Annotated in this window: 92 protein-coding genes, 1 tRNA gene, 5 pseudogenes and 1 riboswitch (1 of these 99 running past the window's edge); of the genes and pseudogenes, 36 read left to right on the forward strand and 62 right to left on the reverse strand. The window is 61.7% G+C overall.

Going from position 1 to position 115,343, the window contains the following annotated elements:
• The 3 genes in view from ACFE8X_RS04100 to ACFE8X_RS04110 are tightly spaced (at most 42 nt apart) and all read left to right on the forward strand, a layout consistent with a single transcriptional unit that may run on beyond the window.
• Positions 1-153, forward strand: partial view of a glycosyltransferase family 2 protein gene (locus tag ACFE8X_RS04100; RefSeq protein ID WP_375450179.1) — the final stretch only. The gene continues 879 nt to the left of window position 1, outside the view; 153 of the gene's 1,032 nt are visible here — the last part of the coding sequence; its start codon lies beyond the left edge, outside the window; the stop codon is at positions 151-153.
• Positions 154-155: 2 nt separating this feature from the next.
• A complete protein-coding gene (locus ACFE8X_RS04105; RefSeq protein ID WP_375450180.1) occupies positions 156-1,061 on the forward strand; it encodes a glycosyltransferase in 906 nt (301 codons plus the stop codon).
• Positions 1,062-1,103: 42 nt separating this feature from the next.
• The gene (locus ACFE8X_RS04110) at positions 1,104-3,395 is read left to right on the forward strand and encodes an AAA family ATPase (protein ID WP_375450181.1); all 2,292 of its coding nucleotides are present in this window, start codon (positions 1,104-1,106) and stop codon (positions 3,393-3,395) included.
• A 65-nt stretch (positions 3,396-3,460) separates the two neighbouring features.
• Here the strand turns inward: ACFE8X_RS04110 and galU are convergent, their stop codons facing one another.
• Positions 3,461-4,366: a UTP--glucose-1-phosphate uridylyltransferase GalU gene (galU, locus tag ACFE8X_RS04115; RefSeq protein ID WP_375450182.1), complete on the reverse strand. Its 906-nt coding sequence runs from the start codon at positions 4,364-4,366 to the stop codon at positions 3,461-3,463.
• 583 nt (positions 4,367-4,949) lie between these two features.
• On the opposite strand from galU, the gene ACFE8X_RS04120 reads away from it, so the two are divergent.
• The 7 genes from ACFE8X_RS04120 (at position 4,950) to ACFE8X_RS04150 (ending at position 11,807) form a co-directional block, all read left to right on the forward strand.
• Positions 4,950-5,138, forward strand: a complete 189-nt coding sequence (locus ACFE8X_RS04120; protein WP_375450183.1) for a hypothetical protein — start codon at positions 4,950-4,952, stop codon at positions 5,136-5,138.
• Between the two features lie 316 nt (positions 5,139-5,454).
• Positions 5,455-6,252 (forward strand): sugar transferase, encoded by a 798-nt coding sequence (locus ACFE8X_RS04125; RefSeq protein WP_375450184.1) that lies wholly within the window; start codon positions 5,455-5,457, stop codon positions 6,250-6,252.
• Between the two features lie 31 nt (positions 6,253-6,283).
• Complete coding sequence (locus ACFE8X_RS04130; protein ID WP_375450185.1) at positions 6,284-6,649, forward strand: hypothetical protein; 366 nt, start codon at positions 6,284-6,286, stop codon at positions 6,647-6,649.
• Between the two features lie 93 nt (positions 6,650-6,742).
• Entirely contained in the window at positions 6,743-7,978 is a 1,236-nt protein-coding gene (locus tag ACFE8X_RS04135) for a glycosyltransferase family 2 protein (RefSeq protein WP_375450186.1), read from the forward strand.
• Positions 7,975-9,246: an O-antigen ligase family protein gene (locus tag ACFE8X_RS04140; protein ID WP_375450187.1), complete on the forward strand. Its 1,272-nt coding sequence runs from the start codon at positions 7,975-7,977 to the stop codon at positions 9,244-9,246. Before ACFE8X_RS04135 ends, ACFE8X_RS04140 begins: the two co-directional genes overlap by 4 nt.
• A gap of 1 nt (position 9,247) precedes the next feature.
• Positions 9,248-10,249, forward strand: coding sequence for a glycosyltransferase family 2 protein (locus tag ACFE8X_RS04145; RefSeq protein ID WP_375450188.1), 1,002 nt, complete (start codon positions 9,248-9,250; stop codon positions 10,247-10,249).
• Between the two features lie 70 nt (positions 10,250-10,319).
• On the forward strand, positions 10,320-11,807 hold the full coding sequence (locus ACFE8X_RS04150; protein ID WP_375450189.1) for a lipopolysaccharide biosynthesis protein: 1,488 nt from the start codon (positions 10,320-10,322) through the stop codon (positions 11,805-11,807).
• 6 nt (positions 11,808-11,813) lie between these two features.
• Here the strand turns inward: ACFE8X_RS04150 and ACFE8X_RS04155 are convergent, their stop codons facing one another.
• Genes ACFE8X_RS04155 through ACFE8X_RS04165 form a run of 3 tightly spaced genes read right to left on the reverse strand, consistent with a single transcriptional unit; the run spans position 11,814 to position 14,988 of the window.
• Positions 11,814-12,845: a glycosyltransferase gene (locus tag ACFE8X_RS04155; RefSeq protein ID WP_375450190.1), complete on the reverse strand. Its 1,032-nt coding sequence runs from the start codon at positions 12,843-12,845 to the stop codon at positions 11,814-11,816.
• Positions 12,846-12,872: 27 nt separating this feature from the next.
• Positions 12,873-13,766: a polysaccharide pyruvyl transferase family protein gene (locus ACFE8X_RS04160; protein WP_375450191.1), complete on the reverse strand. Its 894-nt coding sequence runs from the start codon at positions 13,764-13,766 to the stop codon at positions 12,873-12,875.
• Positions 13,767-13,803: 37 nt separating this feature from the next.
• Positions 13,804-14,988, reverse strand: coding sequence for a polysaccharide biosynthesis/export family protein (locus ACFE8X_RS04165; RefSeq protein WP_375450192.1), 1,185 nt, complete (start codon positions 14,986-14,988; stop codon positions 13,804-13,806).
• 416 nt (positions 14,989-15,404) lie between these two features.
• Positions 15,405-15,513: riboswitch (guanidine-I (ykkC/yxkD leader) on the forward strand.
• A gap of 72 nt (positions 15,514-15,585) precedes the next feature.
• Here ACFE8X_RS04165 and ACFE8X_RS04170 point away from each other — a divergent pair.
• The 7 genes from ACFE8X_RS04170 (at position 15,586) to atzF (ending at position 25,385) form a co-directional block, all read left to right on the forward strand.
• Positions 15,586-16,659, forward strand: a complete 1,074-nt coding sequence (locus ACFE8X_RS04170; RefSeq protein ID WP_375450193.1) for a putative urea ABC transporter substrate-binding protein — start codon at positions 15,586-15,588, stop codon at positions 16,657-16,659.
• Between the two features lie 159 nt (positions 16,660-16,818).
• A complete protein-coding gene (locus ACFE8X_RS04175; RefSeq protein ID WP_375450194.1) occupies positions 16,819-17,634 on the forward strand; it encodes an ABC transporter permease in 816 nt (271 codons plus the stop codon).
• Complete coding sequence (locus ACFE8X_RS04180) at positions 17,634-18,458, forward strand: ABC transporter ATP-binding protein (protein WP_375450195.1); 825 nt, start codon at positions 17,634-17,636, stop codon at positions 18,456-18,458. Before ACFE8X_RS04175 ends, ACFE8X_RS04180 begins: the two co-directional genes overlap by 1 nt.
• On the forward strand, positions 18,455-19,258 hold the full coding sequence (locus ACFE8X_RS04185) for an urea amidolyase associated protein UAAP1 (RefSeq protein ID WP_375450196.1): 804 nt from the start codon (positions 18,455-18,457) through the stop codon (positions 19,256-19,258). The genes ACFE8X_RS04180 and ACFE8X_RS04185 overlap by 4 nt, the downstream gene beginning before the upstream one ends.
• 10 nt (positions 19,259-19,268) lie before the next feature.
• Complete coding sequence (locus ACFE8X_RS04190) at positions 19,269-19,871, forward strand: urea amidolyase associated protein UAAP2 (RefSeq protein ID WP_375450197.1); 603 nt, start codon at positions 19,269-19,271, stop codon at positions 19,869-19,871.
• 152 nt (positions 19,872-20,023) lie between these two features.
• A complete protein-coding gene (gene uca, locus ACFE8X_RS04195; protein ID WP_375450198.1) occupies positions 20,024-23,557 on the forward strand; it encodes an urea carboxylase in 3,534 nt (1,177 codons plus the stop codon).
• 1 nt (position 23,558) lies between these two features.
• A complete protein-coding gene (gene atzF / locus ACFE8X_RS04200) occupies positions 23,559-25,385 on the forward strand; it encodes an allophanate hydrolase (protein ID WP_375450199.1) in 1,827 nt (608 codons plus the stop codon).
• 80 nt (positions 25,386-25,465) lie between these two features.
• On the opposite strand, the gene ACFE8X_RS04205 is transcribed toward atzF, so the two are convergent.
• From ACFE8X_RS04205 to ACFE8X_RS04220, 4 genes are read right to left on the reverse strand one after another with little or no spacing between them, the layout of a single operon-like run.
• On the reverse strand, positions 25,466-26,233 hold the full coding sequence (locus ACFE8X_RS04205; RefSeq protein WP_375450200.1) for a cytidylyltransferase domain-containing protein: 768 nt from the start codon (positions 26,231-26,233) through the stop codon (positions 25,466-25,468).
• Between the two features lie 8 nt (positions 26,234-26,241).
• Entirely contained in the window at positions 26,242-26,988 is a 747-nt protein-coding gene (locus tag ACFE8X_RS04210; protein WP_375450201.1) for an SDR family NAD(P)-dependent oxidoreductase, read from the reverse strand.
• A gap of 3 nt (positions 26,989-26,991) precedes the next feature.
• Positions 26,992-27,771, reverse strand: a complete 780-nt coding sequence (locus tag ACFE8X_RS04215; protein ID WP_375450202.1) for an SDR family oxidoreductase — start codon at positions 27,769-27,771, stop codon at positions 26,992-26,994.
• 1 nt (position 27,772) lies between these two features.
• Positions 27,773-28,567: an HpcH/HpaI aldolase/citrate lyase family protein gene (locus ACFE8X_RS04220; RefSeq protein ID WP_375450203.1), complete on the reverse strand. Its 795-nt coding sequence runs from the start codon at positions 28,565-28,567 to the stop codon at positions 27,773-27,775.
• A gap of 258 nt (positions 28,568-28,825) precedes the next feature.
• On the opposite strand from ACFE8X_RS04220, the gene kdsA reads away from it, so the two are divergent.
• The 4 genes from kdsA to ACFE8X_RS04240 all read left to right on the forward strand — a co-directional run bounded on the left by kdsA (position 28,826) and on the right by ACFE8X_RS04240 (position 33,083).
• Positions 28,826-29,707 carry a 3-deoxy-8-phosphooctulonate synthase gene (gene kdsA / locus ACFE8X_RS04225; protein ID WP_375450204.1) on the forward strand — a complete coding sequence of 294 codons (882 nt, stop codon included), beginning with the start codon at positions 28,826-28,828 and terminating at the stop codon, positions 29,705-29,707.
• Positions 29,694-30,110: a CBS domain-containing protein gene (locus tag ACFE8X_RS04230; protein ID WP_375450205.1), complete on the forward strand. Its 417-nt coding sequence runs from the start codon at positions 29,694-29,696 to the stop codon at positions 30,108-30,110. The genes kdsA and ACFE8X_RS04230 overlap by 14 nt, the downstream gene beginning before the upstream one ends.
• A 71-nt stretch (positions 30,111-30,181) precedes the next feature.
• A complete protein-coding gene (locus tag ACFE8X_RS04235) occupies positions 30,182-31,594 on the forward strand; it encodes a phosphomannomutase (RefSeq protein ID WP_375450206.1) in 1,413 nt (470 codons plus the stop codon).
• A 64-nt stretch (positions 31,595-31,658) separates the two neighbouring features.
• On the forward strand, positions 31,659-33,083 hold the full coding sequence (locus tag ACFE8X_RS04240; protein WP_375450207.1) for a mannose-1-phosphate guanylyltransferase/mannose-6-phosphate isomerase: 1,425 nt from the start codon (positions 31,659-31,661) through the stop codon (positions 33,081-33,083).
• 91 nt (positions 33,084-33,174) lie between these two features.
• Here the strand turns inward: ACFE8X_RS04240 and ACFE8X_RS04245 are convergent.
• From ACFE8X_RS04245 to rfbB, 7 genes and pseudogenes are all read right to left on the reverse strand, one after another.
• A pseudogene (locus tag ACFE8X_RS04245) lies at positions 33,175-33,714 on the reverse strand (hypothetical protein); the annotation flags it as partial.
• Between the two features lie 12 nt (positions 33,715-33,726).
• A complete protein-coding gene (locus ACFE8X_RS04250) occupies positions 33,727-34,488 on the reverse strand; it encodes a hypothetical protein (RefSeq protein WP_375450208.1) in 762 nt (253 codons plus the stop codon).
• Positions 34,489-34,601: 113 nt separating this feature from the next.
• Complete coding sequence (locus ACFE8X_RS04255) at positions 34,602-35,336, reverse strand: SDR family oxidoreductase (RefSeq protein ID WP_375450209.1); 735 nt, start codon at positions 35,334-35,336, stop codon at positions 34,602-34,604.
• A complete protein-coding gene (gene rfbC / locus ACFE8X_RS04260) occupies positions 35,333-35,875 on the reverse strand; it encodes a dTDP-4-dehydrorhamnose 3,5-epimerase (RefSeq protein ID WP_375450210.1) in 543 nt (180 codons plus the stop codon). Before rfbC ends, ACFE8X_RS04255 begins: the two co-directional genes overlap by 4 nt.
• Positions 35,832-36,755: pseudogene (gene rfbA, locus ACFE8X_RS04265) on the reverse strand (glucose-1-phosphate thymidylyltransferase RfbA). Before rfbA ends, rfbC begins: the two are co-directional and overlap by 44 nt.
• On the reverse strand, positions 36,752-37,645 hold the full coding sequence (rfbD, locus tag ACFE8X_RS04270; protein WP_375450211.1) for a dTDP-4-dehydrorhamnose reductase: 894 nt from the start codon (positions 37,643-37,645) through the stop codon (positions 36,752-36,754). The pseudogene rfbA and the gene rfbD overlap by 4 nt, the downstream one beginning before the upstream one ends.
• Positions 37,642-38,699: pseudogene (gene rfbB, locus ACFE8X_RS04275) on the reverse strand (dTDP-glucose 4,6-dehydratase). Before rfbB ends, rfbD begins: the two are co-directional and overlap by 4 nt.
• Before the next feature lie 270 nt (positions 38,700-38,969).
• Between rfbB and ACFE8X_RS04280 the strand changes: the two are divergent.
• Together ACFE8X_RS04280 and ACFE8X_RS04285 are read left to right on the forward strand one after the other, a co-directional pair.
• The gene (locus tag ACFE8X_RS04280) at positions 38,970-39,167 is read left to right on the forward strand and encodes a glycosyltransferase (protein ID WP_375450212.1); all 198 of its coding nucleotides are present in this window, start codon (positions 38,970-38,972) and stop codon (positions 39,165-39,167) included.
• Positions 39,168-39,172: 5 nt separating this feature from the next.
• A complete protein-coding gene (locus ACFE8X_RS04285; RefSeq protein ID WP_375450213.1) occupies positions 39,173-39,715 on the forward strand; it encodes a hypothetical protein in 543 nt (180 codons plus the stop codon).
• Between the two features lie 12 nt (positions 39,716-39,727).
• Here the strand turns inward: ACFE8X_RS04285 and ACFE8X_RS04290 are convergent, their stop codons facing one another.
• The 6 genes from ACFE8X_RS04290 to ACFE8X_RS04315 all read right to left on the reverse strand — a co-directional run bounded on the left by ACFE8X_RS04290 (position 39,728) and on the right by ACFE8X_RS04315 (position 43,663).
• Positions 39,728-40,657, reverse strand: coding sequence for a glycosyltransferase family 2 protein (locus ACFE8X_RS04290; protein ID WP_375450214.1), 930 nt, complete (start codon positions 40,655-40,657; stop codon positions 39,728-39,730).
• A 231-nt stretch (positions 40,658-40,888) separates the two neighbouring features.
• Positions 40,889-41,632, reverse strand: coding sequence for an ABC transporter ATP-binding protein (locus tag ACFE8X_RS04295; RefSeq protein ID WP_375450215.1), 744 nt, complete (start codon positions 41,630-41,632; stop codon positions 40,889-40,891).
• Between the two features lie 4 nt (positions 41,633-41,636).
• Complete coding sequence (locus tag ACFE8X_RS04300) at positions 41,637-41,993, reverse strand: ABC transporter permease (protein ID WP_375450216.1); 357 nt, start codon at positions 41,991-41,993, stop codon at positions 41,637-41,639.
• 3 nt (positions 41,994-41,996) lie between these two features.
• On the reverse strand, positions 41,997-42,464 hold the full coding sequence (locus ACFE8X_RS04305) for an ABC transporter permease (protein ID WP_375450217.1): 468 nt from the start codon (positions 42,462-42,464) through the stop codon (positions 41,997-41,999).
• A gap of 95 nt (positions 42,465-42,559) precedes the next feature.
• Positions 42,560-43,021: a glycosyltransferase gene (locus ACFE8X_RS04310; RefSeq protein ID WP_375450218.1), complete on the reverse strand. Its 462-nt coding sequence runs from the start codon at positions 43,019-43,021 to the stop codon at positions 42,560-42,562.
• A gap of 18 nt (positions 43,022-43,039) precedes the next feature.
• The gene (locus tag ACFE8X_RS04315) at positions 43,040-43,663 is read right to left on the reverse strand and encodes a glycosyltransferase (protein WP_375450219.1); all 624 of its coding nucleotides are present in this window, start codon (positions 43,661-43,663) and stop codon (positions 43,040-43,042) included.
• 170 nt (positions 43,664-43,833) lie between these two features.
• On the opposite strand from ACFE8X_RS04315, the gene ACFE8X_RS04320 reads away from it, so the two are divergent.
• On the forward strand, positions 43,834-45,123 hold the full coding sequence (locus ACFE8X_RS04320) for a sugar transferase (RefSeq protein WP_375450220.1): 1,290 nt from the start codon (positions 43,834-43,836) through the stop codon (positions 45,121-45,123).
• A gap of 453 nt (positions 45,124-45,576) precedes the next feature.
• Here ACFE8X_RS04320 and ACFE8X_RS04325 read toward each other — a convergent pair whose 3' ends face one another.
• From ACFE8X_RS04325 to ACFE8X_RS04410, 18 genes and pseudogenes are all read right to left on the reverse strand, one after another.
• Positions 45,577-46,410, reverse strand: a complete 834-nt coding sequence (locus tag ACFE8X_RS04325) for a carbohydrate ABC transporter permease (protein ID WP_375450221.1) — start codon at positions 46,408-46,410, stop codon at positions 45,577-45,579.
• 1 nt (position 46,411) lies between these two features.
• Positions 46,412-47,302: a carbohydrate ABC transporter permease gene (locus tag ACFE8X_RS04330; protein WP_375450222.1), complete on the reverse strand. Its 891-nt coding sequence runs from the start codon at positions 47,300-47,302 to the stop codon at positions 46,412-46,414.
• A gap of 51 nt (positions 47,303-47,353) precedes the next feature.
• Positions 47,354-48,679, reverse strand: a complete 1,326-nt coding sequence (locus tag ACFE8X_RS04335; RefSeq protein WP_375450223.1) for an ABC transporter substrate-binding protein — start codon at positions 48,677-48,679, stop codon at positions 47,354-47,356.
• 33 nt (positions 48,680-48,712) lie between these two features.
• Positions 48,713-49,720 (reverse strand): nucleoside hydrolase, encoded by a 1,008-nt coding sequence (locus ACFE8X_RS04340; protein WP_375450224.1) that lies wholly within the window; start codon positions 49,718-49,720, stop codon positions 48,713-48,715.
• The gene (locus ACFE8X_RS04345) at positions 49,710-51,014 is read right to left on the reverse strand and encodes an ADP-ribosylglycohydrolase family protein (protein ID WP_375450225.1); all 1,305 of its coding nucleotides are present in this window, start codon (positions 51,012-51,014) and stop codon (positions 49,710-49,712) included. Before ACFE8X_RS04345 ends, ACFE8X_RS04340 begins: the two co-directional genes overlap by 11 nt.
• Positions 51,015-51,024: 10 nt before the next feature.
• Positions 51,025-52,017, reverse strand: coding sequence for a LacI family DNA-binding transcriptional regulator (locus ACFE8X_RS04350; protein WP_375450226.1), 993 nt, complete (start codon positions 52,015-52,017; stop codon positions 51,025-51,027).
• Between the two features lie 409 nt (positions 52,018-52,426).
• Positions 52,427-53,185, reverse strand: coding sequence for an HpcH/HpaI aldolase/citrate lyase family protein (locus ACFE8X_RS04355; protein WP_375450227.1), 759 nt, complete (start codon positions 53,183-53,185; stop codon positions 52,427-52,429).
• 431 nt (positions 53,186-53,616) lie between these two features.
• Positions 53,617-55,047: an NAD-dependent succinate-semialdehyde dehydrogenase gene (locus ACFE8X_RS04360; RefSeq protein WP_375450228.1), complete on the reverse strand. Its 1,431-nt coding sequence runs from the start codon at positions 55,045-55,047 to the stop codon at positions 53,617-53,619.
• A gap of 24 nt (positions 55,048-55,071) precedes the next feature.
• Positions 55,072-56,256 (reverse strand): mandelate racemase/muconate lactonizing enzyme family protein, encoded by a 1,185-nt coding sequence (locus ACFE8X_RS04365; RefSeq protein ID WP_375450229.1) that lies wholly within the window; start codon positions 56,254-56,256, stop codon positions 55,072-55,074.
• A gap of 50 nt (positions 56,257-56,306) precedes the next feature.
• A complete protein-coding gene (locus tag ACFE8X_RS04370) occupies positions 56,307-57,398 on the reverse strand; it encodes an ABC transporter ATP-binding protein (RefSeq protein ID WP_375450230.1) in 1,092 nt (363 codons plus the stop codon).
• The gene (locus ACFE8X_RS04375; protein WP_375450298.1) at positions 57,395-58,168 is read right to left on the reverse strand and encodes a carbohydrate ABC transporter permease; all 774 of its coding nucleotides are present in this window, start codon (positions 58,166-58,168) and stop codon (positions 57,395-57,397) included. The genes ACFE8X_RS04370 and ACFE8X_RS04375 overlap by 4 nt, the downstream gene beginning before the upstream one ends.
• A gap of 112 nt (positions 58,169-58,280) precedes the next feature.
• Positions 58,281-59,144 (reverse strand): annotated as a pseudogene (locus ACFE8X_RS04380) (carbohydrate ABC transporter permease); the annotation flags it as partial.
• 80 nt (positions 59,145-59,224) lie between these two features.
• Positions 59,225-60,508 carry an ABC transporter substrate-binding protein gene (locus ACFE8X_RS04385; RefSeq protein ID WP_375450231.1) on the reverse strand — a complete coding sequence of 428 codons (1,284 nt, stop codon included), beginning with the start codon at positions 60,506-60,508 and terminating at the stop codon, positions 59,225-59,227.
• 54 nt (positions 60,509-60,562) lie between these two features.
• Positions 60,563-61,882, reverse strand: a complete 1,320-nt coding sequence (locus ACFE8X_RS04390) for an alpha-glucosidase/alpha-galactosidase (RefSeq protein WP_375450232.1) — start codon at positions 61,880-61,882, stop codon at positions 60,563-60,565.
• Positions 61,883-61,964: 82 nt separating this feature from the next.
• A complete protein-coding gene (gene melA / locus ACFE8X_RS04395; RefSeq protein ID WP_375450233.1) occupies positions 61,965-63,281 on the reverse strand; it encodes an alpha-galactosidase in 1,317 nt (438 codons plus the stop codon).
• A 97-nt stretch (positions 63,282-63,378) separates the two neighbouring features.
• Positions 63,379-64,056, reverse strand: coding sequence for a GntR family transcriptional regulator (locus ACFE8X_RS04400; RefSeq protein ID WP_375450234.1), 678 nt, complete (start codon positions 64,054-64,056; stop codon positions 63,379-63,381).
• A 176-nt stretch (positions 64,057-64,232) separates the two neighbouring features.
• Positions 64,233-65,360 (reverse strand): NADH:flavin oxidoreductase/NADH oxidase, encoded by a 1,128-nt coding sequence (locus ACFE8X_RS04405; protein WP_375450235.1) that lies wholly within the window; start codon positions 65,358-65,360, stop codon positions 64,233-64,235.
• Between the two features lie 74 nt (positions 65,361-65,434).
• Positions 65,435-66,751: an ABC transporter substrate-binding protein gene (locus tag ACFE8X_RS04410; protein WP_375450236.1), complete on the reverse strand. Its 1,317-nt coding sequence runs from the start codon at positions 66,749-66,751 to the stop codon at positions 65,435-65,437.
• A 377-nt stretch (positions 66,752-67,128) separates the two neighbouring features.
• On the opposite strand from ACFE8X_RS04410, the gene ACFE8X_RS04415 reads away from it, so the two are divergent.
• The 3 genes from ACFE8X_RS04415 to ACFE8X_RS04425 are packed head-to-tail and all read left to right on the forward strand — an operon-like array spanning position 67,129 to position 69,846.
• Positions 67,129-68,055 carry a carbohydrate ABC transporter permease gene (locus tag ACFE8X_RS04415; protein ID WP_375450237.1) on the forward strand — a complete coding sequence of 309 codons (927 nt, stop codon included), beginning with the start codon at positions 67,129-67,131 and terminating at the stop codon, positions 68,053-68,055.
• 9 nt (positions 68,056-68,064) lie between these two features.
• Positions 68,065-68,886 (forward strand): carbohydrate ABC transporter permease, encoded by an 822-nt coding sequence (locus tag ACFE8X_RS04420; protein WP_375450238.1) that lies wholly within the window; start codon positions 68,065-68,067, stop codon positions 68,884-68,886.
• A gap of 18 nt (positions 68,887-68,904) precedes the next feature.
• Positions 68,905-69,846: an SMP-30/gluconolactonase/LRE family protein gene (locus tag ACFE8X_RS04425; protein ID WP_375450239.1), complete on the forward strand. Its 942-nt coding sequence runs from the start codon at positions 68,905-68,907 to the stop codon at positions 69,844-69,846.
• Positions 69,847-69,855: 9 nt separating this feature from the next.
• On the opposite strand, the gene ACFE8X_RS04430 is transcribed toward ACFE8X_RS04425, so the two are convergent.
• The 3 genes from ACFE8X_RS04430 to ACFE8X_RS04440 form a co-directional block, all read right to left on the reverse strand.
• Positions 69,856-70,791 carry a Gfo/Idh/MocA family protein gene (locus ACFE8X_RS04430; protein ID WP_375450240.1) on the reverse strand — a complete coding sequence of 312 codons (936 nt, stop codon included), beginning with the start codon at positions 70,789-70,791 and terminating at the stop codon, positions 69,856-69,858.
• A complete protein-coding gene (locus ACFE8X_RS04435) occupies positions 70,788-71,438 on the reverse strand; it encodes an aspartate/glutamate racemase family protein (RefSeq protein WP_375450241.1) in 651 nt (216 codons plus the stop codon). Before ACFE8X_RS04435 ends, ACFE8X_RS04430 begins: the two co-directional genes overlap by 4 nt.
• Positions 71,439-71,521: 83 nt before the next feature.
• Complete coding sequence (locus ACFE8X_RS04440; RefSeq protein ID WP_375450242.1) at positions 71,522-72,832, reverse strand: alpha-glucosidase/alpha-galactosidase; 1,311 nt, start codon at positions 72,830-72,832, stop codon at positions 71,522-71,524.
• A gap of 463 nt (positions 72,833-73,295) precedes the next feature.
• On the opposite strand from ACFE8X_RS04440, the gene araD reads away from it, so the two are divergent.
• Positions 73,296-75,026 carry an L-arabinonate dehydratase gene (gene araD / locus ACFE8X_RS04445; RefSeq protein WP_375450243.1) on the forward strand — a complete coding sequence of 577 codons (1,731 nt, stop codon included), beginning with the start codon at positions 73,296-73,298 and terminating at the stop codon, positions 75,024-75,026.
• 69 nt (positions 75,027-75,095) lie between these two features.
• Positions 75,096-76,136: an ABC transporter ATP-binding protein gene (locus ACFE8X_RS04450; protein ID WP_375450244.1), complete on the forward strand. Its 1,041-nt coding sequence runs from the start codon at positions 75,096-75,098 to the stop codon at positions 76,134-76,136.
• 60 nt (positions 76,137-76,196) lie between these two features.
• Here ACFE8X_RS04450 and ACFE8X_RS04455 read toward each other — a convergent pair whose 3' ends face one another.
• Entirely contained in the window at positions 76,197-77,408 is a 1,212-nt protein-coding gene (locus ACFE8X_RS04455; protein WP_375450245.1) for an extracellular solute-binding protein, read from the reverse strand.
• Positions 77,409-77,873: 465 nt separating this feature from the next.
• On the opposite strand from ACFE8X_RS04455, the gene ACFE8X_RS04460 reads away from it, so the two are divergent.
• Positions 77,874-78,920 (forward strand): LacI family DNA-binding transcriptional regulator, encoded by a 1,047-nt coding sequence (locus ACFE8X_RS04460; RefSeq protein ID WP_375450246.1) that lies wholly within the window; start codon positions 77,874-77,876, stop codon positions 78,918-78,920.
• 155 nt (positions 78,921-79,075) lie between these two features.
• A complete protein-coding gene (locus ACFE8X_RS04465; protein WP_375450247.1) occupies positions 79,076-79,390 on the forward strand; it encodes an SMP-30/gluconolactonase/LRE family protein in 315 nt (104 codons plus the stop codon).
• A gap of 531 nt (positions 79,391-79,921) precedes the next feature.
• Here the strand turns inward: ACFE8X_RS04465 and ACFE8X_RS04470 are convergent.
• From ACFE8X_RS04470 to ACFE8X_RS04490, 5 genes are all read right to left on the reverse strand, one after another.
• Entirely contained in the window at positions 79,922-82,552 is a 2,631-nt protein-coding gene (locus tag ACFE8X_RS04470) for an AAA family ATPase (RefSeq protein ID WP_375450248.1), read from the reverse strand.
• Entirely contained in the window at positions 82,549-83,673 is a 1,125-nt protein-coding gene (locus tag ACFE8X_RS04475; protein WP_375450249.1) for an exonuclease SbcCD subunit D, read from the reverse strand. The genes ACFE8X_RS04470 and ACFE8X_RS04475 overlap by 4 nt, the downstream gene beginning before the upstream one ends.
• A 5-nt stretch (positions 83,674-83,678) precedes the next feature.
• On the reverse strand, positions 83,679-89,648 hold the full coding sequence (locus tag ACFE8X_RS04480; protein WP_375450250.1) for a DUF3320 domain-containing protein: 5,970 nt from the start codon (positions 89,646-89,648) through the stop codon (positions 83,679-83,681).
• A 253-nt stretch (positions 89,649-89,901) separates the two neighbouring features.
• Positions 89,902-89,978 (reverse strand) — tRNA-Arg (locus tag ACFE8X_RS04485).
• A gap of 93 nt (positions 89,979-90,071) precedes the next feature.
• Positions 90,072-91,976: a hypothetical protein gene (locus tag ACFE8X_RS04490; protein WP_375450251.1), complete on the reverse strand. Its 1,905-nt coding sequence runs from the start codon at positions 91,974-91,976 to the stop codon at positions 90,072-90,074.
• A gap of 534 nt (positions 91,977-92,510) precedes the next feature.
• Here ACFE8X_RS04490 and ACFE8X_RS04495 point away from each other — a divergent pair.
• Positions 92,511-92,852: pseudogene (locus ACFE8X_RS04495) on the forward strand (transglycosylase SLT domain-containing protein); the annotation flags it as partial.
• Positions 92,853-92,996: 144 nt separating this feature from the next.
• Here the strand turns inward: ACFE8X_RS04495 and ACFE8X_RS04500 are convergent.
• On the reverse strand, positions 92,997-95,357 hold the full coding sequence (locus ACFE8X_RS04500) for a PAS domain-containing protein (protein WP_375450252.1): 2,361 nt from the start codon (positions 95,355-95,357) through the stop codon (positions 92,997-92,999).
• Entirely contained in the window at positions 95,350-96,891 is a 1,542-nt protein-coding gene (locus ACFE8X_RS04505) for an ATPase domain-containing protein (protein ID WP_375450253.1), read from the reverse strand. Before ACFE8X_RS04505 ends, ACFE8X_RS04500 begins: the two co-directional genes overlap by 8 nt.
• Before the next feature lie 176 nt (positions 96,892-97,067).
• Here ACFE8X_RS04505 and polA point away from each other — a divergent pair, with 176 nt between their 5' ends.
• Positions 97,068-99,962: a DNA polymerase I gene (polA, locus tag ACFE8X_RS04510; RefSeq protein ID WP_375450254.1), complete on the forward strand. Its 2,895-nt coding sequence runs from the start codon at positions 97,068-97,070 to the stop codon at positions 99,960-99,962.
• Between the two features lie 157 nt (positions 99,963-100,119).
• On the opposite strand, the gene ACFE8X_RS04515 is transcribed toward polA, so the two are convergent.
• Positions 100,120-100,848 carry a hypothetical protein gene (locus ACFE8X_RS04515; RefSeq protein ID WP_375450255.1) on the reverse strand — a complete coding sequence of 243 codons (729 nt, stop codon included), beginning with the start codon at positions 100,846-100,848 and terminating at the stop codon, positions 100,120-100,122.
• Positions 100,845-101,861, reverse strand: a complete 1,017-nt coding sequence (locus ACFE8X_RS04520) for an AAA family ATPase (RefSeq protein ID WP_375450256.1) — start codon at positions 101,859-101,861, stop codon at positions 100,845-100,847. Before ACFE8X_RS04520 ends, ACFE8X_RS04515 begins: the two co-directional genes overlap by 4 nt.
• 887 nt (positions 101,862-102,748) lie before the next feature.
• On the opposite strand from ACFE8X_RS04520, the gene ACFE8X_RS04525 reads away from it, so the two are divergent.
• Both ACFE8X_RS04525 and ACFE8X_RS04530 read left to right on the forward strand, forming a co-directional pair.
• On the forward strand, positions 102,749-103,006 hold the full coding sequence (locus ACFE8X_RS04525; RefSeq protein ID WP_375450257.1) for a DUF2171 domain-containing protein: 258 nt from the start codon (positions 102,749-102,751) through the stop codon (positions 103,004-103,006).
• A gap of 18 nt (positions 103,007-103,024) precedes the next feature.
• The gene (locus ACFE8X_RS04530) at positions 103,025-103,441 is read left to right on the forward strand and encodes a DUF1810 domain-containing protein (RefSeq protein ID WP_375450258.1); all 417 of its coding nucleotides are present in this window, start codon (positions 103,025-103,027) and stop codon (positions 103,439-103,441) included.
• On the opposite strand, the gene tsaE is transcribed toward ACFE8X_RS04530, so the two are convergent.
• The 10 genes from tsaE to ACFE8X_RS04580 all read right to left on the reverse strand — a co-directional run bounded on the left by tsaE (position 103,428) and on the right by ACFE8X_RS04580 (position 113,113).
• Positions 103,428-103,865, reverse strand: coding sequence for a tRNA (adenosine(37)-N6)-threonylcarbamoyltransferase complex ATPase subunit type 1 TsaE (tsaE, locus tag ACFE8X_RS04535; RefSeq protein WP_375450259.1), 438 nt, complete (start codon positions 103,863-103,865; stop codon positions 103,428-103,430). The genes ACFE8X_RS04530 and tsaE overlap by 14 nt on opposite strands.
• Entirely contained in the window at positions 103,866-106,280 is a 2,415-nt protein-coding gene (locus tag ACFE8X_RS04540; RefSeq protein WP_375450260.1) for an ATP-binding protein, read from the reverse strand. It lies immediately after the preceding gene.
• 358 nt (positions 106,281-106,638) lie between these two features.
• Positions 106,639-108,042: an adenosylhomocysteinase gene (gene ahcY, locus ACFE8X_RS04545; RefSeq protein WP_375450261.1), complete on the reverse strand. Its 1,404-nt coding sequence runs from the start codon at positions 108,040-108,042 to the stop codon at positions 106,639-106,641.
• A gap of 149 nt (positions 108,043-108,191) precedes the next feature.
• Positions 108,192-108,695, reverse strand: a complete 504-nt coding sequence (locus tag ACFE8X_RS04550) for a DUF2937 family protein (protein ID WP_375450262.1) — start codon at positions 108,693-108,695, stop codon at positions 108,192-108,194.
• A gap of 48 nt (positions 108,696-108,743) precedes the next feature.
• Positions 108,744-109,280: a GrpB family protein gene (locus ACFE8X_RS04555; protein ID WP_375450263.1), complete on the reverse strand. Its 537-nt coding sequence runs from the start codon at positions 109,278-109,280 to the stop codon at positions 108,744-108,746.
• Positions 109,277-109,588 carry an HPr family phosphocarrier protein gene (locus ACFE8X_RS04560; RefSeq protein WP_375450264.1) on the reverse strand — a complete coding sequence of 104 codons (312 nt, stop codon included), beginning with the start codon at positions 109,586-109,588 and terminating at the stop codon, positions 109,277-109,279. The genes ACFE8X_RS04555 and ACFE8X_RS04560 overlap by 4 nt, the downstream gene beginning before the upstream one ends.
• A 3-nt stretch (positions 109,589-109,591) precedes the next feature.
• A complete protein-coding gene (locus tag ACFE8X_RS04565; RefSeq protein ID WP_375450265.1) occupies positions 109,592-109,993 on the reverse strand; it encodes a PTS sugar transporter subunit IIA in 402 nt (133 codons plus the stop codon).
• Positions 109,994-110,111: 118 nt separating this feature from the next.
• Positions 110,112-110,582, reverse strand: coding sequence for an HPr kinase/phosphorylase (locus ACFE8X_RS04570; RefSeq protein WP_375450266.1), 471 nt, complete (start codon positions 110,580-110,582; stop codon positions 110,112-110,114).
• Between the two features lie 9 nt (positions 110,583-110,591).
• Entirely contained in the window at positions 110,592-112,391 is a 1,800-nt protein-coding gene (locus tag ACFE8X_RS04575) for a stimulus-sensing domain-containing protein (protein WP_375450267.1), read from the reverse strand.
• Between the two features lie 5 nt (positions 112,392-112,396).
• Complete coding sequence (locus tag ACFE8X_RS04580) at positions 112,397-113,113, reverse strand: response regulator transcription factor (protein ID WP_375450268.1); 717 nt, start codon at positions 113,111-113,113, stop codon at positions 112,397-112,399.
• 251 nt (positions 113,114-113,364) lie between these two features.
• On the opposite strand from ACFE8X_RS04580, the gene pckA reads away from it, so the two are divergent.
• Positions 113,365-114,954, forward strand: a complete 1,590-nt coding sequence (pckA, locus tag ACFE8X_RS04585) for a phosphoenolpyruvate carboxykinase (ATP) (RefSeq protein WP_375450269.1) — start codon at positions 113,365-113,367, stop codon at positions 114,952-114,954.
• The last annotated feature ends 389 nt before the right edge of the window (positions 114,955-115,343 follow it).

Below are 115,343 nucleotides of genomic sequence, written 5' to 3' on the forward strand. Positions count from 1 at the left end.
GCCACAGGCAGGCATGTGCAGGATTATGGCTTGCCGGTCAGCCGCGCACCGCTGGTCGGCGTCGCTGCCATGATCATGCACCTGGCTTGGTCGTCGGGGTTCTGGCTGCACCTTGCGCGTAACGTGACCGGTCCGCGCAAGGCGGGGGTGTGAGCATGAAGCCAGCCAGCGTCGATATCTGCATCTGCACCTTTCGCCGGCCCTACCTGGCCGAAACGCTGCGCTCGGTCGCGCAACTGGACATCGAGGCCATCGCGGTTCGGGTAATCGTTTCGGACAATGACGCCACGCCCTCGGCGCAGAGCCTCGTCGAACAGATCGCGCAGGATTTTCCGTTCCCCATCAGCTATCTGCACAGTCCGGCTGCCAATATCTCGATCGCGCGCAATGCGTGCCTGGATGCCGTGCACGCCGAATACCTGGCCTTCATCGACGACGACGAGGTGGTGTCGCCAGTCTGGCTGCGCCAATTGCTCCAGACGGCGCAGGACAGCGGGGCCGATGCGGTGCTGGGGCCGGTCAAGGCAATCTATGCGCCAAGTTCGCCCGATTGGCTGGTGGCAGGCGATTTTCATTCCACCGCGCCGGTGATCGTCGGGGGCGCCATCCGCACCGGCTATACCTGCAACGTGCTGGTGCGTTGGGCGGCGCCGCTGAACGCCTTGCGGTTCGGTCTGGCGCTGGGCAAATCGGGCGGGGAAGATACCGATTTCTTTTACCGCCTGGGCGATCTGGGCGGGGTGATCGTGCAATCGCCCGATGCCCTGGTTTATGAGCCGGTGCCCGAAAGCCGCGCGGCCATGCGCTGGCTGGTCAATCGCCGCCTGCGCGCCGGCCAGACCCATGGCATGCGCCTCAAGCGCGCCGGCTCGTCCGCCATTGCGGCGGGGGGCATCGCTGCGGCAAAGGCGAGCTATTGCATCGCCATGACCGCGGCGACCGCATTTTCGCCGGTTGCGTGGCGCAGGAACCTCCTGCGCGCGGTGCTGCATATGGGCGTCGTGGCCGGCATTCTCGGCGCGCGGCAGGCCGTGCATTATGGCGAGGGCAAGCCTTCGTGACACCGATGACCGACACTATTTTGCAAACAGGGAAACAGACCCATGCTTGAAAGAGGGACGTTCCCGGACGGGCCGGGGCCACAGGCCTCAGACCTCAAATTCATCGACCTGGACCGGGTCTGGGGCATCTTGCGGCGGCAGTCGCGGGTGCTGATCCTGTGCGTCGCCATCGGGCTGTGCCTGGGCGTTCTGTATATTTCGATCGCGCCGCGTACCTATGTGTCGGCCAGCCAGATCCTGATCGACAAGAACCTCAAGGAAGTGGTCAGCGACGTGGCCCTGCCCACCAGCGCCATGGATCTGGAGGCAGAGATCCTCAACCAGATCGAGGTTCTCAAGTCCAGCCGCATCGCCCAGGTGGTCGCCCAGAGCGAAAACCTGATGACCGATCGGGAATTCCTCAATCCGCCCCGTTCGGCGAGTGCACGCGTCAAGGCCATGTTCATGGGGCTGCTGGCGCCATTTCGCGGCCCCGTCGCGCCGGATGCCGCGGCGCCGGAAGCCAGCCTGGACCAGGCGGCGGGCGCGCTGCGCGCCGATATCCAGGTCGACCGGGTCGGTCGCAGTTCGGTCATACGGCTGGGTTTTGAATCGTTTTCGCCCGAACTGGCCAACCGGATTGCCAAGGCCTATTCGGTCGCCTTCGTGCAGGACCAGCTCAATGCCGACCTGGAAGCCACCCGCCAGGCGACCGACTGGCTGCAGCAGCGGCTGGCCGAATTGGGCGAAAGCCAGCGCCAGGCGACGCTGGCCGTCGAGCAGTTCCGCCGTGAAAGCGGGCTGTCGGTGGGCCAGGACGAAGTGTTGTCCACCCAGCGGCTGCAGGCGCTGACCGACCAATTGGTGCTGGCGCAGGCCGAGACCGCGCGCGTCAGGGCGCTGTCGGCGCAATTGACCAATGTCATCGCGGCCGGTCCCGAAAGCGCCGCCAACAGCGTGGCCTTGCTGTCAGGCCCTGGGATCGATGCGACCGAAGTGGCCACCATCCGCACCCAATATGCCTCGATCGTGCGCCGCATCAGCGAAATTACCGCCTCGTTCGGCACCGATCATCCCCAGATCGCCGTACTCAACGCGCAGAAACAGGCCCTGACCGGGCAGATTTTTACCCAGTTGCAGGGGCTGGACGAGCAGTACCGCAACCAGCTCACCATTGCGCAGCGCCAGGAGGACGGGCTGCGCGGCGATATCGAGAAGGAAGGCGTGACGGCCGCCGAATCCAATCAGGCGCAAGTGCGCTTGAGCGAATTGCAGCAGCGCTCGGCCGCGCTCAAGCTGCTCTACAACTCGTTCCTGTCGCGCTACGAGGAATCGATCCAGCGGCAATCCTTCCCCATCCCCTCGGTGCGCGTCATCAGCGAGGCGGCGCTGCCGCACGAGCCTTCGGGTCCGCGCGTCATGCTGGTCATGGCAGGGGCGCTGATCATGGGCCTGTTCCTGGGCCTGATTGTGGGCGCCATCAACGAATTGCGCGAGCGCTCCTTCCGCATCGGCAGCCAGATCAGCAATGAATTGGGCCTGCGGTTCCTGGGCTACTTGCCCAAGCTGCGCACGGGCGGCGGCGCGCGCAGCCCGGCACAGGCGGCGCGAACGCATCGCTTCATCAAGGATCAGGTGGTCGAGCGCAGCTCGAGTTCGCCCACCACGGCGTTCCTCGAAACGCTCAAGAGCGGCAGGATCATGTTGCGCAACCGGCGTCATGCCGGACGCGGGGTGACGGTGGGCGTGGTTTCGGTGCTGCCGGGGGAAGGCAAGACCACCTATGCAGTGGCGTTTGCCGAAATGCTGGCCGCCAGCGGCAGCAAGGTACTGCTGATCGACGCCGATCTGCGCCAGCCTGCCGCCAGCCGGCTGGTGACGCCCGATGCCACATTGGGGCTGCGCGACATGTCGCTGGGCACGCCCTGGCGCGATATCACCCGAACCGATGCGGAAACGGGACTGGTGATCATCCCCGCGCTGTCATCGCCCAATGCCTCGACCTCCAATGATTTCCTGGCCTCCGCGATCATGCAGAAGTTGCTGGAAGAGGCGCGGCGGGAATTCGACTACGTGGTCATCGACCTGCCACCGATCGGCCCGGTGGTCGATGCGATGTCGATCCAGCCCTGGACGGATGGGTTCATCCTGGTCACCGAATGGGGCCGGACGCCGCGGCGGCTGGTGCGCGGGCTGATCGAGAGCGAACCGCAATTGTCCCAGGACATCATCGGCGTGGTGCTCAACAAGGTCGATTTCGACAAGCTGGGCCGCTACAGCGATCCGGGCGGGGTCGAGCGCTTCGTAGGCACGTATGACCAATATTATCAGGTGGCAAAAACCAGCGACGCCTGAGCCATCCACCGGACACTGAAAAAAGCGCCACCCGACGGTGGCGCTTTTTTCGTTGCGGCAGCGGTTTATTCGGCGGCGGTGCGCAACGTGCCGGGCAGTCCCAGATCGAGCTTGTTCATCGCGGCCAGGAACCCTTCGCGGATATCGTCGCGATCCAGGGCATAGGCGACGTTGGCGGTGAGAAAGCCGATCTTGGAGCCGCAATCGAACGAGGTGCCCTGGTATTTGACCCCGCTGAAGGGCTGCGAGCGCATCAGGGTCTGCATGGCGTCGGTGATCTGGATTTCCCCGCCGGCGCCCTTGGGCTGGTCGGCCAGCAGGGCAAAGATTTCCGGCTGCAGGATGTAGCGCCCCGAAATCATCAGGTTGGAGGGCGCATCCTCGCGCCTGGGCTTTTCCACCATGTCGGTAATGGCAAAGCCGGTATCGGGGCCCTCGCCGCGGGCGATAATGCCATAGGAGGAGACTTCGGAGGGCGGCACTTCCTCGACGGCGATGACATTGCCGCCGGTTTCCTCATAGGCTTCCATCATCTGCTTGAGCACGCCGGGCACGCCCTTGAACAGCATGTCGGGCAGCAGCAGCGCAAAGGGCTGGTCGCCCACGATGTCGCGGGCGCACCAGACCGCATGGCCCAGGCCCAGCGGTTCCTGCTGGCGGGTGAACGACGTACGACCCGCCGAGGGCAGGTCATGGCGCAAGGCATCGAGCGCCTGGGTCTTGCCGCGCATCTCGAGGGTGGTTTCCAGCTCGAACTGGCGATCGAAATGATCCTCGATGACGCCCTTGTTGCGGCCGGTGACGAACACGAAGTGCTCGATGCCGGCCTCGCGCGCCTCATCGACGGCATACTGGATCAATGGCCGATCGACCACCGTCAACATCTCCTTGGGCAAAGCCTTGGTCGCCGGCAAAAATCGCGTGCCCAAGCCCGCTACTGGAAATACCGCGGTTCTGACGCGTTTGACCATGATCGACTCCTTGGCTAATAATAATGTGCCCGGAAAAGGCACCATGGCAGCCGGTGGAAGTCCATCGCAAAGGCCAAAATCACACGCATAGCTATAATGCGGCGAGCGGGTAGATGTATCGGCCTGGCGTCGTCAAGAAATTGACACAAATCGGACCGGATCATCTACCAGTAACGCAAACGTATTTTTGGCCTCAGACGTACTATAAACAATACAGCTCAGGCACTTTCTATATCGGCCATTGCTCGCCCCCTAGATATTGGCTGTTATCAAAGCGGTCATTTCGCGCCTTTTGCAGCAGCCGGCGACAATAAGAGTTGAAGCCACGCCCGTTGAAGTTTTGCTCGTCAGGCGATATCACTGCCTGCAGACCGCAGGTGTCGATGCCAAAGGCGGTGCTCGTCCAACCTGAGCAGAGTCAAGACGATCGAAAGATCGCATCAACTGGTGCTGGACGGCATTAACTGTGCGATATGAAGTTTCGGCTTTTACAGAGCCGTTTGCTCTGGCCTTAAGACCGGATAAGGAAGCTTGCAGTAATTCCTCGATCGCGACGGTGACGAGAATTGGGGCGGAGGATCGAATGCAGCAGGACGGGCGTGACGACGAGACGATCGCCAACGATGCCGGTCTGCACGCTGCCGCCCCCGAAACCCGCAAGGATATCTGGTCGCGCTGGCCGCAAGGCCTTGTGGCGCTGACCGTGATTGCCTTGGGTTGGGTGGGTATTTACCTGCTGTGGAATGGAATCGTCTTGCTGTTTTCCGTTTGAGCCGCAAATTGCTGGCGAACTTGCTGTCGATGTACAGTTCTTGCCGCCTGATGACCTGACCAACATAGTAATGATGGACCGGGCAGTCCCGCCGCAGCACAGGCTTTTCGACTCTGTGCCCTTTTTGAGGCACAGGGGTCGCATGACTGCCATGCGCTCAAAGTGTTGCCACTAAATCCCATTCATGTTCCCCTGCGTTTGAGTGATTTAGGTTAATTTGTTTGCTGGGACTCTAAAACCGGCCAATAAATTCCAGATATCGGCGCCATGTAACTGGCGTCATCCGGCATATCCTGCTGATGGGTTTGCCCCGCTCGTGACTGTAGAAAACGGTTGTATTACTTTTGAGCCAAGAAATACAAACAAGAGTTCGAGAATTCAAGGCCGAATACTCGATCACTGCTACACAGCCAATATCGTCTCTTCAATGCGGGTGAAGAAAATGTCGGTCATCAATGCTGATCTGGATGTATCAGGGTCCTCCTCGGAGATTCGTGTTCCCAAAGGCGGCAGGTCAAAGCGAGTATTCGACGTGGTTCTGGCCTCGACGATGCTGTTTTTCGCCTTGCCGGCCATGTTTTTCATCGTCGTGATCATGTTTTCGACTGATAAGGGGCCGATCTTTTTTGGCCATGAGCGCATCGGGCATCGTGGCAAGCGCTTCCACTGCCTCAAATTCCGCTCGATGGTCGTCAATTCCCGGGAAGCGTTGGAGCGGCACCTGGACATGTTTCCGCTGGCCAAGCTCGAATGGGAAGCCAGCCAGAAACTGCGTTGCGATCCGCGCATCACCCGGCTCGGCCGCTTCCTGCGCGCCACGAGCCTGGACGAGCTACCGCAGCTGATCAACGTCATTCGCGGCGATATGAGCCTGGTCGGTCCCCGCCCGATCGTGCAGGACGAGGTGGTGCGCTACGACAGCGAGATCGCCGCCTATGCCAGCACGCGGCCGGGCATAACCGGCCTGTGGCAGGTGAGCGGGCGCAGCGATGTCGGCTACGAACAGCGCGTCCAGCTGGATGCGCAGTACGTTAGGGAATGGACATTTTTCGGCGATATGATGATCCTGGTCAGGACGGTCAAAGTCGTTTTGTGGCGCACGGGCAGCCGCTGATCGCGGCGACGCGGCGCCAGGAGATTGAAACATGGCCTCCATCCTATCGCTCGGCACGAAGATGTTTCGCACCCGCAATTCGGCGCGCGACAGCGGCACCGACATGGACCGCTTCATGACGGTGCGCCGCTCGGTGGAAGCGGCGATCGAGAGTGCCACGCGCGAGCGCCGGGGGTTGCAGCAGCGCGTGGACGTCTATTACGCCCAGGCCACCAGCCTTTTGGACAATTCAGCCGAGTTCGGCCAGCGATCGGACCAGGACGAGGATGCTATCGGGGATGCCGAGAAAAATGCGGCAACCGCCAGGGCGCGCATCAGGCAGATTTCGGCCCATATCGACCAATTGAACGCCATGCTGTCGGGTGTGGATGCGGCGCTGAACAGCGAGCCGGCTTGAGCTCTGGCCGGCTCGCACCGATCATCGAATTGCCCCTGCGGGCGATAGCCGCGGGACGGCAATCCTTCAGCCAAACCAATGGGTAGCCAAGCCATGCTTGCGACACGACCCACGCGCGATCCATCCAGCCCGCTGATTTCGGTGGTGATGGCCAGTTACCGAGCCGGGCCCAGGCTCGTGCGCGCGCTGGACTCCGTGCAAGGCCAGAGCGTGGACGATCTGGAAATCATCGTGTCGGACGACGCGTCGGGCGATGACAGCGCGGCGCTGGTGCGACGAGCCATGGCCAGCGACACCCGTATCCGGCTGATCGAGGCCGAGTGCAATGGCGGGCCCGCGCGAGCCCGCAATCGCGCGCTGGACATGGCGCGCGGCCAGTGGATCGCGATTGTCGATGCCGACGACATCATCCATCCCGAACGCTTCGAGCGTCTGCTGGCGGCGGCGGCGCACTTTGACGCCGATGCCGTGGCCGACGATCTGCTGCATTTTCACGAGGATGGCGCGCCGGTCGGGTTCTTGCTGGGCGAGCGCCAGCGGCAGCCGTTTGGCGTGGCGCCGTCCGATTGGGTCCTGGCCGGCATCAGCCCCGATACGGCGCCGCTGGGCTATCTCAAGCCCATGATCAAGGCAGCCTCGCTCGGCGCCTTGCGCTATGACGAAAGCCTGCGCATCGCGGAGGACTACGACCTGGTGCTGCGCCTGTTGCTGGCCGGCGCCAGACTGCAGGTCATCCCCCAGCCCTGGTATTTGTATCGCCGCCACGGCGCCTCGATTTCCCATCGCCTGTCGGGGCGCGACCTTGGATCGATGATCGACAATCAGCAGCGCCTGATGGCGCGGGAAGGCCCCTTTCCGGCCCCGCTGCAGGCGGCGCTCGAGCTGCGCCTGGCCAGGCTGCGGCGCAGCCGGGACTATGAGGGGCTGGTCGAGGCCATCAAGCGGCGCCGGATCGGGCCGGTTCTCAAGCTCCTTGCCGGCCGGCCGTGGTTCGCTGCGCGGCTGTGGGCCTCGCTGCGGGATCGGCAGCGCAATCGCTCGGCAGTTTCCCACGCCGACCAAGGCGACGTGCCGGCGGTTTTACGGCTCGGCGAGGGCCTCGATCCGGCCCACCATGTACCCCCTTATATCGACCCCCAGGCAACGGACTGGGCCGATTTGCCCCCGCGCGCGATCTGGGCGGCCCTGGCCAATCTGGGTGGTGGCGCCATGGTGAGCGTGCAATGCGATGACGCGGCCGGGCGCTATGCGGCCGGTTTCATGCCGATGGCACAGGCGACGCGCAGCCCTGCCGGTGCTGCGCTCCACCCTGAGGGGGCCACACCATGAGCGCCCTTCGCCGCACGGCCGGCGTGCCGCGCCTGCATATCGACATCGGCGCCATCCTGACGGTCCTGGCGCTGTCGGCGCTGGTGCTCAACAGCATGTTTGGTTCGCTCTCGGCCTTGCTGTTCCTGGTCTTCGGAGCGGCGCTGCTCGTCAGCAATATCGAGCACACCGCCTTCATGCTGACGCGGTGGTGGTTCGTGCTGCTGCTGCCGGGCTATTGCATGCTGTCCACCCTGTGGTCGCAATATCCGGACAATACGCTGCGCTACTCGGCCCAGTTGATGCTGACCATGGCGATCAGCGTGGTCATCGCCGGGCGGGTGGCGCCGCCGACCCTGCTGCGCGCGCTGTTCGTAGTCTATGGCATTGGCGTAGCGGCAAGCCTGCTGTTCGGCTATTTGCCCTCAGGAGCGGCATGGCTGGGCATTTTCGGCAGCAAGAATGCTTTTGGCGCCCATCTGGCGGTGTTTGCGCTGGCCAGCGTCGCGGTGCTGGTGGACCGGCGCTCCCCGCTGCTGCTGCGACTTGGGGCCCTGGGCGGTGCGGTGATCGTCTGGCCATTGCTGGTTCTGGCGCAATCGGCGGGGGCCATCATGATGGTGGTGCCCTGCGTCATCATCATCGGGCTGGTCATGCTGACCAACCGGCTGACCCCTTTGCAAAAGGTGTTCCTCGCCGTCTGCGTCGTGATGGTGCTGGCCGTGCTGGCGCTGTTCATCGCTGCCGACGGGCAGGTGCTCCTGGCCGATATCCTGGAGGGTTCGGGCAAGGACCCGACGCTGACCGGGCGCACCGATCTGTGGGCCACGGGCTTTTCCTTCATCGCCGAGCGGCCGTTGCAGGGGGTGGGTTATCGCGCTTTCTGGGTGCCGGGCTTTGCGCCGGCCGAACAGCTCTGGGCCATGTTCGGTGTGCCCTCGGGCGCCGGGTTCAATTTTCACAACACCTATATTTCCAATGCCGTGGAAATCGGGCTGGTGGGGCTGGTGCTTCAGCTTGCCATCATTTATGGCGGCGCCGTGCTGATGGCTATCTACGCGCTGGCGCGACCCAATGCCCACAACGCGTTCCTGTTGGCGATGCAGGTGCTGGTGATCCTGCGCAGCTTCATCGAGGTGGAGGTGTTCTTCGAGTTCAGCGTGCGCTCGATCCTGACGATCTGCACCTTCATCTATGCCGCCCAGGGCCTGCGCGCCCTGCGCCGCGGCAAGGCCGCCGTCCCGCGCGGGGCACCGGTGCGGCCGGCCACACACGCAATGGGAGCTTGAGATGAGCGAACGCAATGGCGGCCTGGTGCATGTGCGCACCCCCACCTACAAGCGCCCGGACGCGCTCAAGCGGGCGCTGGGCACGATGATCGCGCAGGATTGGCAACACTGGGTCTGCGACGTGTTCGACGACGATCCGAACCGCTCGGGCGAGGCGGCGGTGCTGGCGCTGGGCGATCCGCGCATCCGCTACAACCACAATGTGCCCCAGCGTTTCGCGTCCAGGAATATCGACCAGTGCTTTTCGGCCGGCAATGAGCACGGAGCGGACTATTTCTGCGTCGTGGAAGACGACAATTTTCTGCTGCCGGGATTTTTCGCCGATAATATCGCGCTCTGCCGCGAGCAGGATGTCGCCGTGGTGCTGCGCAACCAATTGATCGAACATGCCAGCGGCACCGATCATGCCAGGCTCAGCACCGGCGGCGTGCTGGATCAGCTGTTTGTGGATGGGCGCTACCTTCCCGAAGATTTCCGGCTGTCGTTGCTGATCGGCATCGGGGTGTCCAATGGCGGCCTGTTCTGGTCGCGCGACACCACCTGCCAGCTCGAGATCGGCTATCCCTGCACCGCCACGCTACAGGAATACATGCGCACGTTTTCCATCTGCGAGCCGGTCTATGTGGCCATGACGCCCCGAGCCGTCTGGGCGGAAAACGCCGAACAGACCACGCGCAATGCCGAACTCAAGGTGTCCTATACCCGGCGCGAACTGGATTTGAAGCGCGCGGTGCAGGCGCTGCAGCGCATGGCCTGGAAGAGCACGCCCAAGGAGCGACGCGACCACTTCCTGACCAGTCCGCTGTTTGCCGCCGATGCGGCCAGCCGCTCCAAGGGGCTGGCCAAGGCGCTGATCGTGCATGGCGCCTCAGGCGACTTGCCGGCCGGAGAAGCGCTGCGCCTGCGGGCGCGCGGCCTGATGATCCGCATGCTGGGGCAGCTGACGCCCGATTTTGCGCCTTTCGTGCGCTCGCGCCAGCAGACCGCAGCGGCGCAGCGTTGAGCGGACGCCGCCACAAGCATAAGCTCGACGCGGGCGGAGTGCGCCGGCGACGGCCCGGAATGGTTCGAGTATGAGTGCAATCAACGCGGCGAACTCACAAGCTTCGCTCGACCATATCAGCAGCGGGCGCAGCAGCGCGGCGGTGCGCGGCGCCGCGTGGTCGGTGGTCAGCAGTTTTGCGCCGGCCGCTTTCGGTATTCTCGTGTTCATGGCCACGTCGCGCATGCTGGTGCCCGCCGAGTTCGGCCTGGTCGCCTATGCCGCCAGCATCGCCACGCTGGGCACGGCGATTGCGCCGGCCGGGTTCGGCGAAGCCTTGGTGCAGCGCCGGGGTATCGAACAGCGGCATCTGGATGCGGTGTTCTGGCTCTGCATCATCTCCGGCATCGTCATCTTTGCCGGGCTGGCGCTGGCTGCGGGGCCCATTGCGGTCCGGCTGGGCGAACCTCAACTGGCCGCGCTAATCCCCTTTATCGGCGCCCGGGTGATTTTCGACATGGGCGCGACGGTGCCCAATGCGCTGCTGGTACGTGCCATGGCGTTCAAGCAGGTGGCGATGCGCACCGCCCTGGCGTCGCTGGTCGCGGCAGGGTTGTGCCTTGCGCTGCTATGGCTCGGGTTCGGGCTGTGGGCGCTGGCGTTTTCCCAGCTCGCCACCTCGGTGGTGGCCTGCGCCGGCGCCATGTTTTCAGCGCGCTGGTGGCCGCGCTGGCGGCTGAATTTTGGTCCTCTGAAGGACTTGGGCGCGTTTGGGCTGTTTGCCTCAGGCAATCGGCTGATCACCATGCTCAGCGTCGACCAGATCCTGATCGGCACGCTGCTCGGCCCTGCGGGACTTGGCATCTACGGCTTTGCCCGGCGCATTTTCCAGATCCTGAGCGATCTCATTACCGGGGCGCTGAGCTCGGTCTCCTATGCGCTCCTGTCCTCCATGCAGGGTGAACACGGCAAGCTGCGCGAGGCCTATCTGTTTGCCACCTTCGCCTCTTCGGTCGCCTCGTTTCCGGTGTTCGTGGGGCTGGCGCTGATCGCCGACGATTTCGTGCCCTTGGCATTCGGGCAGAACTGGGTCGAGGCCGTGCCCGCGGTGCAGGCGTTCTGCGCGCTGGGGCTGTTGACCAGCATCGGCGTGCTGCAGGCCTCGCTGGTCAAAAGCCAGGGCCAGGCCGATCTGTGGTTCTACTACCTGGTCGCCAAGCAGGTGGGCACCCTGCTTTATGTGGGCCTGTTTTATTCCTGGGGCGTCAATGCGCTGACGCTGGCCATCGTGATCCAGAACTACGTGATGTGGCTGCCGGCGGTGCATATGGTGGTGCGCATCCTGCGCATCTCGCCCTGGGCCTATCTGGGCTCGCTGGGCATGCCGGCCCTGGCCACGCTGTTGATGGCGGGCGCGGGCATGGCGGTCAAGCTGGAGCTGGCGCAGGCCCAGCCGCTTTTGCGCCTGGGCGTCACCATCGGCGTGTGCGCGGTGGTCTATGCAATCCTGCTGCTGCTGTTCGCCCGCCGGCGCCTGCTGCAGGTGAAAAGCGCGGTGTTGAGCCGCGCCAAACGCTAGCTGGCGCTAGTGGATGAGCGAGGCGTAGAACCCCAGATAGTCCTCTGCGGCGCGGCGCATCGACAGCCGGTCGGCCACGTATTCGCGCGGCGTGAAGCTGTCAAGCCGCTCGACAAACTGCGGCAGGACGTCGGCGAAGTTCGCCATGGTAAAGCGCAAGCCGCACCGATCGTCGAAATACGGCACGCTGGTGACCTGCAGGTCGGGCGCATAATGGATGAGCGCCGGATCGATCAGCCGCCCCTCGTCCCAGGCCAGCACGGGCAGCCCGGCGGCCATGGCCTCCTGGTAGGCGATGCCCTGGGTTTCGTGCTCGCATAAAAACAGCAGGGCGCGCGATTGCGCCATGGCCTGCCGGTATTCCTGCCGGATATGGCCGCCGTAGCGCAGCACCTTATAGCTGTGGCCATCGGCTTGCAGCTTTTGGATCACACGATCGAGCACTGCGGGAACCTGGGTGTCCCGATGCCAGCGAATCTTGTCGTAGATCAGGAAGTCGTGGAGCTTGGGCTGGTCCGGCAATGTCCAGCTGGTATGATCCACTCCTACCGGCCAGGCCCGCAGCTTGTCGCCGCAATAGGGCACGTTGAACGCGCAGGCCCAATCGCAGGGCTGGATGAGTATCTTCATATTGTCGCGCGCCGCGATCTTGGAGGCTTGCTCGGGAAAGCCGATATCACCATGTCCGAAAATCACGGGATTATCGAGGTTCACCACTTCCAGGGCGGTCGGGTAGCCGGCCATGCCGATGGGATAATGCGGGCGTTTGCGCGCCGCGGCGAAATCATTGACCCGCACGTCGCAGCCCAGGCTCCTGAGACTGCGCTGGAGCGACAGAAAAGCGGTATAAAAACCGGTATGGACCTGCTTGCGCCGCGCCGTGCGATAGAGATAGCGCGCCAGGCGGCGGCTTTGCGAATAGACCATGCCCCCCGGGCCCGGCCGCGCACTGAGGTCATAACCGTCGAAAAACAACAGGACGAGCGGACCACGGGACGTCATTTCGAGCTTTGCCGATAGTGGTGCGGCCATATCCATCCGTATCTCCCAAGGCGCCTGGTTTGACTAAGAAACCGCCAGCCGCGATCCCACAAAGGCCTGGACTGCCTCCTGGGCACGCTCGGTCACCTGGGCAATCCTGCTGTCGCTGCTGAGTTGGGGCTCCATCTTTGCCAGCTTCTGCAGGTGCCGGGCCGCCAGATGGGTGAGTATGGTGTTGGGAATCCTGGCCACCGGGCTTCGGGTCAGCTTGCCGATCTTGCCTCTGGCGCCGCCCCGGCCGGTCGTTCCGACATAAAGTTCAAGCAGGTTGCTGGGCGCCAGCCGATGCATGCGCAGATCGATCGCAAGCGCCTCGGACCAGTCCAGCCATTTCATGTGATGACCCCAAAAGATCGGACGTGCCGCGACCCATGGCGTGCGCAAAGCGTCGGCGACGATGGCGCCGTGCATGGCTTCGGTGATCAGCAGCCTGGCGCCGCCGATCTGGGCCAGAACGGTTTCCACCGGATCGGTGGCATCGATCAGCTTGATCCCCGCCAGGGCACAGGCCTCTGCCCACAGGCCGCGCTCGAGGCTTTCGTAATGGGGCATGAAGGCGATGTCGACATCCTGGGCCTTGGGCGATGGGTCCATCGCCCGCAGCAGCACGGCGCTGTCGCAGATCGCCAGATCGGGCGACAGCTTGAGCAGATCGGCCGTGCGGGGGCCGCGTACGAAGCGGATATCCCAGGTGCCGTCATGCACGTCGGGCAGGCCCATATAGCCGGCATAGCCCGAGCCCATGACGAACTTGCGCGCCTGGGGCGGCAGGTGCGTGCCGATGATCGAGCCGATGCCGACGAACAGCTCGGCGGCGTCTTCGTCGAGAAAGCCGGGCGGCAGCAATTGCGGCCAGACATGCAGGTTCAACTCGTCGCCGAAATTGGGCACCTTGCCGCGGAAAAATACCAGCTTCATTCACATATTCCTTGTTGGTGGCCCGGTGTCACGGTGCTCAGGGCGCCAGTTGCAGTTCGGCCTTGATCACGTCGCCGGCCTCGAGCGCGGTGGTGTCGTCGGCGGCGATGTCCTCGCCCTGGCGGATGATGGTGTAGCGATAGGTGGCCACCGCCGCCCCGGTGCCCAGCGCCAGGCCGCTACCCAGCATGGCGTGCTGCACCAGGCCCTGCTGGGTGCCCAGCTTGAGCACCAGTCCGGCGATATCGGCATCGGCCTTCTGGCGCTCCAGCGTCAATTCGGAAATGCGCACGTCGCCCAGTTGCACGCGCTCCTTTTCGGCGTCCCCGATATCCTGGCGCGCCTGCAGCACGGCGGTATCGATGTCGAGCAGGCGGCCCTGCAGGTCGGCGACATTGGTTTCGAGCGCCGACACGCGCGACACGATGCTCAGCCCATCCTGGGCCAGGTTGCGCACATTGGTGAGCTGTTCCTCGGCCTGCGCCAATTGCCGCTCGATCGCCTGGCGCTTTTGCCCGAAGGTCTCGATTTCGCGGTTGAGCAGGGCCACGCGATCGTCCACCGCCGTGGTCTGGGACACCAATTGGCGGGCATGCGCCTCTAGAATCGACTGTTCCACCCCGATCAGCCCGGGCGCTGCCGGATTGTCGGCCAGTTCCGAGGGGATGGCGACGGCATCGGCATTGGCCAGTTCGGCATCGAGCCGGGCGCGCAATGCCAGAAGGCGCAAATGCTCGTCGTTGAGCACGTACAGCGCGCCGGTGGCGCTGATCAGGTCCCGGTCGGCCCCGGCTGCGTCCTCGGCGGTGCGGCGCGCGCCGCCGGCCAGGCTGAGCGCCTTGATGACGTTGAGGCCGGGGGAAAACTTGTACTCGCCGGGCGCCTCGACATCGCCGGTGACATAGACGGGCCCGAACTCGGCCACGGCGATGGTAACATCGGGGGCGTTGATCAGGCCCAGCGAGCGCTGCAGGCCCTGGCTGAGCGCGGTCGCCAGGGCATCGGTGGATTGCCCGGCGCTTTGGGTTTCGCCCACGAAGGGAAACGCCGTGGTGCCGGTGGGACCCACTACATAATCGCCCCCGATCGCCGTCCACTCCTCGAATTGCTGCTCGGCCGGCTTCCAATCGACGACGCGCACGGTGATCTTGTCGGAAATCGCCAGCTTGTAGGGGTCGGCCGCCAGCGCCGGACCGGCCAGAGGCAGCAGCGCAACGAGCATGGGCGCGAGCCGAAAAGGCCGAAATCGGCGGTGTGGCGAACCGGTCGCTATGTGCATGAGCCATTGCCTCGCATTTGGTTTGGTGCGCCGAAGCGTCGGTGCAAATATCGCCAGCAATTGGGCGAGGGCATGTTCTATGCCGCAACGGACCCGGCCGCCGCGCCGGTTTGGGTCGTTGTGCCAGACTAGCATGGGTTGTCATTGATGGGACCCGGCGGTGGTTCAACCCAGCCCTGCGCTCCCGGGGACGCTTGGGCAAGCCTGCATCGCCATTTGGTGCCGTCAGGAACTGCCTATATTATCGGCACCAACCCAGGCCCGCGCCCATATTTTGTCCAGCCTCCAGCTTTGTCGATCCAGCAACGCCTTGATTCACCACGGCTTTGCTGCTGGCACGGCACTTGCTCTATCAAGGGAGAGTAAGGAGCTAGGGTTCCGGCGTTCATCGAACGCGTCTGGTCCGAGAGCTACCACCGCGCGGGCGACATCCGCGCGGATGCACGGCGGGACAAAAGCCCGGGAGACCTCGATAGCCAAGGGATTGGCGCGATGGTTTCTGCCGATCCCTTGTTGTGAGACACGCAAAGGGGAATTGAGATGCGCATTCTTTCCAAGATCGCCGCGACACTGGCGTTTTCGGCGGCCCTTGCGGGCGCCATGACCAACCTGGCACAGGCCCAGGCCAAGACCGATTTCAAGGTCGCCTGGTCGATCTATGTCGGCTGGATGCCCTGGGGCTATGCTTCCGACACCGGCATCGTCAAGAAGTGGGCCGACACATACGGCATCACCATCGAGGTCACCCAGTTCAACGACTATGTGGAGTCGATGAACCAGTACACCGCCGGCGCCTTCGACGCGGTGACGCTGACCAATATGGATGGCCTGTCGATCCCTGCCGCCGGCGGAGTCGATACCACCGCCGTCATCATTGGCGACTTTTCCAACGGCAATGACGCGGTGATCCTCAAGGGCGCGACAGATCTCGCCGCCGTCAAGGGCCAGAAGGTCAACCTCGTCGAATTCTCCGTCTCCCATTATCTGCTCGCCCGCGCGCTCGAAAGCGCTGGCATGAGCGAGCGCGACGTCAATGTGGTCAACACCTCGGACCCCGACATGGTCGGAGCCTTCCAGACCGCCGATGTCACCGCCATGGTCACCTGGAACCCGATGGTTTCGGAAATCCTGGCGCTGCCCGACGCCACCAACGTCTTCGACAGCACCAAGATCCCCGGCGAAATCATCGACATGATGGTGGCGAACACCGAGGTGCTGAAAGACAATCCCGATTTCGGTAAGGCGCTGGCCGGCATCTGGTACGACACCATGGCCATCATGACCGCCGACACGCCCGAAGGCGCCGCCGCCCGCACCGCAATGGGCGTGGCCTCGGGCACCGACCAGGCGGGCTTCGAAGCCCAGCTCGCCGCCACCAAACTGTTCGACAAACCCGCCGACGCCGTAGCGTTCACCGCCTCGCCGGACTTGGCCACGACGATGGACAAGGTGCGCATCTTCCTGTTCGACAAGGGGCTGCTGGGTTCGGGCGCACCGTCGGCCGACGTCATCGGCATCGAACTGCCCGACGGCAAAGTGCTTGGGGATGCAGCGAACGTAAAGCTGCGGTTCACCGACGAGTATATGGCGGCCGCTGCGGCGGGGACGCTTTAGGGCCCCCTCATCCGGCGCTACGCGCCACCTTCTCCCACGAGGGGAGAAGCGGTCGACTGCGATCTTTCGGCTCCGTCCCCTTCTCCCCTTGTGGGAGAAGGTGCCCAACGGGCGGATGAGGGGTTGCTTCCACGTCATCAACCCAAGCGACACCACTCCATGCGCTGGATCAACACCAAGCCCACAAGCGCTAGCCAAATCGCGCTGATGCTCGCGCCGTTCGTGCTGCTGATCGTCGCCTATGGCTTCGGCTCGGCCGCGCGCCTGGCCGACAACCCCAGCGACAAACTCCTTCCCGCGCTGCAAACCCTGACCGATACCATCAACCGCATGGCGTTCCAGGCCGATCCGCGCACCGGCGAATACCTGCTCTGGTCCGATACCGGCGCCAGCCTCGTCCGCCTGTTCTCCGCGCTCGGCATCGCCACACTGATCGCCCTGGTCCTGGGCATGGTCATCGGCATGCTGCCTTACGTCCGGGCGCTGCTCGCGCCGTTCGTCGCCACCATTTCGATGGTGCCGCCCCTGGCGCTGCTGCCCATTCTCTTCATCGTCCTCGGCCTCGGGGAAACCTCCAAGATCACCCTGATCGTCATCGGCGTCACCCCCGCGATTATCCGTGATCTCGCCCTCAAGGTGCTCGAACTGCCGCGCGAACAGCTCATCAAGGCGCAAACCCTGGGCGCTTCCTCCTGGCAGATCGCGCTCCGCGTGGTCCTGCCGCAAGTGCTGCCGCGCCTCGTCACGTGCCTGCGGCTCCAGCTTGGCCCCGCCTGGCTGTTCCTGATCGCTGCCGAAGCCATCTCGTCGGATTCCGGCCTCGGCTATCGCATCTTCCTCGTCCGCCGCTACCTCTCCATGGACGTGATCTTCCCCTATGTGCTGTGGATCACGCTGCTCGCCGTGCTCACCAATTTCGCGCTCGATCGGTTGCGCATCGCCGTCTTCCCCTGGTCGAACCTGGAGGCACGCTGATGAGCCAGATCGTGCTCGACAAGGTCTGGAAGGAATATGGCGACCAGATCGTCTTGGAGCGCATCTCGCTGACCATTGCGTCGCGCGCCTTTGTCGCCCTGGTCGGCCCCTCCGGCTGCGGCAAGACCACGTTCCTCAAGATGCTGCTGGGCGAGGAGGCCCCGAGCCAGGGCACCATTACCCTTGATGGCGTCCCCTTGATCGCTGAGCCTGGCCCCGATCGCGGCGTGGTGTTCCAGCGCTATTCGGTGTTTCCGCACCTGACCGTTCTGGGCAATGTGCTGCTCGGCAAGGTGTTCAAACGCTCGCCCATCGCTGCGCGCCTGTTCGGCGCCGAACGCCGCGCCGCGCTGGACGAGGCCATGGCACTGATCGCCGAAGTGGGGCTTGGTGGCGCCGAAACCAAATATCCGGCCCAGCTTTCCGGCGGCATGCAGCAGCGCCTCGCCTTGGCGCAGGCCCTGATCATGAAGCCCAGGGTATTGCTGCTCGACGAACCGTTCGGCGCGCTCGATCCGGGCATTCGCGCCGAAATCCATGTGCTGATGAAACGCCTCTGGGACGAGACGGAACTGACCGTGGTCATGGTCACCCATGACATGCGCGAGGCCTTTACCCTGGGCACCCGCGTCATCGCCTTCGAGCGCCCCCGTGACCGACCCGAGGAGCGCGAGCGCTACGGCGCCGTGCTCAGCCGGGATATCGATATCTGGCCGCCCCGCATCGCCGGCGAGCCGAGCATTTTTGCCCCCGACCGGGACGACCCGGTCCTTCCTTTGGGACTTGGCCGGGACGACCCGGCGCCACAAGGAGACGCGCCATGAGCCGCACGCCAGACCAGATCGCCGCCGACCGCGCGCGCTACGATGAGCACCAGCGCAGGGGGTTGCAGAACGCCCCCAAAGCCCTGCCCGGCCCCAGCGTTATTCCGGCGGCGCCGATCACCAATCCGATCCATGCCGAAACCATTCCGGGCGGCTGGTACTGGTCGAGCACGCTCAAGGCCGGCGACACCATCCGCATCGCGCAGGAACACGGCCCCGCCGCTGTCGCCATGATCGCCTGGAGCTTGGCAGACACCAGCGAGCGCCTCAACCTGCCCGATACCGTCAAGGTGCAATGGACCACCGCCATCGCCAGGGGCCGCGTGCTGTTCTCGGACATGGGCCGCGTCATGCTTTCGGTCACCGAAGCCGCCTCGTCCGCCCATGACGGCCTGGTCGGCGGCTCGACTGCCGCGTCGAACGCCGCCAAATATGCCGGCGACACGCGCAACACCCGCGATAATTTCATCCTCGTCGCCGGCAAGCTCGGCCTCGACCGCCGCGATATTCCTTCGGCGCTGACCTTCTTCGCCCCGGTCCGCGTCCTGGACGACGGCAATTTCGTCTGGCGCGAAGACCTGCGCCGGCCTGGCGACTATGTCGACCTGCGCGCCGAGATGGACCTCGTCATCGGCCTCTCCAACTGCCCCCATCCGCTCGATCCTAGCCCCGACTATGCGCCCCGGCCAGTCGAAGTCACCCGCTACCGCGCCGCACCGCCTGCGGCCGATGACCTCTGCCGCACCGCGACCGCCGAAGCCGTGCGCGGCTTTGAAAACAACGCCTTGCAGAGCGCGTGAGGAGAACACCATGGATCACCTCATTCCCGCCGAAAAGCCTTGGTCCGGCGTTGTCCGCAAGGGCCAGACCATTCGCATCATCGACAGCGAAGGCCAGCAGGCCATCGATACCCTGTTCTACAAGGCCGATGATTTTTCCGAGCGCTATAGTGGCCAGGACACGCTGCGCGTCCAGGGCAATGCCTATATCGGGGTCGGCACGCGCCTCATATCCAACGAGGGCAATGTCATGCTGACGGTCACCGCCGATAGTTGCGGGCGCCACGACACCTCCGCCGGCGCCTGCTCGTGCGAAAGCAACAGCGTCCGCTTTGGCCACGACACTAGATACCTGCACGCCTGCCGCGACAACTTCGTGCTCGAAGTCACCAAGCACGGCATGTCCAAGCGCGATATCGTCCCCAATATCAACTTCTTCATGAACGTGCCGATCCAGTCCTCCGGGCAGATGACCATCGTCGACGGCCTCTCCAAACCCGGCGACCACATCGAACTTCTCGCCGCCATGGACGTCCTCTGCGTCATCTCCAACTGCCCCCAGGTCAACAACCCCTGCAACGGCTTCAACCCCACCCCCATCCGCGTCGTGATCTCGGGTGGGCCGAATGAATAGACAGCAAGGTCAGACGCGGCCCCCTCATCCGGCGCTGCGCGCCACCTTCTCCCACGAGGGGAGAAGGGTAACGACTGAGAATTCTCGGCTCCGTCCCCTTCTCCCCTCGTGGGAGAAGGTGCCCGAAGGGCGGATGAGGGGGCCTTTCTCTGATGTTCTCTAAAGTCCTCATCGCCAATCGTGGCGAAATCGCCGTGCGCATCATCAAAACCTTGCGCCGCATGGGCATCGCCTCCGTCGCCGTCTATTCGGACGCCGACCGCTTCACCAAAGCCGTGCAACTCGCCGACGAAGCCGTGCGCCTCGGCCCTGCCCCCGCCACGGACAGCTATCTGAACGTCGATGCCGTCATCGCCGCATGCCGCGCCACCGGCGCTGAAGCCGTCCATCCCGGCTATGGCTTCCTCAGCGAGAACATCGCCTTTGCCACGCGCCTCGCTGCCGAGGGCATCGCCTTTATCGGGCCTACCCCGGCCAATATCGAAGCCTTCGGCCTCAAGCACACCGCGCGCGAACTGGCCAAGGCCAGCGGCGTCCCCCTCCTGCCCGGTACCGACCTGCTCGCCAGCGCCGAAGCGGCCCTGGCCGCAGCGCAAACCATCGGCTATCCGGTCATGCTCAAGTCCACCGCTGGCGGCGGCGGCATCGGCATGCAGTTGTGTGCAGACGCCCAGGCCCTCGCCGCCGCCTTCGCCAGCGTCCAGCGCACCGCAACCGCCAGCTTCGGTGATGCTCGTGTCTATATCGAACGCTTTGTCGCCGACGCGCGCCACGTCGAAGTGCAGATCTTCGGCGACGGGCAAGGCCGCGTCATCGCGCTGGGCGAACGCGATTGCTCGCTGCAGCGCCGCAACCAGAAGGTGGTCGAGGAAACCCCCGCGCCCGGCCTCTCCGACGCCGTCCGTACGCGCCTCCACAAGGCCGCCACCGATCTCGGCGCCGCTGTCCAATACGCGTCTGCCGGCACGGTCGAATTCATCTACGACCCCGTCCGCGAGGACTTCTATTTCCTCGAGGTCAACACCCGCCTTCAGGTCGAGCACCCCGTCACCGAAGCGGTATTCAACATCGACCTGGTCGAATGGATGATCCGCCAGGCCGCCGGCGAAGACGTCATCGGCACCGCTGGCTCGCTGACGCCGGTTGGCGCCGCGATCGAAGTGCGCGTCTATGCCGAAATTCCCCATGCCAATTTCCAGCCCAGCGCGGGCCTGCTGACCGAGGTCGCATTCCCCGATTTCGCCCGCGTCGATACCTGGATCGAGACCGGAACCGAGGTCACTCCCTTTTACGACCCAATGCTGGCTAAAGTGATTGTCGCGGGTAGCGATCGGGTAACCGCAATTGCCAATTTGCGACATGTGCTGAAGCACATTTCGATCGCCGGGATCGAGACCAACCTCGCCTACCTTCGCGCCATCGCCGCCTCAGATCTGCTCGCCAGCGGCGAGGTCGCCACCACCGCCCTGCGCGATTTCGCCTTTGTCCCCGATGTGGTCGAAGTCCTTGTTCCCGGTGCACAATCCAGCTTGCAGGAGCTCCCCGGGCGCCTCGGCCTTTGGCATGTCGGCGTCCCCCCCAGCGGCCCCATGGACGGCCGCTCGTTCCGCCACGCCAATCGCCTGGTCGGCAATAACGACGTCACCGCCGCCCTCGAGCTCACCATGGCCGGCCCGACCCTGCGGTTCCACTCCGACGTCGTCGTCGCCCTCGCCGGCGCCAAAATGCCGATGAAACTCAATGATTTATCCGTCACGCATGACGCCGCCATCGCCGTCAAGGCCGGCGATATCCTCACCATCGGCACCATCGATGGCGCCGGCCAGCGCAGCTACCTCGCCGTCGCCGGCGGCTTCGCCGCTCCGGTCGTCCTCGGATCGCGCGCGACGTTCGGACTCGGCCAATTCGGTGGTCACGCTACCGGCACCCTCAAGGCCGGCCAGGTGCTGCATCTCGCCCGGCATACACAACAAGACGTCCAGCATGCCGGGGCTCACCCGCCTCTCACCCGGCACTGGGATGTCGGCGTGCTCTATGGTCCGCATGGCGCCCCGGACTTCTTCCAGCCGGGCGATATCGAGACCTTGTTCACCACGGACTACGAGGTCCATTTCAACAGCGCCCGCACCGGCGTTCGCCTCATTGGCCCGGCGCCGAAGTGGGCGCGCACGGATGGCGGCGAGGCCGGCCTGCATCCATCCAACCTGCACGACAACGCCTATGCCGTTGGCGCCATTGACTTTACCGGCGACATGCCCATCATTCTTGGACCCGATGGTCCGAGCCTTGGCGGCTTCGTCTGCCCTGCCGTGATCGCCCGGGACGAGCAGTGGAAGATGGGTCAGTTCAAGCCCGGCGACACCATCCGCTTCCATCCCCTCGCCCGCGAGGGAGACCCCATCGCCGGCCCGGCGATCCGCCGGCCTTCGGACTTGGGCTCTCCCATTGTCGGCCAGAGCGACGCCGGTCCGGTCCCGGTCATTTACCGCCGCCAGGGCGATGATAACCTCCTGGTCGAGTATGGCGCGATGTCGCTCGACATCGCGCTGCGACTGCGAGTTCATCTCCTGCTGGAAGCTGTCAAAAACTCCCATTTGCCGGGCATTATCGACCTGACGCCGGGCATCCGCTCGCTGCAAATTCACTATGACGGCACCACAATCACACGCATGCGGCTCCTAGGTCTGCTCGCCGAAATCGAGGCCACGCTCCCGCCTGCCGAGGCCGTCACCGTGCCCAGTCGCATCGTGCATCTGCCGCTGTCGTGGAACGATCCCGATGCCAGGCTGGCGATGAAGAAATATCGGGACCTGGTGCGCCCCAATGCGCCCTGGGCGCCGGACAATATCGAATTCATTCGTCGTATCAATGGCATAGAGAGCGTGGAAGCGGTCAGGCGTATCGTCTTCGACGCCAGCTATCTGGTGCTTGGGCTGGGCGATGTCTATCTCGGAGCGCCCGTCGCCACCCCGATGGACCCGCGCCATCGCCTGGTCACCACCAAATATAATCCGGCCCGCACCTGGACCCCGGAAAACGCCGTCGGCATTGGTGGCGCTTATATGTGCATCTATGGCATGGAGGGGCCGGGCGGATACCAGTTGGTGGGGCGCACCATCCAGGTCTGGAACACCTGGCGCTCGACACCGGAGTTTGCGCCGGGCAAGCCGTGGCTGCTGAATTTTTTCGACCAGATCCGGTTTTTTCCCGTCGAGCACCAGGAGCTTACCGAGGCCCGTGCCGCTTTTCCGCATGGCGCCTACCCGATCAGAATCGAGGAAACGCAGTTCTCCTACGGCGACTATGCCCGCGATTTGGCCGCCAATGCCCAATCCATCACCGCCTTCAAGACCGGCCAGCAAGCCGCCTTTGATGCCGAGCGCCAGCGCTGGAAGGACCAAGGCCTCGACAGCTTTGTTCCCGAGGATGCCGGCAATGCCGTGCCGGAGGGCGAGATGCCGGCCGGTTGCTTTGGCGTCGGCAGCAGCGTTCCGGGCAATGTCTGGAAAATCCTCGTGGACGATGGCGCCCCGGTTGCTGCCGGCGATGGCGTCGCCATCATCGAATCCATGAAAATGGAAATCACCGTCACCGCCCATGCCGCCGGCAGGGTCCGCGATATCCGCGCCCTGCCCGGCCGCACCGTCAAAACCGGCGACGTCATCGTCGTGCTGGAGGAGCTCTAACATGCTGCCGATCATTCTCGACCTTGCCAGCCTCAGGGCGCTCTATGCCGATGGCACCGCGACCCCGCTCGATGTCATCGAGGCGGTGATCGAACGCCGTGCCGCCTGGCCCGACAAGGCGGTTTTCATCACAGAGGCGAGTGATGCGGACCTGCGCGCCGCCGCCCGAGCGTTGATGGCGCAGCACCCCCAGCCCAACAGCCTGCCGCTTTGGGGCATTCCTTTTGCCGCCAAGGACAATATCGATGCGGCCGGGTTTGCTACCACCGCCGCCTGCCCCGCCTTCGCCTACCAGCCCGCGGGGGATGCCACGGTCGTGGCGCGGTTGCGGGCCGCAGGTGCCATTCTGATCGGCAAGACCAATCTGGATCAATTCGCCACCGGGCTCAATGGAACGCGTTCGCCCCATGGCGCGCCGCGCTCGGTGTTCGATGCCACTTATGTGTCGGGCGGCTCCAGTTCCGGCTCGGGTGTTGCGGTGGCCGCGGGTTTTGCCAGCTTTTCGCTCGGCACCGACACGGCAGGTTCGGGCCGCATTCCCGCAGCATTCCAGAACCTGGTGGGAATCAAGCCGACGCCGGGTCTGCTGCCCAATAGCGGGGTCGTGCCGGCCTGCCGCAGCATCGATTGCGTGACCATTTTTGCCGGCACGGTCGGCGATGGCGTCACTGTGCGCCGCATCGCCGAGGGCTTCGACGCTGCCGATCCATTCTCACGCCGCCCGCAATGGGCGGAGCTGCCGGTAGCGGGCTTGCGCATTGGCGTGTTGAATGAGACCGAGCGGGAATTTTTCGGCAATAACGAGGTAGAGACGCTCTACGACACGGCGATCGAGAACGCACGCGCGCTGGGCGCAACGATCGTGGCGTTCGATTATGCGCCGTTCCGCGAGGCTGCAGCGCTGCTCTATGACGGCCCCTGGGTTGCCGAACGGTTGGCGGCGGTCGAAGGCTTTCTGGCGAGCAATGCGAAGGATTTCGACCCGGTGGTGCGCGGCATCATCGAAGGCGCAACGGGCAAGACTGCCGTGCAGGCGTTCAACGGCAAGTACAAGCTCGAAGCGCTCCGCCGGCAGACCGAGGCCACCTGGCAAGAGGTCGATGTGCTGTTGTTGCCGACATCGCCGACCACCTACACGGTCGCCGAAATGCTGGCCGATCCCGTCCGCAAGAACAGCCATTTCGGACGCTACACCAATTTCGTCAACCTGCTCGATTGTGCCGCCATCGCCGTCCCGGCGGGCTTTGACAGCGACGACCATTTGCCGGCCGGGGTCACCTTGATCGCGCCGGCGTTTACCGACGAGGCGCTGGCGCCGCTTGCCGATGCCCTGCATCGCCTGGGCGCACGCGGCATGGGCCGTGACAAGGGCGCGGTTTTGCCCGAAGCCAGCCAGATTTCCCCAGCCCCCGGCGCGTTGATCCCGCTTGTCGCGGTCGGCGCGCATCTGAGCGGCATGCCGCTCAATGGGGAAATCACCGGTGCTGGCGGCCGGTTGATCAAAAGCTGCCGCACGGCGAGCGACTATCGCCTTTATGCCCTCCCGGGCACGGTGCCGCCCAAGCCGGGCATGATCCGTGAGCCTGGCTTTGCCGGTCCGGGTCTTGCGGTTGAAGTCTGGGCCTTGTCGCCCCAGGCGTTCGGACAATTCGTGGCCCGGATTCCGGCGCCGCTCGGCGTCGGCAAGATCAGCCTTGATGACGGGAGCAGCGTATCCGGCTTTTTGTGCGAGCCCCATGCGCTGACCGGCGCCGAAGAAGTCACCCAGCATGGCGGCTGGCGCGCCTTCATCGCCTCGCGCCAGCCTGTGGGGCCTGGGCCAAAGTAGAGCTGGAGCGAGGGCCTATCCGATGCCGGCAGGACGGGGTGTGCCGGCAACAGAGCCATGGCGGGCCCGATGGCCGAAATCTACGACAGCACTTTTTCCAGAAGGGACTGCTGCTCGATATCGTTGCGGATGTGATCGAGCACGAGGTCCGCCTCATGCGGTTCGTTGACCGAGGGCAGGCTTTCCTCGACCGGCACGGACACCATGAGCCCGCCATTTTCAATGATGCGCATCTGCTCGATCGATTCCAGCGTCTCCACGACCCCTGGCGGCATCGCCGATAGGTCCATCAGGTAATCGCGGCGATAGGCGATCAGCCCGAGCACCTTGCGGATATAACGCTGCTGGTCGGCAAAGGCCGCCGTCGAGGGCGAGCGGCGGAACGCATAGATCCAGCGGCCCGACGGCGCTACGCTGCATTTGACGAAGGAATGGCGGTCGAGTTCCTCGGGCTCGTTGATCGGGGCCGTGGCATTCCACGCGTCGCCGCCCGGCTCGGTATTGATTGCGGCAATGACCTGCTCGACATGGCGCGGCAACAGCAGCGGTTCATCCCCCTGCAACAGCAGCACATGGGTACAATCCAGCTTGGCGACCGCTTCGGCAACCCGGCTGGTGCCGTTGCGATGAGTGTCCGCCGTCATGATCACCTTGCCGCCCGAACCGGCAACGGCATCGGCAATTTCGGTGTCGCAGGTGGCGACATAGACATCCTCGAGCCCGCTGGCGAGCAGCGCCCGTCGACGGACATGCTCGATCATGGGCACGCCGGCAAACGGAAACAGGATCTTGCGCGGGAACCTGACCGAGGCGAGATGGGACGGAATGACGGCGATGATCCTGGTCATTTGAACCCTTATTGGGGCAAGACGCCGCAATCGACATTGATGCATTGTCCGGTGATGGCGGAGGCGCCTTCGGAAGCGAGGAACAGCGCCATATTGGTGACTTCCTCGCCGGTGGGCAGCCGGCCCAGAGCTGTCTGGCTTGCGGTGAAACCGGCAAGAAAACTCTCGGGATCGCCCCTGGCCGGCGACCAATCCGTCATCAGGGCATCCATTAGGCCAGGGGTGCGGACCAGCACCGGGCAGAGCGCGTTGACGCGAATGCGCTGCGGTCCAAGTTCCTTGGCCAGCGATTGGGTTAGCCCGTTCATGGCAAACTTGGTGGCCACATACATCGCATTGTTGGAGGTCCCGCGCTTTCCCGCCAGGCTGGAAATATTGATGATGGCGCCGCCGTCCGTCATCGCGGCGGCAGCCGCCTTGCACCCCCAGAACGCCCCCTTGAGATTGACATTCATCATGCCGTCGAAAAAGTCGCTATCGATCGCACCGATCGGCCGCCAGGCCGAAAAACCGGCATTGTTGATATAAACGTCGGCCCGTCCCGTCCACTCGATCGCCGTGTCGACGAGCCGCTGATGGTCCGCCTCATGCTGCACATCGGTGGGGACAAAACGGACCTGGTCGGGGGACACCTCCTCAATGCCGCTGGCATTGCGGGCGCCGACCACTACGGCGTAGCCGGCGGCCACGAAGCCTTCGGTGAGCGAGCGGCCAATGCCGCGACTGCCCCCGGTAATGATGACTGTGCGCTGCATCGCTCAGATCGTCATGGCCGAATAGCCACCATCAACCGCGATCTCGGCGCCGGTCACGAAGCCCGAAGCATCGGAGGCGAGCCAGATCATTGCACCCACGAGCTCGGACACCTCGCCATAGCGCCCCATCGGCGTATGGCCCAAGATGGCAGCCTCGCGATCGGGGGTGATGAAGTTCTTGCGGTTCCATTCGGTGGGAAAGAAGCCTGGGCGAATGGCATTGACGCGGACACCCTGCTTGGCCCATTCCCGGCCCAGATTTTGCGTCAGGTTCTTGATGCCCGCCTTGGCGACCGAGTATGGGAAGGCCTTGGACAGCGGCGGGCCGGCCGATGCGGACGAAATATTGATGATATTGCCGCGCCCGTTCGCGACCATGTGCTCGCCGAACACCTGGCAGCCCAGGAAGGTGCTGGTGATCTGGGAATCCATCACCCTGTTCCATTCCTCAAGTTCCATCTCGAAGAACGGAGTCGAGCTGTTGATGCCCGCCCCGTTGACCAGGATATCGACCGGCCCAAATGGTTCGACGGTCGCGGCCAGGGCGGCGGAAAAATCGGCCTTGCTTGTGGCATCGAGGGCCACGCCGATCGCCTGGCCGCCGGCATCGCGGATTTGCCCGGCCACTGCCTCTGCCTTTTCGAGGCGAAGATCGAGAATGGCAAGCTTGCAGCCGGCCTTGCCGAAGCCGCGCGCCATTTCCCCGCACAGATGTCCGCCGCCACCGGTAACGGCCACCACGCGGCCGGACAGGTCAAACAGCTGCTTTACAAATTCTGACATGTCAGTTCCTGAACTGGTCGACGACGGCGCCGGTCTGCTCCGCCCACTTCCAGAGCACGAACAGGTCGGAGCCCAGAATGACGAAGGTATAGCCCTGGTCGAACACGTCCTGCACGGCTTCGCTCGAAACCTGCTGGAGCTGGGTGCAGCAGCTCTTGTTGTGCCGCGCGCAGGCCTCGACCACCGTCTTGGCAGCGGCGCGGACCAGGGGATGGTTGATCTGGCCCGGCACGCCGAGCGAGCCCGAAATATCGTAGGGACCCACCATCACGCCGTCGACTTCATCGAATGCCAGGAGCTCATCGATGTTTTCCACGCCGGTGATCGATTCGACCTGGATGATGAAGCTCGATGTCGCATTCCACTCGGTGATGTAGCTGTCGAAATCGAACCCATAACCGTGGGCGCGATTGACGCCATAGCTGCGGCGCCCGACGGGCGGGAACTTGAGGTCCCGAACCAGATTGCGCACCTGTTCGGCGGTCTCGACCATCTGGATGATCATGCCGTCGGCACCGGCCTCCAGCAGCGGCTTGATGATATCATTGCTGTGCGAAACCGGTCGCGGCAGGCAGGTCGTGCCCTCGGCATGGCACGAGGTGATGATGTGCTTGGCCTGCTCCAATGAGATCGTGGTGTGCTCCATGTCGATCGCGATGAAATCAAAGCCGGCACGCGCGAACGTCTCCGTGATGGCCGGGTCGGGATACGAGACCCAGCCCCCGAACGCCCGTTCGCGGTTGCGAAGCTTTGATTTCAGTGCCTTGCGGCGCGCAATTTGATCGGCAAATGTCATCGGAAAACCACGGTTGTTTGCCGAAGCTGTATCATCAGGTTCCGCGCGCCGACAACTGCTTCCTGCGGGCAGGTACCGACGATCATCTTGATCTCCAGGGCCACTTTGGCAAGCCAGGTTGCCGTTGCGATCCCGGCCCCTACGATGAAGCGGGATGATCACGGCGCCCATGACATTGCCGCCTTGCACGGTTATGAGGAGCTGGAATGATGGATCGATTTGGGCAGATCGAGATGACCACAATGGATAAACTCTGACATGCAGCTTAAAACGATCGAAGTCGGCTACGGTGATGTGACCAAGGTTCACATCGGTCCGCGGCTGCCGCTTGTCTTTATTGGTGGACCTTGCGCCATCGAGAGCCGCGATCATGCGCTGAAAATGGCCGACATGATAGGCAAGATCTGTCGGGAGCTGGACGTCCCGTGGATTTATAAATCCTGCTACGACAAGGATTGCCGCTCGTCCCCGGACAGCTTCCACGGGCTGGGGATGGAGGAAGGACTACAAATCCTGGCCGACGTACGGGCCGAATTCGGCGTGCCCGTCGTGTCGGATTTTTCCGATGCATCCTGGGCGGCAGCGACCGGGGAAGTGTGCGACATGGTGCAGATTCCTGCCTATCTGTGCCGGCAGACCTCCATCCTGCGCGCCGCGGCCCTGACCGGACGTCCTGTCCACGTCAAGAAGGGGCAATTCATGAGCCCCTGGAACATGAAGAATTCCGTTCGCAAGCTCGAGGCGAGCGGCTGCCAGCAAATCCTGTTGGCGGACCGCGGCACATTCATGGGCTATAATATGCTGGTCAACGACATGACCAGTTTTCCGATCATGGCCCGTACCGGCTACCCGGTCAGCTTCGATGCCACTCATTCGATCCAGATGCCGACCTCCATGGGCAATGTGTCGGGTGGCCAGCGCGAATACATTCCCTATCTGGTCCGCGCTGCGGTGGCCTGCGGGGTACATGCGCTGTTCATGGAAACACACGACGATCCACCCAACGCCCTGTCGGACGCCAATACGGTCCTCGACATCAAGTATCTGGCCAATGTCCTCTCGCAGGCAAAACTGGTGCACGAGACCCGCCTGGCAATTCTGGAAAAGTTCGGAGAGGATCAAATTCATGTCGAAAACTGATGCGTTCCTGGTTTGCGACGTCATGCTGCCTCTGGGGCGCTTTCCAGTCACGCCGCCGTCGACTTTCCTCAAGTCGGCACTGGAGGAAATGGGCAAGATGGGCCTCGGCATCGTCTGTGTCGCCGATGCGGACGGCAAGCTCGCCGGCATTCTGACCGATGGCGATATTCGCCGGCGGCTTCTCAAAGTGCAAAAGCCGTTCTCGTCGTTTTTTTCCGATGACGTCATCGATCATGCCGTCAAGGGACCTGCGACCGTGCGCGACGGCGCCCCTTTGTCGGAGGCCATCGACCTCATGGAAACCAAGCAGGTTTGGGACCTGCCGGTGATCGGCGACAACGACACGCTTGTCGGCCTCCTGCATCTGCATCCCGTCGTGCAGATCCTGCTCAACGCCGATTGACCCGGTCAATTCACGTTGCCCCGCGCAATGATTCGCGGTGGCGGCATTGACCTCTTACTCAAGCAGAGACGATGACACAAAACAGCTTGAAATTTGGCACCAGCGGGTTGCGGGGCCTGGTCGTGGACCTCGCCGGCGACGCGGCGCGCGTTTACACCTCGGCTTTTCTGCGTCACCTGGAAGCCAGCGCTGAACGAGCTGACACGCTTTACATTGGCCGGGACCTGCGCCCGAGCAGTCAGGCCATTGCCGCCGATTGCATCGCCGCGGCGGCGGCCTTGGGCGTCAGGCCGGTGGATTGCGGGGCTTTGGCAACGCCGGCGCTGGCGCTGCACGCCATGGCAGCGGATGCTCCCAGCATCATGGTGACCGGCAGCCACATTCCGTCGGATCGCAACGGGCTAAAATTCTATCGCCGGAGCGGAGAAATCACCAAGGCCGACGAGGCCGGCATTGTGGCGCATGTCCGCGGTGCTGAACGCGGCGATTACACCGTCTCTGGCGTTGACGAGACAGAAGCGGCAAAGCTGCGGTATCTGCAACGGTTCGAACATGTGCTGCCGCCGAAAGCTCTTGCGGGCTGGAGGTTGGGCGTGTTCGAGCATTCCAGCGTCGCGCGCGAGGCATTGGCCGCGATATTGACCGCCTTTGGCGCCGACGTCGTGTCGCTCGGCCGGGTCGAGCATTTCGTCGCCGTCGATACCGAGGCCTTTGGCGATCCGGTGTTCGCGCCGCTGGCGCACTGGCTGCGTGACCACAATCTTGATGCCATCGTTTCGGCAGACGGCGACGGAGACCGGCCGCTGCTGATGGACGGCAAGGGCCGTTTTGTGCGCGGCGACACGCTGGGCTTGCTGACCGCGCTGTTTCTCAAGGCCCAGGCGGTCGTTACGCCGGTCACCTCGAATACGGCAGTTGAGGCGCTGGGCGCGTTCCAATCGGTTATCCGCACGCGAGTCGGGTCGCCCTACGTTATCGAAGGCATGCAGGGCGTAAGCGGCTCCGGCACATCGGTGATCGGCTTCGAGGCGAATGGCGGTACGCTGCTGGGCACCGCAATCGAGCTCGAACGGGGCACTTTAACTGCCTTGATGACGCGCGACGCGGCTTTGCCGCTGATCTGCGCCATTGGCCTTGCCGCACGGCAGGGCAAGACACTCGCGGACATGGTCGACGCATTGCCGCTACGGTCTGCCTTGAGCGACCGGCTGACCGACGTTCCGGCCGAGTCAAGCGCAGCGTTCCTGCGGCGATTGAGCAATGCCGATCACGCTGCACGCCATTTCAGCCACCGGGCCGTGGTCCGCCACGCCGATGTGGACGGGCTTCAGTTCTGGCTCGATGACGGGACCATGATCCACTATCGCGCTTCGGGGAATGCCCCGGAGCTGCGCTGCTATGTGGAAGCCGGCAATGCCGAGCAGGCGCGCGAAGCGCTTGCATGGGGCCTGAAGGCTGCAGAAACGGCATTGTCGCCTGGGTGACAACAGCCCTTTGCTCGTCTATTGCCCACCAAGCGGTCGGTACGTTTCATTGAAAGGCTCGCTCATGAGCGAAATCATTCCAGTCATCCTCGCCGGCGGACAGGGAACCCGACTGTGGCCGATGTCACGGTCGGCAAGACCCAAGCAATTCATACCGCTGCTTGGCGCGCTTAGTCTGTTCCAGCAGACCCTGTTGCGCGTGGCCGATCGTGCACGCTATGGCGCGCCGATCATTCTGACGCATGCCGACTATCGGTTCCTGGTGGCCGAGCAGGCGCTGGAGGTCGGTGTCGCGCTGGGCGCGATCCTGCTCGAGCCGGTGTCGCGCAATACGGCTGTGGCCATTGCCGCAGCCGCGGAAACGGCCTTGGCGCAAGATGCCGACGCTGTTCTAAACGTTTTGCCGTCCGACCACGCCATCGCCGATGACGCGGACTACCATGGGGCGGTGACGACCGCTGCGGCAGCCGCTCGGGACGGCTGGCTCGTGACCTTCGGCATAACGCCGGACCGGCCGGAAACCGGCTATGGCTATATCGCCTTGGGCACAGAGGTGAACACCCAGGTCCGCAAGGTCGGCCGCTTCGTCGAAAAGCCCGACCTGGACGGGGCGCAAGCCATGCTTGGACAGGGTGGCTATGTGTGGAATTCGGGCATGTTCATGTTCTCGGCAGCGGTGTTCCTGGCGGAATGCGAGCGTCTCGCTGTCGACACCAAACGGGCTGCCCATACCGCCGTCCACAAGGCAAAACGCGATCTGGATTTCGTGCGCCTTGATGAAGAAGCCTTTGCAACGGCACCGAACATTTCGGTCGATTACGCGATTTTCGAGCGTACCGACAAAGCCGCGGTCCTGTCGGTCAGTTTTGGCTGGTCCGACCTTGGCGCCTGGAATGCGGTCTGGCAGGCGCTGACGCCCGATGCCGCAGGCAATGTGTCCGTCGGACCATCGCTGCTGTCCAACACGACCAATTGCTTGGTGGTTACCGACAATGCGCATGTCGTTGTCGAGGGATTGGACGACGTGGCGGTGATTGCCACCGAGGACGCCATCTTTGTCGGGCGGTTGTCACAGGCGCAACGGGTCGGCGCCCTGGCCAAAAGCCTCAAGGAAGACGCCAAAACGCAAGGCCTGACTGATGTGCATAAAACGGCGTACCGGCCCTGGGGCGGTTACGCGTCGGTGCTACTGGGCGAGCGCTTCCAGGTGAAACGGCTTTTCGTCAAGCCCGGCAAAAAGCTGTCGCTGCAAAAGCACCATCACCGGTCCGAACACTGGGTCGTGGTCAGCGGCACGGCGGAAGTCACCGTGGACGGCAAGATCACCGTCCTCAGCGAGAACCAGTCGATCTACCTGCCCCTTGGCTGTACGCACCGCCTCGCCAATCCCGGCAAAATCCTACTCGAAGTCGTCGAAGTGCAAACCGGATCCTACCTAGGCGAGGACGACATCATCCGCATCGAGGACGAGTTCGGGAGGGCAGGCTAAAGCAGACCACAGCCAATTGGCACGGCTCTTTGAACTCGCCGATAAATCCGGCTAGAGTGCCGAGGCCAACGTTTCGCTTTACAACTGTTTGCTAGGCTTCGCTTGGGGCATTCTTTCCTTTCTTAACTGTAACTGTTGGCGAAGCCGTGCCGCATACCTGCGAGACGTGATCAAAGACCTTGGTCATTTCATTGTCCCAGGTCAGGTCTCGCATCGTCTGCAAGCCACCATCAGCCAGACTTTGACGAAGCGTGACACTAGCGGCCATCGCCTCGTAAGCCTCCAGTATCGATTGGGGCACAGGGTCAACGAGATAGCTATTGGTCAGGTGTTGGCAGTGCCATTCAATATGGGGGCCATTGTTGGAAATCACCGGAACGCCCGATGCCATCAGTTCCACCGGCAGGTAAGAGAGATTTGTGCCCGAGAACGCCATCCCGACATCGCAGGTGCGATAGAGGTCACCAGTCTGCGCCAAGGTCATATTACCCAGCAGGGTTGCCTCAAAAGGTGGCGGCGAAGACAGTTCCAGGCCACCAATGACAATCTCCAGGTCAGGATATTTTTCTTTAATCAGAGACAGTCCGGCTATTCCCAAGTCAAAGCAGCGTCGTTCTGTTGACGGGCGACCGTAAAAAAATAGTCAGCGGACTTTTTTGGCAGCCGGGTAGAAAATCGACCGATCCGCCGCAAACCGATAGTTGATCGCGGTGCCACCATGAGATTCGTAGCAATGTTTAAGCCATCCGCCACCGGTGACGCCGCTGAAGCCGAATGAGTAGGTGGCGTTCGCCTGCATCGACTGCGTTCCAAACGAGTAGAAATAACTCTCGTAGTCCTGCATAAAGTACAGTTTGTTTTTGGCGTGCGGAAAGGCCTTTACCTTATAGGCAGACTGCCAGGTCGTTGCGATCGCGCCAGTTGCATTTGGAAGCTTTTCCGGATCGACGATGACCTCGATCTGGCAATCATCAAGTGCATCTTCGAGTTCTTTTTGCAGCTTGGTCGGCGTACCATGTCGCTGGTTATCATAGACAAATATGATGTTGCGAGAACCGCTCTTGGCAAAGTGATTTGCGAACCGAAAAAGCGTGTAGTGGCCACCGCCCCAAACATTGAGCCAGTCCGGCACAAACCAGATATAACAGGGTCGGTTGTCTGAGGACTCAACGGCTACATCGCCGCCGCCGTAGTCCGACCAGAGCTTGTAGTCCTGAACATTCTGTATGGCATGCAGGTAATTGCCAGTGGAAAGCTCCGACACGGATCCACCAGACGCCACCCTGCGCGCCAAGGCAGCAAATGCGCGGGGGAATAGCGTGTACCCGCCCAGCGTGAGGGCGTTTGCAAGACCATCGGTCCTAACGACGCGCCCGAATACACGAGCTTTGGAGCGGAGCGTCAATTAAACACCTCAAGGTAGTCCTGGAGATCGGTGCGCCAGTCGTTTGGTCCAGGGGAACCCAAATCCGTCGGCATATAGATGGAAACAAGTGCTTCCGACTGCGGTCTTGGTGCCTACAGCGGATACTCAGAAGACGAGACACCCTTTACGGTCCCTGGAAAGCCGAAGAACAAGCCTATTGATTCAGCGATTTGCAGCCTGCTCACCGCGCCCATGCTGGCGAAATGAACGAGTCCGGTATGCTGTGTCTGCACGGCCCATACAATGAACTCGGCCAACCGCTTGGCATAGGTAATACTGCCGTACTTGTCGGAGACAGCGGAAATCGCCTCGGCTCCGGACCGGATCTGGCCGATTATTCGCCCGACGAACTTATGATCGTGCTCGGGTCCTCCACCAATCATCCAACCTGGACGGATGATCAGTGATCGTGACGGCAACACAGCCCGGACCGCGTTCTCGCCCATCAATTTTGATTTGCCGCAGTAGTTCAAGGAGGCAGGCAGGTCTAACTCATTGTACGAAAACCTGCCTTCGGCGCCAAACACGTTGGAAGTCGAAATGTATATAAGGTAGGCGCCGGCCTCTTGTGCCGCCACCGCAATGGCTTGCGTGGCCAAGTGGTTCGCGATGCCGGCCTGCCGCGGATCCCGCTCGCATAAGTCGACGTTCGTTTCAGCTGCCAGATGAATAACACCGGCGGGGCCGGCAACATAGTGGTAGACCCCACGCGGATCCGTCAAATCGAATTTGGAACGATCAGCGAGATGCGCGTCGATGCCTGCCGCCGCAAGCGCGACCACGACGTCCCGGCCAAGCATGCCGGTACCACCGGTCACGAGGATCATTGCTTATTCTCCTGCAAGAACGGGGCAGCAGCGTCTTTGGCGGAAAGCAAAGGTACACCCGTGAGCGGCCAGTCGATGCCAATGGTCGGGTCATCCCAGCGGACGCTACGATCGCAATTCCGGTCGTAGAAATTCGTCACCTTATAGAGGAACTCAGTGTGATCCTCCAAGGCCAGGAAGCCGTGAGCAAAACCTTCGGGAATCCAGAGCTGCCGACGATTTTCGCCCGTCAGAAGCTCTCCAACCCACTTTCCGAAGGTTAGCGAGCCGTCGCGTATGTCGATGGCGACATCGAATGCCGCTCCCCGAACCACGCGAACCAGTTTGCCTTGCGCGGAAGGCGCCGTCTGATAATGCAAGCCGCGGAGAACGTCCTTGCATGATGCGGAGTGATTGTCTTGAACAAACGTTACCGGACGGCCAACCGCCTTGTCGAACAATTGTTGGTTAAAGCTTTCAAAGAAAAAACCGCGATCGTCTTTGAAGGCCTGCGGCTCAAACAGGATTACGTCTGGTAGTGCGAGTGGTGAGGCTATCATACCTGAGTGGCTCCTTCGGTAAGGTTTCGAGATAGCGGCCATAGCCGCTTTTGCCGAGGGGGCGGGCCAGCGCAAGCAGCTGCTCGTCGTCGATCCAGCCCAGGCGCCAGCTGATTTCCTCGGGGCATGCAACTTTGAAGCCCTGACGCTTTTCGAGCGTCGCGATGAACTGCCCGGCCTCCAGCAGCGAATCGTGTGTGCCGGTGTCAAGCCAGGCAAAGCCCCGACCCATCATCTCCAGCTTAAGAGCGCCTTCCTTGAGGTAGAGACTGTTGAGGTCGGTGATCTCAAGCTCGCCACGTGCGGAAGGTTTTAAGGAGCGTGTCCGTTCGACGGCGGTGCCGTCGTAATAATATAAGCCCGTTACAGCATAGGAAGAACGCGGAACCGCAGGCTTTTCCTCAATGGATATCACCGTACCTGCGGTGTCAAATCGGCGACACCGTACCTTTCCGGGTCCTGCACGTGATAGGCAAAGACCGTCGCGCCCTCCGTGAGAGCGTCCGCCCTATCCAGCAAATCGATGAGCGAGTGGCCGAAGAAAAATGTTGTCCCCCAGCACCAGGGCGCTGGGACCGTCCCCGATAAAATCGGCGCCGACCAAAAATGCCTGGGCCAAGCCGTCCGGGCTTGGCTGTCCTGCATAGGAAAGGTTCAGTCCCCATTGACTGCCGTCACCCAGCAATCGCTGGAAACGCGGTGTGTCATCAGGCGTGGAAATAATGAGGATATCGCGCATGCCACCGAGCATCAGCGTGGTAAGCGGGTAGTAGATCATCGGCTTGTCGTAGACCGGCAAAAGCTGTTTCGACATGGATAGCGTAGCCGGATGCAGCCTTATGCCAGATCCACCAGCGAGTACGATGCCCTTCCGCGTCATCGCCGTGCTTCCGCAAGTTCTTGCATGGTACGAAGTACTCCGTCTTCCCAGTTCGGCATGTGGAGGGCAAATCGCCGAAGCAACTTGGATGTGTCTAGCGTACAGTTTGTTGGCCGGCGGGCCGCTCGCGGATGTTCGGCCATTGTAATCGGAATAACTCGGTCAGGCTTGGTCACCAGTTGAAAGCCCATGGCTGGAGCTACAGTAACGAGCCAACGGGCATATTCGTGCCAGCTAATCTCGCCCGACGCTGAAAGGTGGTACGTGCCGGACGCGGAGTCTCCTTCTTTGACAGCCTGATGCAAAGCGTGGGCCGTGACATCGGCAACAAGATCGGCGCTCGTTGGCGCCCCCACCTGATCAGCGGTCACCCGAAGCTCGTGGCGCGTATTTGCCAAATCCAGGATGGTGCTGATAAAATTCCGGCCGCGAGCGCTATGAACCCAAGATGTCCGAAAGATAAGATGCCTGCAGCCCGACGCAGCGATGGCCATTTCAGCACGCCACTTTGTTGTGCCATAAACACTGAGAGGATTTGGGGCGTCCGTTTCTAGATAGCGATCTGGCGCGCTGCCATCGAATACGTAGTCCGTCGAATAGTGCACAAGCCAGCAATTGCGAGCCGCGGCGTCGGCTGCGAGAATAGCGATGCTGGCTTCATTGACCACTTTGGCCAGGGCCGGTTCAGACTCGGCTTGATCCACCGCAGTGTAGGCTGCTGCATTGACGATAACGTCGCAGTCCTGCTCAATCAGGAACGCTTTCAGCGCCTTGGGATCGGCGAAGTCAACTTCACTTCGGCCGCAAGCGACGAGTGTTCCTAGGGGTGCAAGTGCCCGCTGCAGCGACCAGCCGACCTGACCATTTTTTCCAAACAAAAGAATTTTCATGCGTAATGAGCGTCAACCCAGCTTCGGTATGCTCCCGAGGTGACGCTTTCTACCCAACTTTGGTTGTCCAAATACCACCGGACCGTCTTTTCAATGCCGGTCTCAAACGTTGCAGCGGAGACCAGCCCAAATCGCGTTGGAGCCGCCCGGCATCTACTGCATATCGACGGTCATGCCCCGGCCGATCCCGCACGAACGTAATTAGGTCCGAATAGGTTTTCCCATCACCCCTGGGGCGCTCTATGTCGAGAATTGCGCAAATGCTGCGCACGACGTCGATGTTCGCCTTTTCATTGTTGCCGCCCACGTTATAGGTCTCGCCTACGATACCCGCCTGCAATACGCGCCTTATCGCCGAGCAATGGTCGGTAACGTATAGCCAGTCACGCACCTGCTGCCCGTCACCGTAAATCGGAAGTGGCTTGTCGGCCAGCGCATTATGGATGATGAGCGGAACGAGCTTCTCGGGAAAATGATACGGCCCATAATTATTGGAGCAATTGGTGATCAGAACCGGCAACCCGTAAGTCTCACCGTACGCACGAACAAAATGATCCGAAGCGGCTTTGGAGGCAGCATAGGGACTGTTTGGCCGGAACGGATTTTCTTCGGTGAATGCCGGATCGTCGGGCCCCAGCGTTCCATAGACTTCGTCCGTCGAAATATGCAGGAAGCGGAAGTTTGCTTGCTGGTCAGCATTCAACGACGTCCAGTGGGACTTCGCGGCTTCAAGCAGTTGGAGCGTGCCCATCACGTTAGTCTGCACGAAAGCTTGCGGGCCCACGATCGATCTGTCGACGTGGCTCTCAGCGGCAAAGTTTATGATGGCCCGAACCTGCCGCTGCTGCAGAATGGACAGAACCTGGGCAGCATCTTCAATGCTGCATTCAACAAACGAAAAGTCGCCCCGTGCCAACACGTCCTTAAGGTTGGACTTGTTGCCGGCATAAGTGAGCGCGTCCACGCAAACAACGGGCTCTTGTTCGTTGACAAACCACTCCAGGATAAAATTGGAGCCGATGAACCCGGCGCCGCCAGTAACTAGGATGGTCATGACCACGTCCCCTGTTTGGCGCCCTGATAGTCGAGGACGCTCGTTATGACAAGGCATGCTCTCGCCTTCGGGCGGTTGGTCCGCTAAAGGCAATCGTCATCTATGAGGTAGAGGGTCCGATGGTCCAGCAAAGCTTTCTGCAGCGCCAAACGTCGCTGCGGTTATCGTTACCTATCGGCCGGACCTCGCCAGGCTCAAGAAGTTGCTGGAGGCGCTGAGAGACAGGTTTCCTTTGCAGTCATCGTTGATAATGGCTCTCCCGGCCCGGCAGTGGGAGAGTTACTCGGACCGTTGCCAGATCGGCAGCATGTTATTGCGCTGGACGAGAACAAAGGAATAGCCAAGGCCCAAAATATCGGCATCGCTCATGCACAGGAACGGCGCGTCGAATACATCTTGCTGCTCGACCAAGACAGCGTTCCTTCCAACGGCATGGTTGAAAACTGGTATCGCATTGCATTGCTCTGATCAGCTTGGGCCAGAAGGTTGCCGTTGTAGGACCACGGCTTGGTGACGAACGTTGGGACAGCGAAAAACGTCTCACACCCCGTGGGCGCGAACAAGCGCTTGAAGGCCTCCTGGAGGTCGATCACGTGATCGCGTCCGGGTCTATCATACCGATGCACGTCATCGCCATTGTCGGCGGCATGAAAGACGATCTCTTCATAGATTATGTCGATATCGAATGGTGCTTGCGCGCATCGCGACAAGGATATGCCTCCTTTATCGCCAAGGATGTGAGTATGGACCACCAACTGGGAAAGCCCATGACTGTCATGGGCAGAACAATTTCAACACATAGTCCGATGCGTCATTACTATATGGTCCGAAATACCATATGGCTATTACGCCAACGCTGGTTGTCGGCCAAATGGCGGTTTTTAAAGGTACCAAAGATTGGTCTGCACCTCTTGATCAACGCCATGTTTGCCAGACCGCACGCTGACCATTGGAAGATGATGTTGCGAGGCCTTTACCATGGGCTGACAGGGCGGATGGGCAGAGGCCACGATTAGCATTCTGACCGATTATAAACGACGCAGGATTGCCGCTGCCACCAATGCCAAATCCCCTTTTCGCGTCTGACGATAAATTCCCGAGCGCATGAGCCGAATGATCGACGACACCGCATTTCCCGCGGTCCTAAGGCTTTTAAACGCTGCAAGGCAATCCAAAGCATGGGGGCTTAACAGGTCTGAGCAACGATCCAGCGCCTGCACATTTGCATCGTTCCATATGGTGTATTTCCCACCTAGCAGCTCAAGCAGGCGTTTGGGGCGTTTTGCCAAACCAATACGTCCTCCTAGGGCGTTCTTGCCATGCTGACGGTAATCTATGTGGGGTATGGGATCGTAGATGACGCGTCCGCCAGCGCCGGAAACGAGCAGGTAGGCCCACCAATCGTGCATCAGGAACTGCGTCCTGCGTGCACTCTCGGCGAGAAGGACGAACCCGGGTCTGTTCAGAACCATGGTGTTTCCGGCGGCAAGGCTTTGAACAAGCGCGTTCTTGACGTCTGGGGGACGCAAGAATAGCGGAGGAAGTCCTATCGGTTCACCGTCTCCATCGACCAGAACGGATCGTCCGCCGTACAGACAGGCGTCATCCGTCAAACCCGCAAGCCGGAGCATTGCGCTCTCAAGCTTGTCGGGATGCCAGACGTCGTCTTGATCGCAGAAGGCTGAAAAATCGTTCTCTGGCGCTCGCAACATGAGACTGCGAAAATTTTCCGCAAATCCGCGTCGCGGGCCTTTTTCGATTACGAAGTCGCCCTTGCGCCGATTCTGCTGCCAGTTCCGCAAGATTTCGTGGGTTTGATCCTTGGACCCGTCATCGCTGGCATACACGTTCAGCACCGGTACGGTTTGAGCGGCCAATGAGCGCAATTGCTGATCGAGATAGGCAGCCCCATTGTAAGTGCAGAGCAAGACAGTGCAGGAGGGCGACTTGCCTGACATATAGAACCCCCATCCAAGCGTTCATTGGCCTGATGTTACATCGCGCGGCGACCAGCGGCGGACGCAATCTGGAGGGCCAATATCGCTGGTCATGCACCATTTGATCCGCGCCAGCAGCGTTTCATCAGTTATTGCAAAACGCGTGTGCACGCTTCGAGACTTTATGAGTGTTGTTGTTGCCGAGATACGCCCAGTCGCAACCCGAACGACAACAGCCTCTTGCGTCCAATATTAACCGCCAATGGTTGCGCTAGCGGCAACCGATGTTCGGGAATCATGGACCAACCTGCCGTGCTCCATTTCCAAGCGTCGGTTGCAAAATCTATTGATCAGATCTTCCGAATGGCTAGCCAGCAGGACGATGGATGTGCGAGCGAAAAGGCTTTCAATCCGCTTTTGTGCCTTCTCTTGGAATGCAGCATCACCGGCCCCGATGCCTTCGTCTATCAAGAGAATATCATTGTGCATTGCCGTCGAGATGCCGAAGGCCAAGCGGGCAGCCATGCCTGCAGAATATGTTCGCATGGGCAGGTGGAGGAAATCGCCAAGATCGGTGAAGTTGGCAATGTCCTCGATCTGCTCGTCGATCTGAGGTTTGTTCATGCCCAGCAAGTAGCCACGCAAGTAAATATTCTCGATACCGGTCGCTTCGTTGTCCATGCCGGCCTGAGGGTCCAGTAACGTTCCGACCTTGCCCTCGATTCGGATGCTCCCGGCGACAGGCTTGTATATGCCGGACAGCACACGCAACAAGGTTGTCTTGCCAGAACCATTGTGCCCCACAAGCCCAATGCGATCGCCGTTCTTGATTTCAAGATTAAGCCCGTCGATTGCCCGCACCGCAACGATATCGCGCGCGCCTGCCATCAGTTTGCCGCCAGTCGCCTGTGCGACAATCGTATTCTTCAAAGACCGAGCGGAAGAACCGAAAACGGCGAATTCAACCGATAGGTCTTTAATTGAAATATGAGCCATAAAGTCAAACCCAATAGGCTATGCGAGCATATGCCCGGCGGTAGAGATAAGCCGTTACCGCAAGACCGGCGACAGAAAGCGCGATGACGGAAAGCCAACTTTCCGACGACGGCAGTTTTCCCAGCAATGGCGCTCGTACCACTTCAAGCAAGTGATACATCGGGTTGAAGTGCACGAAAGCGGGACGAGTGGGTAAGACTTCCACCGACCAGAACACCGGGGTGACAAAGAACACGACCTGGATCAGATTCAGGGTCACTTGAGGAATATCGCGATAACGAGTGGACAATATGGCCGCTGCCAATGCCATCCAGCTGATGTTAATCGCGAAAAAGACAAGCCCTGGAATGACAAGAAGCACTGTCTACCCGGGATTGATGCAGAAAAATAGCAACACTCCCAAGTAGATTGCCATATTGAATCCCCAAATGATTATGTTGCGCGTCAACATCCGGTACACGTGCACGCTAAGGGGGAGAGGGACATTGCGGATGTAGGACTCATTACCGATAAAAACTGTCGTGCCTTCACTGATACAGCTGGTTAGCAGACCCCAGAAAATCGGACCGGTCGCTATGTAGGGCAAGGTGTCCCGAACGTCTTGTTGAAACAATGTTCCAAATACCAAGCCAAGCGCCGCGACCATTATGCCCATGCTGAGGGTCAGCCAAAATGGACCAAGGACGGAACGCCTGAACCGCTGGCGAATGTCATGGGCAGCAAAACGGCTCCACATATCGTAGCGTTCGAGACCCTTCCACAAATCTTCCATTGCAGCCCTTGGCACATGATCAACGCTGATCACGGTAACGCTGTTTGGGATATCGCTCATAGGAATATGACGTTCCTGCTTAAACTGCTGCCCGTCTACAACTTGGTCACTGCCACGTCCAGTTATTAGACATTGGCAGACCCGCCGCCATCCGGTTATCGGCGCATTGCACCGCGACCAGCCAGTTGCCGATAAAGGTCGGCGTAAGCTGCGGCCATTTGTTCCTGCGTGAAAAGATTCTTGTACCGTTCCTGAGCGGCCCTGCCAAAATTGGCAGCAGTTTCGGCATTACCGGCAAGGTTCTGCATTGCTTGAGCGAGGCGGGATGGATTTTGGGGGGGCACGACGATACCTGTCTCGCCATCGACGTTGACATAAGTTGTGCCAGTACCGATTTCGCAACTGATCATCGGCTTACCGGACCGCGCGGCTTCCAGGAGCGCCACTCCAAATGCTTCCGAGCGCAAGTGCGACGGAAAAACGAAGGCTCGACAAAGATCGAGCAACGCTTCCTTGTCTTCGTCGCTGACCCTACCCGTCGCAACGACATTTGCGGGCAACTTTGCGCGCTGCAAATCGTCAGCCTCTCCAGCAATGACCACAGGCAGTCCGGACATTTTCGTAGCATCAAGCAGCTAGTCTATTCCCTTATAGTATCGTGCGGCCCCGACAAATAAAAAGAAGTCGGACCCCAGTTGTCGACGCCAGTGGTCACGGGTGCCAATGGCTACCTTCGGGCGCGGCTCAATGCCGATTGGAATGACCTGAACCTTTTCCGAAAATTGGCGCAGAACAGGGCTGGTCGCAACGTAATTGGGAGAGGTCGCAACGATAGCGTCGGCCCTCGACAGAAAATGATTCCTGAGAGGTGCATATATCTTGGAGAGCCTTAGCTGTTTCACGATATCGGAATGATAGGTTATGACTGCCGGCTTGCGGGTCCCGGCAGAAAGCCAAAGGAGATCCCCGAAAGGCCACGGATAGTGATAGTGGATGATGTCGGCACCCGCGGACAGCGTTCGAAAAGTGGTAAAGGCCCTGGTTGAGACATCTGTCGAGGCTACCTGAAAATCACGTCTCACTTTATGAACAAAGTGATGTCCAACCTTTGACACACCCTCCTCTGCCCCTTTGGTCAACGCAAACACGTGACTCTCAATCCCTTTTGAGGCAGCACCTTCGGCTATGGAATGGATAACGCGTGGTACCCCGGTAAAATCGTCAGGGAAATATGTTTTGTAAACGTGGAGCACTTTCATGGAGCTCCGCCTGTGGTTGACAGATACGCAATCAAGCCTGCAGTACCGTCGCGATATTTTTGCCGCGTATCTGCCGGTTTTAAGAGTGACTTACCGATTCGACCTGACTTGGACAAACTTCTCCTCCAAAAATGCCAAGAGGCTCGTTGGCGTAAGCTGATGAGGTTGCAATGATGCCGAGTAAGCGGCGCCATCCCGGTCTGGAGGCCGTGATCCGACGAGGCGCGCGGCGCCATCAGCACCAGTACGTCGCCATGATCGGGGCGGCAATCCCCGCAACGTTGGTGACTGCGGCAGCCAATGCCACACTTTACATGGTCATACTCGCTTCGGCCGGCCGCACCGACTGGTACAACATCATCGTAGGCGCAGCGGGAGCCGCCGCCATCCCGATTGTCGCTATCAGCTTTCTTTTTCTAATGACCAGACGTGATCATCCCGTCACTCTGGCGCTTGCCGCGACCGCTTTTGCCGGCTCCCTGCTTATAGCGTTCCTGTCGGCAACACGCATCCCCATCAGCTTTATTGCCTTGCTGGCGAGCTTACCCATGACAGCAGTGGGTGTGTCGTTCGCCAATGTTTCGCTGGCTCGAGCTCTTAAGAAGTCCGTTGCCGTATTAGACTTTCCAGGCGCCCTGAAGGTGGCTTCTCTGATAGGCAGGGCCGTGCAGGTGGTTTCTGCGCAGGACGTTGGCGCCAACATCCACAGGCTTCTCATTGACCCGGTTGCGCACCATACGCCAGAGTATGCGACAGTACTCGCCCGGCTCTATTTGAGGGGCGTGGCTCTTGAAACGTGGCCTGTCTATCTGGAGGGCCATCTCGGCAAAGTCGATATCAAGACTTTTGACCTTGGCGATATATCCTATTCACCCAGCCAGCTTGCTTACTATCGAACCAAGCGTTTGATGGACGTTGCCGCAGTGGCGCTTCTACTGACTCCTGCAGCCGTCATCTGTTCCATGATCTGGGTCTATATCCGCCTGATAGACGGTGGGCCAAGCCTATTCGTGCAGGAAAGACGCGGTTATGCGGGCTCGGTTTTTCGGCTATACAAATTCCGAACCATGCGTCTCGGAGATCATGTCGGCTCCACGACCATCAACGACGACAGGATTCTGCCCGGCTGCGTTCTGTTGCGTCAACTTCGGCTGGATGAGCTGCCTCAGCTGTTCAACATCCTGAAGGGCGACATGAGCTTTATTGGGCCTCGACCTGTATCAATCGAAGTTGCCTCGGCTCTTGAAGCCAAATTGCCTCAGTATATCAACAGGCAAATCTTGTTTCCCGGACTTACCGGATGGGCACAGGTCTCGCAAGGCTATGCAGAGAGTGAAGACGAGGAAGTCGAAAAGCTGTCTTATGACCTGTTTTATCTAAAACATGTCTCTCTGGATCTCGACATTATCATAACTGCACGGACATTTCGGACCATCCTGTTGCGACAGGGAGCGCGATAGCCCTACTTGAGCTTGCACAGACAGCGCACAACGGCGCTGGATAGAATCGCAGATCGAGTGGTGGTCGCTCCGGTCCTCAAGACAGTGCTGAAGCTGGCCAGCCGCGGCGGCACGGTTCTAGGACCGATCGGCCGGCAACGGTCGGACCCTCTCCATCAATATCCTTAGGCCCAAAGATCTTTACCGGGTTCATCGGACCAAGCGCCGCAGCAGAATCGCAATGCACAGCTGGTAACAGCGCTCTGGCACCGACATGGATACGGTCGCCCGCAGAAAGCGGCGTCAGTGGTCGAACATCGTCAGATTGTCGCGGCGCTCCGCCACAATGATGCGGACTCGGCAGCCTGCTTCGCGATGGCCCACGCCGCCCGCGCGAAGTTCGACTTGCTCAATCGAATGGCTGCGACTTGAGAGGGCGCTCGACATTCGTGCAGCCAATGGCGGCGTGTGCGCCTACTCCTTGCTGCCGGAGCTGGCGATCGAGGTCACGAAATAGCGCTGCAGCACCAGGAGCACGCCCTCTGGAATAAGAGCCAGCGCCGTGGTCTGGGCGAAGACGCTACCATAGTCGGTCGAGAAGGCCCCGAACGACTTGGCGATCGACACAGGCGCCAGATCGAGATTTTCCTGCGATACGACCAAAATGGGCCACATATAGGCCTGCCACTGGAAGAGAAACAGGATCAGCCCGGCGCCGATCAGCGCCGGGCGGCATAGCGGCAGGTAGATCATCCAGAATATGCGCCACCACCCGGCCCCGTCCATATGCGCGGCCTCGGCCAGGGAATAGGGCACGCCCAGGAAGAACTGACGCAAGATGAAGACCGCAAGGCCATTGCCCAGCCCCGGCAGGATCAACGCGGTCACGGTATTGGTCAGTCCCCAATCGGCCATGTTGCGCGCGAGCGGGATGGCGATGGCTTCGAAGGGCACGAGAAAGCTCAGAACGATTGCGGTGAAAACCGGCTTGCGACCGGGAAAGCGGATGACCGCCAGGGCAAAAGCCGCCATAGCGCTGATCGCCAGGCCCAGCACCACCGAAATGCCGGCGACCAGAAGACTATTGAACAGATTGCGCAGGAAGCCCTTGTCGAGGGCCGACTGGAAATTCTCCAGCGTCCACTGGCGTGGAATGATGGTGTACCAATCCACGTTGGCGCCGCCCGCAAAGGTTTCGGCCACGGGGCGCAGCGCGCTCGCCATCAGCCAGAGAATGGGCAGCAGGAAGATCAGCGATATCGAAACAGCCATGAGGGTCAGCACGGTCTTGCCGAGTGCATTTGACATATCAGTCCTCCTGTCCGCCCAGCAGCTTGAACTGCAGCGCCACGATGGCGATCATTATGGCCAGCAGCACCACCAGTTCCGCCGCCGCCATGTGCGGATCGGATAGGTCGAACGAGCGGTGGAAGATGTCGTACATCAAGAAATTGGATTTTCGCTGCGGCCCGCCGGCGGTCAGAATTTGGACCGGTGCGAACAGGACGAAATTAGCCACGGTATCGGCGACAAGCACGAACAGTAGCGGCCGCCGCAACAGCGGCAGGGTGATCAGAAAGAAGGTGCGGACCGGGTCCGAGCCGTCGATCTTGGCAGCCTCGTAATAGACCGGCGGAATATCCTTGAGGCCGGCGATCAGGAACACCATCCAGGTGCCGCAGCCGATCCAGCTGGCCAACAGGATGATACTGAAGACGACCTGCTCGGGGCTGGTGAGAAAGGGCTGTGGCGGGATGGCGGCCAGTGCCAAAAGGCCATTGATCGGGCCATCGGGCCGCAGTGCCAGGCCCCAGACGATGGACGAGCCAGCCAGTGGCACGGCCGAGGGCAGAAAGACCAAAGTGCGCCAGATGCCGCTGGCTGGCAGGCCTTGCGACAGCAGGACCGCCAGAGCAAGGGCTATGATGATCTGGATGGGATTGACCAGCAGGTTGAAGATCAGCGTCTGCTGCACGGAGGACCAAAAATTGGCCGAGCTGAAAAGCTTGGCGAAATGTTCGGTGCCCACGAATTGGGTGCTCGCATTGCGCCCGATCCCGGTTGACTGCACGGAATCCGCAACCGCGCTCAATGCCGGAACCAGGCGCAACACCATGATCAGCACCACGACCGGAGCTAGGAATAGCGCGGCGTTGGTCAGGTCGCGCCAGCGCCAGTCGTGGGTTTTCGCCATTTGCATCACGCAACTCCGGGAAGGGCTGCGCGGGGTGAGGGCCCGCGCAGAACATGCCTACTGGTACTTCGACCAGGCATCCGCGAGTTCGGAAGCGGCGCCATCAAGCGAAGCCTGAACGTCGGCGCCGTTGATGATATCGCCAAAGGCGCGGCCGATAATGTCCTCGAATTCGACGAAACCGACCGTCTGCAGGCGGAGCACCGAGGTGTTGGCCAGCTCGTACTTGATGAGATCGACGACGCCGGCCATGCGCGGGGCCTGGAGCGGTTTGGAGGCATAGAAACCTTCAGCGCCGACAAGGTTGGATGGTGGTACGGCGAGCGCGGTCATGAATTGCGCGTAGCCGCCGTTGTCGAGGCCCATGAACTTCATGAACAGCAGCGCGGCGTCCTTCTTTTCGCTTGCCGGATTGAGGCCGAGCGACCAGCCGCCGGTTGGGGTAGCGGGCTTGCCGCCCTCGAAGGTGGGGAATGGTGCGACGCCGAAATCGAGATCTGCATTTGCTTCGAACTTCGGGGCCCACCAGGGACCGCCGACATAATAGGCGACGGCGCCCGAGGCAAAGATGTCAGGTGTTTCGGCGACTGCGATGCCCTTCGGCGCCAAGCCTGTGTCGAATAGCGACTTATACCAACTCATGGCCTTGACCCAGCCGGCGCTCGCCACGTCGGGCGTGAGATTGCCATCGCCAGTGCCGCCCGGGCCGCCACCAGCGCTGATCACTAGCGGCTCGAGCTGGTAATAGCGGTCATACTGATCGAGCAACACGCCCCATTTAGCGCCTTTTTCCTGGGCCGCCTTGCCGTTGGTGGCCAGCTGCTCGAAGGTCATGCGGCCGGCCGGATCGGCCGGGGGAAGATCGAGGCCGGCAGCGGTCAGCAGGGTCTTGTTGTAGTAAAGGATATTGGTCGAGGTCTGGTAGGGCATGGCCAACAATTGGCCGTCCACCGTGGCGGCCTCGATCGAGCCCGGGTCGATATCGTTGGACAGGTCGCCAAAGACGCCGGTCAGATCGGCAAGCCAGCCGCGCGCAGCATAGGCATCGGTGCGCGGCATGTCGGTGTCATAGACGTCCAGCGTGGCGTCACCATTGTCGAGGCGCGTCGACAGCACGCTGTTGAACTGAGCGAAGGGCACGGACTGGTACTCGACGGTAATATTGGGATGGGCCGTGTGGAAAGCGTCGAGGACGGGCTGAATGTCCTCGGGCGCATAGGCGGCACCGGCATAGGTGATGGTGAGCGGCGCCGTAGGCTCGGCCAGATTGGCTGTGGTCAGAGCGGCCTCCTTGGCGATGACGGGCATTGCCGCCAGGAGAAGGGCGCTGGCCGTACTGATCAGCAGCAGTGCTGTTCGTCTCGACAGGGTCGTTGTGGGCATGATTTCCTCCTTACTGCTCACATGGAAAATTGGTCAGCTCACCAGGGCGAGCCGGCTGAGAAAAAAGCTCCGGAAAGCCTCGACATCGGTGCCGATGGCAACGGTGGCGTTGAATGGGCCAGGCGGCGCCAGGGCCAGGCCGCGATCGGCCACGACGAGACCGCGCGCCAACTCGCTCACGGTCTCGACACGCACGTCGGCATCGGCCCATTGGCAGATATTCGGGCGCATCACCGCGGCCAGCACGAGCGGATCGTGCAAGAAACAGGCATGCCGGTGTTCTTCGCGGTTCGGGAAGGCCTTGCCGAGATAATCGATCCAGGCCTCGGTGCAATCTGCCGCCCAGGCGCCAAAGCTGCCCACGGCGGATCGCGATCGCATGGCTGCAGCGTCGTCGCGGGTCAGCATGACCTTGGAGGTCTGATCGAGCCCCACCATGCGGATCTTGGCGCCGCTGCGCATGACGATTTCCAGCGCCTCCGGATCCACATAAGCGTTGAAATCGCCGACGACCGTGATGTTCTGCGCATAGGTTTCCGCAGCACCCGCCATCAGCACCAGTTCGCGTACATTGGTCGCGAAGGCCGGATTGCGTTGAACGGCTAAAGCCAGATTGGTCATCGGCCCGATGGCAATGACCACAACCTCACCGGGATGCTCGGCGGCTTGACGCACCAGGAAGTCGGCGGCATGTTCGGATGATGTGGGGCCCAGCAGGTCTTTAGATGACGTGGGCTCGGCCGCGCCGCCCAGCGCGGCGTCGAACAAGGCGCGAACGGGCTGCATCGGACGCACCAGGGGATCGAGCGCGCCGCGCAGAACCGGAATGTCTTCGCGGCCCAGACGGGTGAGCAGGCGGCGGGCGACGTCGGTACCGACCAGGGCATCGACATTGCCGTTGACGATGGTCAGGCCCATGACGTCGAACTCGGGAGAATTCAGCGCCAGTACGATGGCAAAACCATCGTCGATGTCCGAGCCGGGTTCGCCCAGGCCAGGATCGGTGTCGATGATGACGCGCATCGGCGAACTATCCGACATGGCCGGTCCCCAGGAGCGCCAGGGTACGATCGGCCAGTTCGGTGATCTCTATGCGATCGAAACCGCGCACAGCACTGCGGACGCGATGATGGGTGGTGCCCACCAGATCGGCCGGGATGGAGGCAATGCCGTGCAAGGCGCCGAAGACGCTGCCGACGGTGGCAGCGTTGGAATCGGTGTCGCGCCCGCCCGATATGGTCAGTGCCACGGAAGTGACGAAACCGGTGCCCCAGAGCAGGCCGAGCGCGATCAGGGCGGCATTGTTGATCGTGTGAACCCAATTGTAGTGGCCAAGCTCGCTATCGACCCAATCGAGAGCCCGCTCAGAAGACGCCCCCGAAGCATGCAGGGCCAGCAGTTGCATCTGGCTTTGAGCCAACCGTGAGCGCGGCGGCAGCACGGAGAGCGCCGCCTCGAGGGCCGGACGCACAGTGTCGACCGACAGCGCAATGGCAACGAGGGCCGCGGCCCACATTTCCCCATAAATACCATTGCCGAGATGCGACAGCCGCGCATCGGCCAGCGCGGCCCGCGCCGCCGTGACGGGGTCGCCCGGATTGAGATAGCCGTACATATCGGCCCGGATCAGCGCGCCGATCCATTCACGATAGGGATTATCGACACGCGCGGTTTCGGGGGCGGCAAAGCCGTGGATGAGGTTGCGATAGGCGGCGCGTTCGGCGGTGAAGGTCTGCGTAAAGGGCAGGCGATCCAGCCATTCGCGGGCAATGTCGTCAGTGGTCAGGTCACGGCCATAGCGTTCGGCCAGCGCCAGGGCCAGGATGGTCCAATCGAGATCGTCGTCGCGCGGCACGTCGGTGAACAGGCCCGCGCTCGCCTCGGGCGCTGATTCGTGCAGGTGACTGACGCCATCGGGCAGCTCCGGCAGCAATGGCACGTAGCCGCGCTGGGGCCATTGATCAACCGCGCGCAGATAGATGCTCACCTCGGTCCGAGTTAGGCTCTCGATGGGCTTGCCCATGGTATTGCCGACGCAGCGGCCGAGCCAGGCGCCATGAATGCGGGCCCTGATGCTGCCGTCCGCAACGGGAAATCGCTGCAGAGCGGGAATGGTGGCAACAATATCGGCCATCTCGTCAGGCTCATCGAACGGCCATGGCGCGCTGCGCTGCAGGCCTTTGAGCTGGTCGGCGATAGCGGACAAAGCAGGGTAGTCCGCAATAGCCGCGGCCCGACGAGCGGCGTCGAGCAGATTGCCGACATGATAGCCACTATGGGCCAACTGCTCGGCCTCGTCGGGAACGATATCGCGGAGATCGAGTACGTTATGCACTTGGCAATCCTTATGCCGATTGTCTGCCGATGAAGTCGTGTTGCACCATGACGTGGCGCATGGCCCCGGCGGTTCCGGCGATCCGGGACATCAGGAGGTCTCCCGCGGTGCGGCCGATTTCCACCGCCGGGATGTGCATCGTGGTCAGGGCGGGACGCACCAAGTTCGAAGCATCGATGTTGTCGACGCCGACCATGGCGATGTCTTGCGGCACGCGAACGCCCCTGCTCAGGGCCAGGTCCATCGCGCCGATGGCCATCAAGTCATTGGCGCAAAACACGGCAGTGGGTGGTGTCGGACTGTCCAGCAGCGTTGCCATGCCCTTGGCGCCGCTCTCGCGCGTCCAGTCGCCTTCAGCGGATAAAATGTCCGTTACGCCTGCCCTGCGCTGTTCGTCCACAAAGCCCTTCAAGCGCCGCTCTCCCGGATCGCGAGTGCTGGGGCCGCAGATGGTGGCGATGCGGTTGTGGCCCTGCCCTCGCAAATAGACGACGGCATCGCGGGCGATGCGCTCGTCATCGGCCGACACCCAATCGACCGGCAAGTCGGAGCGCCCGGCGCCAACGGCAACGACTGGAATGCCGGCCTTCTGCAGGGTGAGAATTTCAGTGTCGATGCCGCTGACGGCTGCGACGACACCATCGACCCGGCGCTCCAGAGCCGCGGCCACGAAAGCCTGCGCCAAGGTCTCGGACGCGCCGGCATCGAAATACATGACGACATAATTGGCCGGACTGACGGCCAATTGCAGGCCCCGCCCCAGGGCCGGATAGAACGGGTTGGTCATGTCCTGCACGATGAGGGCAATCGTCAGGCTGCGCTTGGAGGTGAGGGCACGGGCAAAGTAGTTCGGCTGGAAGCCCAGGTCTGCCATGACCTTGAGCACAACGCTGCGCGTACCCTCCGCAACCGGCCTGCGACCCGAGAGCACATGGGAGACGGTGGTCTTGCTAACCCCTGCCGCCTCGGCGACTGCTTTGATGTTGGCGACCGGCTTTGTCATGTATCTTCCGCAAACTGGTTTGTGCGGCGATCTTGCGCATATACGAGATGAACGGGCAATTATGCGGGATGTCGCAGCAATTTCTTCTTTCATAGTACAAACCGGTTTGTATGACAAATACATTTCGGAGTTGGCGCAGTCAATCGGGTCATGTGATAAACGGCAAGACGTCACGGTAACGGATCGGTCAATCTCGACCCTATTGCCAATGTGCTTCCTTCCTTTTGCCGGGCGAAACCGTACCGGTAACCGTCTTCGCGATGGCGCCCGGCGGCAAGGGCGCTGACCCGGCGTTAGCTGCCCGCTTAACGGGAGCCGTAGTGGCCTGATCTGCGCCTCCGCCAACGACACGTTCGCAGATCAGGCCTCGAGCAACGACCTAGCCACGGCTTTTTTGTAAGCCAGCGGGCTATTTGAAATTGGCCAACAAAGCCGTGTATGCCTTCGACAGCAGCGAGGTATCGCCACCCACGCCAATGAACGAAAAGCCTTCTTCGTACCAGGCCTTCGCGTTGTCTGGCCGATAGTCCAAGAGACCCGCAGGCTTGCCCGCACCGCGGATCGCATGAAGGGCGGTGCGAACCGCTTCCTGGACCTCAGGCAAGTGCGCCTTGCCGACGAAACCCATATTGGCGGCCAGGTCGTTCGGGCCAACAAAGACGCCATCCACCCCATCGACCGCAGCGATTTCGCCGCAAACCGCCGCCGCCTCGGGACTTTCAACCTGCAGCCACAGCGATGTTGCTTCGCTGGACCGGGTCGCATAATCGGTGATGCGGGCATAGTCGTTGGCACGGGTCATGCCCGAATAACCACGGACGCCGTGCGGCGGATAGCGCGTCGCCGCCACGGCCTGCCGGGCCTCTTGGACTGTCTGCACATAGGGTATCAACAGCGAACGCGCACCCATGTCCATCACCCGCTTGATGATGACGGCATCGTTCCAGGGAACCCTGACGACCGGCTCGGCCGATCCTGCGGCGGCGGCCCGCAGGTGTTGCAGAAGGTCGCCGAAATCGAGCGAGCTGTGCTCCATATCGACGAGTAGCCAGTCAAAGCCGGCGCGGGCTGCCATTTCGGTCGCCGTTACACTACCCAAGGTGAGCCAAAGCCCGGTCTGCCGCTTGCCATCGGCGAGCGCCTGCTTAAGTGGATTGTTCAAATTCATTGCTACCTCCAGGGATTGAGACAAAGACTACGGTCATCTCGCGGATGACGCATCGTAGCCGCTCGACTAGTCGTTACCTTTGACGCTCGATAGAGCGTCTGATCGCTCAGCCTTGCCGAGCATGTTCATAGAGCCATTCGGTCGACAGTACGCCATGACGTACGCCGCCCCGAGCAAAACAATAGGCCTCTTACTAGTCGATTGATCGACGGAGACGTCGCGGCCTTTGCCCCGTTATCAGCCTGGTCGATCAGCAGAAGTCGAAGTCCACACCCGCGTCGGCTCCATCACCAAACAGGTCCCAGCCGTCGTGGCCGGTCGCCCTTCCACCTGCTCGATTTCGGCGTCGCCGACATCGCCGGCGCGATAGCGCGGCCAGAACCGACGGCCATCGGTGCAGGCGCCCAGTCGTTAGTCGAGCCTCGTAGTGCTCAAGCCCGGTGAATGAACTTGGCGACCAGATATTCCTGCACGCCCTCAAAGCCGCCCTCGCGCCCGAAGCCACTATGTTTGACGCCGCCGAAGGGCGCCTCGGGGAGCGCCACGACATTGGTGTTGACGCCGACGACACCGGCTTCCAGCCCATGCGCCACTGTATCGAGACGGGCCGTATCCTTGCCGTAGATATAGGCGGCCAGGCCAAAGTCGACGCTGTTGGCCTTGGCGATCGCTTCGGCGTCGCTGGATACACGCTGCACGACGGCAACCGGCCCGAACGGCTCCTCGGTCAGAATTGCCGCGTCCTGGCCTGGCTCGACAACGATGGTAGGCTCAAAGAAATAGCCGCGATTGAACCCTTCGGGGCGCTTGCCGCCCGCGGCCAGAGTGGCGCCGGAGCGGACGGCATCGGCGACCAGTCGCTCGATGCGATCGCGCTGGCGTGGTGTCGTCAATGGTCCAATCTGCACGTCCGGGTCACGGCCGTTGCCGATCTTGAGCTGGCGCACACCGTCGGCAAAGGCGGTGATGAAATCGTCGGCTATGGCTTCGCCAACAATAAACCGCGTGGGTGAGGTGCAGACCTGGCCGGCATTGCGGAATTTGCCGTTCACAGCTGCCCTAGCAGCCTTGGCCACGTCGACATCATCCAAGACGATGACAGGTGCATGCCCGCCCAATTCCATGGTCAGCTTCTTGAGCGTGTCGGCGCCCTGACGCATCAGGATCTGTCCCACACGGGTCGATCCGGTGAAGCTCACCTTGCGCACGACAGGCGCGGCCATCAACGGGGCGACCACCGCCTCGGGCGCACCGAACAACAGGTTGATCGCTCCATCGGGCAGGCCGCCATCGTGGCAGGCTTCCACCAGCGCCGCCGCGGTGGCCGGCGCTTCATCGGCCGGGCGCAGGATCACGGCGCAACCGGCCGCCAGGGCCATCGCCAACTTGCGCGCGGCGAGGCCGATGGGAAAATTCCAGGCGGTCAGCGCCAGCACGACGCCAACAGGTTCATGGCGCACTTCGAGCCGGCTGCCCGGCGTCCGTCCGCCCCAGGAGCGATCGTACAGACGCCTCGTCTCATCAGCGCACCAGTCGAAATGCTCGATTGCGGACATGATCTCGGTGCGCGCCTCGGCCAGGGGCTTGCCCACTTCGGCCGTCATCAGCATTGCAATCGGTTCGATCCGCTCGCGAAGCAGGTTTGAAATACGCCGCAGAACCGCCGAGCGCTCCCAGGGCGTGCGGCTACCCCAGGCCTTGTGGCCAGCCGCAGCGGCAGCGAGCACCGCCTCGATCTCGGTTGGTCCGGCGAGCGGACATCGGCCGATCATTTCTTCGGTGGCGGGATCGAGAATATCGACTGCCGCAGCGGTGGACCCAAGCCATTGGCCGCCGATGAAAAGACGTGGTTGTGTGTACATGATGCTTCCGTGGATCGGCGGGGATCAGCTCTGAGCGATGCCTTCGACGGCGTGGAGCGCCGCAACTTTTGGCCGCTGCAATCGGCTTTCGAACCACGGCGTCGAGCCATAGGTTTCCAAAGTCTGAGGAATGAAGTCGAAACCAAGCCCCGGCAGTTGCGGCAGCACGATGTCGCCGCGATCCACCACCAGTTGCCGATCGACCAGTTTGCGGAAATTGAGCACCTGGCTATCGGGGAAGAACTCGATAAAACGGCAATTGGGCGTGGCGGCCACGAGATGGGCATGCAGGTCATGGAACCAGTGTGGGCTGATTGTGACACCATAGCTGGCGGCCGTTGCCGCGATCCGACGGAATTCGGTGACGCCCCCGCAGACGCAGGCGTCGGTCTGCAGGATCGCGGCGCCTTGCTTGTCGAGCAATTCCTTGAAGCGCCAGCGTCCAGCCTCGATCTCGCCAGTGGCGATGAGGATGCTCGTGCGCTGCGCCAGGCTCGCGTGGTTTTCGATATCGTCCGGGCTGAATGGCTCTTCGAGGAAGTAAGGATCGTATTTTTCATACATGCGCGCGAAACGGAGAGCCGTGGGAACATCGCGCCAGGCGTTGTTGGCGTCCAGCATCAGCAGAATGTCAGGCCCGATGCGCTCGCGCACCGCGGCGATGCGCGCTTCTTCCTCGCCTACCGTGTTCCCCTTGCCCACCTTGATCTTGACGGCCGAGAAGCCCTGCTTGACGAAGCCTTCCATTTCGTCGGCCAGATGCTGGGGCGTCTTGCCGTCGATGAAGTAGCCACCGCTGGCATAGGCCGGCACGCGGGTCGACGTCACCGACCCCAGGAAACGATGCAGCGGCAGGTTTGCGGCCCGCGCATTATGATCCCAAAGCGCGATGTCCAACGCGCTGATGGCGCGCATGACCGTGCCGGCGCGACCCTGCAGCAACACCTCCTGGTACATTTCCTGCCACAGGCCCTCGACGCGATAGGGGTCCTGGCCGATCAGCACCGGGGCCAGTAAGGCAATGGCTTCGGGAAACAAGCCGGCGCCGGCGCTACCGACGTAGCAGAAGCCAATGCCCTTGTGCCCGTCATCGCACTCTATTTCCACCACGCCATAGTGGCGTTCGGTCACGCGGCGGCTGGCCAGCGAGGTCACCTGATCAAGCGGAACGCTGAGACCCCGGGCTCGAATGCTTTCAATGCGTACCATTTGCTAACTCACTGCGTATGTCTGGTAGGCAACACCAGATCGTTGGATAGTTACCGGATCGTGGTGCCGTCAGCCGCAAAGGCGTGGCACTGTGCCGGATCGATGTAGGTGGCAAGGGTATCGCCGGCGACGACGTCGGACTGGCCGTCGACCAGGATCGTCAGGCTCTGGCCATCGCTGGTGACCGCATAGAGCAAGGTCTGGCCGCCCAGGCTTTCCACCAGTTCGATCGTGACCGAGAGGAATGCGACGCGCTTTTCGTCCGGAACGGTCGCGATATGCTCGGGGCGAACACCCACTTCCTTCACCGCGCCGGCGCGGTCGGGCATCGCCAGTTCTTGCGTGCCGACGCGGTAGGGGGTCGATCCGGACAGCGCCAGGAAGTTCATCTTCGGGCTGCCGATGAAACCCGCCACGAACCGGTTGACCGGGAAATTGTACAGCTCCAGCGGTGGCCCGAACTGCTCGATGCGGCCGGCGTTGAGTACAACGATCTTGTCGGCCATGGTCATGGCCTCCACCTGATCATGCGTCACATAGATCATGGTCGAGCCCAGGCGCTGATGCAGCTTGGCAATCTCGACCCGCATCTGCACACGCAGTTCGGCGTCCAGATTGGATAGGGGTTCGTCGAACAGGAACAGGTTCGGTTCGCGCACGATGGCGCGTCCGATGGCAACGCGCTGGCGCTGCCCGCCCGACAATTGCTTGGGCTTGCGCTGCAGCAGCGGCACGATCTGCAAGATTTCAGCGGCCCGCGTGACTCGGGCGGCAATCTCGGCCCGCGGTACACGCGCGGTCTCGAGCGCAAAGGCCAGGTTCTGGTAAACGCTCATATGGGGGTAAAGCGCATAGGACTGGAACACCATGGCAATGCCACGGCTGGCAGGGGGCACCGTATTCATGCGCTGCCCGTTGATCATCAGGCCACCGGCAGTGATCGGCTCGAGCCCTGCGATCATGCGCAACAAAGTCGACTTGCCGCAGCCTGACGGACCTACGAACACGACGAACTCGCCTAGCTCGATGCTCAGATCGACGCCGTGAACCACCGCGACCTCGCCGTAATTCTTGCGCACGCCAATCAGTGCAACCTCGGCTGCCTTGGCGGTATCGATTTTTTCGGCAACGTTGGTGCTCATCGTTTCATTCCCGTTGTTGCGATGCCCTCGATCAGCAATCGCTGGAACAGGACGAAGACTATGAAGACCGGAAGCAGCGACAGCACCGACATGGCGAACATGCTGTTCCAGTCGGACTCGCCGCTGGAGTCGATCAGCGAGCGCAGACCAAGCTGGATGGTGAAATCGCGCATGTCGCTGAGGTAGATCAGCGGCCCGAAGAAATCGTCCCAGGTCCAAAGGAAGGTGAAGATCGCCGCCGTTGCCAGGACCGGCATCGAGAGCGGCAGCATGATGCGCCAGTAGATGCGCCAGGGGCTGCAACCATCCATTCGCGCGGCCTCGTCCAATTCCTTCGGGATGCCGCGGAAAAACTGCACCATCAGGAAAATGAAGAACGCGTCGGTCGCCAGATATTTCGGGACGATCAAGGGCAAGGTGGTGTTGACCCAGCCCAGGTTCAGAAACATCACATATTGGGGGATGAGCGTCACGTGATAGGGCAGCATCAAGGTGCCCAGCATCAGCGCGAACATCACGTTGCGGCCCGGAAAGGTCAGCCGGGTGAAGGCAAAAGCGGCCAGCGAACAGGACGCGACGTTGCCCACCACCGAGAGGGCCGAAATCACGAAGGAGTTCCAAGCAAACTGTCCGAACGACACCCGCATGGCATTCCAGCCGCTGACATAGGCATCCCAGCTGACGCTCGATGGCACTATCGAGGGCGAGCTGAAGATTTCGTTGGTCGGACGGAACGATGCCGAAAGCATCCAGATCAGCGGATAGAGCATGCAAATGGAAGCCGCGATCAGCGCGCCATGGATCAGCCAGCGGGTGATCCGGCGTTGCCAGATTGCGCTGCCGGTGGTGCCGTCATCGTGCAAAAGGCGATCATCGAGGACATCAGTCGTCATAATGCACCCAAAATCTTGCGGTCAGGAACGAGAACGCGGTGAATAGGGCAACCATGACCAAAAGGATCCAGGCCAGGGCGGACGCATACCCCATGCGAAAGAAGCTGAACGCCTCCTGATAAAGGTAAAGCGTGTAGAACAGCGTGGAATTGAGCGGGCCGCCGGTGCCATTGGAGATGACGAAGGCTGGCGTGAAAGCCTTGAAGGCATCGATGGTCTGCACGACGAAGTTGAAAAACACGACCGGGGTCAGCAGCGGCAGCGTGATTTTCCAGAACTGGCGCGTCTTATTGGCGCCATCAATGCTTGCAGCCTCGTAAAGGTCGGTCGGCACCTGCCGCAGTCCAGCCAGGAAAATGATCATGGGCGAGCCGAACTGCCACACGCTCAGGATCACGAGCGTATAGATGGAATAGTTCGGATTTGAGACCCAGCTGGGAGCAATGATGCCGAATTGCGACAGGATTGAATTGACCAGGCCATGATTGGAAAAGAGCTGGCGCCACAGCACCGCCACCGCGACGCTCGCTCCGATCAAGGAAGGCAGGTAGAAAATGGCGCGGTAAATCGATAGCCCGCGCAGGCCGCGGTTGAGCGCCATGGCGACCAGCAGCGCAAAGGCCAGTTTCAGCGGGACCGACAGCGCGACATAGATCAGCGTCACGCGCATCGACGCGGCGAACTTTGGATCCGCTGTCATGATGCGCACGTAATTGGCCGCTCCGGTCCATTCGGGAGCGCGCAGCAGGTCGAAATCAGTAAACGACAGATACAGCGAAATTAGCGCCGGCCCGAGCGTCAGGCCGAAAAAGCCGATCGCCCAGGGCAGGAGGAACAGATAGCCGGCCGCCCATTCGCGCCAGGTGTGGCTGATGCCGCTCCGATCGGGAGCGGCATCATAGGCCTTTGCAGCCGTGGCGATCGTCTGATCCATCAGGCGCGCGCCAGGATGGCCTCGGCCTCCTGGACCAATTGCGCACCAGCTTGCTCAGGCGTCAGGTTTCCAAACAATACCTGCAGATTGGTGTCGGTGAGCACCTGGGTGACTTCACCGGCACCAGGCAGGGGCGGCGGCGGCAGTGCCTGGGCAGTCTTGCTCACTTCTTCGACAAATTTGACGGACTTCAGCGAAGCCTCGTCGAGGAAAGGAACAATCTCCTCGCGCACCTTGGCCGAGGGCGGAACAGCGGTTTCGACGCCGACATCCTTGAACGATTGCAGGTTATTGGTCAGGTAGTTGATGACCTCGGCGGCCAGTTCGGGAGATTGGGAGGTTGCCGAGATCGACATGAACTGCGACGGCTTCAGATAGGCACCGGATGGACCCTCGACGGTCTCACGCGGCAATTGCACCAGCTCGAGCGGGAACTGCAGCAATTTACCGATGGGATTGGCCTCGTTAGACCACATCGGCGACGACGCCGTCTGCCCAAGCGTGATGCCGTTGTTTTCGGGGTTGGGTTGCTGTAGCGCAATCGCATCGGCCGGTGGCGCCAGACCATCCTCGCTCATGCCGCGCCAGAACTCGAACCATTCGGCTGCGTCATTGGCGTCGAAGGCCAGGCCTTCGGCATTGTAGAGCGCCTTGCCCTTTTGGCGCAGCCACAATTCGAACGCGGTTTCGCCGCCGCCCGAATTGTTGGTAGCGTAATAGCCTTCCCTGGTATTGGCCTGCTTGAACTGAGCGCACATCTCGCGGAACGCCGTCCACGTCATGTCATTGGTCAGCGTCACACCGGCTGCCGTCCAGGCATTGACGTCATAGCCAAGGCCCATGACGTTGTCGCCGATGGTGATGCCATAGAGCTTGCCATCGACCCGTCCGGCTTCGATCCGCTGATCGCCGAAGTCGGTTGCAGTGATGACCGAAGGATAGAGGTCATCGAGCGGCCGCAACACGCCGCGGCGGGCATATTCAAAGATATAGCGGTAATCCATCTGGATCAGATCTGGGGCATTGCCACCCGAAATCTGGGTCGCCAGGCGCGGCCAATAGTCGCCCCAGGGCGACCACTCGCTGTCAACCACCAGGCCACCGCGCTCGGTGGCAAACTTGGTCGTGGTATCGACCTTGCGGTCCGAGCGGCCGGGGCCGCCCCAGAAATAATAGCGCAGCCGTGCTTCCTGCCCAAAGGCGGGAGCGGACATGCCAACCGCAAGGGCGGAAGCCGCCGCCGAGCCAAGCAAGAAAAGCCGACGATTGATATTGAGTGTCATTGTAACCTCCCTGTTGATTGAGCCGCAGCTTCTGTGAGCCGCGGTGCAGTGACGTCAGCTTGCGGCCCGCAGGTCCTGCGTAACGCGCACGCCATCGGGCATGGCGTCGCCATGAGCGATGAGCAGTTCGTCCACCATCTGGCGGATTTGCGGAATGGTCAGCACGCTGGGCGCATGGCGATCGAGCATGGCGGCGCGATACACCCGGTCGCGGTTTCCCTCGAGTGCGGCCCGCACGGTCAGGTCCTGCACGAAGACATGGGGGGCGCAATGAGCCGCGAGCTCGGGCGGCAAAGCGCCCGCATAGCAGCCACGGAAGCCATTGCGATCGACCACCACCGGCACCTCGACGCAAGCGCCATCGGGCAGGTTGGTGATGTGACCCTTGTTTTCGATATTGCCGTAGATCAGCGTGGGTTCATTGGTGACCACCGCATGAATGATCTCGGCGCCATATTCGACGCTTTTCTCGAATTCGAAGCCTTCCCCGTTCTGCAGACGCTGCCGGTCGCGCTTGTAGCGCAGGATTTTTTCGTCGCCGATCCGCACCGAGTCGTTGACCGGCAGGGCGAAACGGGCGGTTTCACCAGCGTCGCGTAGGAAATAGGGCACGTATTCGGAACAGTGGCGGCTCGACTCCGAGACGAACCAGCCCAATTGGCGGAACAGCTCGAACCGCACCCGATCCTTGGCGAAGATTTCGGGGTTCTGCATGGCCGCTCGCAAGGCGGGATAGGCGTCTTTCCCATCGACTTCCAGGCGCAGGAACCAGGTCATATGGTTGATGCCGGCGCAGTCGAACGACAGCCGATCCATCTCGACGCCAAGATAGTCCGCCAGGTTCTCGGCGGTATGTTGCACATTGTGGCAGAGGCCAACCGACTTGATCTTCGGATAGGCCTTGTAGACCGCCCAAGTCACGATGCTCATCGGATTGGTGTAGTTGAGCAGGTATGCATCCGGGCAAAGCTCGGTCATGTCCTGGCACAATTCCATCATGAAGGGGATGGTGCGCAGCCCGCGGAAAATACCGCCAATGCCGACCGTGTCGCCGATGGTCTGCTTCAACCCGAACTTTGCCGGGATTTCGAAATCCTTGCGCACGGCATCAACGCCGCCGATCAGCACCATATTGATGACGAAGTCGGCGCCGGCGATGGCGCTGCGACGATCCGCATGCTCTTCAACCACCGGATTGGCGCCCAATTGCCCGGCTGTCCACCGCGCCATCATGCCAGCCGTTTCCAAGCGCTCGGCATCGATATCATGCAGCGCGATGGTGGCGTCGTGCAGTTCCGGCTTAGCCAGGATATCGGCGAGGAGCTTCTTGACGAAGACTACGCTGCCGGCGCCGATCATTGCAATTTTAGTCATTCAGTAGAACTCCAGTCATTCCACAAGTCGTTACCAACTTAGTTGGTATTATTATCAATAATGACGTTGGAAGAAGTAAAGCCTAGGCTGACTTCTGTAACTGCCGTGGACGCAGACCAAGCGGCAGCATGGGAGCATGAATTGCCAGCAATTCGTCCACCAGCGCCCGGATCTGATCGATGGTCAGCACGCTTGGCGCATGTCGATCGAGCATGGCAGCGCGATAGACCAGTTCGGGATCCTGCTCGATAACCGCGCGACCCACGAGATCCTGAACGAAGACATGAGGCGCACAATGAGCCGCAAGCTCCGGGGGAAGCTCGCCCGCATAGCAGCCACGAAAGCCATTGCGATCGACGACGACAGGAACTTCGACGCAGGCCCCATCGGGCAGATTGGTGATATGACCCTGGTTCTCGATATTGCCGTAGATCAGGATCGGCGTGTTGGTGACCACCGAATGGATGATTTCGGCACCATATTCGACGCTCTTCTCAAACTCGAAGCCGCCGCCTGCCAACAGATGGGCGCGATCGAGGGCATAGCGCTCGCCACGCTCCTCGGCCAGCTTGATCGATAAGGCAATGGGTATTTGCAGGCGCTGGATTTCGCTGTCGGACTTGAGAAAATATGGCACGTATTCGGCGAAGTGACGGCTGGATTCGGAGACGAACCAGCCAAACTGCTTGAAGATTTCGAAGCGGACACGATCCTTGGCGACGATTTCGGGACGCTCGGCCGCGCGGCGCAAAGCGGGATAAGCGTCCTTGCCATCAACTTCCAGCCGCAAGAACCACGTCATGTGATTGATGCCGGCGCAATCGAACGACAGCCGCTCCGGCTCGACGCCGAGATACTCGGCCAGGTCGCCAGCGGTATGCTGCACGTTGTGGCACAGCCCGATAACCTTCTGGTTGGGGAAGGCGCGATAGACCGCCCAGGTAATCATGCTCATCGGGTTGGAATAATTGAGCAGGTAGGCGTTCGGGGCAAGCTCGGCCAATTCCTCGCAGAGTTGCAACACGAAGGGGATGGTGCGCAGCCCCCGCATGATGCCGCCGATACCGACGGTGTCGGCCACAGTCTGCTTCAATCCGTAGCGCGCGGCGGTCTCAAAATCGGTGCGCATGCCGTTTACGCCACCGATCATCACGGTATTGATGACGAAGTCGGCTCCCGCGATGCACGCGCGGCGATCCAGATGCTCCTCGATTATCGGCTTGGCGTTAAACTGCTCGGCGGTCCAGCGCGCCATCATGCCGGCGGTCTCGAGACGCTCGGCGTTGATATCGTGCAAGGCAATGGTGGCGTTGCGCAATTCGGGCTTGGCCATCATGTCGGCGAGCAGCTTTTTGACGAAGACGACGCTGCCGGCGCCGATCATGGCGATCTTGGTCATGTGTTTCCCTTGAACGGCCCTAAGCCAACAACCTGACCCTATAGTCATCAAAATTTTTGTCAATAATATTTTTGATAAGCAATAGGAGCGACAGTGATCAGCGCTTATGGAGGTAGCGCGTCCGCTCCAAGTAGGCTTTCATTGCCGGCTGCAAATGCTCGACGACGAGACGCTTCAGCAGGTCACGATCGCCGCTGCGCAAAGCTTCGATGATGGCGGCGTGTTCGTGCCAGGCACGGTTCAGCAGAGTGGCGTCGCCGATGGTGTAAGAGCGGATCGAATGGGTCTTGTCGGCAAATTGCGCGATGGCCTGGGCCAGTGCCTGGTTGCCGCAGGAGGCATAAAGCGTGTTGTGGAAACGAAGGTTCTCGCGAAACACCACGCGAAAGTCGGCCCGCTCGACAGCTTCCACATGGCGCCGGTGGATCGCCAGGAGCGACTCCACGAGCATGGGATCGACCGGCAAGGCGATCAAATCGGCCGCCTTGCATTCCAGCAGTTCGCGGACGGTATAAAGGTCCTCCACTTCCTTAGGCAGGAAGTCCTTGACCATGGCCCCCTTATTGGGTTGGCGCACCACGATGCCCATGGCCTCAAGATCGACAAGGGCCTGGCGCACGACATGGCGCTTCACCCCGAAGCGCACGATGAGTTCATCCTCGACGAGGCGCTCGCGCGGCAATAGCCGCCCCAGGGCGATGTCTTCTTCGAGGGCTGCTGTAACGTCCAATGTCTCGGGCGCTCCAAGGTCGATTGCCTCGTCGGCTACGGTCATGCCCTTCTCCAGCGTTGCATCCCATTGCGATGCAGGTTTCATCAACAATAATATTGACGATGCAGCATGGATAGCCGCGCCCGTCGCCGTTTGGCAACCGTAAAGTCGCAGATGCTTAGTTATGGCAGGGAAAACCGGTAAGGCCCAGCGTTTGGGTTGCTGCGGCCGGACGCCGACTAATCGGCGTCAAACTGGCGTTCGCCCAGTTCGCGATCCTTGTTTTGGATGACAAAGCCAATCTGGCGCGGCCAATGCCCGTAGGCATCATCGTCGCCGCCCAACAGGTGGCGCGCGTGCACCGGCCAATTGGGATCTTCGAGGGCGCCCCGGGCCAACGCCACCAAGTCCGCATGGCCATCGGCAACCACCGCCTCTGCCGCCGCCGCGTCGGTGATCAGGCCGATCGCCATCACGGCAATGCCTGCCTCGCGGCGGATCGTTTCGGCCAAAGGGACCTGGTAAAGCGCAAAGGCGGTATTGCTCGAGCCGTTGCCTGATGAACAATCGATCAGATCGACGCCGCGCGCTTTGAGTTCGCGGGCCAGGACGACGCTGTCTGCCAGTTGCCAGCCTGCAGGATCGCGTTCCTGGGCAGAAATTCGCACCATGAGCGGCCTGTCGCTCGGCCACTCTTGCCGTACGATCTCGGCGATTTCGAGTGGAAATCGCATGCGGTTGGGCCGGTCGCCACCATACCCATCGCTGCGCCGATTGGTCAGCGGCGACAGGAACTGGTGTAGCAGATAGCCATGGGCCGCATGAATCTCGACCATGTCGAAGTTCGCGGCCAAGGCGCGTTGCGTGGCGGTGCGGAAGCCATCGCGGATGGCCTGCAGGCCGCTATCGTCCAATTGGGCAACAGGTCGATCATCGGCGCCGTAGCTCAGGGCGCTGGGCGCCGAGGGCTGCCATTGCTCGTAGCCGAACTCGATCTTTTCGGCTTCGGTTTCCGCCACGCCTTGGCGCCACCACACACCCGAGGAGGCCTTGCCGCCTGCATGCGATAGCTGGATCGCGGACGCAGCACCCTGCGTTCGCAGGAAGCTGGTGATGCGCCGGAGCGGATCGATCTGGCTGTCGTCCCACAGGCCCAGATCGGCGTAAGTGATACGCCCTTCGCGGGTAACCGCTGTCGCTTCCACCGTCACCAAGCCAAAGCCGCCGAGACCGAACCGTCCCAGATGAACCAGATGCCAATCGGTCGCCAAGCCATCGCGCGCCGAATATTGACACATCGGCGACACGGCAAGGCGGTTTTTCAAGGTCAGTCCGCGCAGGGTAAGCGGGGTAAAAAGCTGTGCCATTCGTATTCCAAACTAAGGGCCGCGGCGCTAAGCGTCCGCGGCCCGATACTTTATTGCAAAAAGATTTGCCCCGATTAGGCGTTATCGGCAATCACCTGGTCGATTCCGGCGACGATGTTGGCCGCTGTCACTTCGGGGGTCTGGTTGGCGGTGAAGGCCAGATCGAGCTGATCGGTCAGCACCGTATTCATCTTGGCAAAGTATGGCAGCGCGTAATTGCTTGAGAGCTCCGCCGGCACCGTTGCTGCCTGCTGCACGAAGACCTGGCGCTCGTTGGTGCGGCTTTTGTAAGCTATCTGGCCCAGGATCGACTTGCGAACCGGCAGGTATTGCGACGCACCCAGGAACTCGACCTGCACTTGTGGGCTCATCAGGTATTTGAGGAACGCCACCGCTTCGTCCGGATGCTGGGAACCCTGCGCCACGCCGACGCAGGACCCACCCAGATCCGATGCCATGTTGACATCGCGCGGCATATAGGTCGTGCCCCACTCGAAGCGGTCGCCAATATTGTTTTCCAGGTCAGGCATGGTCCAGTCGCCGCCCACCCACATGCCCAAAGTCCCGTTGGCAAACAGGATATCCGGCCGCTCCTGTGACTTGACCGAGGTATTGGGCGGCACCAGGCCCTTTTGGAACCACGATTGCAACCAGGCAATGGTCTCGATCGAGGCAGGTGATCCCAAAGCACAGGACTTTTGATCTTCACTCAAAAGATGGGCGTCGTGCTGGAAGAAGAACGGCAGCGAGCGATAAGCGGCACCCTGGCCCCAGCCCATGGCAAAGCCGTACGGCACCTTTTTGGAATCAACGAGCTTTTGCGCAACGTCGATGAATTGCTGCCAGGTCCAGCTCTTGGCGATGTCGGTCGGCGCCTGGATTCCCAATTCGTCAAACATGGTCTTGTTGTAGAAGGTGCCGAACGTGTCGGTGTTCTGCGGGATGGCGAAGATGCCCTCCTGCTTGTGGACTGGAAGCCAGAAGGCCGGCAGATAATCATCGGCGACATTGGCGTCGAAATCGGACGACAGGTCTTTCAGCACAGCCGCTTGAGCATAGCGCCCGACTGTCTGATATTCGAAGCGCATCAGATCGGCGGGCTGCCCGCCGGTGATGCTGGTATCCAGCTGCTGGTAATACTGGCCATAGGGAATGGTCTGCAACTGCACGTCCAGTTCGGGATGGGCAGCGTTAAAGTCGCTGATCGCCTTGGCATAGGGAAGATCGGAGCCGGTATCGCCCCAAACCGAAAACTTGACGATGGCCTTGGATTGCGCCCGCGCAACCCAAGGCGCGCTCAACGCTCCAAAGGCCAGGCCGGCAGCGGCGCCCTTCAACAGCGTACGCCGATTGGTCACTGGCCCAGCCAGCAAAGTCTTTTCAATGGACACGACATTCTCCTCCCTGCGGCCTGGACTTATCCGGCCAGTTAATCCTCAGCGTTGCCTCGGCTGCCAGTTGTCCGTTGTCGGGCCTTCGCCGGCAGTCGTTCCTTGGGCGATATTACGCAACTTATGTTTGATAATAGGTATTAGCAATTCTAGTCCATGCTACATCGCGAGCGGAGTCAAGTCCCAATTATATTATCAATAATCATCTGTACCCGCAGGTTCACGCAATGGACGACGGTGATCGCTGGCAATGAGCTGCGCTTGACAGTCAATCAAACGCCGAGCTATGTTTGCTAATACCTATTAGCTTTTGTGTTTAAATATGAGAGCCGAGACGGCAACATAGCCGGATAGTGCCAATAGGGGGGAGGCATCGCATGGCGATAATACAGAGCGCGTCGCCACCGGCCGAGGTACTAGACGCGCCACCAAAGCATCGGTTTCGTTTCAATCCCGTCCCCTATTTGTTTGTCGCGCCCCAGTTGGTGTTGTTCGCCGTCTTCATGTTTTTTCCGCTGGCCTATGCGGGCTTCCTGAGCCTGCATAGCTGGGAGATGTTCGCCAAGCCGCGCTTTGTCGGCATGCGCAACTACAACCACCTGATCAACGATCCGATCTTTTGGTATGCCCTTCGGAATACGCTGGTCTATGTCGTCGGCACGGTCCCGCTCTGCATCGGCTTTGGCCTGTTGCTCGCCTTGGGCCTCAATCGGTCGATGCCGCTGCGGCGCACGATCCGCAGTATTTTCTTCCTCCCCGTCGTGGTTTCGGCAGTGGTCACGGCGCTCGCGGCAATCTGGATTTTCAACGACAATTACGGGCTGCTCAACCGCATGTTCGGCGCCATCGGGCTGCCGCGCATCAATTGGAATGCAGACCCGCAATGGGCCATGGTTTCGCTGATCATCACCACGATCTGGCTGCGCTCCGGCTTCTGCATGATCATCTATCTGGCCGCCTTGCAAAGCGTGCCGGTCTCGTTGCACGAAGCCGCCCAGATCGACGGGGCCTCGCCGTTCGAGCGCTTTCTGCACGTCACCTGGCCCTCGATGCGGCCCACGACGCTGCTGCTGACGATCCTCAACGTCATTTATTCGTTCCACGTGTTCGACTTGATCTTCGTGATGACCGGGGGCGGTCCTGGCTATTCCACCACCGTTTTGGTGCAGTACATCTATCAATTGGCCTTCACCAATGGCGACATGGGCTATGCCAGCGCCGTCGGCATGGCGCTGTTCGTGATGATCCTGGCCTTCACCATCATCCAATGGCTGCTCTCCAGACGCTCTGAAATCAACGGATAGGGGCCAGCGATGAAGACTGGAAAGCTCTCCAATCACCTCATCACCGCACTGCTCATCATCGGCGCCTTGGTCATGCTGCTGCCGCTCTATTGGGTCTTCGCCATGGCGGTGCGGCCGCGCAGCGAAATCTTCGACATGGCCGCGGGCTTCTTCCCATCCCGGATCGGGACGGACGGCTTCACCAAGCTGTTCGCCAATTACCCGGTGTGGAATTGGATCGGCAATACCGCCTTCGTCGCCGTCGTTTCGGCAGCGCTGACGGTGTTTTTCAACCTGCTCGCCGGCTACGCCTTTGCCAAGCTGACCTTTTGGGGCCGGGACGTGCTGTTCGTGATCATTTTGAGCACGATCATGATCCCCATCCAGGTAGTGCTGGTGCCCGAATTCATGGTGATCAACTGGCTACACCTGCTCAATTCACTGTGGGGCGTCATCCTGCCCCGCTGCGCCGAGGCCTTCGGTATTTTCATGGCGCGCCAGTTCATGCTCAGCATTCCCAATGAATTGCTCGAAGCCGCGCGTCTTGACGGCGCCAACGAGTTTCAGATCTTCCAGAAAGTCGTGTTGCCCTTGTGCAAACCGCTAATCGCCGTTTTAGTGGTGTTTGCCGTCGTGTGGCGTTGGAACGATTTCTCCTGGCCGCTGGTGGTGCTGACCGATCAGAAGAACTTCATGCTGCAGCAGGGCCTCAACCTGCTCAAGGGCGATCCCAGCCAGGATTGGAACAGCATCATGGCCCTGGCCGTCATCTGCATGGTGCCCATGATCGTGCTGTTCGCCTTTTGCCAGCGCTTTTTCGTCCAGGGCATTGCCGGCTCCGGCCTCAAATAACCATCAAGGACCATGCCGATGTGGCAGGCTTCGCCCTACTATCCCGACCCGGCCTTTCAGGCGCTGGACCCCAGCTTCAACAGGTATTTCGAGACGCTGGGTGCGCTCGAACGCCTGGCCACCGGTTTTCGCTGGTGCGAGGGGCCGGTGTGGTTCGGGGACGCTAACTGCTTGCTGTGGAGCGATATCCCCAACGACAAGATCATGCGCTACGACCAGGGCACCGGCGCCGTCAGCGTGTTCCGCCAGCCCGCCAATATGGCCAATGGCAATACACGCGACCGGCAGGGACGGCTGGTCACCTGCGAGCATTCCGGCCGCCGGGTTACCCGTACCGAGTATGATGGCACGATCACGGTGCTGGCCGATCGCTATGATGGCAAGCGCCTGAATTCCCCCAACGACCTCGTGGTCTGCTCCGACGATTCGATATGGTTCACCGACCCACCTTTTGGCATCGGCTCGGACTATATGGGCCGTCGTGGTCAGCAGGAGTTGCCGGCAAGCGTCTATCGCCTCGATCCGTCGACGGGGGTGCTAGCCCTGATGGTCAGCGACATTGCCGGGCCCAATGGGCTGGCATTCTCGCCTGATGAAAAGACGCTCTACCTGGTCGACTGCCGCTCCAAGCCCGATCGCATTCTGGCCTATGATCTGATCGATAGCGGCCTGCGCTTGAGCGCGCCCAAAACCCTGATCGAAGCCAGCGATGGCGGTACGCCGGACGGCTTTCGCTGCGACGAGGACGGCAATCTCTGGTGCGGCTGGGGCATGAATGGCGGCGATCTTGATGGCGTGATGATCTTTTCGCCCGCCGGCAAGCCGCTGGGCCGTATCGCCCTGCCCGAGCGCTGCGCCAATCTGTGTTTTGGCGGGCCCTATCGCAACCGGCTGTTCATGGCGTCCAGCCAATCGCTCTATGCGGTCTACGTCAACACCAGGGGCGCGGTAGCCTGCTGACGCGCTTGGCTAGCTCGTCGTGCGCGCCACGGTGTCCCACTGCGCCATCAGAAACGCATCGGCGATCACGCGCATCGGCTCGATGTCGACATCGTCGCTGCCGCTATCGATCAATGCCTTGAAACGCTCGTAGAGGCGCGGATATTCCAGATTGGCCTCGCGGATGGATTCATGTCCGTCGACATGCAGCGTCCGCCCACTGTCGGTCAGCGAGAGTTCGGTGCCGTCCTCGCAGGTGATGGTGATGAAGCGTTGATCCTGCTTCACGCGCCAGTCGAGATCGACCAGCAAATCCTCCGAAGCATCGCCGATAGCGAGCGCAATCTTGGCGGCGACTGGCGCGGCCCTGCCGGCTTCGACCACGAATGTGCTCGACTTGACCAAGGCCCGCTCGGGCAAAACCTTGGTCAGGATGGATATCGCATTGCTGCCGGCGTCGAAGACCCCGAGTCCGCCCGCTTGCCAGATCCACTGCTGGCCCGGATGCCATCGATCGACATCCTCATGCCAGACCGTGTGCAGCGTCTTGACCTTACGGTTGGCAAGCAGCAGCCGCGCCTCATCGACGGCGGCGTTGTGGTGCGAATGCCAGGTTGCGAACAGGCTCGCTTCCGAGCGCTCCGCCAGGTCACGCAACGCCGCTATTTCGCCCAGGGTTGCCGTGGATGGCTTTTCGAGGAACACATGCTTGCCTGCCAGGAGCGCATCGCGCGCTATGGCGTAGCGCGGTGCCGGCGGAGTGTTGATGGCAACGGCGTCGATATCCTTCCCGTCGGCCAGCAGCTCGCGGTGGGTGCGGTACAAGCGGCATCCGGGCGGGGGTTCGGCCAGGCTCTCGCTGACGATTGCGGTGACCTCGAATTGCCCACTCTCGGCGATGACCGGGATGTGGCGGGTGCGCGAAATGTGGCCATAGCCGATGATGGCGATGCGAAGCAGCGTCATGAGCGAACCATCGCGGCGCTGGCCTGCCGCGCTGCGGCCACAAGGCCGATGTCGGGGCTGGTCAAAGGCTTGCCTGCCTGACAGAGCGCCGCTGCGCCCGCCATCGACGCCTGCGCCAGCGCAATGGTCTGGTGGCCGTCGCGATAGAGCTCATCGGCGAAGCCGGCGACGATCTTGTGATATTGGGAGATGTCGCCACGCCTGAATGCCGCCCAGGCACCCGGGACCACGCGCACTTCGATTGTCGCACCATTATGGGCGCGTTCGGCCGCGGCAAGGAATAGTTTGCGGCTCGGCTCCACGGTTGTCTCGACAGCGCAGAGAACGACAACCTCGCCCCCCTGTGCCACGCTGGCTTGGGCCAGACTGGCATCGGCACGCAGAACGGGCACCGGCGCGTCAGATGCGGCCAGATCGACGGCCGAACCGATCGTCGAGCAGGTCAGCAACACCGCATCGGCATTGCGGCCAAGCCGATGCAATTCCGCAGCGGCGCGGGCCTCGATCTCGTGGGTCACCCCCCCTGCCCGTTCCGCCTCCAGCAGCAGATCGTCGCGCACGACATGGCTGAGCTTGACCCCCGGCGGACAGGCGGCCTCGAACACGGCAATGTTTGAGGCCAAGGTGTGAAGACAGGCGATTTTCATGAACAACCTCGTCGGCACTTATCTCGAGGACGTTGCCGCCCGAAAAGCTGGGCAGCGGCGGCGGCAGGGGGAGACCTGGACGCCTAGGCGGCGCGACGGCCCGTCGGCCGCAGGCCTTGCGGCATGGAGTCACCGTGATAATCGATCAGTTCATCCACCATCTGGCGGATGTGGTCGATCGAGATCATGCCTGCGGCGTTGCGGTCGAGCAGCGCCGCCCGGTAGAGCAGATCGCGATCGCCGGTCAGCGCGGCATCGACGGTCAATCCCTGCACGAAGACATGGGGCGTGCAGTGCGCCGCCAGTTCCATCGGCAATGAACCGGCGTGGCACGGCCGCAAGCCATTGCGGTCGATGACCACCGGCACTTCGACGCAGCAATCTTGGGGAAGATTATCGATCAGGCCAGTATTGCGCACATTGCCATAGATCAAGGTGGGCTCGTTGGTCACGATCGAGCGCATGATCGAGGCGCCGAATTCGGGGCTCTTCTTGATCTCGAAGCCTTCGCCGGCCAAAAGCTTGCGCCGCGTTTCCTGAAACTCACCCAACCGCCGCACGACCTTGTGCTTGAGGTCATCCACGGGGACGAGGTATTTGGCGACTTCGGCATCATTCTTGATGAAATAGGGCGCGTATTCGGAGAAATGGCGGCTCGATTCGCTGACGAACCAGCCAAACTGCCGGAACATTTCGAAGCGAACGCGGTCCTGATCGTAGATCGCCGGATCCTTCATCGCCTCGCGCAAGGCGGGATAGGCGTCCTTGCCGTCGATTTCCAGGCGCAGGAACCAGGTCATGTGGTTGATGCCGGCGCAATCGTAGGACAGGCGGCTGTGATCGACCTTGAGATAGCGCAGCAGATCATCGACGGTGTTTTGAACGTTGTGGCAGAGCCCGACCACTTGCTGGTCTGGGAACGCCTTGTAAACTGCCCAGGTCAGGATGCTCATCGGATTGGTGTAGTTGAGCAGCACGCAGCCGGGCGCCAGCTCAGCCATGTCGCGGCATAGCTCCATCATGAACGGGATGGTGCGCAGGCCGCGGAAAATGCCGCCAATGCCGACGGTATCGCCCACGGTTTGACGCAGGCCGAACTTGGCGGGAATCTCGAAATCAGCGGCGATCGACTCCACGCCGCCAATCAATACCATGTTGATGACGAAGTCGGCGCCGCGGATCGCTTCGCGCCGATCGGCATGTTCTTCGACGACCGGCTTGGCTTTTAGTTGCTCAGCTGTCCAGCGCGCCATGATGCCAGCGGTCTCGAGCCGTTCCGCATTGATGTCATGCAGCGCGATAGTTGCGCCAGCCAGTTCTGGCGCCGACAGGATATCGGTCAGCAGGTTCTTGACGAAAACGACGCTGCCCGCGCCGATCATAGCAATTTTCACAACGGATCCTCCAATTGGATTGATTTGGTCTGCCCACTGCCGCTTACGACATCGACGCTGGTCGGTCGGCGGAGCTTCTGGTTCAATTGACTCTCGTACGGCGCAGTAGCGACGCGCCAAAGCTTTTTGCTAATAGGTATTAGCATGATGATGGCCAATCGCTCTCTTGCTGTCAAGGGGTAGGTTGGCGCTGCTCGCTGCGAGACTGCGATCCCTCCGGTTCGCCATATCCGGGAAGGCAAAGGCGGCTTTGCAACAACGAAAATCTGTGTGCTTGACACTTTAGGTCGTTACGATACAGCTTGCTAATACCTATTAGTTCGGAAACAGACACCGCATGGCTGGGGGCTTCGTTTATGTCGGACGTTCGTGGACCAACCCGCCGCCAATGCGGCTATCGTCGTGCGCCATCATCGTTTCAATGGCATCAAGCGAAATACCCTGATTAGAAGGAATTGCAGTTATGACCACGCGGCGCAAAAACCCTTCGGAACTCAGAAGCCAGCAGTGGTTTTCTGCGCCGGGTTCAGCGGGTGCCCACAAGGATCGCCGGATCAAGCAGGCGGGGTTTCTGGCCGAGGACTATAAGGACAAGCCGGTCATCGCCATCCTGTCGACCTGGTCCGATTTCAATACCTGCCACGCGCACTTTCCCCAGCGCATCGAAGAGGTCAAGCGCGGTATCTGGCAGGCGGGGGGTTTCCCCGCCGTCGTTCCGGTGCAGAGCGTCAGCGAGAGCTTTTCGCGGCCAACCAGCATGATGTACCGCAACTTTCTCGCCATGGAAGTCGAAGAGGCGATCCGCTCCCACCCGGTCGACGGCGCGGTTCTATTGGGCGGTTGCGACAAGACCACGCCGGGCCTGATCATGGGCGCCGCATCGGCCGGCGTGCCGTCGATCTTTGTTCCCGCAGGCGCCATGCTGCGCGGTCACTGGCGCGGTCATACTTTGGGGACCGGCACCAGCACCTGGATTGCGGAGGCCGACTATCGCGCCGGCAAGCTGAGCGAGACCGAATGGCGCGACTTTGGCCAGGCCTCGGTGCGCTCCACCGGCACCTGCAACACTATGGGCACGGCTTCCACCATGACCTCGCTGGTCGATGTGCTGGGCCTGTGCCTGCCTGGGGCCAGCTCAATCCCTGCCGTCGACTCCGAACATGCCCGCATGGCGTCCGCAGCGGGTCGGCGTATCGTCGATATGGTCTGGGAAGATCTCAAGCCGAGCGATATTGTCACCCGCGCATCCTTGATCAACGCCGTCATTGCCGACATGGCCCTGTCGGGGTCCACCAATTCGCTGATCCACCTCATTGCCATGGCCCGGCGGCTCGGCCTGGATCTATCGGTGGACGATTTTGCCGCGGCCAGCGAGACGGTCCCGGTGATCTGCAATCTGATGCCGGCAGGGCAATACCTGATGGAAGACTTCCATTTTGCCGGCGGCCTGCGTGCCCTGCTTTCGGTCATCAAGGACCACCTCGATACCGGGGTGATGACCTGCACGGGTCATACGCTGGGCGAGGAAATCGCCGATGTCAAAGTGTGGAATGATGACGTCATCCGTCCGCTGGACAATCCCATCTATGCCAGCGGGGCGCTGGTGGTGCTCAAGGGGTCCCTGGCTCCGCGCGGCGGCATTTTGAAACGATCGGCCGCCACACCCGAGCTGCTGTCGCATACCGGCCCCGCCGTGGTGTTCAAGAATTATTCCGACCTCAAGGCGCGCATCGACGATCCCGATCTCGAAGTGACTGCGGACAGTATGCTGGTGTTGCAGGACGCCGGCCCGATCGGCGCTCCCGGCATGCCCGAATGGGGCATGCTGCCCATTCCCAAAAAGCTGCTGGCGCAAGGCGTGCGCGACATGGTGCGAATCTCCGACGCGCGCATGTCGGGCACCAGCTTTGGCACCTGCATCCTGCATGTGTGTCCAGAGTCGCGCGCCGGTGGCCCACTGGGCCTGGTGCGTAATGGCGACCTGATCCGGCTCGATACCGACGCGCGTACGCTCGATCTCTTGGTGGATGACGCCGAATTGGCGCGCCGCCGTGCTGCCTGGGTCGTCCCCGCGCCGCACTATACGCGGGGTTATGGCGAGCTGTTTTCCGCGCATGTTACCCAGGCCGATGAAGGATGTGACTTCGATTTTCTGGCCAAGCAAGGCGTCACTGTGGACCCCGAGGTTCATTGAGCCGCGATTGGCTTCGGCCTGAAATTGGCGCTCTGGCTCCCGGAGACCGCTAGTAAGAGGAGACAGCACATGGCGTCGGTCACCATTCGCGGTGCAACCAAGTTTTACGGCACACTCAAGGTCCTGCACGGCGTCGGTATCGACATCGAGGACGGCGAGTTCGTCGTGCTCGTCGGTCCCTCGGGCTGTGGCAAATCAACCTTGCTGCGCATGATCGCCGGGCTTGAGGAGATCTCGGGTGGCGAGATCCGCATCGGCGACCGCGTCGTCAACGATCTGCCGCCCAAGCAGCGCGATATCGCCATGGTGTTCCAGAACTATGCGCTCTATCCCCATATGACCGTTGCGCAAAATATGGGATTTTCGCTGGCGCTCAAACGCGTCTCCAAGGCGGAAATTCGCGTCAAGGTGGAGCGCGCCGCCCAGATTCTCGGCCTTGGCGAATTGCTGGAACGCCAGCCACGCCAATTGTCGGGCGGCCAGCGCCAACGCGTTGCCATGGGCCGCGCCATCGTGCGCGACCCCAAAGTGTTCCTGTTCGACGAGCCCTTGTCCAACCTCGACGCCAAGCTGCGCGTGCAGATGCGCTCGGAAATCAAGGAACTGCATCAGCGGCTCAAGACCACGACCGTCTACGTTACCCATGACCAGGTCGAAGCCATGACCATGGCCGACAAGATTGTGGTCATGCGGGCCGGCTCGGTCGAGCAGGCGGGAACGCCGCTGGAGCTATATGATCGACCGCAGAATACCTTCGTAGCCGGCTTTATCGGCTCGCCGGCGATGAACCTGTTGTCCGGCGAGATGACCGAAGCGGGATTTAGCATCGCCGACGGCATCGTTTTGCCGGTGCCCGCCAATAGCGGCCCAGCAGTCATCTACGGTATCCGTCCCGAGCATCTGCAGCTGGATCCCGCCGGTATCGCCATTGAAGTCGTCGTGCTGGAACCGACAGGTTCGGAGACGCTGGTTATCGGCCGCCTGGGCGGCCAGACGATCAATGGCGTCTTCCGGGAGCGCATCAGCTTGGCGCCGGGGTCGATGCTGCGAGTCAAGCCCGACCTGTCGGCGGTTCACCTGTTCAATGGCGAGGGCCGGCGGCTGAACTGATTTCTATCATTCGCCCCTAACCCAAATATCCCCCCGCCGCAAACGGGGGGATTGAGCTTGTCAGGCGCGCGCTAGAATTGCGGCAGCCTGGTCCATGACCTTTTGTGCACCATCGGCCGGCGACAGGCCGAACATGATCTCGGTATTGACGTCGTTGAGCATCAGCGCCACCTCTCCAGCACCAGGCGGGGGCGGCGGGGGCAAGTTTCCGGCCGCCTTTTCCGCTTCGCCCAGATAGCCGACAATCTGCTGCTCGATCGGGTTCAGGCTGGGGAGCAGCGCCTCGCGCACCGCCACGTCGGGGGGAACGCCGACGTCCAGCTTCTGGATTTTGACGGCCTCAGGATCCATGAGCAGGAAGTTGATCAATGCCACCGCCAGTTCCGCATTGGGCGATTTGGCGCCGACACTGAGAAATTGCGATGGTTTGATGAACTGTCCCGGCCTGGTGTCCGATCCTGGAATGGTCAGCATACCGATCTGGTTGGGCGTCAATGCCGCATAGGCCACCAGATCGTTGGACCAACCGAACGAGATTGCCGCCAGTCCCTGCGTCATCAGGGCGCCTTCGGCGCTGGCCTGCTGCAGGCCCTGGATTTCGCCTGTTGCCGCCAGACCGTCATTGGTCATGGCCTGCCAGAAATCGAACCACTCGACCAGGTCGGCCAGCTCGAAGCCCAGGGCCTTGCCGTTGTAGAGCGATTTGCCGCGTTGGCGCATCCAAACTTCGAGTTCGTTGCTGCCGCCGCCACGGTTTGGCGTCGCCACCACGTTATTCCGGCTCGTCTTGGCCTTGAACTGCTCGCATACGGACCGGAAATCGTTCCAGGACATGAGATTGGTCGGTGCCACGCCAACCTCGTCCCAGGCAGCGACGTCGTAAAACATGGCCTGGGAATTATCGCCGCCGGTAATGCCGTAGGTTTTCCCGCCGATCTTGCCCGAAGCCAGGCGCTTGTCGCCGAACCCGGCAATCTGGAGGGTGCCCGGGATATAGGCATCGAGTTCCAGCAACGTGCCGCGGCTGGCAAATTCCTCGATGCGGCTGAAATCCATCTGAATCAGGTCGGGCGGATTGCCGCCGGCGAGTTGGGTGTTGAGGCGCGGCCAATAGTCATCCCAACCAGCCCATTCTACGCTGGCGGAGATCGACCCTTTTTCGGCGACAAACTTGTCCACCGCCGCCTGCCGGTTGGCGGCGCGGGCGGGGCCGCCCCAGAAAAAGTACCGCAGATGTTGCTCCTGCGCGAAAGCGCGCCCGATCATGGCCATAGCCGCCGCTCCAAGCGCCACGGCGCCTGTTCCAGCCAGTAATTTTCGACGTCCAATGAGAAATTGAGACAATGCAGTCCTCCTTTTTAGCGCTTGGCGCCATTCCTCCTCCGGCCGCAGCTGTTGCTCGACGCTGCTTGCCGGCCAAGTGCTAAAACGATTTAGCACTAAGTCATCCTGACGCCTCCGGCGCCAAATCAATCAAGCTCCGCAAGGCCAGCCGCACGGTAAACAGCACACACGCAGCTTGCTAATAGGATTTAGCAAAAGCATAGGCGCAGCTGGATGGAATTGTCAAGGTTGTGGCGAATGATCGTTTTGAAGGTCGGCGGCTCGGCTTGGCAAGGCGGGCCTGGCGCGCCTGTCTATTGACACTGTGCGGAGCATGAACCAGTACCAAAGGCTAATACCTAGTTAGTGTCAAAATACGCCGGTTTCCCCGCCAATCGGAAAAGCCAACAAGCGATGAGTGAAAAAAGCCGCGCTCCCACCAGTCTTGATGTCGCTCGATTGGCCGGAGCTTCGCAAACCACCGTGTCCCTCGTCCTGCGCGGGCGGGGAGATGCTTCGAGGGTCTCCAAGCCAACGCAAGAGCGGGTTTTCGAGGCCGCCAGGACACTCAATTATGTCCCCAACCGTCTGGCCCGCAGCTTGCGCAATCAGGCGACGCAGGCGATTACGGTGGTCGTGCCCAGCCTGCAAAACCCGTTCTTCGCCGAAGTGGTCAGCCAAGCCCAGGCAGAGGCGGACGAGCGCGGCTTCTCCGTCAACGTGATGGTCGCCAATTCTCCGGCGAAGGTGCGCCAGGTGCTATCCTACCTGGCCGGTGGCTCGGTCGATGGCGTCTTGCTGGGCGTCGATCCCGACTCGGTATCCGATCAGATCGAGGTCCTGGCCGGGCGGGGCGTGTCTTGCGTCATCATCCAGGCCGGAGGGCATTTGCCCTCCAATATCCCCAATATCAGCATCGACGTCGAGGGCGGTGGCTTCATGGCGACCCAGCACCTGATTTCGCTGGGCCATCGCCGGATTGGCTATATCACCGAGCTCGACAACAAAACCCACAAGAAGTACTTGGGCTTTCGACGGGCGCTGAATGGCGCCGGGCTGGAGGCCTGCGAAGCCTGGTTCGCCGTGGGACGCAATACCATGTCAGGCGGCGCCGAAGCTACCCAGTTGCTGCTGTCGCAGTCCGGGGCTGAACGCCCGACCGCCATCTTCGCCTATAATGATCTCATGGCGATCGGCGCGCTGCGCGTGCTAAGGCAAAACGGCATTCGCGTCCCCGAAGACGTGGCCGTCGTCGGCTTCGACGGCACCACTATCGGCGCCTTTACCAATCCGTCCCTGACCACCATCTCCCACGAGCGTAACGCACTCGCGGTGGAGGTGCTGTTCGGCCTGATCATGAAACGGGATCTCTCGCAGACGCGCTACGATGTCCCCATTTCCCTCACCATCCGGGAAAGCTGCGGCTCGTCCATCAAGATGCCCAAGTCGGCGCAGCACTAGGACCGGCATTCATGCCGGTGCCGCAAAAGCCTAAGGACCGCTCGATGACCGCCGCCGCAAACTCGCTCATCGCCGATGGCGAAACCTTCAAGACCGTCGATTCTACCCCGCGCGGCGTCGGTGAAAGCCCGGTCTGGGATGCCGGTCAGTAGACGTTGCATTACGCCTCGATCCTGGATGGCGAAATTCACGTCATTTCAGTCGGCTCCGGCACACGCCAGGTCCACCGTTTCCCCTCGGCTGCCAGTGCGCTGGGCTTGTGCGACAGCGGCAAGCTGGTCGTGGCGCTGCAAGCCCGGGTGGTTCTATTGGATGTTCAGACCGGAGTGAGCGAAGTGCTCTGCGAAATCCGGCTGCCCATCAGCCAGATGCGGTTGAACGACGGCAACTTCATGGTCGTACCGAATTTCCGGCCGACCATGCCTGCTTCGGCGACTTGGATATGCGCACGCTTTACATCACCAGCCTGACACAAGGCTTGGAAGCCGAACAATTGGCAGCCAATCCGAGCGCCGGCACGGTGCTCGCGGTCAAGGTGCGCGCACAAGGCGCTCCTGTCGCGCGCTTTCGGCGCTGAATCCAGGAACCGAGATAGTCTACCCCACAGGTCATCGGTTGGCGTTGGCGCATTCCCCCCGATGTACGGCGATCGCGCGCGTCCAAGACCAGTTGGCGCGCAGGACGCGTAAGCCACGGCAATCCGCCACATCACCAATTGGGGTGCATTTCTATGTGACAGAAAATACAGATAATTGCTAACTCATTGAAAATGTTGGCGAACCGGTCAGAATAAAACTGCGAACACCTACGCTGTTGAAATTAATAGATAACTCCGCGGGGAGCCGATGTTCAGCATAAACACTGCCCAAGATATCGCGACCCGGCAGCGTTGGGCAGTGAGCCGACTGTCCGCTTTGCACCTCATCATCCAGATTGCATACACGAGCAGTGTCCATAGGCGAGGTTCATTAACAGATGTTGCAATAGTCAGCCTGCAATTTTCATGGGGGCGACCAGTCGGATATCGATAAGACATTTCCGCCGAGCCGGGAGAATGCGCGCTGACGGCATGAGAAGATCAGGATTTGCTGGTCGCGCGATTGGCTGTGCAGGGCTTCGAACATGCGCTCGATGCGGTCGTCGTCGGAATAGACCAATGCATCGTCCAGTATAACCGGCGCAGAGCGGCCGTCGCGGGCGAGTAGACGTGCGAAGGCAAGACGAGTGAGGATCGATAGCTGTTCGCGCATGCCGCCACTGAGCCGTTCGACTTCCTCTTGCTGCCCGTTTCGCAGAACGGTTTTCGGGAGCAGCGTGGTCTCGTTGAATGCGACTGTAATGTCGTCAAAAAGCAGGCCGATCAGCGGGCGTAGTTCGGTGATGACGGGCTTCAGATAAAGGTCGCGCGCGGAAGAACGGGCGCTGGTGAGGGCTGTCCGGAGGCGATCAAGGGTCTTTACCTCAACTTCGTAGCGGTGAGCCTTGTCGGTAGCGGCGGTCAACAAATCCTTGGTTTCTTGCCAATTCTCCTCGATTGCCTTGTCAGCTTGCGTGCGGATCTGGCCATTCAGGTCGGCAAGCGTTTCCCTGTTCAGCTTGATTTCCTGGTCGGCTGCCTGAGCGACGGCGCGCACGCGTTTGAGGCTAAGTTCGGCTGCCGCAAGGTCCTGGACCCTAGCTCGAAGCGGTTCGACAGCGGCTTCGGCTGACAGCAAACGCTCGCGGCGTGCTTGGAGTTCGCCGTCGATTTGCATGACCTTTGCCGGTCTTTGGCTGGAAGCACCCAGCGTCGCCTCAAGCGCGCGCAACTCGGCCTGTAACTCTGCGTGCGCGGCGTGGGCGGCGAGAAATTCCTGATGCGCCGCGTCTGTCATCGGGCGCGCTTCGCGCACTGCGTTGCGGCTGGCGACGACATCAGCGTCTGCAGACCGGAGTGCCTCGATGATGGCCGAGGCATCGAACTTGATTTCGAGTCTGTCGCCCCGCAGCGCGTCCAGACGCGTGACGGCCTCGCGCAGGGTTTCGATACCATCAGGAGCAAGTTGCCCAAGCAGTTGGCGGTCGAGAGTTAGGGCGTCGGATTTTTCGCGGGCAATATTCCGGCGCTGGCGCGCTGCGGCAATGCTTTCGACGCCGACAGAGACCAGGAGCATCCGAACCTTGTCCTGGACAGCCGCAATGGCTTGGCCGGCGTCGTCGACATATCGGCTTCGGATCGTAAGGCGGCCGACATGGGCAATGTCCAGATCGATCGTACCGCTAAAGTTCTGGTGGGCGTCATGGGTGAGCGGTTTGCCGGCCAGTGCAATCGAGGTGTCGGCTGGATTGGCATAGACCATGCGCAGGCTGGGCAAAGCTGCCGATTGCACGGCGCTCAAGCGGGCTAATTCGAGATCAAGGTCTTCGAGTTGCTCAAGGGCCTTTTTTGGAACAAGCAAGGTGGCGAGCAGGGCGTCGCCTGTCTCTAATCTGGTGCGAATGGCCTCGGCTTGCGTCAGTCTGTCATTGGCAGCGTCGAAGCGTTCAGCCGCATCACGCGCGTCCTGCGCGGCGTCGAGACGGGCTTTGTCCTCAAGTGCTTGGCGCTCGCCCGCTTCTGCGGCTTGCATCTCAGCCTGCAGGCGGTCGCTCTCGGCCCTGGCATCTGCGTGGCGGGCTTTGGCGAGATCGAGGCGCTGCGTGGAGGCGGTCGCTCGTCGCTCCAGTTGCCCAGCGCGGTCGAGCGCATTTTGAAACTGCTCGGAAGCAACTGCGGCTGCGCGATGCTGCTCGACCGCCAATGCCAGACCGGCTTCGGCGGCGAGCAGGGTTTCGCGATGCGAACGGGCCGCTTGAGAGGCTTCCTCGGCGACCTTGATCTCCTCTCGGCGCGCCTCGACTTCCTCGGGCGCTTCGAGTTGAGCCAAGCGGCGCGTGGCTATCCTGCGACGATCCAGCGCATCGCGCAGGGCAGCGACATCGGCGGACAATTGTTGTTCGAGGGCCGCCAGCCGGTCTTGTTCGTCAAGCGCATCCTTGTAAGGACCGCCGGCTTTGGGTTTCATATTGCTTGGGGTAACGAGACGGCCCAATGCCTCTTCGCAGGCCATCAGAATTTCGGCCATGCGACGGCCACCTGTCAGCGCTTCGACCTCGCCCTGCACCGATGACAACAGCGTTTCGCGGACGCGGCGGTCGCTTTCTTCTTCGGATGTACTGCGTTTTTCAATACCGGTCAGGCCTTGGCGGACCCAGAGCAGCCCGGCCGGGCCGCCGGCGCCACCTTTGGTCAGATTGGCGATGAAGGCTTCGGCTTCATCGGCTTGGGCGACGAGGCGATTATTGCCCAGTTCGATGATGCGTGCGTAACGTCCGCCGTAGAATTGCTTAGTCAGTCGGAAGGCGCCATCCTTGGTCTCGATATCGGCCTCGACCAGCGGGTTGCCCCCGGCATATGGGCGCAGCAGTTTAACGCTATTGGGTGTGCCGGAATGGGGCTGGAAAAACAGGGCGTGCAAGGCTTCGAACGAGGTGGACTTGCCAAACTCGTTGGCGGCAGCCAGCACGTTGACACCGTCACCAATATTCTCGATGGACACGCCGCGGCCGGCGAACCTCTTCACGTTGTGCAGGCGAAGGGCACGGAGTTTCATGCGTCGATCTTTTCGCAATAGGTGAAGAGGCGCATCAGCGCAGCCTGGGCAATGGTCCGTTCATCAGCCGATAGCGAAGCGTCCTCGCTTTGTGCGAGGAGAGCCTCAGCGGCCAGGCGCAGTGCGCCGGCATGGTCGATGCGCTCCAGATCGCTGGCTTCGCATTCGGTCAGCAACTGACTGTCCTCGACCTCAAAATGCGCAAATTGTGGCGCCAGCGCATCGGCTCGGGCCGCAAGCGCAGTCCGGGTGGCGATGCGAGTGTGACCGAACAGGTCAAGTCGCAGCAAGGTCTGGCGACGGTTGGTCGGCTCGGGTAATGCCGCTTCAAGACTGGCCAGGCCATCTTCCTCGCCCAAAAGTTCGAGCGGCCTAGTCTGCCAAGCAAAATTGGCAGTGGGTACGGTAGTTATCTCCGGAACGGCGTCTGCATTGGCGATGGTAACCAGCAATGCTTCGCCTGGCTTGCCGTGCTTGAAGCGATCTGGTTCGGGAGATCCACTATAATGGGTGCGCTCGTTGAGACTGAGCCGGCCATGCCAGTCGCCGAGCGCGAGATAATCGAGACCCGCCAAGGCGGCACGGTTTGGCGCGATGACTTCGCCCTTGGCGCCGTCTTCGGAAAAATCGAGCACGGGGCCATGGGCAAGGCCAATGCGCACGGCGCCTTGCGGCGTGGCGGCGGTGCTCATCCATTCGGTGAGGTCACGGCCCGGGCGGCGCGTGGTGCAAGGGGCTGGCAGAAGCACGACATTGCCGGCAAGTTCGATGGGCCTTGGCTCAAGTGCAAGGATAACATTGGGCGGCAAAATATCGCGGGCGCGCCGCCAGAGTTCGTCTGCCAGAAGCGAGTCGTGATTGCCCGGCAAGATGACCCAGGTGAGGTCGGGTGACTGACGCATTTCCTGCATGGCGTGATGCAGCATTTGCGGCGTTGGCGTTTCTGTATCGAAAGTATCTCCAGCCAGAAGGATGATGGCAGCACCATTGCTGCGCGCCTGCCGGGCCAAGCGAGAAAGAGCCGTGTGACGCGCCTCGCATAGGCGACCGCGCAGGTCTTCCGGCAAATTGCCAAAACGTTTGCCGATATGCAGATCGGAGCTATGGATGAAACGAAACATGGTTCTCAATTCTGGATATGTTGACGCGCGCGGGCGATCGCTTCGTCCAGCCGGGCACGCGACGTCGCCGCCAAGCGCTCGACGCGAAGCAGTCGCGCCAGATCAGCGGCAGGATCGCGCTGATCGAGCAAGGCCGGATTGGAGATCACGAGGGAGGCTAATTCGGCAATGGCAATGTCGCCAATGCTGCGCCGAGCTTCCTCGTTGGCGTGAGGACGGTAGTCTAGCAGCGATGTGATGGTGTCTTTGCGCCAAAGGAAGATGCCGCTGCTCTCGCTGGTTCGGTCCACATCGCGCAGATGGATATCGATCCGCTCCCGAATCCGCGGACCAGTTCGCGGCCAGCCGTGAGCCCGCGCGATGCGCTGCGCCAAAACATCGTCACGAAGGGGTGCTTCATGCTCAATCACCGTGTCGATCATGGCCTTAAGTATGCTTCGATATTCGAAGTCGTAGAAGCGGTCGGGATCGGCTGGTAGCGCGGAAAGATCGGTAACTCGGTAGCCGGTGGCGCTAGCATCCAGTTGCGCAGGTGCTGACACGACGACCGGCGGAGCCAATTCAACAATTTCCGCCACACCCATCAACCGCACGGGCTCCGGTGCTGGCGCAGCGGATGGCGATTGCGGAACAAGGGTTATGTCTGGCTGGCTCTCCTCACTCATGCCCGTTTCAATTGCTGCTTGGACCTCCTCGCCCATGTCCCAGTGACGGCCGGCAGCTGCCTCCGATTCTGCCGCTTCCGATTCTGCCGCTTCGGCCTCGGCACGTTTTGCGCGCAAGGTTTCAAGTTGTTCGGTGAGCGCAATGTGAAGGCGGTCCACCGCGCCGGCCGGATCGAACCACCAGTCTGTCGACCAAACGCGCAAGATGGTCCAACCCAGACCGCGCAAAACCTGTTCGCGCACCTTGTCGCGATCACGGGCGGTGGCTGAGCTGTGATAGGTGGCGCCATCGCATTCGACGCCGGCCAGATAGGTGCCTGGCCGGTCGGGATCGCGAATGCCCATATCGACCCGGAAACCCGAAATGCCCACCTGCGGCACGACTTCCCAACCGCGGCCCTCAAGTTGCAATGCCACGGCCTCTTCGAACGGCGACTCCAGTGCGCCGACCGAACCATCATCCTGTGCAGGCAGGGCAATAGCGCCGCGTTCGGCGAAGTCGAGAAAAGCCTTCAGGTGTTTTACACCCAACGCCTTGGTTCGGTTGACGTCGATCTGGTCGGCGGTGAAACCAGAAAAGACCAGCAATTCCTGGCGAGCTCGGGTGACGGCAACGTTGAGCCGGCGTTCGCCGCCATCGCGGTTGAGGGCACCGAAATCCATGCTGCGCTTGCCCGCTGCGTCCTGTGAAAAAGTGATCGAGAACAGGATAACGTCACGCTCATCACCCTGAACATTCTCCAGATTCTTGACAATGACAGGCTCGATGCGGTCTTCGGCAAAAAACCATTCAAGTTCGGGCCGGTCACGCCGGGCGGCATCAAACAGGTCGTGGATCAGGGATTGCTGTTGAGCGTTGAAGGTGATGACCCCAAGTGTGGGGCGCTCCTTTTCCGGCAGGGCCAACCAACCGCCGAGGCGGCCGACGGCCTCGTCTACGATAGCTTGTGCTTCGCCGCGATTGGTACGGCTTTTGCCGCGGTCATAGATGCCGCCCACCTTGCGCAACTGCACGGCGCGATCCTCGACATTGGGCGAGGGGAAGGTGACCAGCCGGTTCTGGTAATAGTAGTGGTTTGAGAAGGCGATAAGCGATTCATTGCGGCTGCGATAATGCCAGCGCAGGTCACGCACTGGGATGCCAGACGCCTTTACTTCGTCGAGAATGCTTTCGAGGTCCTTTTCGTGTTCGGCAACCGCCTCGTCTTCCTCGTTGCGGCCAAAGAAGTTGGTGGGCGGCAACTGCTTTGGATCGCCGACCACAATGGTCTGGTGTGCTCGCGCGATGGCGCCGACGGCGTCCCAGGTAGTGATCTGAGAGGCCTCGTCGAAGATGACCACATCAAATAGCGCCTGATCAGGCGGCAAATATTGCGCAATGGACAGTGGCGACATCAGCATGCAAGGCGCCAGCTTCCCGAAGTTTTCCGGCATGGCGCCGATCATTTCGCGGATCGAGCGGCTGGGACGCTGCAACTCCATCTGATGACGGAGCAGGCCAAGCTCGGAATTGCGGGGTACGCTCTGGATTTGCGGCAGCCCATGAGAAATGACATTGAGCACACGCTGGGTAGCCTGGGCGCGGACCATGTCATCGATCTGGCGGAAATCGACAATCGCATGTTCGTGCTGGAAGCGGCGGAAGTCGCGGAGCACTGGATCAAGATCAAGCACCAGGGGCGCCCACCAGCGGGCATAGGCCAGACGGAACGCAACGGCCGCGCCATCGGGGATAATGGTGCCCGCTTCGAGACCGGAGATCAGAGGCCCAAGACCGCGCTGGACGGCCTGCTTGCGCGAGCGGCACCAGCTGGTCCAGTCGCGCAGGAGATGAGCCACTTGCGGCAGTTCAGCCAGAAGCGTCTGCAAATCGGCCAGCGGTGTCGAACCTGCCAAAGGCGGTGTGCTGCCCGCTACGGCAGCGAACGCGTCAAGGGCCGCATTGAGGCCGACGCGGGATGCGACAAGGCGCCGGGCGGCATGGCGGACGTGATCGTCGGCGCCGGAGCGCAGCGTTTGGTCGAGTGCGCGGATCATTGCGCGCACAGCTTCCGTGTCACTGGCGAAGGGACCAAGGACGCGGCGCATCCGATCAGCAAGGCCCAGCACGTGAGCGACTTGCCCGGTATTCGTTTCGAGACCGGCAAAGCCGACCGTCTTGGTCGCCAGCGAGTTTGCTGCGATGGCGCGGGCGCTGGCTTGCATGGCGAGGAGCGCCGGTAGATCGGTGTCGGCATCGGCCGTGCCGCTGCGGACATAGGTCTGGAGCAGCTTTTGCACCTTACGCTTGTCGATCTGGGCCTTGGGCCAGAAGGCAGTCAGCGCTTCACGCCATTGGGCGTCAATCGTGACTAGATCTGCCCCGAGCAACGCGGCTTCGTTATAGCTGGCCGATAAAAGTGCACGGGATGCGGCGAAGGCCGCAAGTTCGGCTTCAAGCGCGGCAAGCGCCTTGGGGAGGTTGCCGAGTTCAGGATCGAGGAAAACAGTTAAGTCGTGTCCGGCGCTGTCGATCAGCACATCGGCAATGGCTTCAAGCACGGCGATATCGGCTAGTGCTGCATCGGAATTGGGCTGAAAGCCGATGGCGCCGAGAAAAGCGCCAAGGCTGGTGCCGAGAATCTCGCTGGCCGCGCCGAGCTCGGTACTTTTAGCCAGAAGATCGGCCTGCCAGGCCGAAGTCCATTCGGGATGGTCGATCAGTTGCAGGGTGGGGCGGGTCTGGATAGATCGGAAGGCGAGCCCCACTTCGTCGGCCATGCGTTCCAGATCGTGCCGCTGAATCTGGTCATGGACTTCGTGGCTTAGCCAAGCCAGCTTGGGGGCAGGATCGTTCTGGCCGCGCAGCGCCAGGCCCAGCGCGCCATAGGGCGTAAGGCCATTACGATAGGTCTTGTGCAGAGCGGCGACATAGCGGTTGAGCTCGTCGCGGCGCAGGCGGAGTTGCTCATTAACGCGAACCCACTCGTCGTCTCTGACTCGGCTACCCTTTTCCCAGGAGGACTTGAGCTGCCCCAGAAAGTTGCGGCGGTCGGCCTTGCTCGAATGCAGTTCGATACAGTGAGCTCCCAAGCCATGTTCACGCAGGCGACGATAGACGACGTCAAGTGCGGCAGTCTTTTCGGCGACGAAAAGCACGGATTTGCCGGTCGCCAGGCAATTGGCCATCATGTTGGCAATGGTTTGGCTCTTGCCGGTGCCAGGCGGGCCAATAATGATGAAATCGCGTCCTTCGGCTGCGGCGAGACTGGCGGCAGTTTGCGAAGAGTCTGCTGGTAGCAACGAGACCACATCGGCCGGCGGGCGGGTGTCGAGGCTGGCTTCGCTCGCAAAGGGCTCACCGGCACCGGCAAAGGCCTGCTCAGGCGTGTCGATCAGGTGGCGGACGACGCGATTTTGGCGCAGGGCGTTGGTGCGCTCGACCAGATCCTTCCACATCAGGAATTTAGCGAAGGAGAAGGTGGACAGCGCAGTTTCGTCAACCACTTCCATGCCGGGGACGTCGCGTACGGCCTGGCGCATCATGGTCAGGAGGCGCGGCACATCCACACCATTGGCATCGGTAGGTAGATCGCCATTGAACTGGGGCAGGCGAAGATCGAACTCGCTTTCGAGAAATTGCAGGAGTGTAGCGTTGAAGCGCGGTTCGTCCTCGTGATACCGCAGCGAGAAGGCCGAGCTGGCGCTGCGGCGTTCAAGCTTGACCGGCACCAAAAGGAGGGGTGCGCGATAAAAGCGGGTATCTTCGAGCTTCTTTTTCCAGCGCAGGAAACCAACGGCGAGAAAAAGCGTGTTAGCGCCGCCTTCGGCCAGATCGTTCTTGGCCTGACGGTGCAACTCGATCAGCCGGACATCGAGGTCGCGGCCGGGGAGTGGCGAAGCCAGTTCGCCCCGCTGCAGGGCCTCCGCGGCAAAGCCTTGTTGGAGGTCCTTGCCATGTACTTCGCGGTACAGGGCCGGATCGCGTTCACCGAGCGGGTTCTGTTCCGGCAGCGAAATGAGACGGATGGCAGCGCCACCGGCCAGCATGTCTTCCAGCGCCGCGGCATCGGCGCAGAGGAAGGGGATGGTCTTGCGGCCTTCGGCAAAATTAAGCAGGCGATTGCGCAGCGTAAGGTCAAGCAGCTTGCGCTGCCATCGATCGACGCGACCGGAGGCGGTGGTCGGCTTGACCTCGACGATTTCGGCGGGGCCGGTGCCAAGAGGTGGCGTTATGGGCAAAGGAAGTGCGCTGACCGGCGTCAGGTCACCGGTTGCGGCGCGGCGCAAGGGCTCATGTGATGCCAGCGGCGTGATACCGCCGCTACGAGCGCGGTGCACATCGATTGCGGCGACAAATTCATGAGCATTGGTTTCGTCGAGGCGGCGCTCGGCCAGGCGCTGGGCGGCATCAAGCGGCATGGCCGGACGATGGGTGACGCCGGTGGTTTCGAACACCAGCAATTCGCGCGCCGCGAGTGCCTTACGGATCTCCATGGCGTCATGCTCGATGCTGCTCGACAGCGTTCGTTTGTTGAGCCAGACGCCGACGGCGGCGTGGCCGTTAAACATCAGAATGACCGGATAGAGCCCAGCGCCTTCGAGCGCGGCGGCAAAAAGCAGGCTGGTATCGAGGCAGGTGGCGAGACGCTCGGTTTCGATGGTCGAGGGGCGACGCACCTTCTGGCCGCGATGCTCGAAACTGATCGGCGGCTCGGCATAGTGCAGACCCATGCCGGTAACCGTAGAATAGATGGATGCGGCTAACAGAAAAGCGCGTTGTGGACTGCTGCTCTGATAGCCATCAAGAGCTGAAGAGTGACCATGGGCAATCAATTGATCAGCTGCCTGGCGCAGAATGGCAGCTATAGCGGGGTCATTGGGCATGACGAAAGCGGGCAGCAGTTGCGCCATATCGTGCACACCGCCCCATTCGTCGCGAGCCAGCAGCCGAACATCGATGCGTTCTTCAGCCAGCACCTCACTCCCGCGCTTCAGGAGCAGCGAAACACAGCCGCGTTCTGCCTCGTTGAGACCGCCAAGGTATGCTGGGTCGAAGTCGACTTTCCGATCGCTCAAAGTGATATCATCGCCATGCAACAGCCGGTCGATGGTCCAAGTCTTGGGGCGAAGGAAGGCGGGATCTGCCGTCAACTCTAGGGCCAAATTCTGTAAATTTTGTCCTGTCGAATTGCTCAGCCTAATCGAACGAATAACCGGGATTGCGTTCTGATAGGATGCGTAGGTAAAGCTGGCTGCAATGTCGCTGTGTATTGCAGGTCGTTCCGCAAATTCTTGCGGCGCATCATCGGCAGTGTCTTCCAAAATCATCTTGGCCCCCTACATCAAACACTAAACGCCTTTCATCTCGAAAGAAAAGGCAGATTTCAATTTAGTGAATGTGAGGCCGCAGACATGAGGCGCAACTATCTGCCAGCTTAAATGCAACATGCTGGGGCGTAGGTTCGCGAGCGAACTGTCTGCTTTCACGAATTTCATAAATATGGACGAACAGTTGAAATGGGGCGCATAGCGGACCGATCGCTAATCGGTAGCGAACATAGCGATTTGCTAACAAGCAAGTTGGCGCACCCGGAGAGATTCGAACCCCCGACCTCTGCCTTCGGAGGGCAGCGCTCTATCCAGCTGAGCTACGGGTGCATCCGGGCTGCGGAGCGATGCTCCGGCTGAATGGGCGCAACCTAACCAAAGCCGGGCATGGGCGCAACTGGGGTTGTGCGCGAAATTGCCGGCTCAATCGCGGGCCAGGACGATCAGCCGGTCGCCGGGCAGATAGTCCAGCGGCAGGGACTTGAGCGGATTGACCACGATGCCGTCGGCAGCGGCGCCGGGACGGGGGCGGTGATAGCCGAGGGCGACTTCGCCGCGGGCGCGGGCGGCCTGGGTGATGGTGTAGAAATTGGCGGGCCGGTCGAGCCCAATATAGTCAGCGGCCGGGCGCATGTAGATTTCCGAGCCGTCCTCATCGAGCAATTGCTCGAAGATGGCGGCCAGGCAATCGTTTTCCGAAGCCTGGGCCAGCATCAGGCTGACCAGCTTGTTGGACACGACGAAATCGTCGGCGCGGGTCACCTCGGCCAGTGCGCGATTGCGCACATCGACCATTTCTGAAACCACATTGACATGCACGCCCGCTGCATCGGCGATCTTGCGCAGGTGCAGCAGGGTCACCAGCGTGCTGGTATCGGTGGGCTGGGCGGGCAGCAGGTCCGAATAGCCCAGCACCAGCACGTGGTCGTAACCGGTAATGCCCAGGCTCTCCAGCGCCGTGCGGCTGGTGGTATCGATGCGGCCGTAAACGATGGACAGATTGTCGCTGGCGATATCGAGCGCGGCGACTTCCGCCTCCAGGTCGGGCGTATCGGCGGCAATGGCGAGCACCGAGCCGGGCGCCACATAGCGCGACAGCTCATAGGCGATGATGCGGGCGCGCCGGTTCCAGCCCAGGATCAGCGTGCGCTCGGGCAGTGCCGGGCGCGGGGCGGGCAGGCGCATCGCATCGGGGTCGACGCTGATATTGGCGGTGGCGATGCGCACCGCTGCGTCGTCCTCGGCGATGACGATGGCCTTGCTGCCGGGAATGATGAGTGTGTCCATCGGCGGGTTGAGGCGCACCGTGCCGTCGGGCGCGCAGAGCCCGATCAGGGTGGAGGTTTCATAGGCCATCAGGCTATCGCCAAAGACGTTGCCCACCAGATCGGGCTGGTCCAGCGTGTAGATCTCGCAGCCTTCGAAATCGAGCAGTTCGGAATAGACCGCCGACAGGCCCGACTGGCGCGAGGAATGCACCACGATGCGCGCGATCAAGTCGTCGGCCAGCACCAGCTGGAGCTCCTTGCCGCCGACGACGCGGGCGACATCGGCATTGGCGGCGTTGCGGATTTCGGCGGCGACGCGATAGGGCGCGGCGCGGCGGCGCGGATCGTTGACCAGTGCCAGAATCGTCTTGATGACGCGGCTGTCGGCATCGTCGGGGGCGCCCTCGGCCAATTCGGGCGAGACGACGATGATCGAGCGTGCGGTTTGCGGGGAGGCCAGCGCCAGATCGTAGAGATCGGTCGGATCGCCATGGCGGCAGATGACCCTGGTATTGCCCAGGGAGCCGACCTTGGCGGCGATTTCCTCTTCCATCTCGACCTTGTCGCGCATGGCCATGACGACGATGCGCGGCTTGCGGCGGCTTTTGTTGGCTATAACCAATTCGCCGATGATGTCCAAGATCGACGGGCTCCAGTTCAAAATGATGGTGTGGTCGGTTTCCAGCACCTGGCTGCGGCCCTTGCGCAACTGGTCGAGCTTGGCCTCGATGCCGGTGGAGAGCACGCCGATCAGGGTGGAGACAATGAGGATGCCGCCGATGGTGACGGCCAGCATGACGAGGCGAAAGCCCCAGCCGGCGTCCCCGCCCATGGTGCCGCTGTCGAGCGTGCGCATCAGCGCTGCCCAGGACGCTTCGATGAAGCCGGGCACTTCGCCGCCTTCGGGCGCGATGCGCAGCAGGGTGATGAGGGCGCCCGCCACCAGGATGACCAACAGCGACAGCAGGGCCAGCCAGCCGATCAGCGCGATCGGGCCGGCCGACATGGATTTATCGAACTCGTAGCGCAGCCGCGCGCCCAAGCCATTGCGCCTGCTCATAGCCACCAGGCCCCTGCGAGGCGCCGGCCCCGCGCGGCGCCCCGAACGCACTCTTAGCGATCCGATGCGGCAGGGCAATTAACAATTGGGGCGAAGTCACGCCGTATGCCCCGATTTCGCCATCAAGGCGCCGCGATTGCCGCCTAGAGCAATTTTGCTGTCCTCGATAACAGTCCGGTGGCACTGGCTTTTCGGGCTGCGCCAGCAGCCGATCCCGGTGGCGCGGCGGCCAGCATTGCGCTATCGCCCCCCTGGGGCAAATCGGTTAGAGTGGCGCGTCAGATTACGGATCAGCCCATGCGACAGACGGCAATCATGGTGGTGAGCGGGGCCCTGCTGGGGCTGCTGGTCTCGGGCTGCTCGATGAGCTCGTTCCGCCCGGCGCCCGGGCCGATCGCCACTGCGGCGCCACAGCCCGCGACGCGGGCCGCTGCGCCCGACAAGGCCGATGGCAATCCGCTGGAGGGGCTTCTGGCATTCGCTTCGTCGGGCGAGGCGCCGGCGTTTGCGCCCCCCGGCATGGGCCGGCCGGCGCTCGATCCGCTGATCGCCAAATATGCAGCACAATACAATGTGCCCGAACGGCTGGTGCGCCGCGTCATCGTGCGCGAAAGCGGCTACAATCCGGGGGCGCGCCATGGGCCCTATTACGGCTTGATGCAGATCAGCCACGCCACCGCACGGGGCATGGGCTATAGCGGCAATCCGGGCGGCCTGCTCGATGCCGACACCAATCTGCGCTATGCCGCCAAATACCTGGCCGGCGCCTATGTGACCGCGCGCGGCAACGAAGACCAGGCAATGCGCTTTTACGCCAGCGGCTATTATTACGATGCCAAGCGGGCCGGCCTCCTGGAAGAAGCGGGCCTGCGCTAACGCTTCACCTCTCCCTTGGCGGAGAGGTCGACCCTCTTGGGTCGGGTGAGGCGCCATCCCCTGTACTCATCCCGTAAGGGGCTGCTCGTCGACCTCGCCCCGAGGGAGGTGAAAAACTCCGAGCCGTCAACTCCTAGTCGGAAATCACGACCCCGGCGCCAGGGCCACCGTCAGCAGGCGCGACAGGTGCGCCGCCAATTCGGCCTGCTGGTAGGGCTTGGCCAGGCGCGGCAGGTCGGTGGTGGTGCCGCTGGGCAGGTCGGCATAGCCGGTAGCCAGAAGAATTGGCAGGCCGGGATAAAGATCGCGCGCCTTGGTGGCCAGCTCGACCCCGGTCATGCCGGGCATGGCATAGTCGGTGATCAGGGCGTCGATATGGGTGCCGCTGGTCAGGATTTCGAGCGCCTGCTTGCCCGAATAGGCCTCGATGACCGTGTGCCCGAGGTCTTCGACCATATCGACGGTGTTCATGTTGATCAGCGCATCATCGTCGACCACCAGAATGGTGGAAGCGGGCGCTTCGGTCTTGATGGGTTCCATTTCCTGGACCTCCTCGATTGGTGCGGTTGATACCGGAAGCCAGAGCTCGGCGGTCGTGCCCTGGCCGGGCTGGCTGGACAAGGTCAGCGCGCCACCCAGTTGCACGGCCAGGCCGTGGACCATGGACAGGCCCAGCCCGGTGCCCTTGCCCAATTCCTTGGTGGAGAAAAACGGCTCGATTGCACTCTTGAGCGTGGTTTCGTCCATGCCGAAACCGGTATCGGTGACGCTGAGGCGCAGAAAATGGCCGGTCAGGCCCGCAGTCTTGCCGAGGTCATCGAGTTGCGACAGCGCGATGCGCAGGTAACCGCCATCGGGCATGGCGTCGCGCGCATTGACCGCCAGGTTCAGGATTGCCAGTTCGAGCTGGTTGGCATCGACCGTGGCGGGCGGCAGGCCGGCCTCCAGGTCGAACTCCACCGTCACCAACGGGCCGATCGAGCGCTCCACCAGGGCGCGCATGCCCTCGAGCAGGTCCTCGAGGTCGGTGGGCACGGACTTGAGGTCCTGCCGGCGCGCAAAGGCCAGCAGCCGCGCGGTCAGCGAAGCACCGCGCTGGGTACCCTGCATGGCGCCATCGATGAAGCGATGCAGTTGCGGATCGTCGGGCAGGCGCTTGCGCAGCAGTTCCAGATTGCCCTGTACGGCGGCCAGCAGATTGTTGAAGTCATGGGCCACCCCGCCGGTCAATTGGCCGATGGTCTCCATCTTCTGGGCCTGGCGCAATTGTTCCTCGGCGCGGCGCCGCTCGGTCATTTCGCGGAAAAACGCAGCGCCGCCGACGATCTGGCCATCGCCACCGCGCAGGGGCGCATGCTGGCTTTCGAGGGCGATCTGCCCGGCGGCATCCGTGGTCAGCTCGATTTCCTCGATCGGCCCGGCAATGCCGTCCAGGGCATCGCGCAGGCGCGGCTCGATGGCGGAGGCCTGGCCGGGCCCGATCAGTTCGGCCAGCGGGCGACCCTTGGCGCGCTCGGCACTGATGCCGAACAGGCGCTCCATCACCGGGTTCCAGATGGTCACCCGCAAGTCGGCATCATAGGCGACGACGCCGGCCGGCACGCTGGTCATCAACAGGCCCGACAGGGCCCGCTCGCCCCGCAGGGCCTCCTGGGTGCGCTCGCGCTCGAGGGCCAATTCCTGCACTATTTCGGACTGGAAGGCTTCGGCGTATTTGCGCTTGGTAATGTCGGACACGACGCCGATCACCGTCTCGGGCAGGCCTTGCGGCCCTGCCAATACGCGGGCGCGAACATCGACCCAATGCTCTGAGCCGTCCGGCCAGTTGATGCGATATTCGATCACCAGGTCGGACCCTGTGATGATCGTATCGTCCATGGCGCGCTGCACGCGGCTCTGGTCGGGCCAGGCGATGGCCGCGATCAGGTCGGCAAAGAGGAGGCGGTCACCGGGGGCGCGACCGTAGCAGGCCTTGAACTGGTCCGAGCCGGTCAGCAGCTGCTCGGCAATGTCGAGCTCCCAGGTTCCCATCCGGCCCGCCACCAGGGCGGTCGACAGGGTTTGCTCGCTGGCAAGCAAATCCTCGAGATTGCGCCGGGCCTGATATTGGCGGCGCCGCCCGCGCAAGGCGTGATCGACCACATTCTTGAGCGCCGAGGGTTGGAACGGCCGCTCCATGAAAATCACGTTGCCCAGCGCCGACTGGATCCCGGCCAGCAAAGGGTTCTGATGCGGGCCGCCCAGGCGCTGGGTCAGAATGATGAAGGGAAAATCCGACCACGGCGCCTGCGCCTCGACCCAATCGGTCAGCATCGTCAAGTCGGCATGGTGCAACGCTTCGTCGGTGACCAGCGCAAAGCCCGCACCGTCCTTGAGGCCGTCAACCAGATCGGCGATGTCCCGGCGCGCCCGGCCCAGGTGACCGGCCTCGTGCAACAGGGCCACCGCGACGCCGGCATCTCGTCCGGACGGGGCCAGGACCAGGGCGTGCTCAGAGCTATTCACGCTGGTTTGTCCCCGCCATCAGGCGGACGGAGGCCGGATTCATAACAAGGTCGTCACCGATAAGGGGGTTGTTGCTGCCCAGATAGGTCGGAACGCCGGTCAGCACGCCCTGGAAATTCTCCAGCGGCTCGCCAATCTCGAAGCCACCATGGCCCACGCGATATTGGCGAATGGTGTCCTCGTGGGAGCCGGTGCGTTTCTTGACGACGGATATGGCCCGGCGCACCCGGCCCAGCGCCTCGAAATAGCGCAACAGGATCACGGTGTCGGCGATATAGGTCACGTCGACGGGCGATTTCATGTCGCCTACGAGGCCATGCTGGGCCACCGTCATGAAGGTGGTGGCGCCCTGCCGGTTGAGATATTGCAGCAGTTCGTGGATGTGCAGCAGCAGCGCCTCTTCTTGCGGCATGGCCGCCTGATAGCCGTTGAGGCTGTCGATCACCACGGTCTTGACCTGGGCGGCGTCGACCCGCCCGCGAACGCGGTGGGCGAATTCACCCGGCGACAGTTCGCTGGCATCGACCTGCTCGATCAGCAGATTGCCAGAGGCTCGCATGGCTTCCAGGTCGATCGACAGGCCCTTTGCCCGATTGAACAATAGGCCCAACTCCTCGTCGAACACGAAAATGGCTGCTTTTTCGCCGCGCTCCACCGCCGCCTTGGCAAACATCAGCGTCAAGGTCGACTTGCCGGCGCCCGCTGGTCCCAGCACGAGGGCGCTCGACCCGCGCTCGACGCCGCCGCCCAAAAGCGCGTCCAGCGCCGCATTGTTGCTGGTCAGGGGATCGCGGACATAGTCGATGCGGTGTTCAGCCGATACCAGGCGCGGGAACACCTCGACGCCGCCACGCTTGATGGTGAAATCGTGGTAGCCGCCGCGATAGGCCTGACCACGATATTTGATGACCCGCAGCCGCCGCCGTTCTGCGCCGTATTCAGGCATCAGCTCCTCCAGCCGCACCACGCCATGGGCGACGGAATGTACCGTCTTGTCCTGTTCTTCGGTGGTCAAATCGTCCAGCATCAACACGGTGGCGCCATTGCGGGCAAAATAATGCTTGAGCAGCAGGATTTGCCGCCGATAGCGCAATGAGCTCTGCGCCAGGAGGCGGATCTCGGACAGGCTGTCGATAACGATGCGATGGGGCACGATACGCTCGACCACCTCGAACATCGCCTTGGTGGTTTCGCCCAGTTCCAGATCGGACGAATAAAGCAGGGTCTGCTGCTGGGTGTCGAGCAGACTTTCGGGGGGCGCCAGCTCGAACACGCTGAACTTGTCCCCGATCGCCCAACCGTGCGAAACTGCAGTCAGGCGCAGCTCGTCCTCGGTTTCCGACAAGGTAATATAAAGCCCGGTCTCGCCCGCACGCGCGCCCTCAAGCAAAAACTGCAAGGCAATCGTGGTCTTGCCGGTGCCAGGATTGCCCTCGACCAGGTAGAGATGTCCACGCGTCAGCCCGCCGAGCAGGATATCGTCGAGCCCCGGCACACCAAGCCGGGCTTTGTCGGGAAGGGGTAAATCTGACATGACGCTATACCGATTAAATCCATGGCGGCTGTGAACCGCTCTTATCCGCGATGCGGCCCAACGAAACAGCGAGGCAATGGTTCCCCCCCGAGTACCAATATGCGCGAAAAACCTGCCACCCTTTGACGCCGCGCCGGCTTCCCGTACAGTCGAGGCGCGCATTCAGGAATCGATACATGCATCTGCTGCTCGTTGACGGCTCGACCTATATTTTCCGCGCCTACCATGCGCTGCCGCCGCTGACGCGCAAATCGGACGGGCTGCCGGTCGGCTGCGTGTCGGGCTTTTGCAACATGCTGTTCAAACTGACCGAGGACATGAAGGGGGCCGACGCGCCCACCCATATGGCGGTTATCTTCGATCACAAGGGTAAGACCTTCCGCGACGATTTCTATCCCGCCTACAAGGCGCAGCGCCCCCCTGCCCCCGAGGACCTCGTCCCGCAATTTCCCCTGACCCGCGCCGCCACCAGGGCCTTCGGCATCGCCTGCATCGAGATGGAGGGCTGGGAGGCCGACGACATCATCGCCACCTATGCCTGTCAGGCCAAGGCGGCCGGCGGCAAGGTCACCATCGTCTCGACCGACAAGGACCTGATGCAATTGGTCGAGGCCGACGGCTCGATCCGCATGCTCGATACGCTCAAGAACAAATGGATCGGCGTCGAGGAAGTGTTCGAAAAATTCGGCGTCACCCCCGACAAGGTCATCGAGGTACAATCGCTGGCCGGCGACAGCGTCGACAATGTCCCGGGCGTTCCCGGCATCGGCTACAAGACCGCCGCCGAATTGATCAACACCTATGGCGATCTCGAAACCCTCCTGGAGCGCGCCGGCGAGATCCGGCAGAACAAGCGGCGCGAGTCGCTGATCGAGCATGCCGAAAGCGCCCGCATCTCCAAGCGCCTCGTGACGCTGGAACAGGCCGTGCCGGTGGAGCTGGCGCTCGATGCGCTTCTGCGCGAGCCCATCAGCGGCGCCAAGCTGGTGCCGTTCCTCAAGGCGATGGAGTTCACCACCATCGTCAAGCGCATCGCCGCCTTGGAAAATTTCGATCCCGACGCCTTCGAGCCCGATCCCGAACTGCGCGCCGGCAATGCGGTGGAGGACAAAAAGACCACCTCGCTCTCGGTCGCCAAGGCCAAGCTCGAGGCGCCGCAGGTGCCCGGCACGGGTCCCGCGCTGCATGCCCAGCAGGTGCACGAGACGATCAAGGCCATCCCGGTGCGCTACGAGGACTACGAAACCGTCACCACCGAGGATCAGCTCACCGCCTGGGTGGCGCGTATCCTCGACAAGGGACTGGTTTGCATCGATACCGAAACCACCGGGCTCGATCCGCAATCGGCGGATCTGGTGGGCCTCTGCTTCTCCACCGCGCCGGGCAATGGCTGCTACATTCCCCTGGCGCATACGCTGGGCGCCGCCAGCCTGCTCGACCAGGGCGGGCTGGTCGAAGGGCAATTGCCGATGGGCCGCGTGCTCGACATCGTCAGGCCGCTTCTGGAACACCCTTCCATCCTCAAGATCGGGCAGAACACCAAATACGATATTTCGGTGCTGGCGCGCTACGGCATCACCATGGCGCCGATCGACGATACCATGCTGATCTCCTATGCGCTGGATGGCGCGCGCTACAATGGCATGGACGTGCTCGCCGATGCCTGGCTCGGCCATAAATGCATTTCCTTTGCCGAGCTGGCCGGCACCGGCAAGGCGCAAAAGACCTTCGATCAGCTCGACATCCCCGCCGCCGCCCGCTATGCCGCCGAGGATGCCGATATTACCCTGCGCCTCTGGCATCTGCTCAAGCCTCGCCTGGTCGCCGAAAATGCCACGACGCTGTACGAAACCCTGGAGCGCCCCCTGGCCCCCGTGCTGTCGCGCATGGAGCAGCGCGGCATTGCGGTGGATCGGCAAATCCTGTCGCGCCTGTCGGGCGATTTTTCCCAGCGTGCCGCGGCGCTCGAGGCCGAGGCCTATGAGCTCGCCGGCCAAAGCTTCAACCTGGGCTCGCCCAAGCAGCTGGGCGAAATCCTTTTCGACAAGATGCAGTTGCCCGGCGGCTCCAAGACCAAGACCGGCGCCTGGGCCACCGGCGCCGACGTGCTCGAGGACCTCGCCCTCAAGGGCATTCCCCTGGCCCGTACCATCGTCGACTGGCGCCAGCTCACCAAGCTCAAGGGCACCTATACCGATGCCCTGCCCGCCCATATCAATGCCCGCACGGGCCGCGTCCACACCTCCTATTCGCAGGCTGCCGTCTTGACCGGGCGCATTTCCTCCAACGAGCCGAACCTGCAGAACATCCCGGTGCGCACCGAGGACGGTCGCAAGATCCGCTCCGCCTTCGTCGCCGCCCGCGGCAAGATCCTGATCTCCGCCGATTATTCCCAGATCGAGCTGCGGGTCCTGGCCCATATCGCCGACATCCAGTCGCTCAAGGACGCCTTCGAGGAAGGCCTCGACATCCATGCCATGACCGCCTCCGAAATGTTCGGCGTCCCGGTCGAGGGCATGCCGTCCGACGTGCGCCGCCGCGCCAAGGCGATCAATTTCGGCATCATCTACGGCATTTCCGCCTTTGGCCTGGCCAACCAGCTCGCAATCGGCCGCACCGAAGCGGGCGACTATATCAAGACCTATTTCGAGCGCTTCCCCGGCATCAAGGACTACATGGACGAACAACGCCGCCGCGTCAAAATCGAGGGCTTCGTCACCACCCTGTTCGGCCGCAAGATCCAGTTCCCCAACGCCAATTCCTCCAACCCCGCCGAACGCAGCTTCGTCGAACGCGCCTCCATCAACGCCCCCATCCAGGGCTCCGCCGCCGACATCATCCGCCGCGCCATGATCCGCATGGAACCGGCTTTGAAGAAGGCCGGCGTGGAGGCGGACATGCTGCTGCAAGTGCACGACGAGCTGATCTTCGAGGTGCCTTTGGGGAGCGAGGCGGTGGCGATGCCGGCGATCACGAAGGTGATGGAGGGTGCGGCGGAACCGGCAGTGCGACTGTCAGTGCCGATCAAGGTGGATGCTCACGCGGCGCACAATTGGGATGAGGCGCACTGACCGACGGCCAAAGGCAAAATCGCTCCGGTGGAGCGATTTTAGTCGGTCAGGCCCGAAGAGCTATGCTCGCAGGGCCCAGGCGTGCCGCGTACCCTACCTAGATATCGCTAGTCGACGGCACGACAGCTGGAAGATAATCTTTGAACTCACCGCGCCTCTACGCTGCCGACAGTGCCGACCGCAATTCTAGATCCGTTAAGTGTGGTGACGGCTCAAATACGTCCACGCCACCAGGTATCTTAGCAGCACCGTCGCGTAGTCCTGCGACCATTTCCTTGCCATGTAGCCAAGCCTTCTCATCCATGGCAAAAATCTGCTCAACCTCAGCCGCAATCTTTCCAACGTTGACGTTAATGCCTTTGGCCTTTTTCGCAAAATCAAAGCGCCAATTGATGGCTTTTTCTTTCATTGCTGGGGTTTTATGGTGCAAGGCGCCGGCACGAAGAGCCTCCAACTCCAACGGACCTATGTGCGGATTCACATGGGCTAAGTGTTCGATGGCGGAAAAGTAGGCCTCAACGTCCGCGCCACTTGTGACGAAGGGCGTAGCTCCTGCTTCACGGATCGCTTTTTTCCAAGTCTCTACATCCGCGTCTGCCAAGTAGTCGCGATCGCGATGCACAACGATCTTGGCATTAGAAAATGCCCTGATCGCTTGAATCAAGGAACGCGTATTGTCTACGGCCTTGACCCCAAAATATGATTTTATTGCCACCTTCTTGTTCTTGACGTTGTTTGCGTCAACTAAAAGTTCCAACGGTCTGATTATGCTATCTTCTGTGACAATTAGAACTTCAGGCTGGCTAGCTGCCAGATATTCCTTGACATCAAGGGCGCCCATGTCGAGTAGAACATCAACCGAATCATCGACTGTCGCTTCCTTCACGTCGCCCTTCTGAACCAGAATATCTTCGAACGACCCACGGTAGCATCTAGAACGTGTCTGGAATGCGTGGTCATTACGACCTGCGTTCCTCTCGCAGCAACCATTTCTGACAGAACAGAACATATCGCTCTTTGATTGTTAGGATGAAGATGCGAGTCGGGCTCGTCCAAAACAATAATATTCGGAGAGTAAAGATGGATGTACGCCAGTATTTGTATTGCTTGCAGTAGTCCAGTTCCGGCCAACTCCAATGGTATTTCACCACCGTCTTGAAGAGAAATAAATATATCAATAAATTCGTCGATTGTCTGATCAAAATCTACTCTTAGTTGAACGCTTGGAAAGACAAGACGGAGATCGTCAAGAAAACTTTTCATCTCCGCTGGCTTCTCGGAGAGCCGATATAGAATATTACGCAGAATAACATTGGCGTCTCCGCGCGCCAAGGCCCGAAGCAAAAGTCCGTCGCTCTGCAGGGGCTCTGCTTTTGCCAACCCAGCCAAACCTGGCGAGAAGATAGAGAAAGGGCTGTCTAAGGCGGACAGGCGCCGAGCCACATCTTTGTTGTCAACGGAAACGCTTATGTTGTTGTTTTTGCCTTTCCGAACATGGGTCTCAAGCGTTGAGCCGTCGCTGAGGGCCAGTTTGATGACTATGTCCGATTCGGCAGCTTTGGATTCGACGAGTCTTCCTCCATTGGCCAGCGCGTAGGGATCACGAGCTGGTGAATAGATGATCTGGTCCGGACTAATGCTGCTGGTGTCGACCTTCTCCCACCGTCTAACTAAATTCGAAGATTGCAATATCGATATAAGAAAATGTAACGCCTGTATTATTGAACTTTTGCCGCTGTTGTTTGCGCCGATGAAAACATTGAAATCTGCAAGATCGACATTTACGTCTTGCAGGCCTTTAAAGCGACGAATGGCGACGTTAGAAATGTGTGTCTTTTGCATTTTCTGGTTCGGATGACCTGTTTTCTTCAGATTGGGACTAACTCCGATGACTTGCAAGGGCGGCTCGATATTCTCCTCGCTTCACTGCCGCTGCGCCTTGGATAGCTTAGCGCGTAGGGACGACCTTGACCGTCGGGAGCGCGGTGCAAACTCAATCCTGCCGTGTCCCAGCTCCATCCCCCACGGTGTCGCCCCGGCGCAGGCCGGGGCCTATCCTGAGACAATGCCACTTGCCGCCAGATGGTTGTCGGAACCGCATCCCATGTGTCTGCCGCCCACCCCCACCCAACCTTCCCCCTGGCAGGGGGAGGAGTCTGCCGGTGGGTTGAACTGGATCGCGTTCCAAAAGTGGAGCGGTCTCCTCCCCCTCCCAGGGGGAGGCAGGGTGGGGGTCCTCATTGGCCCCGATCCATCCCCTCTATCGCCCTTCTCCCCACCCCCGATGCCCTGCGTTATCCTTCCCCTCACATCTCCCACGTGAGCGGGGCCGCGACGAACGGTCCGTGGGGAGCAGATGGGGAGCATGGGGTCGCCCAGGCTTGCGCGTGGCTCGCTGACAACCAGCCGGATGACGGCTCGACCTGCATCGGACGCACTGTCCCAGGCAGGCGGGCCGGAGCATCCAACCCGAAAGGGCGGCTGCTCCAACGCGCACGCCAAAAATCCCCTCGTATGCGGCGAGACGGTCGTCTCCCCCTTTATCTATCCCATGAGGCGCCTCTCGCCGCATGCCGCTTGTCCAGTTCCAACCGCACCGGCCTGCCGGCGCGGCGCTTCGGCCTGCCGATGGCGACACGCCACCGTGCTCCGCCCTGATCGCCCACCTTGGCGGGCCGGCCCGTCCGGCAGAAACAGCACAAAAGATCATGCGAGCTTTGCCCCGAGCCGATGCATCCATCCGCTGCGGGCGACGTTTCCCCAGTCAACCCAGCAGGAGCGCGAACATGAGCAATCTCGACGGCATCAGGGAACATATGGAAGTCATCGGCGCCGATGGCGTGCATATCGGCACGGTCGACAAGGTCGAGGGCGGCCGCATCAAGCTGACCAAGGCCGATAGCGGCGAGGGCAGCCATGAGGGCCATCACCATTTCATCGAAGGCAGCTATGTGGCCGAAATCGAGGGTGACAAGGTTCGCCTGTCGGCCACCGGCGCCAACGCGGTGCTGCACGAGGAAGAAGAAGACGGCGGCCAAGCCTGACCGGAGCTGTCCGGGGCGATGTTCGACCGGTTCCTCATCGCCCAGGAAGGCGTTTACCCCCAGGCACTCGCGGAACTGCGCGCCGGGCAAAAGCGCAGCCATTGGATGTGGTTCATCTTTCCCCAGATCGCTGGGCTGGGCCAGAGTGCCACGTCACGTCGGTTTGCATTAAGCTCGCTGGCCGAAGCGCGCGAATTCAGCGATCACCTGGTCCTGGGGGAGCGCCTGCGCCGCTGCACCAGTGCCGTGCTGGAAGCGTCCGCCCGGCCAGAGGGGCCGGATGTCTCGGCAATTTTTGGCGCCCCCGACGATCTGAAGTTTCACTCCTCGATGACCTTGTTCTCGCGCGCAGCGCCGCACGAGGCCGTGTTCCGCCGGGCGTTGGTGACGCTGTTCGCGGGCGTCGAGGACATTGAAACTATCAAGCGGATTTGAGGGGCTCGGTCAGGCTCACCACGCGCCCTTCGCCGCCCGGCGGGATGGTCAGCGCGATGACCAGCGTCGCGGCACCGAACAATTCTGGCGCCCGCTCGGGCCACTCGACCAAGACGATGGCGCCGGGATCGCCTAGAAGGCCCAGTTCGTCGATTTCGCGCGGATCGCCCAGCCGATAGAGATCGGCATGCAACACCGCACCAATTGGCGCTTCATACGGCTGGACCAGCGCGAAGGTCGGCGATGGCACCTCAAAGGCGGGATCGCCCATCAGCGTGCGGATGATGGCACGGGCCAAAGCGGTCTTGCCGGCGCCCAGATCGCCCAGCAGCAAGACCACGGCACCGGGCCGCAACGCGGCCGCGAGTTCGGCGCCCAGGGCATCGGTCGCCGCCGGATCGGCCAGCAGGCGCTCGCCGATCATTTATTCGGCGATTCCGGCCAGCGCGATATCACGCGGCAGGTTGACGGTGATGCGGCTGCCACGCGGTTCACGCCGCTCGGCGGTGATGGTGCCGCCATGCAGGTTGACGAAGGTCTTGACGATGGCGAGGCCGAGTCCGGCTCCGCGCTGGCGCCCCGCAGGAGAGTCGATACGGGTCAGAATGGCGTTCTTCATTTCGTCGGTCAGCCCCGGCCCCTCGTCCTCGATGACGAACAGCATGCGCTGCGACCGGCTGGTGACGGTCAGCCGGATCTCCCCACCGGGCGGCGAGAAGCGGGCGGCATTGGACAACAAATTATACAGCACCTGCACGATGCGCGTACCATCGGCAATGAAGGGGGGCAGATTGTCGGCAATAGCGACGGCCAGGTTGATGGGTTGTTCCCCTGAAATTTCGGGAAAGGTCGCCGACAGGCCGGCGCGCGCTTTTTCGACCAAAGCGGGGACGTCCTGCAGTTCGGGCCGCAGTTCGGCGATACCGGCATCGACCGAGGCGAGATCGAGGATGTTGTCGATCAAAACGCCCAGGGTGACCGAGGAGGCGCGGATATAGTCGATATAGGCGCGCTGGCGCCCGTCCAGCGTGCCGGCTTCGCTCGAGGCGAGCAGGTCGGCGAAGCCGATGATGTTGGTCAGGGGCGAGCGCAGTTCGTAAGATACGTTTTCAACGAACGCGTCCTTGAGCAGGTCGGCCGCCACCAGCGCATCGTTGCGCTCCTTGAGCACGCGCGAATAGCTGGCCCCTTCGGTCACATCGAGAAAGGTCATCATGGTCTGACCGTCGGGCAGGCGGGTGATGGCATAATCCAGAAGCCGGCCGTCGGCACGGTTGATGCGGCCGGTGGTGTCGGAGCGGGTGGGGTTGAGATCGATGATGCCGCGCTTCAGGTCGCGCCAGATGCTGCCGCCATCCTCGGGCATGGCGCGGCCGGAGGCTTCGGCGATCTGGTCGATATGGGGGCTCTGGCCCAGCTCGTTCATTGGCAATTTCCACAAGGCCGAGAGGCGCGGATTGCTGATGGTCAGCCGGCCGTTGGTGCCGAACACGGCCACGGCTTCGGACAGCGCATTGATGGTTTCGCGCTGCACGTTGGTAAAGGCCTTGTTGCTGCTTTCGAGCTTGAGGCGTTCGGTAATGTCCTCGAACACGTAGATGACGCCGCCCCTGGGGCCGGCGGGGGCGGAAATCACCTTGATGGTGCGTCCGTCGGGCAGATGCCAGGGCTCGTTTTCACGCGGCGCATCAAGCTCGTAGGAGGTCAGGTGCTTGGCGCGCCAGGTCTGGTAATCCACCTGGGCCGGCAGCATGTCCTGGGTGCGCAGCTTGTCAAGAATGGCGCGCTCGTCGAGACCGGGCAGCAGAAATTTCGGGTCGAGCCGCCACAGCGCCGCATAGGCCTGGTTGAATTGCACCAGTTCGCGCGCCGCGTTGAAAATGGCGATCGGGGTGGCCAGGGCGCCGATGATGCCCCCGATATGGGCCTGGCTGAGGTCGGCCGGTTCGCGCATGGCTTCGGTGGAGCGCAGATAGCCGGCGCGGCCACCGGCAACGGCAAATTCAACCAGCTCGAACGCGCCCTGGCCCGGAAAGGAAACAGCCATGCTGGCGGGTTTGTCGCCTTGGCAGGCGGCCAGGTGGCGGTTGAGTTCGGCGGGGCTCAGGAGCTCGGCCGGCGCGGTTTCGGTGCCGGCCTTGCCAAGGTCCCTGGACAGCTTGAGATAGGCGGCATTGGCAAAAATCAGCTTGCCGTTCGCGTCGCGGGCGAAAGCCGGCTTGCCCAGCAGCGCCAGGAGAGCGCGGATGCCGGGCAGATCATTGGACGCGGCCGCTTGCGGCAGAACCGGCTCGGCCAGAGCGGGTTGCAAAAAAGCGGGACGCAGGCGCAGCGCGGCGCCTCCGCCCAGCACCCAGCCATTGGCCCGGATCACGCGTCCGTCCAGCGCCTTGAGGCTAGCGGCAAAGGCGTGGCCCTCCACCCGCAGGGCTTCGAGCAGGCGCGCCAATTGGTCGGCATCGCTGCCGTCGAGCCAGCTGGAAAAGTTCAACACGCTTTCGGGCTGGCGTCCCGGCGGCAGGACGGACGCGGCCTGGCCGAGAAACTTGACGGCGCCGCCGTTCTTTTCGGTCCACAAGACGGTGACTTCGCGGGTGCCCGACAGCAGGGCCTCGTATTCATCGACCAGGGCGCGCAGGCCGGCGATCTGTTCGCTCGATTGACGGCGGGCGGCGTTGCTATCCACCAGCATGCTGCGCACGATCGCCATGGCCACCAGAGCAAAGCCGCCGGCGCCGACGGCGATGGCGAGCGGGGCGGCCCCGGCCATGGTGCTGCCGGACGCTGATTGCGCCAGCGCCGGCACGGCCGAAATCAGGGTCAGGGGGGCGCCAACCAATGTCGCGAATCCCCAACGTGTCCGGAAACGATCCGGCGCCATGCGCTGCCTCTTAGTGTCTGTTGTCGATGCCAATGCCGGCCCGAAATAGCGGGCCGGAACGCATGCACTAGCGGAACCACGCACGCAGGACCGTTGGTCCTTGTCGTTCCCGTTCGGCGGCCTTAAGCCCCAGGCTGCCGAATCATGTCACCATAGCGGGCGAGGGAATCGGCTAAAAGAGTCTTAATGGTTGTGCATAGCGGGCAAATCACGGATATGCCCACTTGACGGAGAACGAAGCAGAAACCTGTACGTTCAAGAAAAAAGGTCCGCCGCAAGAAGCGGCGAGCCTTGGCAACAACAGCAACAAATCGGTTCAATAGCGGTATTCGCCCGATTTGAAGGGGCCGTTCTGGCCGACACCAATATAGTCGGCCTGAGCCTTGCTCAGCTTGGTCAGCTTGGCGCCCAGCTTGGCCAGGTGCAGTTCGGCGACTTTTTCATCCAGATGCTTGGGCAGCACGTGCACTTTCTTGTCGAGCGTCCGGCCATTGGTCCACAGCTCGATCTGGGCCAGCGTCTGGTTGGAAAACGAAGCGCTCATCACGAAGCTGGGGTGGCCGGTGGCATTGCCCAGATTGACCAGCCGTCCCTCCGACAGCAACAGAAGCCGTTTGCCGCTGGGCTGCTCGACCATGTCCACCTGCGGCTTGATATTGGTCCATTTGAAATTTCGAAGGCCCAGCACGTCGATCTCGTTGTCGAAATGGCCGATATTGCAGACGATGGCCATGTCCTTGAGATTGCGCATGTCATCGACCATGAGCACGTCGCGATTGCCGGTGGCGGTGACCACGATGTCGGCGCGATGGGCGGCGTCCTCCAGGGTCACCACCTCAAAGCCTTCCATGGCGGCCTGGAGGGCGCAGATCGGATCGACCTCGGTCACCAGCACGCGCGCGCCGGCGCCGCGCAGGGATTCGGCGGAGCCCTTGCCGACATCGCCGAAGCCACAAACGATGGCGACCTTGCCGGCGAGCATGACATCGGTGCCGCGGCGGATGGCGTCCACCAGCGATTCACGGGTGCCGTATTTGTTGTCGAACTTGGACTTGGTGACGCTGTCGTTGACGTTGATCGCCGGGAACGGCAATTCGCCCTTGGCATGCAGCTGATAGAGACGCATCACGCCCGTGGTGGTTTCTTCGGACACGCCGCGAATGGCGTTCTTGATGGAAGAGAAAAAGCCGGGGCTCTTGGCGAGCCGCGCCCTGATGGTGGCAAAGAAGATTTCCTCTTCCTCGTTGCCGGGCTTGTCGAGAGTGGAAATGTCGGTTTCGGCCTTGGCGCCGTTGAGGATGTACATGGTGGCGTCCCCGCCATCATCCAGGATCATGTTGGGGGTAAGACCATTGCCCCAATCCATCATGCGGTCGGTAAAGGCCCAGTATTCCTCGAGAGTCTCGCCCTTGTGGGCGAACACCGGGATGCCGGCGGCGGCAATGGCGGCGGCGGCGTGATCCTGGGTCGAAAAGATGTTGCAGCTGACCCAGCGCACTTGCGCTCCCAGCGCCACCAGCGTCTCGATCAGCACGGCGGTCTGGATGGTCATATGCAGCGAGCCGGCGATGCGCGCGCCCTTGAGCGGCTGGGCAGCGGCATATTCCTCGCGGATCGCCATCAGCCCGGGCATTTCGATCTCGGCGATCGCGATTTCCTTGCGCCCGAAATCGGCAAGGGCAATGTCTTTGACCGCGTAGTCGGCTGGCGTCAGGCTCATGGAAGGCTCCGGCTGGATGGATGGCGCTGGCGCGCTTATACGCGGGGCCGCCGTCCGGATCAACCGGGATATAAAGATAGGTTTATATCCCGGTCATGATGATCTTGCCGGGAGGAGTGATCAATGGTGCTGATCGAAGTGAGGAGAAACTATCGATAGGCTGGATAGCGCCTGCGAAACGGCATCGCCAGAAACCGCCAAATTCCCGACATCAGCAAATACCCCACCAGCAGTCCCCCGCCGGCATAAAGGATGCCCTCCACCGTCACCGGCACCGCCGGCTGATAGTTCTCCAGCGTCCGGGCGCCGATATCGGTATCGAAAAAGGCCGGCAGCAGCTGGAAGCGCTCGATGGCATCGGCATTGCGGATGCGGGCAAGCGTCGCGCTCAACTGCTCGTAGCGGGCGAAATTGGCCGCCTCGCTGATGCCGCGCCCGGCCAGGAACGTGTCCGGGGATGCTTCGAACCGGGTCAGCGCCTGCTGCCGGTCCAGGCCGGCTGCGGTCGCGTCGCGATCGAATTTCTCGGTGACGATCCGCAATTCGTCCACGGCCCCACCCAGGCGCTGGGTATATTGCTGGGCATATTCGGGAAACTGGCTGAGCGCCACGGCCAGTGCGACTCCACCTATCCCCGCAACCACACGCCGCATGCCATTGTCCTCCTTGCAGCACCTGCCGGGGCGCAACGATACGCCGCCTCAGCGGTTCCAGGGCACTTGGCGCGGCGGGCCGCCCAGCGAGAGTATGAGTGGATCGATGAAGTCCGTCTTAAGCTTGGAATAGCTTTCGCGATCGGTGCGGAAGCGGGCGGCCAGGTCCTGCTTGAGCGCGAGATAGCGGTCCCGCACGTCGTCATGGGCGCGCAGGTGATCGCGAAACAGCAAGTGCCGCGTGACCTCGTCGGGATGGTCATGGATATGCAGATGATGGGTGCGGCGGGGCGCTGGCGGCAGGCCCTTGGCCAGGTAGAGCTTGGTGGTATCGGGATTGTCCGCCCAATAGCTGTAGCCCTGCGCCTCCAGCGCCGGGATGGCGGCGCGCGCCGTCTTCAGGTCCTCGACCAGCACGATGATGTCGATGATGGGTTTGGCCGGCAGGCCGGGAATGGCGGTGGATCCCATATGTTCGAGCAGCAGCGGCGCGACCGCAAAGCACGGCAGGATGAGCGTACGTTCCGCTTCGAACGCTGCCGGCCAGAGCGGATCGGCGGCATGCAGTTCGATCGCCTCGCTCACTCGGCCGCCCCGTCGCTGTCCTCGTCGAAGCCGTTATTGACCAGTTCGACGATGGCTTCGAGCGCCTCGCGGGCCTGCTTGCCGCTGGCCTGGACCAGGATGGTCGAGCCCGGCCCGGCCCCCAGCATCATCAGGCCCATGATGGAATTGCCGGCCACGGAGGTGCCGTCCTTGACCACGTTGACCGTGGCGTCGAAGCATTCGGCGGTGCGCACGAAGCGCGCCGAAGCGCGGGCGTGCAGGCCCTTGCGATTGACGATGGTGAGTTGCTGGGCGACGGCACGGTCGCCGGCGGCGGTGTCCACCATGGGCTAGCCCGCGCTCAGGATGGAATTGGCGACGTTGATGTATTTGCGGCCGGCTTCCTGGGCAAGGTTGACGGCCTCCTTGATCGCCATGTCGGAGCGGACGCGTGCCAGCTTGACCAGCATGGGCAGGTTGACCCCGGCGATCACCTCGACCTGCCGGTTCTGCATCACCGAAATGGCCAGGTTTGACGGCGTGCCGCCGAACATGTCGGTCAGGATGATGACGCCATCGCCGTCGTCGGCTGCATCGATCGCCATGAGGATGTCGTTGCGGCGGCTTTCCATATTGTCCTCGGGGCCGATGGCGATGGTCTCGCAATGGTCCTGCGGCCCCACCACATGCTCCAGCGCCGACTTGAATTCGTGGGCCAGCGCGCCATGCGTCACAAGAACCATACCGATCATGCAATTTCCCCGGATTGCCCCGCACTACCCGCTACAGGTCGCCCGAGCCATATCAGAACAGTGCGCCAGCCTGGCACAGTCTTGCCCCGGCAGAGCGTGGATTCAAGAGCGTATTTTGTCACAATGATGCCGAGCGCGGGCTGAGTGCGGCAATGGCCTCGCGCACCAGCAGCATCTGGTGGCCCAGCCCGATCACGCCGGCCTTGGGAACGGGCGCGCGCGCCACCGCAATGCCGAGCACTTCGGTTGCGAACTCGTGCTCCTCCAGCATGCGGGCAAAGTCCTCTACCAGGTCGATCACCACATGCAGTCGGGCCTGCCCCTGCTGCGGACGGCGCACGATGCCGCGACCGCGCAGTTCGACCAGCCCGCCCAGGCGCGGCGGCGCCTGCATGATGATCATCTGCTCGCGGGCGCTCAGATCGACCCGGTCGTCGGATATGAGAAATGACGGTTCCCCACGGTCGTTCCAGCGATCGAGCAGGCTCAGCGCCAGCACCGACTTGCCGGTGCCCGTGGGACCGCGCAGCAACACGCCGATTTCGCCCAGCACCAGGCCCGTCGCATGCACATTGGTGGCTTTACTCATGCCGCCAATCTATTTGCGGGCCTTGGGCAATACAACAGAGAACACGGCGCCGGACCGCTCGGGGCGATTGTGCGCCTTGATGGTACCCTTGTGGGCCTCCACGATCTGCTTGGAGATCGACAGGCCCAGCCCCGAATGGTCGCCAAAACTCTCGGTATCGGGGCGGTCGGTATAAAAGCGCTGGAAGATGCGGGTGACATCGCCGGCAATGCCGGGCCCTTCGTCGGTGACGGTCACCGCAATCTCGTCGGCATCGGTGGAGAGCGCCACCCGCACGGTGCCGCCATCGGGTGAAAACGAGACGGCATTGTCGATGAGGTTGGAAAACACCTGCGCCAGCCGGCTTTCGTGGCCATTGACGATGGCGATGCCGCGCCCGGCCCGCTTGGCCATCTCCACCCGGACATGGCGCTGGGAGGCCATGTCGTTGTGCATCGACACCATGGTTTCGGCCAGCTTTTCCACATCGACGCGCTCGGCCCCCTCGCGGGCCAGTTCGGCATCGAGCCGGCTGGCATTGGAAATGTCGGAAATCAGCCGGTCGAGCCGGCGCACATCGTGCTGGATGATGGCATTGAGGCGCTCCAGGTCCTCGGGCCGCTTGGCGCGCGGCAGGGTTTCAACGGCGCTGCGCAGCGAGGTCAGCGGATTCTTGAGTTCATGGGCGACGTCGGCGGCGAAGCGCTCGATGGCCTCGATCCGGCTATAGAGCGCATCGGTCATGGAGCGCAGGGCGCGCGACAGGTGCCCGATCTCGTCGGTGCGGTCGGTGAAGTCGGGGATTTCGGCACGGGCATTGCCGGCGGTCTGCACGCGCTCGGCGGCCGCCGACAGGCGCCGCATTGGTCCCGCGATGGTGCCGGCAAGGAGCAGCGACAGGGCGATCTGCACCGCCGCCGCGATCAGGGCGATGCGCAATATGCCCCAGCGTTCCTGGGACACGATGGAGTCGATATCGCCCGGCGCGGTGGACAGCAGGATCACGCCGACCACGGCCCGCAGCCTTTGCACCGGCACCGCGACCGACACCACCAGCCGGTTGGCGCCATCGACGCGCACAAAATCGGCTGGCGCGCCGGAGAGAGCCGAATCCACCTCGGGATAGCGCCGGCCCTCGTCGACGCCGTATTCCTGGTATTGCGGGTAATTGTCGCCCGGCACCCAGGCCAGCATGGCGTTCCACCAGTCCCATAAAAAGAAATCGGGCGTGGTGGTGATCGCCTGCCGGATCACCTCGCCGCGCGCATAGATATTGTCGCTATCAAGGATCATCAGCCCGCCCTGGTCGTAGATGCGGGCGCGGGTGCGGGTCGGGGTAATCAGGTTGCGCAGGAGCGGCGCCACCCGCTCCGGATTGATGGGAAATTCCAGCGTAGGATCGAAATAGCTCAGGGGCGACAGGGACGAGCCGCTCTGCAATTCCAGCAGCCGATCGGGGTTGACCGAAATCACGTCGCTGTCGACGGTGGCCGAAGCGGCGACTGCCGCAGCGATGATTTCGCCCTGCACGCGCAACGATTGCACGCGTGCATCGATCAGCCCGGCGCGCCACTGGTTGAGGTACAAAATCCCCACCACCAGGACCAGCAGGCCCGCCAGGTTGAGCACGATGATGCGGCGCGTCAGGCTGGAAAAGATGGTGAAATCGAGAAACCGGCCGATCGCGGCGGCCAGTTGGTAAACCGGCTTCAGCAGCAGACGCTGCCGGTTGCGCCGTGGCTTGGGCTGCGGTTCGGGCGGAGCAGAGACAGGCCCCTGCGGTGGGGTCTCACCGGTATCCTGCTGGCGGTCCTGATCCAGAATGGCCAAACTGCCTATTGCTCCTTGAAGCGGTAGCCAACGCCGTACAGCGTTTCGATCATCTCGAAGTCGTCGTCGGTCGCCTTGAATTTCTTGCGCAGCCGCTTGATGTGCGAATCGATGGTGCGATCATCGACATAGACCTGGTCGTCATAGGCCGCATCCATCAGCGCATTGCGCGACTTGACCACGCCGGGCCGCAGCGCCAGCGCCTGCAGGATCAAAAACTCGGTGACCGTCAGGGTGACGCGCTGGTTCTTCCAGGTGCAGGTGTGGCGCTCCTCGTCCATGACAAGCGAGCCGCGCTCGATCAGCGCCTTGCCCGAGCCCAGCTCGCCGGGGGCACCGGGAGGGGCGGAGGGATCGCGGGGCGCTGAGCGGCGCAGGATTGCCTTGACGCGTTCAACCAGCAGGCGCTGGCTGAAGGGCTTGGTAATGAAATCGTCGGCGCCCATCTTGAGCCCGAACAGTTCATCGATCTCCTCGTCCTTGGAGGTCAGGAAGATCACCGGGACGTCCGATTTCTGGCGCAGGCGGCGCAGCAGTTCCATACCGTCCATGCGCGGCATCTTGATATCGAGAATGGCCAGATCCGGCTTGTCGGTGGTCAATCCCTCAAGGCCGGACGCGCCATCGGTGTAGGTCGCGACCTGATAGCCCTCCGCCTCCAGCGTCAGCGACACAGAGGTCAGAATATTGCGATCGTCATCCACCAGGGCGATCTTTGGCATGGGCTGCCTTTCTCTTGTTATGGACGGGGCAACGGCCCGGACGCTTATAGGCTGCGTGGTTGGGAGCGACAAATACGCGTAAAATATGGCGTGGCCAAGGGATATGCTGGCCTTCATCCCCTCCGAAAGGCGATGCAACTTCAGTCTTACGACCGATTCAGGGATGGCTAGGCGCCGATACTGCGCCTTATCTTGCGCCCTGTTGAGCGTTGCGAGCAGTGTTTTTCGCGATGCCGCTCGGGAGCAATGCCATGCCGACATTCGACCACCAGGCCCTGCGCCAGACCATTGAACAGGGTGCATCGACGCTGAGCCGCAACGCCCTGCCCCCCGTGCTGGTGGCGCAGGCGCTCGAGGGCAAGGAGGCCGAACTGACGGCCGACGGCGCTCTTTGCGTGCGCACCGGCGCCTTTACGGGCCGCTCGCCCAAGGACAAGTTCATCGTGCGCGACGGGCTGACCGAGCACAGCGTCTGGTGGGACAATGCCGGCGCCCTGTCGCCGCGCCATTTCGACGTGCTGCTGGCCGATGCCATCGCGTCGCTCACTGGACAAAAGCTGTTGCGCCAGGACCTGCTGGCGGGAGCCGATCCGCGCCACCAGTATGCGGTGACGGTGCTGACCCCCAGCGCTTGGCATGCGCTGTTCATCCGCAATCTGCTGATCCGTCCCGGCGAGGTCGAGACCGGAGCGGCGGCGCCCGTCACCATCGTCCATGTGCCCCATTTCAAGGCCGATCCGGCCCGCCATGGCAGCCGCAGCAATACCGTGATCGCGCTCGACATGAGCCGCAATATCGTGGTCATCGCCGGCACGCTCTATGCCGGGGAAATCAAGAAAAGCGTGTTCTCGCTGTTCAATTTCCATGCTCCCCGCCAGGGCGTGTTGCCGATGCATTGTTCGGCCAATCTGGGCGCCGACGGCGAAACCGCTTTGTTTTTCGGGCTGTCGGGCACCGGCAAGACCACGCTCAGCAATGATCCCGCCCGACCGTTGATCGGGGATGACGAGCATGGCTGGAGCCAGGACGGCATCTTCAACCTCGAGGGCGGGTGCTACGCCAAGACGGTCAAGCTGAGCGCCAGCGCCGAGCCGGAAATCTTTGCCGCCACCAAATGCTTCGGCACGGTGCTGGAAAACGTGGTGCTGGACGGGGCAAGCGCCGTCCCCGATTTCAACGATATCTCGCTGACCGAAAACACCCGCGCGGCCTATCCGCTCCAGATGCTGCCCTCGATCGCCAAGGGCAGCATGGGCGGCGTGCCGCGCACCGTGGTGTTCCTGACCGCCGATGCCTTTGGCGTGCTGCCGCCCATCGCCCGGCTGACGCCGGAGCAGGCGGTCTATCATTTCCTGTCGGGCTATACCGCCAAGGTCGCGGGCACGGAACGCGGCGTCACCGAGCCGCAGGCGACTTTTTCGGCCTGTTTCGGAGCGCCGTTCATGCCGCTGCATCCCAGCGTTTACGGCGAAATGCTGGCCGAAAAGCTTGCCAGCAGCGGCGCCAAGGCCTGGCTGATCAATACCGGCTGGACGGGTGGCAGCTATGGCGTGGGCCGGCGCATCGACCTGGCCTCGACCCGGCTTCTGCTCAACGCCGCGCTCGGCGGTACGCTAGAGCAGAGCCCGATGCGGATGGACGCACTGTTCGGCTTCGCGGTGCCGCTGGCGGTGGAGGGGGTCGCCCCAGGGCTGCTCACCCCGCGCGACACCTGGGCCGATAGCGAAGCCTACGACGCCAAGGCTGCGTACCTGGCCGGATTGTTCCGCAAGAACTTCGAAAAATTCGGCGTCGATGCCGACGCATCGGCCGGACCGCGGTTCGCCCAGGCGGCGGAGTAGGCTACGGCGTTGAGCCTGGTGGTGTTTCTCCCTGCGCGTGGGTTGCTCCGGAGACCCCCATCCAATGTCCCACCGGCAGGGGGAGAACCGCTGTTGGGTTGGATGGATCGCATCCTACAAGTCGATGATGCCAACCTCAATCTAGGCCAGGAGTGGCATCTTCTTGTCCCTTGCCGAGGCAGGGCTATGACATATGGCACCATTCCGCCACAACCACCAGACAGCTCTTCCCCTGCCAGGGGGAGGCTGGGGGGGTATGGGAGCCCCGATATTGGGCTAATAAACCCCCACCTTGATCCTCCCCCTGAAGGGGGAGGTATCGACTGAGACGTTTGGCAAAAGCCTTGGTCATAGATGACAAACCCGGCTTATATGGGAAGGCCGGGTGG

Source organism: uncultured Devosia sp. (genome assembly GCF_964244875.1).
GTDB lineage: Bacteria > Pseudomonadota > Alphaproteobacteria > Rhizobiales > Devosiaceae > Devosia.

Bases quoted from the DNA above. Each gene is read 5' to 3' on its own strand.
- ACFE8X_RS04105 (WP_375450180.1), top strand. From the start codon at position 156: ATGAAGCCAGCCAGCGTCGATATCTGCATCTGCACCTTTCGCCGGCCC.
- ACFE8X_RS04110 (WP_375450181.1), top strand. From the start codon at position 1,104: ATGCTTGAAAGAGGGACGTTCCCGGACGGGCCGGGGCCACAGGCCTCA.
- galU (WP_375450182.1), bottom strand. From the start codon at position 4,366: ATGGTCAAACGCGTCAGAACCGCGGTATTTCCAGTAGCGGGCTTGGGC.
- ACFE8X_RS04120 (WP_375450183.1), top strand. From the start codon at position 4,950: ATGCAGCAGGACGGGCGTGACGACGAGACGATCGCCAACGATGCCGGT.
- ACFE8X_RS04130 (WP_375450185.1), top strand. From the start codon at position 6,284: ATGGCCTCCATCCTATCGCTCGGCACGAAGATGTTTCGCACCCGCAAT.
- ACFE8X_RS04135 (WP_375450186.1), top strand. From the start codon at position 6,743: ATGCTTGCGACACGACCCACGCGCGATCCATCCAGCCCGCTGATTTCG.
- ACFE8X_RS04140 (WP_375450187.1), top strand. From the start codon at position 7,975: ATGAGCGCCCTTCGCCGCACGGCCGGCGTGCCGCGCCTGCATATCGAC.
- ACFE8X_RS04145 (WP_375450188.1), top strand. From the start codon at position 9,248: ATGAGCGAACGCAATGGCGGCCTGGTGCATGTGCGCACCCCCACCTAC.
- ACFE8X_RS04150 (WP_375450189.1), top strand. From the start codon at position 10,320: ATGAGTGCAATCAACGCGGCGAACTCACAAGCTTCGCTCGACCATATC.
- ACFE8X_RS04155 (WP_375450190.1), bottom strand. From the start codon at position 12,845: ATGGATATGGCCGCACCACTATCGGCAAAGCTCGAAATGACGTCCCGT.
- ACFE8X_RS04160 (WP_375450191.1), bottom strand. From the start codon at position 13,766: ATGAAGCTGGTATTTTTCCGCGGCAAGGTGCCCAATTTCGGCGACGAG.
- ACFE8X_RS04165 (WP_375450192.1), bottom strand. From the start codon at position 14,988: ATGCTCGTTGCGCTGCTGCCTCTGGCCGGTCCGGCGCTGGCGGCCGAC.
- ACFE8X_RS04170 (WP_375450193.1), top strand. From the start codon at position 15,586: ATGCGCATTCTTTCCAAGATCGCCGCGACACTGGCGTTTTCGGCGGCC.
- ACFE8X_RS04175 (WP_375450194.1), top strand. From the start codon at position 16,819: ATGCGCTGGATCAACACCAAGCCCACAAGCGCTAGCCAAATCGCGCTG.
- ACFE8X_RS04180 (WP_375450195.1), top strand. From the start codon at position 17,634: ATGAGCCAGATCGTGCTCGACAAGGTCTGGAAGGAATATGGCGACCAG.
- ACFE8X_RS04185 (WP_375450196.1), top strand. From the start codon at position 18,455: ATGAGCCGCACGCCAGACCAGATCGCCGCCGACCGCGCGCGCTACGAT.
- ACFE8X_RS04190 (WP_375450197.1), top strand. From the start codon at position 19,269: ATGGATCACCTCATTCCCGCCGAAAAGCCTTGGTCCGGCGTTGTCCGC.
- uca (WP_375450198.1), top strand. From the start codon at position 20,024: ATGTTCTCTAAAGTCCTCATCGCCAATCGTGGCGAAATCGCCGTGCGC.
- atzF (WP_375450199.1), top strand. From the start codon at position 23,559: ATGCTGCCGATCATTCTCGACCTTGCCAGCCTCAGGGCGCTCTATGCC.
- ACFE8X_RS04205 (WP_375450200.1), bottom strand. From the start codon at position 26,233: ATGACCAGGATCATCGCCGTCATTCCGTCCCATCTCGCCTCGGTCAGG.
- ACFE8X_RS04210 (WP_375450201.1), bottom strand. From the start codon at position 26,988: ATGCAGCGCACAGTCATCATTACCGGGGGCAGTCGCGGCATTGGCCGC.
- ACFE8X_RS04215 (WP_375450202.1), bottom strand. From the start codon at position 27,771: ATGTCAGAATTTGTAAAGCAGCTGTTTGACCTGTCCGGCCGCGTGGTG.
- ACFE8X_RS04220 (WP_375450203.1), bottom strand. From the start codon at position 28,567: ATGACATTTGCCGATCAAATTGCGCGCCGCAAGGCACTGAAATCAAAG.
- kdsA (WP_375450204.1), top strand. From the start codon at position 28,826: ATGCAGCTTAAAACGATCGAAGTCGGCTACGGTGATGTGACCAAGGTT.
- ACFE8X_RS04230 (WP_375450205.1), top strand. From the start codon at position 29,694: ATGTCGAAAACTGATGCGTTCCTGGTTTGCGACGTCATGCTGCCTCTG.
- ACFE8X_RS04235 (WP_375450206.1), top strand. From the start codon at position 30,182: ATGACACAAAACAGCTTGAAATTTGGCACCAGCGGGTTGCGGGGCCTG.
- ACFE8X_RS04240 (WP_375450207.1), top strand. From the start codon at position 31,659: ATGAGCGAAATCATTCCAGTCATCCTCGCCGGCGGACAGGGAACCCGA.
- ACFE8X_RS04255 (WP_375450209.1), bottom strand. From the start codon at position 35,336: ATGATCCTCGTGACCGGTGGTACCGGCATGCTTGGCCGGGACGTCGTG.
- rfbC (WP_375450210.1), bottom strand. From the start codon at position 35,875: ATGATAGCCTCACCACTCGCACTACCAGACGTAATCCTGTTTGAGCCG.
- rfbD (WP_375450211.1), bottom strand. From the start codon at position 37,645: ATGAAAATTCTTTTGTTTGGAAAAAATGGTCAGGTCGGCTGGTCGCTG.
- ACFE8X_RS04290 (WP_375450214.1), bottom strand. From the start codon at position 40,657: ATGTCAGGCAAGTCGCCCTCCTGCACTGTCTTGCTCTGCACTTACAAT.
- ACFE8X_RS04295 (WP_375450215.1), bottom strand. From the start codon at position 41,632: ATGGCTCATATTTCAATTAAAGACCTATCGGTTGAATTCGCCGTTTTC.
- ACFE8X_RS04305 (WP_375450217.1), bottom strand. From the start codon at position 42,464: ATGAGCGATATCCCAAACAGCGTTACCGTGATCAGCGTTGATCATGTG.
- ACFE8X_RS04310 (WP_375450218.1), bottom strand. From the start codon at position 43,021: ATGTCCGGACTGCCTGTGGTCATTGCTGGAGAGGCTGACGATTTGCAG.
- ACFE8X_RS04315 (WP_375450219.1), bottom strand. From the start codon at position 43,663: ATGAAAGTGCTCCACGTTTACAAAACATATTTCCCTGACGATTTTACC.
- ACFE8X_RS04320 (WP_375450220.1), top strand. From the start codon at position 43,834: ATGATGCCGAGTAAGCGGCGCCATCCCGGTCTGGAGGCCGTGATCCGA.
- ACFE8X_RS04325 (WP_375450221.1), bottom strand. From the start codon at position 46,410: ATGTCAAATGCACTCGGCAAGACCGTGCTGACCCTCATGGCTGTTTCG.
- ACFE8X_RS04330 (WP_375450222.1), bottom strand. From the start codon at position 47,302: ATGCAAATGGCGAAAACCCACGACTGGCGCTGGCGCGACCTGACCAAC.
- ACFE8X_RS04335 (WP_375450223.1), bottom strand. From the start codon at position 48,679: ATGCCCACAACGACCCTGTCGAGACGAACAGCACTGCTGCTGATCAGT.
- ACFE8X_RS04340 (WP_375450224.1), bottom strand. From the start codon at position 49,720: ATGTCGGATAGTTCGCCGATGCGCGTCATCATCGACACCGATCCTGGC.
- ACFE8X_RS04350 (WP_375450226.1), bottom strand. From the start codon at position 52,017: ATGACAAAGCCGGTCGCCAACATCAAAGCAGTCGCCGAGGCGGCAGGG.
- ACFE8X_RS04355 (WP_375450227.1), bottom strand. From the start codon at position 53,185: ATGAATTTGAACAATCCACTTAAGCAGGCGCTCGCCGATGGCAAGCGG.
- ACFE8X_RS04360 (WP_375450228.1), bottom strand. From the start codon at position 55,047: ATGTACACACAACCACGTCTTTTCATCGGCGGCCAATGGCTTGGGTCC.
- ACFE8X_RS04365 (WP_375450229.1), bottom strand. From the start codon at position 56,256: ATGGTACGCATTGAAAGCATTCGAGCCCGGGGTCTCAGCGTTCCGCTT.
- ACFE8X_RS04370 (WP_375450230.1), bottom strand. From the start codon at position 57,398: ATGAGCACCAACGTTGCCGAAAAAATCGATACCGCCAAGGCAGCCGAG.
- ACFE8X_RS04375 (WP_375450298.1), bottom strand. From the start codon at position 58,168: ATGCTCTATCCGCTGATCTGGATGCTTTCGGCATCGTTCCGTCCGACC.
- ACFE8X_RS04385 (WP_375450231.1), bottom strand. From the start codon at position 60,508: ATGACACTCAATATCAATCGTCGGCTTTTCTTGCTTGGCTCGGCGGCG.
- ACFE8X_RS04390 (WP_375450232.1), bottom strand. From the start codon at position 61,882: ATGACTAAAATTGCAATGATCGGCGCCGGCAGCGTAGTCTTCGTCAAG.
- melA (WP_375450233.1), bottom strand. From the start codon at position 63,281: ATGACCAAGATCGCCATGATCGGCGCCGGCAGCGTCGTCTTCGTCAAA.
- ACFE8X_RS04400 (WP_375450234.1), bottom strand. From the start codon at position 64,056: ATGACCGTAGCCGACGAGGCAATCGACCTTGGAGCGCCCGAGACATTG.
- ACFE8X_RS04405 (WP_375450235.1), bottom strand. From the start codon at position 65,360: ATGGCACAGCTTTTTACCCCGCTTACCCTGCGCGGACTGACCTTGAAA.
- ACFE8X_RS04415 (WP_375450237.1), top strand. From the start codon at position 67,129: ATGGCGATAATACAGAGCGCGTCGCCACCGGCCGAGGTACTAGACGCG.
- ACFE8X_RS04420 (WP_375450238.1), top strand. From the start codon at position 68,065: ATGAAGACTGGAAAGCTCTCCAATCACCTCATCACCGCACTGCTCATC.
- ACFE8X_RS04425 (WP_375450239.1), top strand. From the start codon at position 68,905: ATGTGGCAGGCTTCGCCCTACTATCCCGACCCGGCCTTTCAGGCGCTG.
- ACFE8X_RS04430 (WP_375450240.1), bottom strand. From the start codon at position 70,791: ATGACGCTGCTTCGCATCGCCATCATCGGCTATGGCCACATTTCGCGC.
- ACFE8X_RS04435 (WP_375450241.1), bottom strand. From the start codon at position 71,438: ATGAAAATCGCCTGTCTTCACACCTTGGCCTCAAACATTGCCGTGTTC.
- araD (WP_375450243.1), top strand. From the start codon at position 73,296: ATGACCACGCGGCGCAAAAACCCTTCGGAACTCAGAAGCCAGCAGTGG.
- ACFE8X_RS04450 (WP_375450244.1), top strand. From the start codon at position 75,096: ATGGCGTCGGTCACCATTCGCGGTGCAACCAAGTTTTACGGCACACTC.
- ACFE8X_RS04455 (WP_375450245.1), bottom strand. From the start codon at position 77,408: ATGGCCATGATCGGGCGCGCTTTCGCGCAGGAGCAACATCTGCGGTAC.
- ACFE8X_RS04460 (WP_375450246.1), top strand. From the start codon at position 77,874: ATGAGTGAAAAAAGCCGCGCTCCCACCAGTCTTGATGTCGCTCGATTG.
- ACFE8X_RS04470 (WP_375450248.1), bottom strand. From the start codon at position 82,552: ATGAAACTCCGTGCCCTTCGCCTGCACAACGTGAAGAGGTTCGCCGGC.
- ACFE8X_RS04475 (WP_375450249.1), bottom strand. From the start codon at position 83,673: ATGTTTCGTTTCATCCATAGCTCCGATCTGCATATCGGCAAACGTTTT.
- ACFE8X_RS04480 (WP_375450250.1), bottom strand. From the start codon at position 89,648: ATGATTTTGGAAGACACTGCCGATGATGCGCCGCAAGAATTTGCGGAA.
- ACFE8X_RS04490 (WP_375450251.1), bottom strand. From the start codon at position 91,976: ATGAGCAGGCGCAATGGCTTGGGCGCGCGGCTGCGCTACGAGTTCGAT.
- ACFE8X_RS04505 (WP_375450253.1), bottom strand. From the start codon at position 96,891: ATGTCAGATTTACCCCTTCCCGACAAAGCCCGGCTTGGTGTGCCGGGG.
- polA (WP_375450254.1), top strand. From the start codon at position 97,068: ATGCATCTGCTGCTCGTTGACGGCTCGACCTATATTTTCCGCGCCTAC.
- ACFE8X_RS04525 (WP_375450257.1), top strand. From the start codon at position 102,749: ATGAGCAATCTCGACGGCATCAGGGAACATATGGAAGTCATCGGCGCC.
- ACFE8X_RS04530 (WP_375450258.1), top strand. From the start codon at position 103,025: ATGTTCGACCGGTTCCTCATCGCCCAGGAAGGCGTTTACCCCCAGGCA.
- tsaE (WP_375450259.1), bottom strand. From the start codon at position 103,865: ATGATCGGCGAGCGCCTGCTGGCCGATCCGGCGGCGACCGATGCCCTG.
- ahcY (WP_375450261.1), bottom strand. From the start codon at position 108,042: ATGAGCCTGACGCCAGCCGACTACGCGGTCAAAGACATTGCCCTTGCC.
- ACFE8X_RS04550 (WP_375450262.1), bottom strand. From the start codon at position 108,695: ATGCGGCGTGTGGTTGCGGGGATAGGTGGAGTCGCACTGGCCGTGGCG.
- ACFE8X_RS04560 (WP_375450264.1), bottom strand. From the start codon at position 109,588: ATGGTGGACACCGCCGCCGGCGACCGTGCCGTCGCCCAGCAACTCACC.
- ACFE8X_RS04565 (WP_375450265.1), bottom strand. From the start codon at position 109,993: ATGATCGGTATGGTTCTTGTGACGCATGGCGCGCTGGCCCACGAATTC.
- ACFE8X_RS04570 (WP_375450266.1), bottom strand. From the start codon at position 110,582: ATGAGTAAAGCCACCAATGTGCATGCGACGGGCCTGGTGCTGGGCGAA.
- ACFE8X_RS04580 (WP_375450268.1), bottom strand. From the start codon at position 113,113: ATGCCAAAGATCGCCCTGGTGGATGACGATCGCAATATTCTGACCTCT.
- pckA (WP_375450269.1), top strand. From the start codon at position 113,365: ATGCCGACATTCGACCACCAGGCCCTGCGCCAGACCATTGAACAGGGT.